Here is a 113096-nt window from a genome sequence, read left to right on the forward strand (position 1 = left end):
CAGGATCTGACCGGTCAGGCCGCGGCGTACGGCGTCGGGCTTGATCAGGACGAGGGTGCGTTGCGACATGGCCAAAACCTATCCTGCGACGCATCTCACTCCCGACGTGGACGCCCCCACCACCCCTGCGTACGTTCATGAGGTGGAGGGCCACGACGGCGCCTCGAAGGGAGACACATGGGCGAGCAGTGGTGGCGCGACGCAGTGATCTACCAGATCTACCCGCGGTCCTGGGCCGACTCCGACGGCGACGGGATCGGCGACCTGCCCGGCATCACCGCGCGGCTCCCCCACCTGGCTGACCTGGGCGTCGATGCCGTCTGGCTCTCGCCGTTCTACACCTCACCCCAGCACGATGCCGGCTACGACGTCGCCGACTACCGCGACGTCGACCCACTCTTCGGCGATCTCGCGGCATTCGATGCCCTCACCGCTCGCGCGCACGACCTCGGGCTGCGGGTCATCGTCGACATCGTGCCCAACCACTCGTCGAGCGAGCACCCCTGGTTCCAGGCCGCCCTGGTCGCCGAACCCGGGAGCCCGGAGCGGGCACGCTACATCTTCCGCGAGGGCCGCGACGGCGGGGACCTGCCGCCCAACAACTGGCAGAGCCTGTTCGGCGGCCCCGCGTGGACCCGGGTCACGGAGCCGGACGGTTCTCTCGGCCAGTGGTACCTGCACCTGTTCGACACCAGCCAGCCCGACTTCGACTGGACCAACGCCGAGGTGCGCTCCGAGCTCGAAGATGTTCTGCGATTCTGGCTCGATCGGGGCGTCGACGGGTTCCGGATCGACGTCGCTCACGGCCTGGTCAAGGCCGACGGACTGCCCGACAGCGAGTACGACCAATGGTCGGAGCCGACGGGCCTGGCGCCCATGTGGGACCAGCCCGGCGTCCACGATATCTACCGCAACTGGCGCCGGATCACCGACTCGTACGCCGTTGAGGACCAGGACGCCGATCGCATCCTGTGCGCCGAGGCCTGGGTGCTGCCCGCCGGCGCTCTCGCACGGTACGTCCGTGAGGACGAGCTCCACCAGTCGTTCAACTTCGAATACCTCATGACGCCGTGGCTGGCTGACGACCAGCGCCGGACGATCACCCACTCGCTCGCCCAGGCCGAGGCGGTCGGCGCGCCCCAGACCTGGGTGCTGTCCAACCACGACGTCGTACGCCATGCGAGCCGGCTCGGCTATCCGCAGCAACCGGGACTGCATCGCGTCGACGGCATCGGTGCCGACGACCCACAGCCGGACGCCGAGGTCGGACTGCGTCGCGCCCGCGCCGCGACAGCGGTCATGCTGGCACTGCCGGGCTCGGCCTACCTGTTCCAGGGCGAGGAGCTGGGCCTGCCCGAAGCCACTCGCCTGCCTGACGAAGCACGCCAGGATCCGACCTTCGCGCGTACCGAAGGCGCCTCGAAGGGCCGCGACGGCTGTCGCGTGCCGGTGCCGTGGGAAGCCGACGCCCCGTCGTACGGTTTCGGCCCCGGCGAGCACCCCTGGCTGCCCCAGCCACCCGAGTACGAAACGCTCGCCGCGGACCAGCAACGCGGGGTGCCCGGGTCGACTTTGGAGCTCTACCGAACGCTGCTGGCACTGCGGCGGGCGCTCCGGCTCGGCCGCGGCACTCTGACGTGGTTGGACGGTTTCCCGGACACCGTCCTGGCGTTCACGGTGACGTCCAGGGCCGGGCAGGTCACGGTGCTCGCCAACCTCGGCGAGGTGCCCGTGCCCCTCCCCGAGGGTGCGACTGTCCTCGCGTCGAGCCAGCCCGTCGATCCCGGCGCGCAGCTCGGCACCGACGCCTCGGTCTGGCTCACGCTCTGACCACCTCCCGGTTGCGCTCCCCCGAGGAGGCGGATACGTTCAACTCGTCCCTGTGACCGGCATCACGTGCCGGCCACGAACGGGATCGGGTTGGGGGAGGAATGGCCGTACGTTCTGTTCGACGAGTCGTTGCCGGCTGCGCTGCGGCGGCGCTGTCCATGAGTGTGCTGGCCGCCTGCGGCGGTGGAAGCGGCGGCAAGGCGACGCTCAACTGGTACATCAACCCTGACGGACAGGTCACGCTCAACAAGCTCGCCAAGACCTGCAGCACCAGCAAGTACGACATCAAGATCCAGCTCCTGCCGGCCAGCGCGACCGACCAGCGCACGCAGCTCGCCCGGCGCCTGGCGGCCAAGGACAGCTCGACCGACCTGATGAGCCTCGACCCGGTCTTCGTGCCCGAGTTCGCCAATGCCGAGTGGCTCGCCCCCTTCGAGGGCAAGCAGGCCGACCAGGTCCTCGACGACGACGTGCTCAAGGGCGCCGCCGAGACCGTGCAGTGGGACGACAAAGTCGTCGCGGCGCCACAGTGGGCCAACACGCAGGTGCTCTGGTACCGCCGCTCCCTCGCCGAGAAGGCCGGGCTCGACATGACCAAGCCCGTCACGTGGGACCAGGTCATCGACGCGGCCAGCGACAACGGCGCCACGGTCGGCGTCCAGGCCAACAAGTACGAGGCCTACGTCGTGTGGATCAATGCCCTCATTCAAGGCGCCGGCGGCAACATCCTCGATCCGTCAACGGTCGAGAAGGGCCGCGACGCCAAGGTCACGATCGACTCGGAGGCCGGTGAGGACGCGGCCGGGGTCATCAAGAAGCTCGCCGACTCCAAGGCCGCCCAGCCCGACTTCACGACATCCAACGAGGGCACGAGTCTCGGGTCCATGTTCCCCTCCAAGGGGCCCGGCGAGTTCATGACCAACTGGACGTTCGTCTACAAGAACTACGAAGGACTCATCGACAAGCCGAGCGGCCCCAAGGGCAAGACCGGCTTCGAGGACCTCGGCTGGGCGCGCTACCCGGAGACAGTCGAGGGTGAGGAGTCCAAGCCCCCGATCGGTGGCATCGACATCGGAGTCGGCGCCTACTCCAAGCACCTCGACTACGCCAAGGCTGCCGCCGTCTGCGTGACCAACGCCAAGGCGCAGACCGCGCTCGCCGTCAACGAGGGCCTGATGCCGTCGCGGCAGTCGGTCTATGACTCCGCCGAGCTCAAGAAGGCCTACCCTGCCGATCTGTTGAAGCTCTTCAGCGAGAGCGTCGACACCGGCGGACCGCGACCCAAGAGCGCGTTCTACAGCCAGATCTCGAGCGCGATCCAGTCGCGGTGGCACTCGCCCAACTCGGTCGGCCCGGGCACCCCCAAGAAGTCCGCTGACTTCTTGACAGCCATCCTCAAGGGAAAGGCGCTCTTGTGAGTACGTACGTACAAACGGCGGCTCCGGACGAGGCGCCCAAGGCGGTGGACTCCGACCGCACCCGCGCCGAGAACTCCTTGGCCCGCAAGCTCGTGGCACCGGCGGTCGTGCTCATGCTGGTCGTCACGGCGTTCCCGATGCTCCGGGCGCTCTATCTGTCGATGTTCAGCTACTCACTGACGGCCCCTGACGACAAGGAGTTCGTCGGTTTCCAGAACTACTGGACCGCCCTGAGCGACCCCTTGTTCTGGCGAGACACCGGCAACACCGTGATGGTCATGATCGTCACGGTGACGATCGAGCTGATCATCGGCTTCGCCTTCGCGATGGTCATGCACAAGCTGATCTTCGCTCGCGGCACGATCCGCACGTCGATCCTGATCCCCTACGGCGTCATCACCGTCGTCTCGGGTTTCGCCTGGCAGTTCGCGTTCTCCAACACCAACGGTTTCGTCAACAGCTGGCTGCCCTTCATCGGCGACGACTTCAACTGGTTCGCCAAGTACGACTCTTCGATGATCGCCATCATGGCGTCGGAGATCTGGAAGACCACGCCGTTCATGTCGCTGCTGCTGCTGGCCGGGCTTGCCCAGGTCTCCGAGGACATGCTCGAGGCCGCCAAGGTCGACGGCGCGACGTGGATCCAACGGCTCTACAAGGTGATCCTGCCCAACATGCGGGCGGCGATCATGGTGGCGGTGCTGTTCCGAGCGCTCGACGCCTACCGCATCTTCGACAACATCTTCGTCATGACCGCCGGCGCCAACAACACCGAGTCGATCTCGTTCCTGACCTATCGGCAGGTGATCGAGCAGTTCCAGCTGGGCATCGGTTCAGCGCTCTCCGTGCTGCTGTTCCTGTCCGTGCTGGTCCTGGCCTACGCGATCGTCAAGCTCTTCAAGGTCGATCTGTCGGCCGCGCGACAGGAGAACTGAGATGAAGGACATTCGCGGCCGCATCCTCACCGCAATCGGTGTGGTCTTCATCCTCTTCTGGTGCCTGCTTCCGGTCGCCTGGATCATCTCCCTGTCGTTCAAGTCCCAGGAGGCCGTCACCAACGGCAGTCCTGGATTCTTTCCCTCGGACGGTGGGGGTGCCGGGTGGAAGAACTACACGGACGTTCTCGACGACGAGCAGTTCCGGCACGCGATCATCAACTCGATCGGCATCTCGCTCATCGCGACCGCGCTGTCCGTGATCTTCGCGACCTTGGCGGCGTACGCCATTGCACGGCTCGAGTTCAAGGGCAAGAAGTTCGTGCTGACCACCGCTTTGGTCATCGCGATGTTCCCCGTGGTCTCGCTGGTGGGCCCGCTGTTCGACATGTGGCGCACGTTCGGCATCTATGACTCGTGGATCGGGCTCATCATCCCCTACATGTCGTTCACGCTGCCTCTGGCGATCTGGACCCTGTCGGCGTTCTTCCGCGAGATTCCGTGGGAGATGGAGCAGGCCGCCCAGGTCGACGGCGCCACGTCGTGGCAGGCGTTCCGCAAGGTCATCGTCCCGCTCGCCGCTCCTGGCGTGTTCACCGCGGCGATCCTGACGTTCTTCTTCGCGTGGAACGACTTCGTCTTCGGCATCTCGCTCACGTCGACCGAGCGAGCGCGTCCCATCCCCGCCGCCCTGTCGTTCTTCGTCGGGGCCGATCCGTTCAACCGGCCGGCATCGCTGCTGGCCGCGGGTGCCGTCGTCGCCACGGTCCCCATCGTCGTCCTCGTCCTGTTCTTCCAGCGCAAGATCGTCGCCGGCCTGACCGCCGGCGCAGTGAAGGGTTGATCCATGGCTGCCATCGAGATGAAAAACATCGTCAAGAAGTACGGCGACGGCTTCCCGGCCGTCAACGACGTCAGCATCGACGTCGCCGACGGCGAGTTCATGATCCTGGTCGGGCCCTCCGGCTGCGGGAAGTCGACGCTGCTGCGAATGATCGTCGGCCTCGAGGACATCACGTCGGGCGACATGATCATCGGCGGTGATCGGGTCAACGACCTCGCTCCCCGCGACCGCAACCTCTCGATGGTGTTCCAGAACTACGCGCTCTACCCACACCTCACGGTCTACGAGAACATCGCCTTCCCGCTCCGGCTGGCCAAGATGAGCAACAAGGAGATCGACGAGAAGGTCCGCGACGCCAGCAAGACGCTCGACCTCGACGAGCACCTGCAGCGCAAGCCCGGCAACCTCTCGGGTGGTCAGCGCCAGCGGGTCGCCATGGGTCGCGCGATCGTCCGCGAGGCCAGGGCGTTCCTGTTCGACGAGCCGCTGTCCAACCTCGATGCCAAGCTGCGCGGCCAGATGCGCACCGAGATCGCCCGCCTGCAGAAGCGGCTCGGCATCACGACGGTCTACGTCACGCACGACCAGACCGAAGCCATGACGCTCGGCGACCGCGTGGCCGTCATGAAGCGCGGCATCCTCCAGCAGCTCGCCAGCCCCCGCGAGCTCTACGAACAGCCGGTCAACCTGTTCGTCGCCGGGTTCATCGGATCACCGCCGATGAACTTCCTGCCCGCGACGGTCGAGGGCGACCAGGTCACCCTGCCGTTCGGCACGTTCTCGATCCCAAGCGCCAAGGCCGAGAAGACGGCCGGCAAGGGCCTGCTGATGGCCGGCATCCGGCCCGAGCACTTCGAGGACGTCTCGGTGATCCAGTCCGGCAACGTCGACACCTCGCGTACGTTCAAGGCGCACATCGACGTCCGTGAGTGGCTCGGCGACCAGCAGTACGCCTACGTGCCCTACGAGGCCGAAGCCGAGGTGCAGGCGCAGCTCAAGGAGCTGGCCCGCGAGGCCGACAGCGACTCGCTGCGCACGCAGCTCGTCGTCTCACTCGATTCCGACAGCAAGGTCGCCGAGGACGATGACGCCACGCTGTTCATCGACACCGACAAGATGCACCTGTTCGACCCGTCGACCGGGGAGAACCTCACCGTCGGGCTCTGACTCCGTCCTTTCGACGGACTCAGCGGCGCTTCTTGCCCTTGTGGCGGACGGCGTCCATGATCTCGGCGTCCCAGGCGTGGTCGCGGATCAGCCGATAGCGCTCCCCCGCGACCCGTAGGTAGGCCTCGGCGGGGCGCTCGTCGTCGCCGCGCACGCCGGCCTCCTCGATCAGCTTGACCACCGGCGCGAACTCTTCGGCGTACCAGCGCGCCGCCATCGTGCGCTTGTCCATGTAGGCGCCCTCGGCGTGCATCGTGCGCGTCGCCCACGCCTCGACGGTCTCGGCGATGACGCCGTAGTCGAACGGGTCGTCGACGGCGACGGCCGCCCGCGCCTCACCGGTGAACGGGACGCGCTGCAACATGATCCGACGCCAGTACTTGAGCTCGAGGTCGGACCGCGCCGCTATGCCCACCGGCGCCAGGAAGGTCTCGATCGCGGTGACCCGAGCCTCGATGACGTCGAGCTTGAGGCTGCGCGCGACCGAGACGCGGTGGTGGCCATCGCGTACGAAGTAATAGTCGCCGATCTGGTAGACGTCGATCGGCGGGATGTCCTCACCCGTCCGGCTGGCGCGCGACAGCCGCTCCCAGCGCTGGCGACTCACCGCCGAGGTGGGCCGGAACCGGCGATCGAAGTCACGCATCTTGTCGACCGACCCGACGATCGCGTCAAGCGGGATGACCTTGATGCCGAGATAGTGCTCGGCCCGCCGGCCCAGCGCCTCGACCACCTCGTCGAACGACAGGGACTGGACGACGTCGTCGGTGTCGTTGCGCAGCCGCGCTGCCAGTGCGGCGAGGAACTGCTGCCTCCGGGCGCGCATGAAGTCGCTCTCGGCGTCCACGCGTGGCGAGCCCGAGTCGCGCATCATGTCAGCCCCGCCTCCCCGGCCCGGCCACAATCGGCGCCGACGCGGCCTCGATCTCGATGACCTGCCACGGGATGACGTTGCGGATCGTCGTGCGGCCGAGCTCGCGATCGGGCTTGCGCATGCCGTACGGATGGATGTGGCCGTGCAGGTGCCACGCGGGCTGCAAGGTCTCGAGGACCCCGTGCAGTGCGGAGATGCCGACGTGCGGCCCGTCGGGCTCGTCGCCCAGACCGAGCGGCGGTGCGTGCGTCAGCAGGACGTCGACGGGTCCACCCGCGCGAGCGCCTTTGAGGAGCTTGGCGGCTCGCCGGTCGTACTCCTTCTGGGTGTACTGGTGCAGCCCGTGGTTGTAGACGACGCAGCCCCCGAGCCCCGCGATGCGCAATCCGCCGACCGTGGCGACCCGACCGTCGAGGTCGAGGAAGCCGCGAGGACCCTTGCCACCGGCCGTGCTCGGGTCGTGGTTGCCCGGCACGTACGCCGCCGGTGCGTCGACGAGCGAGATGAGCGACTCGAGATAGCCCCAGGGCAGGTCGCCCGCAGCGACGACGAGGTCAACCTCGAGGTCGCGCGCCCGCGACTCCATCGCGGGGACCTCCTCGTCGGCAACGGCCAACACGCGCACCATGACCTCGACACTAGCGCGGGACGAGGTGACTGACACGCCTCAGGCGTCGCCGGCCTCGCGGGCCCAGCGGGCTTTGTCCTCCTCGATGCGCCGGCCCACGAAGAACGCGCCGAACCACAGTGCCGCGAAGATCGCGCCGACGAAGAACATCACCGTGACGAGGAAGCCCAGCGCGATCGCGCCGGCCTGGATCGCGTGCCCCAGCACGTACGCCTGAGGGCGGCGGAGCGACCCGGCGGTCAGGATGCAGAGCAGGGCAAGGCCGAGACCGGAGATGAGGGCCAGCGGCTTGCTGACGTCCTCGACCGAGATCATCACGGGGACCGCGAGCGCCAGGATGATGGCCTCGAGGGTCAGCATCGCCGAGCACATGCCCCTCACGAAGGCGTTCCCCCGAACAGCACGCGCGCCTCCCCGACGGTGATCACCGATCCGGTGATGAGCACGCCGCCGCTGCCGATCGCGTCCTCGTTGCCCTCGGCGGAGTCCGCCATGGCCACGGCACGCTCGATCGCATCGTCGAGTCGCGGCACGAGGATGACGCGCTCGGCGCCGAAGATGTCGCCGGCCATCTCGGCCAGCTCTGCGGCCGGCATCGAGCGGGGGGTGCTGTTCTGGGTGCAGACGATCTCGGCCATGACCGGCTCGAACGTCCGCAGCATCTCCTCGACATCCTTGTCGGCCATGACGCCGACGACACCGATCAGCGGGCTGAACGTGAACGCGTCCTGGATGGCCTCGACCGTCGCCTGCGCGCCGTGCGGGTTGTGCGCCGCGTCGAGCAGCACGGTCGGGCTGCGACGTACGACCTCCAGCCGCCCCGGCGAGGTGACCTGCGCGAACGCCTCACGCACCAGGTCCGGATCGAGCTCCTTGGTGCCGGTGAACGCCTCGACGGCCGCCAAGGCGTACGCCGCGTTGTGGGCCTGGTGCGCGCCGTGCAACGGCAGGAAGATGTCGGAATAGGCCGAAGCGACGCCTTGCAGGTCGATCTGCTGGCCGCCGACCGCCGTCGTGCGATGGTTGACACCGAAGTCGACACCCTCGCGCAGCGCGATCGCGCCGACCTCGACCGCGCGACGCATCAGGACATCCATGACGGCGTCGGTCTGCTGCGCGACGACGACGTGCGAACCGGGCTTGATGATGCCCGCCTTCTCCACCGCGATGATCTCGGGACGGTCGCCGAGGTAGCGCTCGTGGTCGACACCGATCGGCGTGATGACCGCGACCTGGCCGTCGGCGACATTGGTCGCATCCCACGAACCGCCCATCCCGACCTCAATCACGGCGGCATCGACCGGGGCGTCGGCGAACGCCGCGAACGCCATCGCCGTGATCATCTCGAAGAACGACAACGGGTGCTCCGACGAGTCGTCCACGATCTGCGCATATGCCGCGACGTCCGCGAACGCATCGACGAACAGCTCCTCGGTCAGCGGGACACCGTCGAGGCAGATGCGCTCGGTCATCGACTGCAGGTGCGGGCTCGTGAACCGGCCCGTACGCAGGTCGAGGGCCCGCAGGAGCGTGTCGACCATGCGACTCGTCGAGGTCTTGCCATTGGTGCCCGTCAGGTGGATGACCGGATAGGCACGCTGCGGGTCTCCGAGGAGCCGGCAGACGGCAGCGATCCGGTCGAGAGACGGCTCGAGACGTGTCTCGGGCCACCGGCCGAGAAGCGCGCGCTCGACCTCCGCATAGGTGACTGTCATCGTCGTCCATTGTCGCAGGACCTCAGGGGACGATCAGGGGCACCACCTATGTCACATTTGTCGGTGCATTACGTCATGATGTTGTCACCGTGTTTCGCGTCCCGATCGGACGCTCACCCGAGGAGAAATTCATGAACCGCCAGATCGCGGGCTGGATCGCCCACCGCTGGGCCAAGTGGGTCACATTGGTCGTCTCACTCATCTTCATCGTCATCATGGCGATCCTGGGCTTCAAGCTCACCGGCATCCAGGAGAACGACATCGGGTCGTGGCTGCCCGGCGATGCCGAGTCGACCCAGGTCATCAACAAGGCCGAGGCATTCTCGGACCCCAACAGTGCCCCAGCGGTCGTGCTCTACGTGCGCGACTCCGGCATCACGCCGGCCGACCTGGCCAAGGCCAAGGCCGACGCGGCGGCGTTCGCCGACGTCAAGCTGGTCGACCAGGACGTCGTCGGTCCCATTCCGTCCAAGGACGGCAAGGCGCTCCAGGTCATCCCGACGATCACGATGGATGAGGACGGCTGGGACAAGCTGCCCGACGCCGTCAAGGACATCCGCAAGGTCGCCGAGAAGGACTCCAACGGTCTCGACGTCAAGATCGCCGGTCCCGCAGCTCTGGGCGCCGACCAGGCCAAGGCGTTCGCGGGCATCGACGGCATCCTGCTGTACTCGGCACTGGGCGTGGTCGTGATCCTGCTGCTGCTGACCTACCGCAGCCCCGTGCTGTGGCTGATTCCGCTGCTCTGTGGTGTCGCGAGCGTCCTGACGGCCCAGGGCTTCGTCTATCTGCTGGCCAAGGCCTTCGGGCTCACGGTCAACGGCCAGAGCGCGGCGATCCTGAGCATCCTGACCTTGGGTGCCGGCATCGACTACGCCTTGCTGCTCGTGGCCCGCTATCGCGAAGAGCTGCGCCACTATTCCGACCGGCACGAGGCGATGGCGCACGCCCTGCACCGCGCCGGCCCGGCCATCATCGCCAGTGGCGCGACCGTGATCATCGGGCTGCTGTGCCTGATCTTCGCCCAGATGAACTCCACGAGCAGCCTCGGTCCGGTGACCGCGGCGGGCATCGTCATGGCACTGCTCATGATGATGGTCCTGCTCCCGGCCCTGCTGGTGATCTTCGGCCGCTGGGTGTTCTGGCCGTTCATCCCGCACTTCGGCGACCCCGAGCGCAACGAGTCGGGCGTCTGGGGCCGGGTCGGCCGCGGCATCGCCAAGAAGCCCCGGTTCGTCTGGATCGTCACGGCCATGATCCTCGGCGGGTTCTCGCTGGGCATCTTCCAGCTCGACGCCAACGGTCTGACCAACGCGGACAGCTTCACCAAGACCCAGCCGTCGATCACGGCCGACAAGGAGCTGGCCAAGCACTTCGACGGCGGAGCCGGCTCGCCAGTTGCGGTCGTCGCCAAGGCCGATCACGCGGACGCCGTCAAGACAGCCTTTGCGTCCGTCAAGGGCATCGACCCGGCGAGCGTCGAGGTCAAGGACAGCGCCAAGGGTGTCGCCTACCTCGAGGGCACGCTGACGTCGGCGCCGGATTCCACCACGGCGTTCGACACGGTCGACCGGGTCCGCGATGCGGTGCACAAGGTGCCAGGCGCCGACGCGCTGGTCGGCGGCAACACGGCGATCAACAAGGACGTGCAGTCGGCGTCCGCGGCCGACAACAGGCTGATCATCCCGATCGTGCTGGTCGCCGTGTTCATCATCCTGGCCATCCTGCTGAGGGCGTTGGCGGCACCGTTGATCCTGCTCGGCACCGTCGTGCTGTCGTTCGGCGCGGCCCTCGGCATCGGCGCGCTGGTGTTCCGGCACGTGTTCGACTTCGCCGGCGCGGATTCCTCGTTCCCGCTGTTCGCGTTCGTGTTCCTGGTGGCGCTGGGCATCGACTACAACATCTTCCTCATGACGAGAGTCAGGGAGGAGTCGTTGCGGTTCGGCACCCGCCGAGGAGCCCTGATCGGCCTCGGCGCGACGGGGGGCGTCATCACCTCCGCAGGTCTCGTCCTGGCCGGTACGTTCGCGGCGCTGGGCTCGATCCCGATCGTGTTCCTGGCCGAGCTCGGCTTCACGGTCGCGGTCGGCGTCCTGCTCGACACGATCATCGTGCGCTCGGTGCTCGTGACGGCGCTCAACCTGGACATCGGCCGCCACATCTGGTGGCCGAGCCAGCTGGCCAAGAAGGAAGACGTCGCGATCAGCCAGCCCGGTGACGACGCCGTCCACTCCAAGGTCGACGCCTAGGTTCCAGCTGTCGGCGTCGCGGGTCACCACCACGGTGGCCCGCGACGCCGATGCCTGAGCGCCAACCGTCCGCACATAGACTTGCCTGCTGTGAACACAGTCCCGGAGAAGCCCGTCCTCGAAGGCCTCGAGGCCACCTGGTCCGCCCGTTGGGCCGAGCTGGGCACCTACACGTTCGACCGTACGAAGACCCGCGACCAGATCTACTCGATCGACACTCCCCCGCCGACCGTCTCGGGTTCCCTGCACGTCGGCCACGTGTTCTCCTACACCCACACCGATCTCATCGCCCGCTACCAGCGCATGCGCGGCAAAGAGGTCTTCTACCCCATGGGCTGGGACGACAACGGCCTGCCGACCGAGCGCCGGGTCCAGAACTTCTACGGCGTGCGCTGCGACCCGTCGCTGCCCTACGACGCCGACTTCATACCTCCCGAGAAGCCCGACGCGAAGCGGCAGATCCCGATCAGCCGGCGCAACTTCGTCGAGCTCTGCAACGAGCTCGTCGAGGAGGACGAAAAGGTCTTCGAGCAGCTCTGGCGCACGCTCGGCCTCAGCGTCGACTGGTCGCAGCAGTACACGACGATCGGCAACGCCTCCCAGGTCGTCTCGCAGCGCGCGTTCCTGCGCAACGTCGCCCGCGGCGAGGCCTACCAGCAGGACGCGCCGACGCTCTGGGACGTGACCTATCAGACCGCCGTCGCCCAGGCCGAGCTCGAGGCCCGCGAATATCCCGGCGCCTATCACCGCGTGGCGTTCCACGGCGGCGACTCCCCCGTGATCATCGAGACGACTCGCCCCGAGCTCATCGCGGCGTGCGTCGCGTTGATCGCGCACCCGGATGACGAGCGCTACCAGTCGCTGTTCGGCACCACCGTGACGTCCCCGCTCTACGGCGTCGAGGTGCCCGTCGTCGCGCACACTCTCGCGGATCCCGAGAAGGGGTCCGGCATCGTGATGTCCTGCACGTTCGGCGACCTCACCGACGTCCAGTGGTGGCGCGAGCTGCAGCTGCCCAACCGGACGATCATCGGCCGCGACGGCCGCGTGCTCCGTGAGACACCGGAGTGGATCACGGCAGACGGCGTCGGCCGCTACGAGGAGATCGCCGGCAAGACCACGTTCTCCGCCCGCGAGGCCGTCGTCGCCGCGCTCCGCGAGACCGGCGACCTCGACGGCGAGCCGACCCCCACACAGCGCATGGCCAACTTCTACGAGCGCGGCGACAAGCCGCTCGAGATCGTCTCGACCCGCCAGTGGTACATCACCAATGGCGGTCGCGATGCTGACCTCCGCAGCAAGCTGGTGGCACGCGGCGACGAGATCGACTGGGTGCCGGCCTACATGCAGTCGCGCCTGACCAACTGGATCGAGGGGCTCAACGGCGACTGGCTCGTGTCGCGCCAGCGCTTCTTCGGCATCCCGTTCCCGGTCTGGTACCGCCTCGACGCCGACGGCGAGCCCGACTACGACGACCCGATCCTCGCCGATGAGGCGAGCCTGCCGGTCGACCCGTCCTCAGAGGTCCCGCCAGGATTCACCGAGTCGCAGCGCGGTGAACCCGGAGGCTTCCTCGCCGACCCCGACGTCCTCGACACCTGGGCGACCTCGTCACTGACGCCGCAGATCATCTGCGGCTGGGAGCGCGACCCCGACCTGTTCGAGCGGACGTTCCCGATGGACCTGCGCCCGCAGGGCCACGACATCATCCGCACCTGGCTGTTCTCATCGATCGTGCGCGCGCACCTCGAGCACGGCGTGGCGCCGTGGACGCATGCCGCCCTCTCAGGCTTCGTCGTCGACCCCGATCGCAAGAAGATGAGCAAGTCCAAGGGCAATGTCGTGGTCCCCGACGAGATCCTCGACAAGTACGGCGCCGACGCGGTCCGTTGGCGCGCAGCCGGCGCCCGGCCGGGGGCCGACTCCCCGTTCGACGAGGCACAGATGAAGGTCGGTCGCCGCCTTGCGATGAAGGTCCTCAACGCGAGCAAGTTCGTGCTCGCGTCCGAGGAGGCGTACGGCCTGGGTGCCGGTGCGAGCGACCTCGACCCGTCGCGCGTCACCGAGGCGATCGATCTCGCGATGCTCAGCCGCCTGCGGCTCGTCGTCGACGAAGCCACGGCCCGGTTCGAGGAGTACGACTACGCGACTGCTCTCGAGGTCGCCGAGAAGTTCTTCTGGGACTTCTGCGACGACTACCTCGAGCTGGTCAAGGAGCGCTCGCGCCGCGACGACGCCGCCGGCCAGTCGGCACGCAGCGCGTTCGTGCTCGCGCTCTCGGTGCAGCTGCGTCTGCTCGCGCCGTTCCTGCCCTATGTGACCGAAGAGGTCTGGTCGTGGTGGCAGGAGGGCTCGATCCACCGATCCACGTGGCCGGTCAACGACGTCGACCTGGCCACCGACCGCCACGATCCGGCGCTGCTCAGCTCCGCCGCGTCGGTCCTGGCCGACATCCGCGGCGCGAAGTCGACCGCCAAGGTCAGCCAGAAGACCGAGATCAGCAATCTCACGATCAGCGCCACGAAGGCGAGACTCGACCTCGTGCGACTCGCGATCGGCGACGTCCTCGCGGCGGGCCGGGTCGTCGCCGAGCCGACCTACGTCGCCGACGAGACCGTCGACGGCTTCGCGGTCGAGGCGACGCCCGCGCTCGTCGACTGACCGTCGGTCAGTGCGGGCTCTCGGTCCAGCGATCGCTCTGGGTCAGCCAGAACAGGTAGCCCAGCGCAGGCACGACGATGACGCCGGCGAGCCCGACGACCACCAGGAGGCCGGCGAGCGTGGCGTCGGCGCCCGCCGCGGCCGAGATCTTGACCTGGTCGACCAGGATCCACGGATATTGCGCCACGCCCCAGCCGATGACGACAGCCGCCACGGCGGCGACCGCCGTCAAGCGCGCCGGCGCAAACCGCCTGCGATGGAGCAGGACGAGCGTCGCGAGCCCGGCGATGGCCGACGCCACGATCAACGGCGCAGCCGGGCCCAGCAGGCGGTCGCTGAGCGTCGGCGAGTCGTGCTTGATCGGCACGAGCGCCGCGAACACGACGATGCCGGTCACGACGCCGACGCCGATCGTACGGATGCGCAGCGTCTCGCTCAGCGAGTCGTGACCCGAACGCGCCGCGTCGGCCGTCAGGAAGGCGCCGGCGAGGAACGCGCAGGTGCCAACCGCGATGAGGCCGCCGAACAACGACGTCGGGTGCAGCCACGAGCTGAGCTGGTCGCCGTTGCCCTCAGCCGGCACTCGACCCGAGGCGACGGCGCCAGCAGCAGCGCCGAGGAAGAACGGCGTGATCAACGATGATCCCGCGAAGACCGCCCCGAACAGCCGCGCCTGGGCCAGCGTGGCGGAGTACTTGCGGAACGCGAAGCTGGCCCCGCGCAGGACGATTCCGACGAGCGCCAGAGCGAGCGGCAGGGTGAGCGTCGTCGTCGCGGCGGCGAAGGTCTCGGGGAAGCCGGTCCACCAGATCACCAGGATGTAGATCAGCCACACGTGGTTGGCCTCCCACACCGGGCCGATGCTGTGGTCGATCAGGACTCGCAGCTCGCCGCCGCGCTCGGACCCACCCGCCGTGAGGTCGAAGAATCCCGATCCGAAGTCCGCACCGCCGAACAGGGCGTAGAGCACGATGCCGGCGAACATCGCGATCGCGACGACGACTGCGAGACTCATCGGGCCCCCTCATCGAGGGTCGAGGCGCCTGGACCGTACGGGCTCGGCAGGTCCTCCTCGCCCGCACGCCATCGCCTGGCCATCGACCGCAGCACGACGAACGCGCCGATCGTCATGCCGACGTAGACGACGACCGCGGCGGCATAGCTCCACCACAGCCCGGCGCTCTGGCTCGCCGCATCCTCGGTGCGCAGGATGCCCCACACCACCCACGGCTGCCGGCCGACCTCGGTCGCGATCCAGCCGGCCTCCATCGCGAGGATCGCGAGCGGGCCGGCGATCACCGCGCCCCGCAGGAACCAGCGCTTGGGCAGCAGGTCGTGGCCTCGCCAGCGGGCCGCCCAGAACACGACCACGACGATCGCGAGCAGCGTGCCGAGGCCGACCATCGACTGGAACGCCAAGTGCGTGATGTTGACGGGCGGGCGGTCAGCGACGGGCACCGTGTCGAGGCCGGGGACGGGCTTGTCGAACGAGTTGCGGGCGATGAGCGAGCCGATCTTGGGGATGTCGATCGCACCGTGCACCTTGCCGTCGATCAGGACACCACCGAGACGCAGCGGCGCGGGCTGCTCCGTCGTCGTCGCGAGCTCGAACGCCGCAAGCTTCGACGGCTGCGTCTCGCCGACCCGAAGCCCCAGGATGTGGCCGATGAACGGCTGCACGACGGCGGCGATCGTGGCGAACACGAACGGCACCGTGAAGCCCAGCCGGTGGTGCGCGTCGACGCGGCCCTTGAGCATGCCCGCGGCGTAGACGCCCGCCACGACGAACCCGACGACCATGAACGCGGCGAACCACATGTGCGCGAACTGCAGGTAGACCCCGTCGTTGAACATCGCGCGCCACGGGTTGACGTCGGTGACCTCACCGTTGACGAGCTTGAAGCCCGTCGGGTTGTTCATCCAGGCATTGACCGAGATCACGCAGAACGTGCCCACGATGCCGGCCAGGCCCATCGGGATCAGCATCGCGAGGTGCCGACGCGGCGGCATGCGGTCCCAGCCGTAGAGGTAGATGCCGAGGAAGATCGCCTCGACGAAGAACGACAGGCCCTCGAAGGCGAACGGCAGGCCGAGGACGTCCCCGAACCTGCCCATCAGCCCCGGCCACAGGATGCCCATCTCGAAGCTGAGCACCGTGCCGGAGACCGCGCCGATCGCGAACAGCACCGCCGACACCTTGGCCCAGCGCTTGGCCAGCCCCAGCGCGACCGGGTCGTCGCGCACGATGCCACGTCGATGGACGACGTAGATCATCGTCGGGAAGGCGACGCCGAAGCAGGCGAGGATGATGTGCCAACCGAGCGACAGCGCCATCTGCTCACGCGCTGGGAGGAGCCCTGGAGGGGCATCGCTCGAGGTCAGGACGGTGGTGATGACTCCGGCGAAGTCCATGACTTGACCCTACGTCCGCGACACCGCCGAATCACGTGTGGATGGTGTGAGAAGGTCTGTGCGACGAATTGGTCACATCGCGGACCTTTACGCCACGGTGCGGAACGTGATGCCGGCCTTCTGGAGCCGCGTGATCAGCGCGTCGCCCATCGCCACGGCCGTCGTGGTCTGTCCGGCGACCTGGGGCACGTCGTCGTACGCCAGGCAGAGCGCCGACTCGCTGAGCATCTTCGACGTCTCGGTGTAGCCGGGGTCGCCACCGGTGACCTCGGCATGGACCTTCTTGCCGCCGCCCTCGGCGAAGACGCTGAACCTGAACCAGGACTTCTCGCGCTTGGCCTCCGACGGGCCGGCCCCGGGGTCCTTGACCTTGAGCAGCAGTGCTCGGGTCGGCGGCAGCTGGGCGCCGAGGAACGCAACGCCGAGGCCGAGTCCCGACGCGGCGAGCATGCGACGGGTCTTGAAGTGTGCGAAGTGTGAGTAGGTGAACTCCGGGCCGTAACGCGCGAGCGTCCGGGCCGATCGGAGCACGATCTGCGGGTCGATCGTGGGCATCGGCACGCCCCAGCCGCCGAGCTCGGGCGCCTTGCCGAGCTTGCCGGACCCGCGGACCTTGCGTCCCTCGGGGCGTGGCTCAGCCTTGCGGCGGGCACCTGCGATCTTGCCGGACTCGCGCATCGACGAGAACTGGTTGATCGCCGAGTGATAGGTGCCGCCGGAGAACTCCGCGTTGGCCCGGATGTAGCCGCGTACGTGGATCGGCACATCCTCGGGCAGCTGCTCCACGGCGTAGAGGACACCCAGGTCGTACGGGATCGAGTCGAAGCCGCACGCGTGGATGATCCGCGCGCCGGTCTCGACCGCTCGCTCGTGGTACTTGAGCCACATGTCGTCGACGAACTGCGGCTCGCCGGTCAGGTCGAGGTAGGCGATGCCGGCCTCGACGCTCGCCTTGACCGCGGCCTCGCCGTACTTGAGGTAGGGGCCGACCGTGGTGACGAGCACCCGGGTGCTCTTGGCCAGCGCGGCCATCGAGTCGGCATTGCCGATGTCGGCGGAGATGATCTCGGGACGTACGCCGCCGAGCCGCTCGATGCGGTCGGCGACCGCCTCGAGCTTGCTCTGGTTGCGGCCGGCGATCGCCCACGTGCCGCCCGGCGGCAGGTGCTCACCGAGGTAGTCGGCGGTCAGGCCGCCGGTGAATCCGGTGGCCCCGAGCAGGGCGATGTCGACTGAGGTCATGCGCCCAACCTACCGACGGTATGGCTGGAGCAGAACCCAGGAGCCCTAGGATGCCTTCTTGGCCACTTCGTCGTGGGTCAGGATCGTCGGGCCCTCGGTGCCGGCAACCGTGGCTTCGGTCACGATGACCTTGGCGACATCGTCGCGGCTCGGGATCTCGTACATGACCGGCTCGAGCACGGCCTCGATGATCGAGCGGAGCCCACGAGCGCCGGTGCCCCGGGCGAGCGCCAGGTCAGCCATCGCGGCGGCGGCATCGGTGCTGAACTCGAGCTCGACCCCGTCGATCTCGAACAGTCGGACGTATTGCTTGGTCAGGGCGTTGCGGGGCTCGGTCAGGATCGCGACGAGCGCTTCCTTGTCGAGGTTGTCGACCGCCGCGATGACCGGCAGACGGCCGATGAACTCCGGGATGAGGCCGAACTTGAGCAGGTCCTCGGGCAGCACCTTGGAGTAGAGCTTCTCGGGGGCGACGCTCGCGCCGATGTCGACCTGGCCGGTGTTGAAGCCGAGGCTCGTCTTGCCGCTGCGCTGCTCGATGATCTGGTCGAGGCCGGCGAACGCACCGCCGACGATGAACAGCACGTTGGTCGTGTCGATCTGGATGAACTCCTGGTGCGGGTGCTTGCGCCCACCCTGCGGAGGCACCGAGGCGGTCGTGCCCTCGAGTATCTTGAGCAGGGCCTGCTGCACGCCCTCACCCGACACGTCACGCGTGATCGACGGGTTCTCGCTCTTGCGCGAGATCTTGTCGACCTCGTCGATGTAGATGATGCCGGTCTCGGCCTTCTTGACATCGTAGTCGGCGGCCTGGATGAGCTTGAGGAGTATGTTCTCGACGTCCTCGCCGACGTAACCGGCCTCGGTCAGCGCGGTGGCGTCGGCGATCGCGAACGGCACGTTGAGCATGCGGGCCAGGGTCTGGGCGAGATAGGTCTTGCCGCAGCCGGTCGGGCCGACCAGCAAGATGTTGGACTTGGCCAGCTCGACCTGGTCGTCCTTGCTCCGCGAGCTGCCGACCTGGGCCTGGACGCGCTTGTAGTGGTTGTAGACGGCCACGGCCAGCGACTTCTTGGCACCGTCCTGACCGATGACGTAGCCGTTGAGGAAGTCGTAGATCTCGTGGGGCTTGGGCAGCTCGCCCAGGCTCAGCTCGGCTCCCTCGGCGAGCTCTTCCTCGATGATCTCGTTGCAGAGGTCGATGCACTCGTCGCAGATGTAGACGCCGGGGCCGGCGATCAGCTTCTTGACCTGCTTCTGGCTCTTTCCGCAGAAAGAACACTTCAGCAGATCGGCGGTTTCACCAATGCGTGCCACGTGGAGAGTCCCTTCTTCGACTTGCGCGGTTGGAGCCTGGCGCGGCCCGTGACCGAGAGAGCAACATTTTCACCCTAGCGGCGAATGTGCCCTGCGTCTCGGTCACGGCGCCGTATGTCGTCGTGCGTGTCGCCTAGATCGCGGGGACCTTGAGCGTCTCGAGCACCTCGTCGATGAGGCCGTACTCGAGCGCCTGTGCGGCGGTGAGGATCTTGTCGCGGTCGACGTCGCGGCTGACTTCCTCGACGGGCTTGCCCGACGCGTCGGAGATCATCTTCTCCATCAGCTCACGCATGCGCAGGATCTCGTTGGCCTGGATCTCGAGGTCGGAGATCTGGCCGCCCGTGCCCTCGGTGTAGGGCTGGTGGATCAGGATGCGGCTGTTGGGCAGCGCGAGGCGCTTGCCCGGCGTGCCGGCGGCGAGCAGCACCGCAGCGGCCGAGGCGGCCTGTCCGAGGCAGATCGTCTGCACGTCGGGCTTGAGGTAGCGCATCGTGTCGTAGATCGCGGTCAGCGCCGTGAACGAGCCGCCGGGGCTGTTGATGTAGATGCTGATGTCGCGGTCGGGGTCCATCGCCTGGAGGCACAGCATCTGGGCCATGACGGCGTTGGCGACGTCGTCGCTGATCGGCGTGCCGAGGAAGATGATGCGGTCCTCGAACAGCTTGGCGTAGGGGTCGATGCGCCTGAAGCCGTACGACGTGCGCTCTTCCCACTGGGGAATGTAATAGCTCATGATGTGAGGTCTCCTGCGCTCGCGACGACGTGATCGATGAGGCCGTACTCCTTGGCCTGGGCCGGCGTGAACCACCGGTCGCGGTCCGAGTCGAGCTCGATCTGCTCGACGGTCTGGCCACTGTGCTGGGCCTGCAGCTCGTTGAGCTGCTTCTTGAGCAGCAGGCTCTGCTGGGCCTGGATCTTGATGTCCGACGCCGAGCCACCGATGCCGCCCGAGGGCTGGTGCATCATGATGCGCGCGTGCGGCAGGGCGTAGCGCTTGCCGGCCGTGCCCGCTGCGAGCAGGAACTGGCCCATCGAGGCGGCCAGGCCCATCCCGAACGTGGCGACGTCGTTGGAGATGAACTGCATCGTGTCGTAGATCGCCATGCCGGAGTCGACTGAGCCGCCCGGCGAGTTGATGTAGAGGTAGATGTCGGCCTGCGGGTCCTCGGCGTTGAGCAGCAGCATCTGCGCACAGATCGCGTTGGAGTTGGAGTCGCGGACCTCGGAGCCCAGGAACACGATGCGTTCCTTGAGCAGCCGCTGGTAGATGTGGCCGTCGAGATCCGAGGGGCCGGCCTCGCCGGCCATTCTCGGCGACATGGGGCTGGGGGTATCCGGTGTGTTCACGTCCCCAAACCTAGACGGCCCAGCGATCGAACACACGCGAAAACACGGCTGTTCGCTGACAGCGTGAACCGTCAGCGAGAGATCGAGGACGTCAGACGGTGAACGCCTCGCGAAAGCGCTCGAGGGCGAGGTCGGAGTCGCCGCTCGCGTACGCCTCCATGGCCACGACACCGTCGTAGCCTGCGTCGGCGAGCGCCCGCGCGACGAACGGCCAGTTGACCTCTCCGGTGCCCGGCTCGCACCGCCCCGGCACGTCCGCGACCTGCACCTCGCCGAGGTGCGGCGCAGAACGCTGGATGAGCTCGACGAGGTTCCCCTCACCGATCTGCGCGTGATAGAGGTCGAGGTTCATCTTCAGGTGTGGACTGTCGACCGCGCTGACCAAGGCGAGCGTGTCGGCGGCGCGACCGAACGGGGTGCCGGGGTGATCGACCTCGGTGTTGAGGTTCTCCAGCACGAACGTCACGCCATGCCGCTCCCCCAGCTCCGCGACGCGCGAGAGCGTACGTTCGGCGGCCAGCCACATGTCGCCCGTCACGACCTCGACCGGGCGTACGGGGATGCCGCCATCCCCCAGCCCGGTGCCGTGCAGGTTGAGCGTCGGGCAGCGGATCGCCTGGGCGAACGGAATCGACTGCTCTGCGGTGTGCAGCAGGTCGTCGGCGCCGTCGACGGTGATCAGGTCACCCGTGACGTAGCCCGTCATCGACGTGAACGTCGCGCCCGTGGCCGCCAAGGCAGCGGCGTCCTTGTCGGTCCACCCCCAGATCTCAGCGGCGAACCCGGCGTCGTGGATCCGCTCGATGCGGTCCAGCAACGGGAGCTCGGTGAACACCATCTCGGCGCACACCGCCAACGTGAAGGTCATCCCTGGACCTTCGCTCGGGTGCCGGACTGGTACGACTCGATGCACGCCTGCGCGATCGCGAAAGCAGCTCGGGCAGCGTCGCCCGTCACCGAGGGCGTACGCCCCTCGAGGATCGCCGCCGCGAACTCGGCGAACTCGGCCGTGTAGGCGTCGATCATCAGCTCAACGTCGCCGTGAGCCGTCGCGGCCAGGCGTCCCGAGGCGTCATGGAGGCGCATCGACGACGTGGCACCCTCGCCCGCGGTCACCATGCCGGCCGACCCCAGCACCTCACCACGTACGTCATAGCCGTAGGCCGCGGCGAAGCTCGCCTCGGCGGTGGCGATCGCGCCGTTGTCGAAGCGGATCACCACGTTCGCGTGGTCCAGCAACGTCGGATGGCCGGGCGCGGTGAGCGAGTCAGCCGTCGCGACGACATCGACCGCCCGCGCACCGGGGTTGAGCCAGTTGAGCGTGTCGAAGTCGTGAATCAGGGTCTGGGTGAAGATCGTCCACGGCGGCACCACGTCGGGGTCTGCGGGGCCCGAGCCCGGGTCGCGCGTCACCGAACGCAGTTGACGGACCGTGCCGATGCGACCAGCGGCGATCGCGTCGTGCGCAGCCCGGAAGTCTGCGGCAAACCGGCGGTTGAAGCCGACCTGGAACGCCACGCCGGCCTTCGCCGTCGCCGTGATGCCCTGCTCGATCTCGGCGAGGCTCATGCCGGCCGGCTTCTCGGAGAACACGTGCTTGCCAGCGTCCGCGGCGGCGACGATCAGTTCTGCGTGTGCCGTCGAGGAGGCCGCGATGACGACTGCGTCGACGTCGTCGGCGGCGAAGATCGCCTCGGGTGACGTCTCACCCCGAGCGCCCAGCGGCTCGGCGAGATCCGCCGCAACGCCGGGCCGCGGGTCTGCCACGGCAACCAGCTGGGCCTCAGGCACGCGACGCGCGATGACAGAGGCGTGGGACGCGCCGATGCGTCCTGCTCCGATGAGTCCGATACGGACGGGTGTGAAGGACATACGGTTTCCTAGGAGTAGAGGTTGGGTCGGGGATCGAGCGGGACGTTCTGGCGCCCGCCCGTCGCGAGTGACGCGACACCGGAGGCCGCGACGACGTTGGCGACATAGCCGTCCCACGCGCTGGGTCCGTGGACAACGCCGTTGAGCGCGTCCTCGGCCCATGCGCTGAGCTCGAGACGGTAGGCGTCGGAGAACCGCCCGATGAAGTCGTCCCGCACCCGCACGCCGTCGATGCCCGCCTTGCGGATGCTCGAAGGGTTCGGGGGTACGAGCGAGACGGTGCCCGACGTGCCAACGAGCTCACAGCGCACGTCATAGCCGTAGGCCGCGTTGACGAACACCTCGACCGAGACCAACACACCCGAACGCATCTGGATCGTCGCGAGCTGCGGATCGCGCAGTCCCTCGGCGACCGGCGATTCGACCCGGATCGTCGCGATCTCGTCGTCGAGCAGCCAGCGGACGATGTCGAGCTCGTGCACCATGGATCCGGTGACGATGCCTTCGCTGGTCGAGCTGGTGTGCGACGACGCATTGCGGTGGACGCAGTGCACCATGCGCGCCTCGCCGATGTCGCCGTTGCGCAGGGCGTCGCGCATCTCCCGGTAACCGGGGTCATAGCGCCGCATGAAGCCGAGCTGTACGAGCTGCCGGCCCGCGGCGAGCTCGGCGTCAACGACCGAGAGCGAGTCCTCCGCGGTGACCGCGAGCGGCTTCTCGCACAGCACGGGCTTGCCTGCGGCGATGCAGGCCTTCGCCAGGTCGGCGTGGGTGTGGTCGGGAGAGCAGATGATGACCGCATCGACCGCCGACGAGTCGATCAGGGCCTCAGCAGAGCCGGCGACACCCGCAGACACCGGCTGCGCGACCGCATAGGCACGGTCGACGTCGAAGTCGTAGACCTCGGAGACCCGGGCGGCGGGGACGGCTGTCGAGATCGTGTTGATGTGGTCAGCGCCCATCGCGCCGACACCGATGACGCCTACGCGAAGGCTCACAGGCTGACCCACTTTCGTTCGTCGGCCGACACGATCATCGCGTCGACGGTGCGCGCTGCGATCAGCGCGTCATGGATGGTGGCGCCGTGCGGCTTGCCGTCGGCGATGGACTGCACGAGCCTGCGAGCCTCGATGACCTTGAGGTCGTCGAAGCCCATGGGGTTGTTGGCACCGGGCTGGAACGCACCAAGCTCACCGTCGCCCGGCGTCGCGTAGCGCGTCGCGTAGAACGCGTCCTGGTAGTCCTGGTCGAGGCAGACCTGCAGCTCGTTCATGCGGCGGAAGTCCCACTTGAGTGCGCCGGTCGTGCCGTGGACCTCGATGCCATACGTGTTCTGCTCCCCTACGGCCGAGCGGCTGGCCTCGAGAATGCCGCGTGAGCCGCCGGCGATCCGCAGGAGCGCGGAGACGTAGTCCTCGTTCTCGACGGCGCCCATCGCGCCGGCACCGCGCTCGTAGTGCATCGCGCCGGGCCTGGCCTCGGGCCGCTCGGGGATGAACGTCGCCCGGTCGGCGATGAGCTCGTCAATGTCGGCCACGACGTAGCGGACGAGGTCTGCCGCGTGGCTGACCAGGTCGCCAAGCACGCCGCTGCCGGCGAACTCGTTCTGGAACCGCCACGACAACGCGCCGTCGGGGTGCGCGGCGTAGTCGGACACGAAGCGTACGGACGTGTGCTCGACCGTGCCGAGGCGTCCGGTCGCCACCAGCTCCCGCGCCAGCTCGACGGCCGGCGGGTTGCGGTAGTTGAACCCGGCCGCCGACTGGACGCCCGCCGCTTCGACCGCCGCGACGATCTCGGCGGTCTCCTCGGCATTGCGTCCCGCGGGCTTCTCGACCCACACGTGCTTGCCGGACCGGGCCGCGGCCACCGCGACATCGTGGTGGATGAAGTTGGGACCCGTCACGCACACCAGGTCGATGTCGTCCCGCGCGACCAGCTCACGCCAGTCGGTGACCTGGTGCTCGAAGCCGAACGCCTGCGCAGCGCGTTCAGTACGGTCGTCGTCCGCCGGGTCGGCCACGGCGACGAGCCGCGGCCGCAACGGGCTGTCGGTGTAGTGCTGCGTCAGCCGGCTCAGCGCCCGGGCGTGGACCTGGCCCATCCAGCCCAGGCCCACGATGCCGACGCGGAGCTCTGCCGTCACGTGACGTCGGCCTTCAGCTCCTGGGCGATCGCCGAGTCCGCACCCATCGTCTCCGCGAGCTCGTGGGCGAGCGACTCCAACTCCTCGCCGCCGGCCATCATCGCGGTGAGGTCCTCGAGCGTCAGGTCCGACTTGGGGAAGTCGCCCATGCTCTTGCCGCGACGCAGCAGCATGAACCGGTCACCGACCGGATAGGCGTGGTGCGGGTTGTGCGTGATGAACACGACGCCGAGCCCACGCTCGCGGGCCTTGGCGATGTACTTCAGCACGACACCGGACTGCTTGACGCCCAGCGCCGCCGTCGGCTCGTCGAGGATCAGCACGCGGGCACCGAAGTAGACCGCGCGGGCGATCGCGACGCACTGCCGCTCGCCACCGGACAACGTACCGATCGGCTGCTCCACGTCACGCAGGTCGATGCCCATCGCGGAAAGCTCGGACTTCGTCGTGCGCTTCATGAAGTCGATGTCGAGCTTCTTGAACGGCCCGACACCCTTGGTGATCTCGCTGCCGAGGAAGAAGTTGCGCCACACCGGCATCAGCGGGACGACCGCGAGGTCCTGGTAGACCGTCGCGATGCCCAGCTCGAGCGCGGCACGGGGGCTCGACAGCGTGTGGTCTTCGCCGTCGATCAACAGCTGTCCGTCGGTGTGCTCGTGCGCACCCGCCAGGATCTTGATGAACGTCGACTTGCCGGCACCGTTGTCGCCGAGCACACACGTCACCTCACCCGCGCGTACGGACGTCGAGACGTCGCTGAGCGCGATGATGTTGCCGTAGCGCTTGCCGATGTCGCGCACCTCGATGATCGCGGTGCCGCGCGGCGGCGGGGCGTAGACGTTGGTGACCGGCGATGCTGCTTCTGCCGTCGTCTCTTCCACGGTCTCGTTGTCGTTGCTCATTTGGCTGTCTCCGCCCGCTTGCGAACCCATTCATTGAGGAGCACCGCTCCCAGGAGCATGACTCCGAGGAACGCCTTGAGCCAGTTGTTGTCCCAACCGGCATAGACGATGCCCTGGCTGACCATGCCGTAGATCAGCGCGCCGAAGGCGGCACCGATCGCCGAGCCGTAGCCGCCCGTCATCAGGCAGCCACCGACCACGGCGCAGATGATGTAGATGAACTCCTGGCCGACGCCGGTGTTGCTCTGCACCGTCGACGTCGTGAAGATCAGCAGCATGCCGACGAGCCAGCCGGCGCCCGCGGTCGTCATGAACAGGCCGACCTTGGTCTTGAAGACCGGCACGCCGATCTGGCGGGAGGCGGTCTGCGCGCCGCCGACCGAGAAGATCCAGTTGCCGGTGCGCGTACGCAGGAGGATCCACGTCGCGAGTGCCGTCACGCCGACCCACCAGAACACCGAGGCGTTGATCGTCAGCGGACGCGACCAGTCGAAGTCGAGGCGCATGAAGCCGAGATTGAGGTTGAACCAGTGCGGCTGGACCTCGAGCGCCGAGCCGAAGACCCGCTTGGCCTGGGAGTAGAACGGCACCTGCGTCATGCCCTGGATCGCCACCTGGCCGGTCAGGGCCTTGGTGCCGGCGAGGTCGATGCCCTGGAGGACGAAGAACGTCCCGAGGGTCACGATGAAGCTCGGGAGCCCCGTGCGCATCACGAGGATGCCGTTGATCGCGCCGATCAGGAGGGCGAGGCCCAGCGAGATGAAGATCGCGGCCCAGATGTTGACGCCGTACTCACGGGTCAGCACGCCGACGACGAGTCCGGTGAAGCCGGTCATGGCGCCGGCGGAGAGGTCGAACTCGCCGCCGATCATCAGCAGCGCGACCGCGACGGCCATGATGCCGATCGTCGAGGCGCCGCGCAGCCAGGTGCTCGAGCCACTCGGGGTGGCGAACGCATCGGTCGTCAGGGCGAAGAAGGCGAAGATCACGATGGCCGCGACGAGCGCGCCGATCTCCGGGCGTTTCAGCAGCTTGGTCAGGGTCGACGTACGCGCGATGCGTTCGTCGGCCAGGGTGGCTGTGGTCATGGGTGACTCCGTTCGTCGACGCCGTGTCGTGATCGTCGAGCCTGCAAGGAAATGTGGGGTGAGGGCCGGGGGCCCGACGTTCGCCGGGCCCCCGGTCAGCTCAGCGTGTGCCGTTTGCGGCGTACTTCAGGACGGCTGCGGCGTTGTCCTTCGTGATGAAGGCCGGGCCGGAGTTGATCGGCTGTCCACCGCCGATGTCGTTGCCGTTGATCGACTTCAGGTAAAGACCCGTGATGCCCAGGAAGCCCTGGACGTACGGCTGCTGGTCGACCGCGAACAGGATCGAGCCGGCCTGGATGTCCTTGATGACGTCCTCGGAGAGGTCGAACGTCGCCACCTTGGCGCTGCTGCCGGAGTCCTTGACGGCTCCGACCGCGTCGATCGCGTACTGGCCACCGAGCGTCAGCACGGTGTCGATCGACTTGTCGGCCTGGAGCTTCGACGTGATCGTCGACTGGACCGCGCTGTCGTCGGTGCCGTCGACCTGAAGGTTCTGGACCTTGCCGCCGAACGTCTCGGCGACCGCCTTGCAGCGCTCCTCGAGGCCGATGTTGCCGGCTTCCTGGATGACGCAGATGGCGTTCTTGAGGCCTTCGGCCTTGAGCCGCTCGCCGACCGCCTGGCCCGCGATGGTCTCGGTCTGACCGATGTGGGTGATCGCGCCGAACGCCTTGAACTTGTCGACGCCGGAGTTGATCGTGATGACCGGGATGCCTGCGGCGACGGCCTTCTTGACGCTGTCCTCGATGCCGTCGGGGTTGGCCATCGACACGACGATGCCGTCGACCTTGTCGGCGACTGCTCCGTCGATCAGCTGCGACTGCTTGGCGGGATCGCCGTCGGAGCTGTACTCGACCTTGACGCCGTAGTCCTTGCCGGCCTGCTCCGCGCCGGACTTGACCCGGTCCCAGAAGGCGTCGCCGGGCGAACCGTGCGTCACGACCGCGTAGGTGTAGTCCTTCTTGGCGGTCTTGTCCGTGCCTTCGTCGCTGCCGGTGCCACTGCATGCGGCCAGCAGAGCGCCGGCGGCAACGATCGCGCCAACAATCTTGATTCTCTTCATGTGGTGGTGTTCCTTCTCTTCTCGGGTCCCGGCGTCAATGGATGGTCGGGGTTAGTGTGCTGTCGGGAAGTTCAGCTGGGCGAGGGAGTCCTCGCTGACGTGCGGCCACCGGGTGGTGACCACCTTTGCCTGGGTGTAGAACCTCACTCCTTCGGGACCGTGGATGTGGTGGTCGCCGAACAATGAGTCCTTCCAGCCTCCGAAGGAGTGGAAGGCCATGGGGACCGGGACCGGCACGTTGATGCCGATCATGCCCACATGGACCTTCCGCTGGAAGGTTCGTGCCACCTCGCCCGAGGAAGTGAACACCGCTGTGCCGTTGCCGTACGGATTCGAGTTGATGAGCTCGATGGCAGCGTCCAGCGTCGGAACCCGCAGCACGGTGAGCACGGGTCCGAAGATCTCGTCGGTGTAGACCGACATGTCAGTGGTGACCTGGTCGAGCAGCGTGGGGCCGACGAAGAAGCCCTCTTCGTGGCCCTCGACGACCAGGTCCCGGCCGTCGACGACGACCTTGGCGCCGGCGTCCTCACCCTGGCCGATGTAGTCGACGATGCGGTCGCGGGACGCCGCAGTGACGACGGGGCCCATCTCGGCATCGGGGTCAGTGCCGACCGAGACCTTGAGGCCGGTCGAGCGCTCGCGGATCTTGTCGACGAGCGTGTCGGCGGCCGGTCCGACCGCGACGACGGCGCTGATCGCCATGCAGCGCTGCCCCGCCGAGCCGTAGCCCGCCGCGACGATGTGGTCGGCGGCGAAGTCGAGGTCGGCATCCGGCATCACGACGGCGTGGTTCTTGGCGCCGCCGAGCGCCTGGACGCGCTTGCCCGTGCGCGAGGCGCCCTCGTGGACGTACTTGGCGATCGGGGTCGACCCGACGAACGACACAGCGGCGATGCCGGGGTGCTCCAGGATTGCGTCGACCGCGACCTTGTCACCGTGCACGACGTTGAACACGCCGTCGGGCAGGCCGGCCTGCTGGTAGAGGCGGGCCACCAGGTCGGAGGCGCCGGGATCGCGCTCGGACGGCTTGAGGATGAACGTGTTGCCGCACGCGATCGCGACGGGATGCATCCACAGCGGCACCATGATCGGGAAGTTGAACGGCGTGATGCCGGCGACGACGCCGATCGCCTGGCGGAACGTGTGCGAGTCGACCCCACCGGAGACCTGGTCGCTGAACTCGCCCTTGAGCAGCTGCGGGATGCCCGCGGCGAACTCGACGACCTCACGGCCACGCACGACCTCGCCCTTGGCGTCGTCGAGCGTCTTGCCGTGCTCGGACGAGATGATCGCCGCGAGCTCGTCCTCGTGCTCGACCAGCAGCTGGCGGAAGTCGAACATGATGCGCGAACGAGCCGTCACCGACGACTCCCCCCACGTCTCGTACGCCGCGGCGGCGGCCTGCACCGCGGCATCGACGTCACCGGCGGTCGCCAGGCGTACCTGTGACTTCGGCGCGCCGACTGCCGGGTCGTACACGTCAGCGAAGCGGTCGCTCTCGCCGGAGACACTCGCTCCGGCGATCCAGTGGTCGTACGTCGTCATGCGTCGTCCTTGTCGTTGTCGGTGGGCGCAAGGTGGCTGCGCTGGTGGGTCTTGTGCTCGTCGTATGCCGTGCGGGCCTGCTGGGTGCTGTCGAGAGCAGAGACCTCGGCCACCGGGACGTCCCACCATGCCGGACTGTCCGGAGCGGGGACCAGCGGGTCCGTCTCGACGTGGATCACGGTCGTCCGGCTGGACTGCTTGGCCTTGAGGACGGCCGCACGGAAGTCCTCGATGCCGTTGACCGACAGGACGTCGGCCCCGAGGCTCGCGGCATTGGCGGCGAGGTCGACCGGGAGGCGGTCGCCGTCGAGGCCGGTCTCGGTGCGGTAGCGGTACTGGGTGCCGAACCGCTGGGATCCCAGCGACTCCGACAGCGCGCCGATCGAGGCGAAGCCGTGGTTCTGCACCAGCACGACGATGATCTTGACGCCCTCGGCGACCGCGGTCACGAGCTCGGTGTTCATCATCAGGTAGGAACCGTCGCCGACCATGACGAACACGTCGCGCGCGTCCCGCTCGTCGAGGGCGGCCAGCTTGACGCCGAGTCCGCCGGCGATCTCGTAGCCCATGCAGGAGAAGCCGTACTCGACGTGATAGCCCTTGCGGTCGCGCGTGCGCCACAGCTTGTGCAGGTCGCCGGGCATCGAGCCGGCCGCGCACAGCACGACGTCGCGCGGGTCGGACAGCTCGTTGACGGCGCCGATGACCTGCGACTGGGCCGGCAGCGGTTGATGGTCCTGGTCGTACGCCGCCTGGACGATCGCGTCCCACTCCCCCGCGAGCTGCGTCGCCCGGGCAGTGTGGGCGGCGTCGGCCGTCCAGCCCTCGAGGGCCGGCGTGAGGGCGTTCAGACCCTCGCGTGCGTCGGCCACGAGGCTGGTCGCGGCGAGCTTGTGCGAGTCGAAGACCGACACGTTGAGGTTGACGAACCGCACGTCCTCGGCAGCGAACACCGTGCGCGACGCCGTCGTGAAGTCGCTGTAGCGCGTACCGACACCGATCACGAGATCCGCCTCAGACGCGAGGGCGTTGGCGGCCGTCGTGCCGGTGGCGCCGATCGCACCCACGGCCTGCGGGTGGTCGTACGCCAGAGCGCCCTTGCCGGCCTGGGTCTCGGCGACCGGGATGCCGGTGGCCTCGGCGAAGGCGCGCAACGCATCGTTGGCGCGGCTGTAGGTGACACCACCGCCCGCGACGACCAGTGGCTTGCGGGCCGAGCGGATCGCGGCGACTGCGCGGTCGAGCGCTGCGGGCTCGGGGACGGGCCGGGCGACGTGCCACACGCGGCGGGCGAACAGCTCGTCGGGCCAGTCCCACGCCTCCGCCTGTACGTCCTGGGGCAGCGCGAGAGTCACGGCGCCGGTCGCGGCGGGATCGGTCAGCACGCGCATCGCGTGGAGCAGGGCCGGGGCCAGCTGCTCGGGGCGGTGCACGCGGTCGAAGTAGGCCGAGACCGGGCGGAACGCGTCGTTGACGGAGATGTCGCCGTTGGCCGGGTCCTCAAGCTCCTGGAGGACGGGGTTGGCGACCTTGGTGGCGAACGTGTCGCCGGGCAGCAGGAGCACCGGGAGACGGTTGATCGTGGCGAGCGCGGCGCCGGTGACCATGTTGGTGGCCCCGGGCCCTACGGAGGCGGTGACCGCCATCGTCGCGAGCCGGTCGCGCTGTCGGGCGTACGCCACGGCGGCGTGCACCATGGCCTGCTCGTTGCGGCCCTGCAGGTAGCGCAGGTGCGACGGGTCGCCTGCGACCTCACGCTCGAGCAGCGCCTGGCCGACACCGGCGACGTTGCCGTGGCCGAAGATGCCCCAGCAGCCGGCGAAGAACGGATTCTCGATGCCGTCGCGCTCGACGTGCTGCGCCTCGAGGAAGCGCACCAGCGCCTGGGCGACTGTCAGACGTGTGGAAGTCATGCCGTCACCTCCGATGAAGGGCCCACGGTACGGAGGCACCGGCATGAAGCCTGTTTGATTCGCTCGCTGCGCTCGCTCATGCTGTCCTCCCGAAAGGCAGTCGCGGGTCGACGGCCTGGTCGGCCCACGTGTCGCGGACCCAGGTGTGTGCCGGGTCGTCGCAGATCAGCCAGGCGCGCTCGGCGCCGGGTCCGGCCATGACGTTGAGGTAGTAGAGGTCGTAGCCCGGCGCAGCGATCGACGGTCCGTGCCAGCCGTGCGGGATCAGCACGGCGTCGCCGCTGCGGATCTCGGCCGTCACGTCGATGTCGGCGCCCTCGTGGCCGTAGACGCGCTGGAAGCCGATGCCGGGTCCGTTGGGCCCTTCGGCGACCTCGAAGTAGTAGATCTCCTCGAGCGCGGTCTCGCCGTCGCGCTCCTCGTCGTGCTTGTGCGGCGGCCAGGACGACCAGTTGCCGCCGGGCGTCAGCACCTCGCACGCGATGATGCGGTCGGCGTCGAGCACGCCGGGGATGCCAAAGTTGTTGACCTGCCGGCTCGACTGGCCGGCGCCGCGCATCTCGACGGGCACGTCAGCCTTGGCCAGATGGGCGGGCTCGAGGCGGTTGTCGCAGCGGGACGAGGCCAGGGCGAAGCGGCCGCCGGCGGCGGAGGTCACGGTCAGCTCGGCGTCGCGCGGGGCGTAGACGACGTCGCTGGGGCCCGCGAACACGTCACTGCGGCCCTCCAGGTCGTACGTGTGACCGTCGACCGTCACCTCGGCGGAGCCGCCGAGCGACAGGACGACGTACTCAGAGCCGTCGGTGCTGACGGTCTCGCTCTCGCCTGCGGCGAGCTGCAGGATCCGCAGCCCGGAGTAGCCCCACCCCGCCGACTCCGGCGTGATCTCCTCGACTGAGCGCAGCACTGCGGTCATGAACGAATCATCTCAACTGTCGCGTCGACAGCGGCCTCGACGTTGCCGTCGGGCGGGAACAGCAGGGTGCGACCGACGACCATGCCGCGGACGTTGGGGCTGGCCAGCGCCTTGGACCAGGCAGCGAACTGCGCCTCCTGGTCGGCCGACACCTCGCCGCCGAGCAGCACGACCGGAAGCGTCGTGGCGGCCAGGACGGCGTCCATGTGGTCGACGACCGGCAGCTTGAGCCACGTGTAGGCCGAGGTGCTGGCGAGCCCAGCGGCGACCGTCGCCGACCGGACGACGGCCTCGGTGGACAGGTCGTTGCGGATGCGGCCCTCGGCGTCGCGGCGCGAGATGAACGGCTCGACCATCGCCATGACCTGCTGGGCGGCGAGCTCGTCGACGGCGTTGGCGCATGCCTGCATCGTCGCGGGCGTCGCGTGGTCCTCGGGGTCGATGCGGAACAGCATCTTGCCGCCCTGGAAGCCCGACGCCGCGATGGCGCCCGCGTCGTAGCCGGTGAACCGGTCGTCGATCTCGAACACCGTGCCGGCCAGGCCGCCACGGTTCATCGAGCCGATGACGACCTTGCCCTCGAGCGCACCCAGCAGCAGCAGGTCCTCGATGACGTCGGCCGTGCCGAGCACGCCGTCGACGCCCGGCCGCTCGAGCGCCCGCACCATGCGGCTGAGCAGCTCGGCGCGATCACCCATCGCCAGGGCGTCGTCGCCCGCGCGCAGCGCGCCACGGGCCGGGTGGTCGGCAGCGACCAGCAACAGCCGTCCGGTCTCCCCCTCGAGCCCGGTCGGCTGCTGGCGGGCGGCGGCCAGCTCAGCGATCCGCTCGGGATGGAGCGCGCGCGTCGCAACGACGCTCGCAATGCTTTCGGCGTTGACGGTGGTCATCAGACCTTCCCCCGTTCGAGCACCGCGGCGACCTGGTCGGCGGTGGGCATGGCATCGGCGCAGGACAGCTGTCCGGCGACGTAGGCACCTGCGGCGTTGGCGAACGCCAGTGTGGTCGTGAGGTCCCAACCGCTGAGCAGGCCGTGGACGAGTGAGCCGCCGAACGCGTCGCCGGCTCCGAGGCCGTTGACGACGTCGACCGGCACGGGCGGGACGACGACCGACTCGTCACCACGTACGCCCAGCACGCCCGCAGGGCCCTGCTTGACGACGGCGAGCTCGACGCCAGTGGCGCGCAGTGCCTTGGCGGCGGCCTGCGGGTCGGTCTCGCCGATCGCGACCTGGCACTCCTCGCGGTTGCCGACGGCCACAGATACGTACGGGAGTGCGGCCTGGATCTGGGCGGTGGCCGCCTCGGCGGACTCCCAGAACATCGGGCGGTAGTCGAGGTCGAGCACCGTGATGCCGCGCTTGCCGCGCGCCTCGAGGGCGGCGAGGTGGGCCGAACGGCTGGGCTCCTGCGACAGCCCGGTGCCAGTGACCCAGAAGACGTCTGCGGCACGGATCGCGTCGTAGTCGAGCTCGTCGACGTTGATCTCGAGGTCCGGCGCCTTGGGCTCGCGGTAGAAGTAGAGCGGGAAGTCGTCCGGCGGGAAGATCTCGCAGAACGTCACGGGTGTGGGCAGGCCAGCGACCGGGGTGACCCACGCGTGGTCGACGCCGAATCCCTGCAAGGCCGTGTGGATGAACCGACCGAACGGGTCGTCGCCCGTGCGCGTGATGGTGGCGACCCGGTGACCCAGCCGCGACGCCGCCACGGCGACGTTGGTCGAGCTGCCGCCGAGGAACTTGGCGAACGTCGTGACGTCCTCGAGGTGGACCCCGACCTGCTCGGGATAGATGTCGACGCCGACGCGCCCCATCGTGATGAGCTCGAAGCCGGTCACGCCAAGACAGCCTTCAGGTAGTCGAGGCTGGCGCGGACATCGGCGATCGGGCCTTCGCCCTCGGGCTCGCCGTCCTTGAACATGACGTCCTGCTCCAGGACGTACCAGCCGTCGTAGCCCGCACCCTGCAACGCCTCGACCATCGCCTTGACGTCGACGTCACCGGCGCCGAGCACCTGCCACATCCCGTCGGCGACCGCGTCGGAGAACGTGATCTCCTTGGCGACGACCTTGGCGGCCTTGGCGGCGTCGACGTCCTTGAGGTGCACGTGCTTGACCCGGTCGAGGTTGGCCAGGGTGATCGCGACCGGGTCCGCGCCGGCGGCCTTGAGGTGCCCCGTGTCGATGCAGAAGCCGATGTGCGATCCGTCGACGACCCGCTGCACGTCAGTGGCGTCCTCGACCATCGTGCCGATGTGCGGGTGGATCACGGCGAGCACGCCACGCTCAGCGGCGTGGTCGGCGATGCGGTCGAGGTTGGTCAGCAGCGTCTTCCACTGCACGTCGTCGAGCACGGGACGCTCGTCATAGCCGTCGTGACCGGTCGACGCGGCCAGCACGACGACGTCGGCGCCGGTCGCGAGGCAGCTGTCGATGAAGACGTCGACTGCTGGCATCGGCTCGTGCTCGGGGTCGTGAAGCAGGACGGGGAGGAACCCGCCGACGGCCTGCAGACCGTACGTCGACAGGAAGGCTGCCTTGGCCTCGGGGTCCTCGGGCAGGAACCCGTCGGGACCGAACTCCGTAGCGGCCAGCCCGAGACGTTCCATCTCAGTCATGACCCGCTCGGGTGGCATCTGGTAGCCCCAGCCGGGGACCTCGCACACCCCCCAGGAGATGGGGGCACCGGCCACACGGGGGCCGGTCGGGCGGAGCTCGCTCGCGGTCATGCTGTTCCTTTGCGGGTTTGTGCTGACAAACTATCAAGGAAGAGTGTGTCGGCCCTCACACGCCATGTCAACCCTTTGTCCTGACATATTGACGTCTAGTCATGAGTCGATACATTGTCCGCATGCCAGGCCCCAGGTTCACGCTCGATCGGTCGAGTCCCGTCCCGTTGTACTTCCAGGTGGCCGAGCAGTTCGAGCACGCGATCCTGAGCGGCGAGATCGCCCCCGGCGAGCGGATCGACAACGAGATCGCCCTGGCGAAGGACCTCGGACTGTCCCGGCCCACGATGCGCCAGGCGATCCAGGTGCTGGTCGACAAGGGCATGCTCGTGCGCAAGCGCGGCGTCGGCACGCAGGTCGTGCACGGCAAGATCCGCCGCTCGGTCGAGCTGACGAGCCTGTTCGACGACCTCAGTGCCGCTGGCCAGAAGCCCCGCACCGAGGTGCTCGCGGTCGGCAAGGTCGCCGCCGAGGAGGACGTCGCGCACGAGCTGCAGCTCAGCATCGGTGACGACGTCTGGTCGCTCGAGCGCCTGCGGTTCGTCGGCAAGCAGCCGCTGGCCGTGATGCACAACTTCATCCCGCTTGACGTCGTCGACCTCGACGCGGTCGACCTGGAGACGGTCGGGCTCTACGCGCACATGCGTACGTCGGGCATCCTCATGCGCGTCGCCCGACAGCGCATCGGAGCACGCGGTGCGGGTGCCGAGGAGGCCGCCTTGCTGGGTGAGAAGAAGGGCTCTCCCCTGCTGACGATGCAGCGCACGGCGTACGACAACGCCGGCCGCGCCGTCGAGTACGGCCGGCATGCCTACCGCCCCGACCTGTACGCCTTCGAGCTCACCCTCGTCGACCGCTGACGAGTCGCTCGCACCCCGCTGACGAGTCACTTGTGCACCCGTGACGAGTCACTTCTGGTGCGAACGTCACGTCCGAAACCCGCCGGTCCAGGCATCGGAAGTCCCGGACGATGGACATATGACCATCACGACGCAGACCCGCGAATCGCACACCGTGATCGATCCGGCGATCCTCTACTTCGGCACACCGGTCGTCCTGGTCACGTCGGTGAACCCCGGCGGCAGCAGCAACATCATGCCGATGTCATCCGCGTTCTGGCTCGGCCACACCGGCGTTCTGGGCATCGGTGCCCGGTCGCAGACAGCAGCCAACCTGCAGCGCAATCTGGGCTGCGTGCTCAACTTGCCGTCGGTCGACCTGGTGACGGAGGTCGACCGGCTCGCCCTGACGACAGGACGGCCCGACGTCCCGCCGGCCAAGGCCGACCGCGGCTACCGGTACGAGCCGGACAAGTTCGCTCGCGCCGGCCTGACCGAGCTGTCGTCCGACACCGTCGCGGCAGCCCGCATCGCGGAGTGCCCGGTCAACCTCGAGGCGCACGTCGTCGACATGCACCCCGTCGATGACGGAATCCTGATGTTCGAGGTGCAGGTCAGCCGCGTGCACGTGCACGACACGATCCGCATGGCGGGCACGGACCACCGCATCGACCCGGACCTGTGGCGGCCACTCATCATGAGCTTCCAGCACTTCTACGGCCTCGGCGACCGGGTCCACCCTTCACGCCTCGCGAGCATCGACGAGGAGCTCTACCGCTGACTCGTCACCACCTCCGGAGCGACTCCTCACCGGGCGCTCAGTGACTCGTCAGCGGGGCCTCGACCTCGGACTTGATCGCGGCCAGCGTACGGTCCATGCCGTCGCACAGCTCGGAGTCGTGGGCGTCCGCACCGCCGAGGGCGAAGCGCGCCGCCCACCGGACACTCGGCGACGGGTTGGGCAGCGCGGTGCGCCGCTCGGTGAGGCGCGTGCCGCCCTCGTCGGGCTCGATCTCGTAGGACCAGTCGACGTTGGTCGGCCACACGTGGAACCGGAACGCCCCGCTGCCGTTGTCGTTGGCCGGCGGCTTCCACTGCACGATGCGGCTGGTCGTCGGCCACACGAAGCCCTTGCGCCTGTTGAGGTTGATGCCGCGGCGACCGGCCTTGGGCTTGCCGAACAGCCACATGCCGACCAGCTCAGGACTGCGTCGAGGCATCGCCTTGACGTCCGACACGGCCGCCCACACCTCGTCGGGCGTTGCGGAGATCCGGGTGGTCGACTCGAGCGGGGGCTGCCCCATGGTCAGGCCTTTCGTGGTTCGGACGGGCTCAGGCACGGCGCGGCGCGGCCGGCAGGGCCCGCACGTTGCGCGTCCGGGAGTTGAGCCACTCGACGAGCCAGTCTCCCACCCGCGGATGGTTGAGCAGGGCGAAATGGTGAGCGCTCGGGAGGTACTCGAACGTCGCACCGTCGACGATCGGACCCGCGCGGCCGACACCGGTCGCCGACGAGAAGTGCACGAGGAGGTCGCCGAGCACCGCGCTCAGCGGATGGCGCTGCGACGCCCCGAGCGTGGCGGCGACGAAGTGGTACTCCGCGTGCGGCAGCGGAGCCGCGGCGATGCGGTCGAGCCCCCACTGACCGCTGAGGTCCTGCCCTTCCCACTCGTCCTTGGTGATGTAGCCGTGGCGCAGGTCGACGATGCCGGCCGAACGGCTCTCGAGGATCGAGCTGAACGGCGCGGACTCAGGCCAGAAACGCAGCAGCCGCGAGCCGAGGTGAGCGACCTTCTCGAGGTTGGCGCCCGCGTGGGGCGTACCGAGGCAGACCACGTCGCGCACGAGGTGCTGCCACGTCTGGCCGGCGGCCGTCGCATGGTTGGTCGCGGCCCGGGCGACGAGGCCACCCATCGAGTGTCCGATCAGCGTGATGCGGGTGACCGGGACGGGCCACGACTCGACGACCTGCTGCAGCAGCGCGTCGAGGTGCTTGCCGTTCTCGGAGATGTGCAGGCCGGTGTTGTAGCGAATCATGACCGGCGTGCCGTCGGTCTCGGCGAGGATCCTTTCGGCGTACGTCGTGCCGTGCACCTTCGCGCCGTTGGCCCACGACTCGTCGTTCTCGCACAGGCCGTGGAGGAACACGACCGGGTGGCTCGTGCCCTCGCGGAACGCCTCGGCGAGCGGCCACGACGTGGCGGGCACGTCCTGACCCTCGTGGCGGATCGCCATCGTGATCGCCTGGGGGTCGTCGAGCATGCGCAGCTCGTCGCCGATGAGCCCGTTGACCGCCGCGACGACGAGTCGGCCGCGCCTCGTGTCCTCGATCGGGCGGCCGACGCCACGCGTCGCGAGCGCGCGCACGGAGCCGCTCGAGACCCGCAGGACACCGGAGATCGCGCCGTAGACCGACGTCACGACGGCGTCGTGCAGCGACTCCGGCACGTGTCCACCGACCACACGGGTCGCCTTGAACATGCGCTTGGTGACGGCGGAGTGCAGGTCGCGGACCGTGCCGACGATCAGGCGGTCGCTGTAGTCGAGAGCCAGCGCCGCGACGTCAGTCGTCCGTGCAGGTTCATCGGGCATGAGTACATACTGCCGGTATCCGAACCGAAAATGAACTCCCACGCGGGGAGTCATGGGTCACGCCTCGGCAGGAGCCTCTGCGTCGTCGGCCTCGTCCGCGTAGGTGCCGTCGGCCTGGAGCTTGGAGAGCTCGATCGCGTTGCCAGACTTGTCGGTGACCTTGGCGGACTCCACGAGCGACGCGAGCGCCTTGCCGCGCAGCACCTCGCTCACCATCTCGGGCACGTGGTTGTGCTCCATGATGTGCTGGATGTAGGCGTTGGGGTCCTCGCCGGACTGCTGGGCGCGGCGCATGATGTGCTGCGACAGCTCGGCGTCGTCGATGCCGAACTCCTCGTTGGCGACGATCTGGTCGAGCACGAACTGCGCGATCAGCGAGTCGCGGACGCGCTTCTCAAGGTCGGCCTCGAACTCGTCGATCGTCTGCTTCTCGTCGTCGAGGTAGGTCTGGAACTCGACGCCGGCCATCGCGAGCTGCTGCTCGATCTGCTGGCGGCGGCTGTCGATCTCCTCGGTGACGAGGTTCTCCGGCAGCGGGGCGTCGATCTTGCTGACGATCTCGTCGAGGACGAGGTCACGGGCCTCGTTGGCCTGCTGCATGCGCTTGCCGCGGGTCACTCGGTCTGTGAGGTCGGCGCGGAGCTCCTCGATCGTGTCGAACTCAGAAGCGGTCTGCGCGAACTCCTCATCGAGCTCGGGGAGCTGCTGCTCCTTGACGTCCTTGACCACGACGGTCACGTCGACGTCCTGGCCCGCGAGCTCGCCACCGACCAGCTTGGTGGTGAACGTCTTGGACTCGCCCGCCTTGAGGCCGATCAGGGCCTCGTCGAGGCCGTCGAGCATCGTCGCGCGGCCGATCGTGTAAGGCATGCCCTCGGCCTGAGCGGCCTCGATGTCCTCGCCGTTCTGCGACGCCGACAGGTCGATCGTCAGGAAGTCGCCCTCGGCGGCGGCGCGGTCGACCTCGGCGAACGTCGCGAAACGCTCGCGGAGCGCGGTGAGCTGCTCCTCGACGTCGTCGTCGCTGATCTCGGCGTCCTCGACCGTGACCTCGATGGTCGACACGTCGGGCAGCTCGAGCTCAGGACGTACGTCGAGCTCGGCGGTGACCTCGATGGGCTCACCGTCCTCGAACTTCGACAGGTCGATGTCGGGCTGGCTCAGCGGCTGGATCTTGGTGTCCTGCAGTGCCTGGCTGTACCAGCCGGGAAGCGCCGAGTTGATGGCCTCGTCGAGGACAGCGGTGCGGCCGACGCGCTGGTCGACGATCGCCGCGGGGACCTTGCCCTTGCGGAAGCCGGGGATCGTGATCTGCGAGCCGATCGTCTTGTAGGCAGCATCGAGGCTGGGCTTGAACTCCTCGAACGGCACCTCGATGGTGAGCTTGATCCGGGTGGGGCTCAGTGTCTCGGTGGTGCTCTTCACGTGACTGACTCCTGCATGATCTCGATGCTTGACGGTTGGGGGCTGCAGCCGGCATGCGCGCGGCGAATACAGCGACGTACCAGTCTCTCATGGGAGCCCAACAGGCCCCGAATCGAGTCTCGGCAGCGATCAGGCCCCGAGCGACCGCCCCACCGGTTCGACCCGCGCGGTGCCCGCCTTCACGGCCCAGGACGCGAGGCGCCGCGACCCCGAGCGCGGGTCCCGGCGATCGTCAACGGCGTACCAGTCCATCTGGATCCGCGCGGGTGTCACCTCGAGGACCGAGTGCCCGTGGTCGTCGAGGTTCACGAAACGTACGTGGGGATTCTCGGCCTGGATCGCGGCCTCCAGCGTCAGCGAGACCGTGCGAGGACGTGCGCCGATGAAGTCGTCGACGTTGTTGCTCGTGAGCGAGCTGCAGACGAACTCGGTGGCCACGATGCCGCCGGTCGGTCCCGGAACGTCGTTGGCCCACGCGGTGTGCACGTCGCCGGTCAGGAACACGACGTCGGCGGTCCCGTCCGACTCGACCCGGCTCAGCAGACGCCTGCGATCGGACGGGTAGCCGTCCCACTCGTCGGTGTTCGGTGCCGAGGACCTGAGTGGCGTGAGGCTCACGGTCTGGCTCAGCGCGAACTCCTCGGCCGCAGGTCGTGGCGGCACCGTGACGGGCGAGATCATCACCGGGTTGCCGACGAGCTTCCACCGGCAGGGCGACGTGGCGAGGTTGCCCGAGAGCCAGGCGAGCTGGTGCTCCCCCGTGATCGTGCGCCCGGGATCGTCGATCGCCGGATCGGTCTCCGCGACGCGCTTGCTGCGATAGCTCCGAAGGTCGAGCATCGACAGGTCCACCAGACGGCCGAACTGCAGCCGCCGATAGATCCGCCGTCCGTCACCGACCACGGCCGTGCCCGAGATCCGTACCGGCATCCACTCGTCGTACGCCCGGCGAGCCGCCCGTGCCCGCTTCGCGTACGAGCCCTCGCGCGCCTGGTGCTCGTACGCGCCGTGCGCCCAGCTCCCGTCCGCCACCTCGTGGTCGTCCCACGTCACGATGAACGGGACCGCGGCATGCAACGCCTGCAGGTCGCGGTCGGTCTTGTACTGGGCGTGCCGGCGGCGGTAGTCGCTGAGGCTGATGATCTCTCGCGGCGGGTCGTGCCGGCGGACGTCCTCGTTGCGGTGGCCGTACGAGTACTTGCCGGGCTGGTACTCGTACAGGTAGTCGCCGAGGTGGATCACGGCGTCCAGGTCGCCGCGCTCGGCGAGGTGCCGGTAGGAGCTGAACCAGCCGGCCTGCCAGTTGGCGCAAGACACGACTCCGAACCTCAGTCGTTCGGGCGTGCTGCCGGGTGCCGGAGCGGTCCGCGTACGGCCGGTCGGCGACACCGCCTCTCCGTACGTGAAGCGGAACCAGTGGTCGGTCGCCGGCGCGAGTCCGGTCGCGTCGAGCTTGACCGTGTGATCGCGCGTGGCGTCGGTCTCGACGGCGCCGGATCGTACGACGTCGGTGAAGGCCTCGTCGAGGGCGACCTCCCAGCGCACCGTGACCCGCGGACCACGACCGGACCCCGGCAGGGACTGCTCGGTCGGCGTCACCCGGGTCCACAGCACGACGGCGTCGGGGAGCGGATCGCCCGACGCCACCCCGTGCCGGAACGGCGACACGGTCGACGACTCCGCGGGCGTCGACAGGATCTCGGAGCCGAGGACGCTCAGCCCGGCGGCGAGGCCAACGCCGCCGACCAGGAACTGCCTTCGCCCCGTTCTCACACCCCTATTCGGTCAGGGGCGGCGGAACCAACCCTCCAGTGGAGGGTGAACGTCATGCGGCGGTCAGACGTACGTCTGGTGCCGATGTCGACCATGCGAAAAGAGTCGGGATGACAGGATTTGAACCTGCGGCCCTCCGCTCCCAAAGCGGATGCGCTACCAAGCTGCGCTACATCCCGTAGCCGCGCCAGTCTAGTGGACACTTGGCCCGTGTCCTCCCATCGGTACGACGACCTCGTCGCGCTCATCCGCGAACGACAGCCCGCATGCGGCACCACGACCGTCGTGGCGGTCGACGGGCCGAGTGGTTCGGGCAAGACCAGCCTCGTCGGCGGACTGGCGGACGCAGCCAGCGCGCGGGTGCTGCACCTGGAGGATCTCTACCCCGGCTGGCACGGGCTCGACGCCACTCCCCCGATCGTCCACGGGATCCTCGGGGCGATCGCGGTCGGCAACGTCGGTGCGGCCGCGCGATGGGACTGGGTTGACGACCGGCCCGGGCCTTTGCTGCATGTTCCGCCGGCACCGTTGCTGATCCTCGACGGTGTGGGCAGTGGTGCCGCGATGCTTCGGCCGTTCCTCAGCCTGTTGATCTGGGTCGAGGCGCCTGCTGACGTACGCAAGGAGCGGGCGCTGGCACGGGACGGTGGGGTCTATGCGCCGTACTGGGACGTCTGGGCAGCGCAGGAAGCAGCCCACTTCGCAGCCGAGGAGACCCGCCGCCACGCCGACGTCGTGGTGCACACCGGCGCCTGATCAGAGCGGGCCATGTGGCAAGATGGACGTCGTTGCCGCAAGGCTTCGCGGACGTAACTCAATTGGTTAGAGTCTCTGCCTTCCAAGCAGAATGTTGCGAGTTCGAGTCTCGTCGTCCGCTCTTCGCGCCGTAGGCGCCAGTCAGTGGACGGCGAGACTCATGGGCCCCTCCGTCGCGCCGAAGGCGCCCTCAAAGGGATCGTCGTCCGCTCCCATCACCGCGTCGCTGCGGCCATTCGCTTGAGACCACGGCGAAACGGGTACGTCGACTGGCAAGCCTCCTCATGAGGACCTGCACGACAGGAGACGGCCATGATCTGGAACAAGGACAAGGGCAACCACGTCGACACCGACACACGTACGCACGACGAGGACCGCACGGCCTACGTCGACCCGGGCCAGCGCGACGCCGAGGTCGAGGAGCACCAGCGTGAGCGTTGGGGCGGCATCAACCTGGGTGCCGGGTTCTTCGGCTGGCTCGTCGCGGTCGGCATGGCGGTCCTGCTGTCGAGCATCATCGGCGCCATTGCGGCCGCGATCGGGGACGCCAACGACATCACCCAGTCAGACATCGAGCGCCAGGGTGGCGAGATCAGCGTCGCGGCGGCGATCGTGCTGCTCGTGGTGCTGCTGATCAGCTTCTACGCCGGCGGCTACGTGGCCGGCCGGATGTCGCGTTTCGACGGCACGCGACAGGGCTGGGCCGTGTGGCTCATCAGCCTCGTGGTCGTCGTGATCGCGGCGATCATCGGCGCAGCGTACGGCTCGGAGTACGACGTCATGAACCGCGTCGACATCCCCGACGTGCCGATCCCGACCGAGGACCTGACGTTCGGCGGTGCCATCACCATCGCGGCGGCAATCTTCGCGACGCTGCTCGCGGCGCTGGCCGGAGGCAAGGCCGGCACGCACTATCACCGCAGGGTTGACCGCACCGTGTAGGTCAGTGCAAGGTCTCGCCGCGCTCGAACATCGAGACGAACTTCTCGATCCTGCGGGCGCGGGTCTCGGGCCGCTTGGCGTGGTGCAGCTGATAGTAGACGGCGAACGTGTTGCGCTTGTTGAGCGTTGCGAAGAATGCCTTGGCGGCTGGGTTGGCCTCGAGTGCCGCAAGGAAGTCCTCGGGCACCTCGGCCGTCGATGGGCTCGCCGTCGCGGCGTCCCACCTGCCGTCCTGCTGGGCCCGCTCCACCTCCGCGAGCCCGGCGGGGCGCATCCGACCAGCAGCCGTCAACGCCGCGACCTTGTCACGGTTGATCTGCGACCACGGGCTCTGCGGACGCCGCGGCCCGTACGACTGCAGGTAGGCCTCGTCGTCGAGCGAACGGCGCTGCCCATCGATCCACCCGAAGGCCAGCGCGAGGTCGAGCAGCTCCGCCAAGGTCGGGGTGCTGAGCCTCGAGCCCTTCTTGGCGATGACGAACCAGGCCCGATCGGTGTCCGCGTGGTGTGAGTCGTACCAGGCCTCGGCCTCGGCCACGTCGGCGAATCGGATGGGCACGGGCTCGTCAGCCATCTCCGTATCGTAATCACGGTCGCGCGGCCATACTGAGCGGCATGACCGATCGCACCGCTCGCACCGTGCTCATCACCGGCTGCTCGTCCGGCATCGGGGAAGCCACCGCCGCCCGCCTGGCCGGCGCGGGCCGGACCGTCTATGCCACGGCCCGCAAGCCCGAGACTCTCGCCGGTCTCGAGGCAGCGGGCTGTCGCACGCTGGCCCTCGACGTCACGAGCGAGGAGTCCATGGCCGCAGCGGTCGACGCCGCGCTGACCGAGTCCGGCCGCATCGACGCGCTGGTCAACAACGCGGGCTACTCGCAGTCCGGAGCCGTCGAGAGCCTCGACCTCGACGACGTACGCCGGCAGTTCGAGACCAACGTGTTCGGCCTGGTGCGGATGTGCCAGCTCGTCCTGCCGACGATGCGCGCGCGGGGCAGCGGACGGATCGTCAACATCTCGTCGATGGGCGGCCGGCTCGTGTTCCCCGGCGGCGGGGCCTATCACGCGACCAAGTACGCCGTGGAGGCGTTGTCCGACGCCCTGCGCTTCGAGGTCGCCGGCTTCGGCGTCAAGGTCGTCATCGTCGAGCCGGGGCTCATCACGACCAACTTCGAGAACGCTGCGGTCGCGTCGATGGACGGCAACGCCGACGGCCCGTACGCGACGTTCAACGCCGAGGTCGCCAAGGCGACGAAGGAGGTGTACGCCGGACCGATGCGCCGACTCGGCGGTGGGCCGGACGCCGTCGCCAAGGTCATCGAGAAGTCGCTGACGGCCCGCCGGCCACACATCCGCTACACCGTGACGCCGTCGGCCAGCCTGTCGATCAGGACCCGCAGCCTCATGGGAGCGAGAGCTTGGGATGCGATGCTGAAGACTCAGTTTCCGCAGCCAACCGGGTCCGAACCGCGGATCGACTGAGGATCAGGACCGCCCGGTCGTCGTCGCCGGAGGTGACCAGGTTGAGAATGCGTCGAGGCGCCTGGTCGAAGCCATGTGACACGACCGCAGCCGCCTCGGTCCGCAGCCACTCGATGCCGGCAGTGAAGTCCTGCGTGCGGGACTCGACGACCCCGTCGGTGTAGAACATCAGCGCCTCGCCGTCCTCGAGCCGACCAGTGGTCTGGTGGAAGTCGGGGCGTTTCATGATGCCCAGCGCCGTGCCCCGTGCGCCGTCGATCTCCCACACCCTGCTCGCGGCGTTCCAGCGGAGCGCCGGCGGGTGCCCGGCGTTGATGATCGAGTAGTCGCCGGTCGCGAGGTTGACCAGGACGTGCACCGCAGTGGCGAAGCCCTCGTCCCAGTCCTGCCGGATCAAGAAGTCGTTGCCCGCCGCGAACAGCCCGAGCGGAGGCAGCGCACCGATCAACCCGCCGAGCGCACCGGCGAACTGCAGCGACTGGGTGCCGGCGGCGACCCCCTTGCCACACACATCGACCAGGACCATCTCGAGCCTGGTCTCGTCCTCCGACAGGTTGGCGACGAGGAAGTCACCGGCGAACTTGGCGCCGCCCGCCGACAGCATGGCCGACTGCGACTTCCAGCCCTCAGGCAAAGGTGGCACGACGCCTTGCGCCTGGAGCCGGTCCTTGAGCTCGACCAGCATCGCCTCGCCCAGCGGACCGGGCAGCCCGCTGCGGTGGCGGCTTGACTCGAACAGCACGATGACCGCGACGATCGCCATGACGACCAGCGTGCTGATCCGTCCCGTGGTCATCCCACTGCTGATCGTCTCGTGGGTCACCGTGGTCGCCGTCGCGACGACGATGAACAGCACGAGCGCCAGCAAGGGCTTGTAGCGCAGCGCCATCGTGCCGAGCAGCATCGGGATCACGAAGGACGCCGCCGGGAAGGTGTTGTAGCTGAGCAGCGACGCGAGCATGATGACGGCCGACATCGTGATCAGGGCCGAGAGGACCACGACTTGGCCCTCGCTCGCACCCGTGCGCCACCGGACGATCCGGTCGTCGACATAGCGCGCCACAGTGGGCAGGGCACGCCTCAGGCCGGTCATCACGTCATCGAGCCTATCCACGATGCTGGCACGTCGGGCACCAAAACAGGTTTCTGCCGGCGAGAACGCGGCGGCGGACCGGCGTGTCGCAGACCAGGCACGACTGTCCCTCGCGCCGGTAGACGTACACCTCTCCCCCGTGGTCGTCGGCGCGTGGCTCGCGCCCCATCGCCTCTGGCTCGTGCTCGGGTCGGACGGTGTCGATGCGCCCCGTCCGTACGCCTTCGCGCATCAGCTCGACGAGGTCGGCCCACATCGCATCCCACCTCTTGCGAGTGACGCGACGACCGGCCGTCATGGGCGCGACCTCGTTGCGGAACAGCACCTCGGCGCGATAGACGTTGCCGACGCCGGCGAGCACCGCCTGGTCCATCAGCAGCGCGGCGATCGGCACCGACGAGCGATGGATACGGCGCCACGCACGCTCGGGATCGGCGTCGTCGCGCAGCGGGTCCGGTCCGAGTCGGCCGATCAGCGCGTCGACCTCCGGGGGCGTCAGGAGCTCGCAGGCGTTGGGGCCGCGCAGGTCGGCGGTCGAGGCTGCCTCCAGCCGCCACCTCACCTGGCCGACGACCGGGCGACCGACTCCCGGGGTGACGAGGAACGAGCCATAGAGACCGAGGTGGACGTGCACCTGCTCCGGCGCGTCGGCGAACGACACGAAGACGTGTTTGCCCCACGCCTCGGCACCTTCGAGGACGCGGCCGTCGATCCGTGCCGCCTCGGCGGCGAACCGGCCTTGCGGGCTCGACGACGCGACGGCACGGCCGGCGAAGGCGGTGCGGAGCTCGTCCGCGAGACGGTGGAGCGTGTGCCCCTCAGGCAAGCTCGCCGGTCTCCTCGTAGGCCAGCAGCATGTCGATCCGGCGCTGGTGACGCTCGGCGTGGCTCCACGGCGTCGTCAGGAACGTCTCGACGATCGCGGTCGCCTCGTCCGCGGTGTGCATGCGCGCGCCGACGGCAACGACCTGCGCATCGTTGTGCTGGCGAGCCAGCGACGCGGTCTCAGTGCTCCACGCCAGGGCCGCACGCGCCCCCTTGACCTTGTTGGCGGCGATCTGCTCACCGTTGCCGGAGCCGCCGATGACGACACCGAGCGAGCCGGGCTCGGCCACGGCGGCGGAGGCGGCGTCGATGCAGAACGGCGGGTAGTCGTCCTCCCCGTCGTAGGCGTGGGCACCGTGGTCGACCGGCTCGTAGCCGTTGTCGGTGAGCCAGGCGATCAGGTGGGTCTTGAGCTCGAAGCCGGCGTGGTCGGAACCGATGTGGACGCGCATGTGCTCAGTCTTCCAGTCCGTACGACGACACGGTCACGCACCTCGGACGAGCTCGCGCACGAAGCCCGCGAACGCGTCGGCCGACTCCTCGCCGACGAAGTCGCCGAGCACGTACCGCTTGCGCTCGGCGCGCGCCGTCGCGAGCGGATCGCGCACCAACAGGTCGTCGAGCACCTCGTCGAGGTTGGAGAGGTCACCCAGCAGGACGTAGCCGGTCTCGGCGACGGAGAACTCCGCACGGAACGCCTCGATGCCGGCGCGCATGCTCGTCATGACGTACGGCTTCTCGGACTGCAGGAAGTCCGAGACGACGCTCGACACGTCGGAGATCAGCGCATCGGACCGGTTCGCGCAGTCGACGACACTCCACACGTTGCCCACCGTCTTGCCCCACTGGTGCCGGCGGTGCGAGCTCTGCTTGTCGGCGTGCAGGATCGCGTGGATCTCCTGGATGACGGCCCGGCGGATGCGCCAGCGATGGCTCAGCGGGTGGGGACGGAAGATCACCGTGACGTCGCGGTCGATCAGTGCCCGGACGATCTCGGGTCCCTTCTCCAGCGACGAGAAGTTGACCGATTCGTCGAGCCCCTGCCACGTCGGTGCGTAGAGCACGACCTTGGACTCGAGCTCCGCGATGGGTCCACGGGCCGGACGTACACCCGACGCCTGCGGGCGGCCCAGGATGCGGAACTTCTCGGGCGCGACGTGGATGCCGTGACGCTCGTAGCGGTCGATCCCCGCCTGCCCGCACACGACGAGCACGTCGTACAGGGCATGACGCGGGTTGAAGTTGGCCGGCTTGTCGGAGTCGCCGTGGTTGAGCCACACGTGCGTCAGGTCCGTGTGCGCCATGAAGCCCTTGTTGGCCTGCGCGTTCTGGACATAGAAGACCGCGCGGATCGACGGCACGAACAGCGAGTCGAGGTCACGCGTGCCGCGGGAGCCGAGCTGGACGAGCGGCGATGTCAGGTCGGCACCGTCGAGGATCAGCGGCAGGTACTTCTCGTGCAGCGTGATGACGACGCAACGCTCGCCGGAACGCAGCAGATAGGGCTCCCACATGCGCAGCTGCCACGGCCCTCCGGAGCGACCCGCGAAGCCCATCGCGATCGTCGGCGCGTACGCCTCGAGAGCCTGGCGCACGCGTCGACCGTGGCGCAGGTAGCGCAGCATCGTCGCCGCGCACGCCAGCCAGGCGGCCACGGCAACGGCGGCGAGTGCAGCGAACGCCGGCCACGACGCACCCACGACCGTCAGGAGCACTGCGATCGCGGCCGCACCGAGGCTGACCCACGTGTGCGCCTCGACCGGGATGCGGCTCGGCCTCGGCGGGCCGTCGGGGACGCCCGGCAACCCGTAGGCGTACGAGGGCGACTCCGAGATCCTCGGGACGAGAAGCGTGCCGGCCAGCAGGACCAGCAGGGACGCGACAGTGCCCGCGTCGGGCCACAGGACGAGGAGCACCACCAGCGCAGCTCCGACGAGCGGCAGCACGACCAGTCGGGGCCGCTCGGCGACCTGCGTGCGAAGGGTCTGGGAGCGCTTGCTCGGCTTCCGCACGTCCCCGGTCACGCGCTCAGTATGCCAGTCAGCGTGCGCGCGACCGACGGGCGTCGAGCAGCGCACCGACCATCGTGACGGTGGCCCGGGCGGCGTCGAACACCGCCGGCTGCCGCCAGTAGGAGTGCACCATGCCGAGCGCGCGGAACGCGGTCACGTCGACGCCGGCCTCGGCCAGCTGCGCGGCATACGCCTCGCCCTGGTCCCGCAGCAGGTCGTGCTCGTTGGTCACCAGGAACGCCGGAGGGTGGTCGGCCAGGTTGGTCGCGTTGACGACCGAGACCTCGGGCAGGTCCCCGGTGCCACCCGGAGCGTACGACTCCCAGAACCACTCCATCGCGTCGTGCTCGAGGGCCGCGTTGCCGTCGGGTCCGCCCAGATCGGCGCGCCGGTCGACCGGCGGATACATCAGCACCTGGAAGTCGATCGCTGCCGGCTGCCGCACCGTGAGGCCGGCGACGAGATTGGCGCCGGACGAGTCGCCGACCGCGGGCAGGAACGAGGCATCGACGCGGTGCTCACGGTCATGCGTACGCAACCAGGCCGCGGCGGTCTGCACGTCATCGAGCGGCGCCGGATAGGGGTGCTCCGGAGCTCGGCGGTAGTCGACCGCCAGCAGCGCCCAGCCCGTCGTGTGGGCGAGGTAGCGGCAGAAGCTGTCGTGCGTCTCGAGGTCGTGCAGGACCCAGCCGCCGCCATGCACGTAGAGCGCCACCGGAGCGCCCTGACGGGGACGGTAGAGCCGGCAGGGCACGCCGTCGGCGTCGACGTCGCTGACGTGGTCGAGCCCGATCCGGTCGGTGCTCGCGAGGGCGGCGGCGCGGGCCGTCGCCCGGACCTCTGCGTACGTCTCGGCGAGCGAGCCGTACGCAGAGGGTCCGAGCACGTCGAGCAGCTCACGGGACTGCGGGTGAAGACTCATGCGCAAGAGCCTAGTGGCGCACAGCGGTCCTTGAGCTTGCCGAGAGGACGTCCTTTCGACAAGCTCAAGGACCCCATGGTTCAGTCGAAGCTGAGCTCGCCCTTGCGGGTGCGCTTGAGCTCGAAGAAGTCCGGGTAGCTCGCCAGCAGCCGGGCGCCGTCGAACACCGAACCGGCGACCTCACCACGAGGAATGCTCTGGAGCACCGGGCCGAAGAACGCCGTGCCGCCGATCGCGATCACGGGCGTGCCGACCTCTTCACCCACGCGGTCGATGCCGATCTTGTGCGAGGCACGTACGGCGGCGTCGAGTGTCGTGTCCTCAGCAGCCGAGGCGAGCTCGAGCGGAAGGCCGATCTCCTCGAGCACCTCCTCGTACAGCGCCTTGTCGAACTCACGCTTCTCGTTGTGGTGCTTCGTGCCGATCGAGGTGTAGAACGACCGCAGCGCCTCTGAGCCGTGCGCCTGCTCGACGGCGATCGCGAGACGGACCGGGCCCCAACCGCGCTCCAACATGTCCTTGTATCGCTGCTCGACGTCCTTGTCCTCGTTGAGCACGGACAGGCTCATGACGTGGAACGTGGTGGTGACGTCGCGGACCTGCTCGACCTCGAGCATCCAGCGCGACGTGATCCACGCGAACGGGCACAACGGGTCGAACCAGAAGTCGACCGCCTCGGTCGAGGTCGGGGCGGTCGTGGACGTGACGGTGTCTGTGGAAGTCATGGAAAGTTCAACAACGGACGACCCGCGCGCATTTCCTCGACGAGGGATCCGACCACGGCGTCGAGCTCTCCGCCGTTCATCGCAGCGACTCTGCGCTGTCGTTGGTAGGAGGCGCCGCCCGAGATGATGTCGTGGATGCCGCCGAGCTCCTCGGTGCACTTGAGTCGCTCGGCGACGGGTGCGAGCTGTTCGAGCACGCGATGCAGGTGCGTCGTGACGAGCTCCTCATCGGCGTGCTTGTCGAGGATCAGGATCGCGTCCATGCCATAGCGGGCTGACCGCCACTTGTTCTCCTGGGCGAACCACGGCGGCACGGTCGGCAGCTCACGGCCGGCGTCGAGCTCGGACGAGAAGAACTCGACGAGGCAGTGCGTCAGCGCCGAGATGCTGAGCAGCTCGGCCATCGACGGGATGCCGTCGCACACGCGTACCTCGAGGGTGCCGAACTTGGGGGACGGCCTCAGGTCCCAGCGGATCTCGTCGAACACGTCGATGACTCCGGTGTGCATCATGTCGTCGACGTAACCCTCGAGCTGGCTCCACTCCTCGAACTGGAACGGCAGCCCGGCCGTCGGCAGCTGCTGGAACATCAGCGCGCGGTTGGAGGCGTAACCGGTCTCCTTGCCGCCCCAGAACGGCGACGAGGCGCTGAGCGCCTGGAGGTGGCCGTAGTACGTCAGCAGGGCTCGGCTGATGGGCAGCACCTTGTCGCGGTCCTCGATGCCGACGTGCACGTGGACGCCGTAGATCAGCATCTGCCGGCCCCACCACTGCGTACGGTCGATCAGCGTCGCGTAGCGCTCCTTGTCGGTGACCTTCTGGTGGTCCCACGCCGCGAAGGGATGCGTGCCGGCACACATCAGCTCGACGCGCAGCGGATCCGTCACCGCCCGGATCTCCTCGATCGCCCGCTCGAGGTCCGCACCGGCCTCGCCGACCGAGTGGCACACTCCCGACACGATCTCGACGGTGTTGAGCAACAGCTCCTGCCGGATGTGCGGGTGCTCGCCACCACCGGCCGGCGCGACCGCGTCGAGCACGGTCTGCGCGACCTGGCGGAGGTCGCCGGAGTCCGAGTCGACGAGCGCAAGCTCCCACTCGATGCCCACGGTGGAGCGCTCGGACTCGGCGAAGGGGATGTTCATGACACGGCCTCCAAGAAGAGCCCACGATACGGAGGCCGGGTCATGACTGCCTCATGGTTCGCTCGCTGCGCTCGTTCATGTGTCCATCCTGCCCGAGATCCGACCGTCCACCCGCCTCGTCCCATGGACGACAGCGTGAAAGCATGGCGAACATGCCTGGTACCAACCTCACCCGCGAAGAAGCCAGCGAGCGCGCCTCCGTCGTCTCCACCGAGACGTACGACGTGCAGCTCGATCTCACCCTCGACTCCGAGACCCGTTTCGGCTCGGTCACCACGATCCGGTTCGGCGCCACCCCCGGCGCCTCGACGTTCGTCGATCTCGTCGACGCCGAGATCTCCTCGATCACGCTCAACGGCGACCCGGTCGACGTCTCGGCGTACGCCGACAACCGCATCGCGCTCAGCGGCCTCGCCGAGAGCAACGAGCTCGTCGTCGACGCCACGTGTGCCTATTCACGCTCCGGCGAGGGCCTGCACCGGTTCGTCGACCCCGTCGACCAGCGCGTCTACCTCTACACGCAGTTCGAGGTGCCGGACGCCCGCCGCGTGTTCACGACGTTCGAGCAGCCCGACCTCAAGGCCGTCTTCACGTTCCACGTCACGGCGCCGACGGACTGGGCCGTCGTGTCCAACTCCCCCACGCCCGAGCCCGTGGCCGCCGCCGAGGGCACGTCGACGTGGCACTTCGAGCCGACCAAGCGCATGTCGACCTACATCACCGCGCTGATCGCCGGCGAGTACGTCTCGGTGACCGACTCCTACCGCGGAGCGTACGAGGAGATCCCGCTCGGCATCTTCTGCCGCCAGTCAATCGTCGAGCACCTCGACGCCGACGACATCTTCCTCGTCACGAAGCAGGGCTTCGAGTTCTTCGAGGGCGCGTTCGAGATGGCCTACCCGTTCGGCAAGTACGACCAGCTGTTCGTCCCGGAGTACAACATGGGCGCGATGGAGAACGCCGGCGCCGTGACGTTCCGCGACGAGATGATCTTCCGCAGCCGGCAGACTGTCGCTGCGTACGAGCAGCGGGCCAACACGATCCTGCACGAGATGGCGCACATGTGGTTCGGCGACCTCGTCACGATGAAGTGGTGGGACGACCTGTGGCTCAACGAGTCGTTCGCTGAGTTCGCCGCGTCGCACTCCGCGACCAACGCGACTCGGTTCACGGACTCGTGGACGAGCTTCACCAACGCCCGCAAGAACTGGGCCTACCGGCAGGACCAGCTCCCGTCGACGCACCCGATCGCGGCCGACAACTACGACCTGCACGCGGTCGAGGCCAACTTCGACGGCATCACGTACGCCAAGGGCGCCTCGGCGCTCAAGCAGCTCGTGGCATGGGTCGGCGAGAAGGACTTCTTCGCCGGTCTGCGGGCCTACTTCGGCAAGCACGCATACGGCAACACCGAGCTCAAGGACCTGCTCGTCGAGCTCGAGCAGGCCTCCGGCCGTGAGCTGACGGCCTGGGCCGAGGAGTGGCTGCAGACGTCGGGCGTCAACACGCTGCGCGCATCGTTCGAGACCAACGACGAGGGCTACTTCACGTCGTTCTCGGTCGAGCAGACCGCGATCGACGCCTACCCGACCCTGCGCCGCCACCGCATCGCGATCGGCCTCTACGACCAGGTCGAGGGCAAGCTCGTGCGCACGGAGCGCGTCGAGACCGACATCCGCGGAGCGTCGACGCAGATCACCGAGCTGATCGACACCAAGCAGCCCGACCTGATCCTGCTCAACGACGACGACCTGACGTACGCCAAGATCCGGCTCGACGAGAGGTCGTTCGCGACGCTGATCGAGAGCATCGCGACGTTCGAGGACTCGCTCCCCCGCGCGCTGTGCTGGGGATCGGCGTGGGACATGACGCGTGACGCCGAGCTGTCGTCGTCGGACTTCGTCACCCTCGTGCTCGCCGGTGTCGGGTCGGAGACCGACCTCACCGCCGTCGGCTCGCTGCTGCGCCAGGGGCTCAGCGCGGTCAACCTGTTCACGCCCGACGGGGCGCGGCCCGAGCTCAAGGAGCGTTGGGAGTCCGGCGTACGCGCCCTCATGGAGGCGGCTGAGCCGGGCAGCGACCACCAGCTGGCGCTCGTCCGGGCGTACGCCTCGGCGGCCTCCGGTCCGGAGCGGTTGCGGGAGATCCTCGACGGACGGCTCGATGGCCTGTCGGTCGACACGGACCTGCGCTGGACGATCGTCACGGCCCTGGCCCGCATCGGCGCTGCTGAAGAGGCCGAGATCGCCGCGGAGCTCGAGCGTGACAACACGATCTCCGGCCAGGAGAACGCCGTCGCCGCCCGGACGATCCGGCCGGTCGCGGAGGCCAAGGCCGAGGCGTGGCAGATCGCCGCGGTCGACCCCTCGACGCCCAACGAGACGCGCCGCCAGGCCGCCTTGGCGTTCCAGGTCGCTGGTCAGGCCGAGGTCCTCGAGCCGTACGTCGATCGCTACCTCGAGATGGCCGCGACGATCATCGACGACATGGGCGTGTGGATCGGCCAGGTCGCCCTGATCTACCTGTTCCCGTCGGCCAACCCGTCGCAGGCGACCCTCGACAAGGTCGATGCGTGGCTCTCGTCGACCGACGCCAACCCGGCGGCGAAGCGCTACGTCTCCGAGGGCCGCGACGACCTCGCCCGCGCCCTGAAGGCCCAAGCCGCCTTCTAGGTCGCCTCCCCGCTGGGCCTGACGTTTCTGCTGCAACACGCCGTGTCGCAGGTGCAGAAACGTCAGGCCCAGCGACGGGCAGGCGACCACGACGTCCACCAGTCGGGCTTGTCCAGCGTCCACTGGCGATTGCGCGCGCGAGCTGCATCGATCCGAGCCCTGTTGATGCGCCCGACGGTCGCCCACCTGTTGACGTGATCGAGCGACGTCACCCGGCACACGACCAGCCCGGCCCGCTCGAACTTCTCCTCGCGCACGTTGTCGTCGGTATGCCTTGAGAGCTCTCGATGATCCGCGCCATCCGACTCGATGACCAGACCGGTCTCGGGCTCGATCAGATCTGCGACGCCCAGCAGGTTCTCGGACAGGTCGAACACCGGGACATTGACCTCAAGGCCCCTGATTCCGACGTCCAGCTGAGCCATGAGACGCGTGCGAGTCTCCCAAGGGCTTCCCGACCGGGACGTCCCGAGTTCCAGTGCATTCCGTGCCTGCACGATCCCGCGCGTCTTGTGATGAGACTCGACGACACGCCTGACCGCGGCCAGCGTGGTGTGAGCCACCTCGGAAGTCGTACTCACGGCCATGTCCAGCACCACGACTGCTTCGCGGAGATTCCTCGCCACCCGCATCTCGTCGTAGGCCGAACGGGCGAGGGTCGCGACGTCGTAGTGACCGAGCGATTCAACTTCGTCTGGGTGCAGATCTGCCTGACTCGGCAGGATGCCCGGTCGCACACGCAGTTGTGAACCAACCAGGCAATGGATCAACACCTCGCGAGGATCACCGCTGCGGTCAGACCCGTCGAACCACCTGTTGCCCTGCACCCAGAGCGACGCCCAGCCGCCCAGGACGTTCGCTCGCCCCATCAGGGCTACTGCGTCGGCCACCCGAGCAGAGGTCGGATCAACCGCGAAGAAGGCAGGGCGTACGACTCCGTGCGCAACGTGCTGCCACTGGTCGCCACGCAACTGCCCTGCAGTGAACCCGAGCTCGTGGGCGCGTTTGACACGCAGTGACACCAGCGTGGGATCGATGTGGTCCATCCGCAGATCGTGCGCGACGCCGCCGCCGTTCGCTCTTCGCCATCCACAGCCCCCGCTGGTACTGACGTTTCTGCTGATCTCACGCGGCGTTTCGCAACAGAAACGTCAGGCTCAGCGAGAAGACTCCCCGGGTCAGTGGTGGGGGGTGGGGCTGTTGTCCGTGCGGACGTGGATCTCCTTGCCGGGCGCGGGCGGTACGTAGTTGTTGCGGGCCGTCAGCAGGGCGAACAGCGAGATGACGATGAACAGGCCGACCGTGCCGCCGCCGAAGAGGACGAGCAACCACAGGTCGCTGCGCTCCTTGCCGTCGGGCCAGGCACCGCCGGTGGGCTGATCGGCGAAGGCCGCAGCCGATCCGGCGAAGAACGTGATGACGAAGGCAAGCGCGGGTCCGAGCAGGCGGGCGGGAGTCCTCATGGATCCCATCGTATCCACCCGTAGGCTGGAGGAATGTCACCCCTCGACGTCAACTGGGACCTGCCAGCCGGCAAGGCGTACGACTGGTTCGTCGCCGCGCCGCTCTCGATCCTGCTGATCATCGTCTCGGGACTGCTGTTCCGGTGGTTCGTCTGCAGATCCATCGATCGGCTCGTCTCGCGGGCGAGCAAGGGCGCCGTGCCCGGGGTCATCGCCAACTCCAAGGCCGGCGAGTTCCTGGACGGGCTCAAGCAGGGCAGCCACCAGCGCCGGGAGCAGCGCGCCCAGACGATGGGATCGCTGCTCAAGAGCGTCGCCACCGGCGTGATCCTGGCCATCGTCATCGTGATGGTGCTGTCCCAGCTGGGCGCCAACATCGCGCCGATCATCGCCAGCGCCGGCATCTTCGGCCTGGCGTTCGGCTTCGGTGCGCAGAACCTCGTCAAGGACTTCCTGTCCGGCATCTTCATGATCCTCGAGGACCAGTACGGCGTCGGCGACACGGTCGACCTCGGCGAGGCCACCGGGACCGTCGAGGCCGTGGGCCTTCGCGTCACGCGTCTGCGCGACGTCAACGGCACGGTCTGGTACGTCCGCAACGGCGAGATCCTGCGCGTCGGCAACCAGAGCCAGAACTGGGCCCGCACGGTCCTCGACGTGACCGTCTCGTACGACGCCGACCTCGACCGGGTGCAGGAGATCCTCCAGGACGTCGCCACCTCGACCTACGAGGACCCGCGCTTCCACGACGTCATCATCGAACAGCCGGAGGTGTGGGGGGTCGAGCGGTTCGACAAGGACGGTGTGGTCGTACGCGTCGTGCTCAAGACCGCCCCGGCACAGCAGTGGCTCGTCGCCCGCGCCATGCGCCAACGCATCAAGGCCGAGTTCGACCGCGCAGGCATCCGCATGCCGACGACCTTCCCCGTGGCCACCACGATCACCGACGAGGAGCCGACCCCGTGAGCGAGCGCCAGCGAGCGAACCATGAGGCAGGGATCACGTCGCTGTCTCCGTATCGTGGGTTGATGACGGAGGCAGCGACGTGAGCGACGAGACCATCACGTTCTACGACGCGATCGGTGGGCACGACACGATCAGGCTCATCGTCGACACGTTCTACGAGGGCGTCGCAACCGACGAGGTCCTGCGGCCGCTCTATCCCGAGGAGGACCTCGGGCCCGCCAACGAACGGTTCCGGATGTTCCTCGAGCAGTACTGGGGCGGCCCCACGACCTACTCCGACCAGCGTGGACACCCCCGCCTCCGCATGCGTCACGCACCGTTCGCGGTGACTCCTGAGGCACGCGACCGCTGGCTCGTGCACTTCCGCGAGGGGCTCGACCAGGCCAAGCTCTCCCCCGAGCTCGACGCGCAGTTCTGGGCGTACGTCCAGCACGCTGCCAACTTCATGGTCAACACCGCGGTCTGAGCGAAGCGAAGCGGTGTTGGGCCATGAAGCGACAACATCGCATGGTCAACCAGGCCGGCTGAGCGACGCGAACGCCTCGCGCTCCTCGTGGTTGTACGGCCGGGAGCGCGACGTCTCGAGGTCGAAGCCGATCAGCACCGCGCTGGCCCTGGCATGCACCGTGTCGGGGCCGATGATCTCGGCCTCGATCGTCGCCGAGGACGTGCCGAGCCGGCTGACCCACGACGAGACCTCGTACGGTTCACGGCGCCACGGCATCCCATCGCCGTACGTCACGTCGGTGCGACCCAGGACGAAGCGACCGGCGGAGAGCGCCTTGAGCCGGTTGGCGATCAACAGGATCCGCGCCTCCTGGACCAGCTCGAACACCTTGACGCCCGTCACCAGACCGTCGGGGCCTAGATCGCTGCGCCGCACCCGGCACGGCAGCGTGTCGCCGTACGACGGCGCAGCCCGCAGCCGTTCCGGCGCCCCGAACGTCGTGGTGACGCGCGCGAACGGCGAGGCATCCGGGACCGGCCGGATCTCCTGCACCAGCTCGTCACCGTCGATCGTCGACGTGATGTGGACAGGACGGCGACTCAGCAGCAGCGAGCGCAGGAACTCGACGACGACCCGGCGTACGGGCCGCTCGTCGAGCACCCCGTCCTCGACGAGCATCGCGCGACTCTCCGCGGCGTAGTCGAGGTAGACGACGTTGTTGACGTGGTTGAGCGAGTCCAGATCGGCCCAGCGCATCGGCAGCTCATGGACGACGGTGGAGGACACCCGCCGATGATGCCAGACGGGTCAGGCGTGGCTCTCGTCGATCTCGATGAGCGGGTCGCCCTCCTGGACGATCTGCCCGACCTCGACGAGGACCTTGCTGACGAACCCGGACGCCTCGGCGTAGACGGGGATCTCCATCTTCATGCTCTCCAGGACGGCGAGCACGTCGCCGACCCCGACCTGGTCGCCCTCACGGGCGACGATCTTCCAGACGTTCGCGACGATCTCGGCTCGCGCAGCGAACATCAGAGGGACGACTCGTGCGTCAGCATGCGCAGGGCGGCAGCCATGCGGTCGCGGGTCTCTTCGGGCAGGATCACGTCGTCGACGATACCGGCTTCGGCCGCGATGTAGGGGCGGGCGACCTCTTCGCGATAGACCGCGGCGAGCTCGTCGCGCAGCTTGGCCGGCTCCTCCGCCGCCTTGAGCGCGCGGCGGTGCAGCAGGGCCACGGCGCCACCGGGCCCCATGACCGCGATCTCCGAACCCGACCAGGCCCAGTTGACATCGGCACCGAGCGAGGCCGAGCCCATCGCGATGTAGGCGCCTCCGTACGCCTTGCGGACCACCACGGTCAGCTTGGGCGACTTGGTCTCGACGTACGCCTTGAGGAGCTTGGCGCCATGCGTGATGACGCCGCGGCCCTCCTCGACCGTGCCGGGCAGGAAGCCGGGCACGTCGACGAACGTCAGGACCGGGAGGTCGAAGCGACCGCAGAACTCGACGAAGCGAGCGGCCTTGACCGACGCCTTGGCGTCGAGGATGCCGCCGCGGGCGTTGGGCTGGTTGGCCAGGATGCCGACCGCATGGCCGTCGAGGCGGCCGAACAGGGTGAGGATGCTGGGGGCGTGCGTCGGCATGAGCTCCAGGCGTGCGCCGTTGTCGAGCACCCCGTCGAGCAGCGCGTTCATGTCGAACACGACGCTGGACTTGTCCGGCACCAGACCGGGGAGCCGCTCGACCGCACCGGGGTTGGCCGGCACCGAGCTGTGCCGCTTCTGCGGGCCGCCCTTGTGCGTGGGCAGGAACGACAGCAGGAGGCGAGTCGCGTGGAACGCCTCCTCCTCACTGTCGACCTCGAGGTGCGCGACCCCGCTGACCTTGGTGTGCAGCGCCGAGCCGCCGATCTCTTCGGCCGTGGCGTCCTCGCCCGTCGCGGCCTTGACGATCTCGGGGCCGGTCAGGAACATCTGGCCCTGCTCCTTGACCATGATGGTCCAGTCCGTCAGGGCCGGCGAGTATGCCGCGGCACCGGCGCACGGCCCGATGATCAGTGAGATCTGCGGGATCCGCTGCTGCGCCTCGATGTTGTTGGCGAAGATGCCGCCACAACCGTGCAGCGCGAAGATGCCGTCGTGGATGCGGGCGCCGCCCGAGTCGTTGATGTAGACGATCGGGTAGCCCTTGTCGATCGCGAACCGCTGGGCCTTCATGATCGCGTCGGCCATGACGGCACCGATCGCGCCCGAGGCCACGGCCGCGTCGTGCGAGACGACGACGACCGCGTGCCCGTCGGTGGTACCCCAACCGGCGACGACGCCGCTGCCGGCGCCACCGCCCGCCGTGCGCAACGGCGTCATCTCGACGAAGGAGCCGTCGTCGACGAGCATCTCGGCCCGCTCGCGCGCCGTGAAGACGCGCTTGCCCTTGGGTTCGACCCGGGCGAACCGATCCTGTCGGCGCTGCGTGAGCGTCGAGCGGTGATCGGCCTGGTCCGGCGCTGAAACCACCGAGGGGGTGTCGAGCTGCGTCACGAGGACTCCTAAAACATGAGGTTTTCCTCAACTATACACAAACATGAGGGATCCTTCATCTTCAACACCGGCAATTTCGACGGTGATCTCGCACACGCGAGCCTCGTGCGATACGGTGCGGGAGGAATTCACTAAGCAAGCGCTTAGGCGCCCGTTGAAGGAGCATCTCGTGACCGAACCCCGTACCGCGATCGTCACCGGAGCCGCACGAGGCATCGGCGCCGCCGTCTCGCAGCGGCTGGCCGCCGACGGCTTCCAGGTCGCCGTCGTCGACCTCGACGAGGCATCCTGCGCCGCCACCGTCGAGGCGGTCACTGCCGCCGGCGGCAAGGCCCTCGCCGTCGGCGCCGACGTGAGCAACGAGGAGCAGGTCGCCGCCGCATTCGAACGCATCGCCGCCGAGCTCGGTGCGCCGACCGTGCTGGTCAACAATGCCGGCATCATCCGCGACAACATGCTGTTCAAGATGACGGTCGACGACTGGGACGCCGTCATGAACGTGCACCTGCGCGGCGCGTTCCTGATGACCAAGGCCGCCCAGAAGCACATGACGGAAGCCGGCTTCGGCCGCATCGTCAACCTCTCGAGCACCTCGGCGCTCGGCAACCGCGGCCAGGCCAACTACTCCGCCGCCAAGGCCGGCATGCAGGGCTTCACCAAGACCCTGGCGATCGAGCTGGGCAAGTTCGGCATCACGGCCAACGCGATCGCACCCGGCTTCATCCAGACCGACATGACCGCCTCGACGGCCGAGCGCATGAAGATCCCCTTCGACGACTTCATCACGTGGAATGCCGAGCAGATCCCCGTGGCCCGCGTCGGCCAGCCCGAGGACATCGCTCACACGGTGTCGTTCCTCGTCAGCGAGGGTGCCGGGTTCGTGTCGGGCCAGGTCATCTACGTCGCCGGCGGACCCAAGGCCTGACATGAGCGAGCGCCAGCTGGGGGTCCCCCCGCGAGTTCTACGAGCAGGGGGCGTGAAACGAAGGGACATCATGCCGATGTCGCCGTACCGTGCTTTTCTCAAGGGGACGTCGGCATGACGGATGAACCCAAGGGTCTGGACCTCGCGGCGCTGCAGAACTGGCTCGAGCGGGAGCGTCCCGAGCTGGTCACCGGGCCGCTGACCGCGAGCCTCATCACGGGCGGCAAGTCCAACCTGACCTACACGCTGAGCGCCGGGTCGCGTGACTACGTCGTACGCCGCCCGCCCTTGGGTCACGTCCTCGCCACGGCGCACGACATGGGGCGGGAGTATCGCGTCATGGCGGCGCTGGCACCGACGAACGTACCCGTGCCGCTGATGATCGCCCACTGCGAGGACACCGAGGTCATCGGTGCGCCGTTCTACATCATGGAGAAGGTCACCGGCACGCCCTACGGCCGCGCGTCCCAGCTCGAGCCGCTCGGCGCCGAACGTACGCGCGTCATCAGCGAGCGCATGGTCGACACCCTGGTCGCGCTGCACGCCGTCGACTACGCCGCGGTGGGCCTGGGCGACTTCGGCCGTCCTGACGGCTACCTGGGACGCCAGGTGGCCCGCTGGAAGAAGCAGCTCGAGGCGTCGAGCAGCCGCGAGCTGCCCGGCATGGACGAGCTCGTCGCACACCTCGAGTCCCACATCCCGGCAACCGGTGACGGCACGATCGTGCACGGCGACTTCCGCCTCGACAACCTGCTCGTCGACACTGATCCTTCTTCAGGGGAGGACCGCGTCACGGCGGTGCTGGACTGGGAGATGAGCACGCTCGGCGATCCGCTGACCGACGTCGCGGTGCTGCTGGCGTACCAGCAGCTCGCCGAGGTCGCTCCCCCGTCGGGCGACGGCGCCGCGATGATCACGGATGCACCGTTGGCCCCGGGCTACCTCAGCCGTGACGAGGTGCTCGCCCGGTACGCCCAGCAGTCCGGGCGGGACGTCAGCGACATCGGCTTCCACCTCGCGCTCGCGTTCTTCAAGCTCGCGGTGATCCTCGAGGGCATCCACTACCGCCACTCGCACGGGCAGACCGTGGGGGCGGGCTTCGACGGCATCGGCGACATGATCGTGCCCTTGATCGCCGCAGGACGCGCCGCTACGGGATAGGGTTGCGCCCGTGACGGCCGAGATCCTCGAACCCCGGCGCCGCCCGACGCAGGAGCGTAGCCACAAGAAGTTCGACCACCTGTTGCAGGTGTCGCGCGAGCTGCTGCTCGACGTCGGCTTCGAGTCGTTCACGTGCGAGGAGGTGGCGCACCGCGCGGGTCTGCCGATCGGCACGCTCTACCAGTTCTTCCAGAACAAGTACGTCATCGTGTGCGAGCTCGACCGGGTCGACGCGGTCGCCGTACGCCAGGAGCTCGCGAGCTTCGCCGAGGCGATCCCGACGCTCGACTGGCTCAAGTTCCTCAACCGGCTCGTCGACCACATGGCCGAGCTGTGGGTCAACGACCCGTCACGCCGTGCCGTGTGGCTCGCGGTGCAGTCGACGCCGGCGACACGCGCGACCGCGGCGGTGACCGAGCGGGAGCTCGCTGCGGAGGTGGCGCGGGCCCTGGCACCGCTGACTCCGGGCACACCGCGTGAACGCCGGCAGATCATGGCCGAGGTGCTGGTGCACGTCGTCTACTCGATGCTCAACTTCTCGATCCGCGACGGCCAGGAGCACGCCGAGTCGATCATCGAGCTCAAGCGGCTCGTCACGGCCTACCTGCTGAGCGCCGAGCACGCCTGAGGGCTCAGGCGCGGGACAGGACGACGTACGCGATGGCGTAGTCGCCGTCGTGGCTCAGCGACACCTCGAGCGCATGACCGTCGAGGTGCTTGGCCGCCTCACCGTGCAGGCGTATGCGCGGACGGCCCCACGCATCGGCGACGACCTCGATGAGGTGGTGCACGTGCTCGTCCATGACCGGCGGCTCGCCGTGGAGCGACGCCGACCACGCCTTGACGACCGCCTCCTTCGCGGCCCAGCGCACGGCGAAGTGACGCGCGGAATCTGAGGGACGACTCCGCACGTCACTTCGCTCACCGGGCAGGAAAGCCGTGGCGAACGTGGTTCCGGGTTGTTCCAGCTGGTCCGCGAATGAAGGGACGTGGACCAGATCAACACCGATACCGACAACCGTCACTGGCACGACGCTCCGAAGTAGACGTCGTCCTCACCCAGCCGTGCCTGCGGATCCAGGAGCATTCCAGCCTCCCGAGTCCGCACTCCCTCACTGCCGAGGCGCCGATCGGCAGGGCGCTCGTACAGCGACGCTCCGCCGTACATGGCCCTGACGAGACGCATCCGACCCTCGATGAGCCGTGCTTCCGCACGGGCGGCGTAGGAGGCTCGCTCCTCGTCGCTCAAGGCCGCAAGGAATGCCTGGGGGTGCGCGAGCGCGATCAGGCCGGCGACGTGACCGAACCCGAGGCTCGTGAGGATGCCCGCCTTGAGCTGACCCGTGGCCAGCGGCTTGCGCAGCCAGACGAGGTGCTCGTGCTCGGCGAGGTCGTCCATGACGCAGTCGAGGCTGCGGTTCGGCGGGATGACCCCACCGGACAGGACCTGGCAGAGCCCGACGATCTGGAACGCCGCCGCGCCACCCTTGGTGTGCCCCGTGATGCTCTTCTGCGAGATCACGTAGAGCGGGTTGCCCTCGCTGCGGCCGATCGCCGTCGCGAGCCGCTCGTGCAGCTCGGACTCATTGCGCTCGTTGACGCCGGTCGACGTGTCGTGCTTGGACAGCACACCGATGTCGTCGGCGGTGAGGCCGAGCGTGCGCAGCGACTTCGCCAGGGCGGACTCTCGACCGCCGAGACCGGCCGCCAGAGCGCCCATGCCCGGAGCCGGGATCGACGTGTGGACGCCGTCGGCGAACGAGCCGGCGTACGCCACGACACCGAGGACCGGCAGGCCCATGCGCAGCGCGAGGTCACCGCGGGCGAGCAGGATCGTGCCGCCGCCCTGTGACTCCACGAAGCCGCCGTAGCGACGGTCGTTGGCGCGGCTGAAGTAGCGGTCCTCGAGCCCCTTCGCCCGCATCGCTGCGGAGTCCGCGGTTGCCGACATGTCGGCGAAGCCCACGATGCCCTCGACGCTCAGGTCATCGAAGCCGCCGGACACGACGAACTCGGCCTTGCCGAGCTTGATCTTGTCGACGCCCTCCTCGACCGAGACGGCCGTGGTGGCGCAGGCGGCGACGGGGTGGACCATAGCGCCGTACGAGCCGACGTAGGACTGCACGACGTGCGCGGCGATGACGTTGGGCAGCGCCTCCTGCAGGATGTCGTTGGGTTTGCTCTCGCCCAGCAGCGTGTCGAGGTAGAGCGACTGCATCGACTGCATGCCGCCCATGCCCGTGCCCTGCGTGTTGGCGACGAGAGCCGGGTGCACCCACCGCATCAGCTCGGACGGGTTGAACCCGCTCGAGAGGAACGCGTCGACCGTGCAGATGAGGTTCCACAGCGCGACCCGGTCGATCGAGTCGACCATCTCGGCCGGCACACCCCACACCGTGGGGTCGAAGCCGGTCGGGATCTGGCCGCCGACCGTACGCGTGAGCGCCATGCGGCGCGGCACGCGGATCTCGGTGCCGGCCTTGCGGGTCACGGTCCAGTCGCCGTCGGCCGTCGCGGAGATGACCGTACGCTCGGGATCGGCGTCGCGCAGCGCCTGCGCCTCGGCCTCGTTGGAGACCGTGAACGACAGGTCCTTGTCGAGGAACACCGACGTCAGCAGCGGAGCCGAGTTGTCGACCATGTTGCCCTCGTCGACGTAGCGGCGGATGCCGACGGCTTCGCGGACCTTGTCCTCGTAGCGCTCCACGAGATCGGCCTCGTCGACCTTCTCCTGGGTCTCGGTGTCGAACCAGCCGCCACCCTGCTCGTCCCAGCTGACCAGACCGGTGGTCCAGGCCAGCTCGAGGACGCCGGCGGCCGACAGCTCGTCGGACACCTCCATCTCGAAGCGCGTACGAGAGGAGCCGTAGGGGCCGAGCTCGCCGGCACCGACGATGACCACGAGGTCCTCGGGCCTGGCGTCGACCGGGGCCCAGTCGAGCTGCTCGACACGGTCGAGCTGCGCCGGTGAGGCGGCGAGGGCGGCGATCATGCCGGTCTCGTCCTCCTCGACAGCAGCCGGACGCGTGATGCCCTCGGCGAGCGCCTTCATGTCGAGCTTGACGCCCGCGAGCCCACCCGTGAGGTCGACCGTGAGCGGCTCGATGCGTGCTGCTGCGCGGGCCTCGACCGTTGCCGTCTCCAGCAACGCCTCAGCCATCTCCGCAGGCGACCACGTGCGGACGCCGCGAGCCTCGATGGCCTCGACCAGCGGGTCGTTGCCGCCCATGAGGCCCGTGCCGCGGACCCAGCCGATGATGGCGTGGCTCAGCGTGACGCGGTCGGCCCATGTACGTTCTGCGGACCAGCGGGCCACCACGGCGTCGAGCGCGGCCTTGGCCTCGCCGTATCCGCCGTCGCCGCCGAACATGCCGCGGTTGGGCGAGCCCGGGAGCACGACGTGCAGCGTCGAGGTCAGGTCGCGGTCCTGGATGCCGGCCGAGAGCTGCCCGATCAGGCGCTCGACGGACCACAGCAGGATGCGCATGTCGACCTCGGTGCGGCTGCCGGCGTCGGTGAGGTCACCGGCGACCCGGCCGGCGGCGAACGGGAACAGCAGCGTCGGCGTCATGGCCGGCTTGGCGACCGTCGTGACACCCGCACGCGTCTGCATCTGCTCGCTCGTGAGCCAGCTCGTCAGCGCATCGACGTCGGCGTACGACGCCATGTTGGCCGGGACGATCCACAGGGTGGCTCCGGCGACGGCGTGCGTGCGGTAGAGCTCCTTGTAGAACGCGAGGCGCTTGGCATCGAGGCCCGAGGTCGTCGCGACGACTGTCGCACCGCCCGCGAGCAGCTTGCCGGTCACACCGGCAGCGATCGATCCCTTGCTGGCGCCGGTGACGACCGCGAGCTCGCCGGACCAGGTCTGGTCCGTGGGGCTCACGGCGTCCGCGGCGATCTGCGTGAAGCGCTCGGACAGGCGCGGATCGCAGTGATCCGCGTGCCAGCGGGCCTGTGCCGCGACGACCTCGCCGGCGCCGACGAAGCTCACTTCGACGGTCTCGCCTGCGGCGATGCGCGCCAGGTCCTCACGAGCGCTGGCCCAGCGGTCGTCGAGCACGACAGCCTTGAGCGGGTCGAACGCCGGCGCCGTGAGCTTGGCCCAGTCGCTGCCGAGCTCGGACTCGACGCGGGCCAGGATCTCGGCCTCCGCCTCGTCCGTCTCGACAACAGCCGGTACGTCGGTGAGTCCGAGCTGGTCGAGCACCAGGCGCGCCGACGAGGCCAGGACACCATCGGGGCCGGTGATCTGCGCGGTGAACTCGCCGAGGGCGGCCGCATCGATCGTGGCGCCCTCTCCCCCACCGGTCGACGGCAGGTCGACGCTGACGCCGTGGCGTCCAGCGACGGCCTGGATGCTCGCGTCGATCGCGGCGTCGACGTCGGCGCCGGAGGCGAGACCGCTCAGCGAGCCGTACTCACCACCGCGGACGCTCGAGCCCTCACGGCTCGAGAGCGCGAGCTCGACGAGTGCGTGACTCGCCCAGCCCGGTCCGAGCTGCCAGACATCGGCGACGCGCTCGGCGACGGCTGACTGGCGCTTGCCGGTCGGGCCGAAGACCTTCTTGAGGTGGTCACCGAGGGCCTCGGTCAGCACCGGGCCGAATGGCTTGTAGCCGCGGGCCAGGCCCTTGACCTGGGCGGACAGCGTCGGCAGGTCCGCGTCGGCGGCCCCGTCGATCGCGCCGAGGCTGAGCTCGCCACCGAGGTCGACGAGCAGCTGGTTGCGGCGCGAGGACGCACCGTCGCACAGCGACTCGATCGTGTCGGCAGCGCCGATCTGGTCGAGGCGCATCTTGGTCCACCAGGCGATCAGCACCGTGGTGGCGTCGGCGGCGTCGAACGTGAGGTCGGCCGGACGCGGGCCGCTCGAGGTAGTGCTGGTCGAGCTTGTCGAAGCCACCGGAGCAGCACTGGCAGCCGTCGTTTCGGCAGGCTCAACGACCGTGTCCTCCTCCTCGACGACCTGCTCCTCGTCGGTCGCGAAGACAGCTGCACCGTCGCGCTCGAAGTTGAGCACCTCGACGGGGCCACCGAAGCGACCCGGCAGCTTGAGCGTCGACGACGCGAGGTTGGCCACCGTGGGGGCCTGGCCGACGCCGACCTCGATGAACCGCTCGACACCGAGGTCGCCGAACAGCAGGTCCTGCGTCTCGATCCAGCGGACCGGGCTGGCGAACTGCCAGGCGAGCAGCTCGATCAGCACGACGCGGCACAGCTCGCCGGGCTTGGCCGACCAGGTCGCGAAGTCGGCCAGGACCGCGTTGAGCGGCTCGGACGGCACCAGATCGGCGATCTCCTGCAGGAACGCGCGCTCGAGCGAGAACGGCTTGGGCACGAGGTTGGGGACGTAGCGGCCCGCGAGGATGGCGGGGTCGATGGTCGCCGGCAGCAGCTCGGTCAGCCGCTCCCGGAAGTCCGGGACGCCGTCGCGCAGCACCGTGGAGTGGAACGGCACGTCGATGCCGGGCACCAGGATGTACGCCGCTTTGCCGCCGAACTCCTCACGGCGCCGCGCGATGTCGTCCTCGAGGATCTCGAGGCCACGCACCGTGCCGGCGATCGCGTACTGCGAGTCGCGGAGGTTGTAGTTGACGATCTGCAGGAACTCGCCGGACTCCTCGGCAATGCGGTCGACGTACGCCGTGACGTTGTCGTCGTTGAGGCCGATCTGCGCCGGGCGGATCGCCGCGAGGCGGTAGTTGCTGCGGCCCTCGGCGTCGCGGGGCACGAGCGTGTGCATGACGGAGCCGCGCTGGAACACGACCTCGACGACGGCCTCGAGCGGGATGACGCCCGAGACGGCGGCGAGCGCGTTGTACTCGCCGACCGAGTGGCCCGCGAGGATCGAGCCCTCGACGAACGCACCGGACTCGCGCAGCTCGGCCATCTGGGCGGCGCCGAGCACCGCCATGGCGACCTGCGTGAACTGGGTCAGGAACAGCACGCCCTCGGGGTGCTTGTGCGTCACGCCGTTGGTCACCAGGACCGTCGGGTTGTCGCGGACCACCGTGAGGATCGAGAAGCCCAGCGCGGAGCGCGTGTGCGCGTCGGCGCGGTCCCAGATCTCGCGGGCGGCCTTGGAGCGCTGGTACGCCGCCATGCCCATGCCCTGGTGCTGGATGCCCTGGCCCGGGAACGCGTACGCGGTGCGAGGCGCCTCGAGGCGGGCGGTCGCCGACATCACGACCTCGCCCTCGGCGCGGCACGTGACGTCGACGAGCTCCGCACCGTTGTCGAGGCCGATGCGGTCCGCCTTGACATCGACCGTGACGCCGGGGCGTACGGGCGCGAGGAAGCGCGTGGTCCAGCCGGTGATGCGGCGGCCGGAGAGCACCTGCTGTGCGGCGGCGGAGACCCACATGCCGTGCACGATCGGCGCACCGAGACCCGCGAGGCGGGCAGCGGCGACGCTGGTGTGGATCGGGTTGTGGTCGCCCGTGACGGCGGCGAAGCCACGCAGATCGGTCGGCGCCGTCAGCGTTGCCACACCGCGCGACTTGCGCGGCGTGTCCTGCACGTGGTCGCCGAGTGCTCCGCCGGCGCGTGGCGGGTCGGAGAGCTCGCCAGCACCGGTACGTCCGCGGATCGCGAAGCGCTCACGCAGCGTCGCGATCTCCCCTGAGGCGGATGAGACCGTGACGTCGACCGCGACGACCCGGCCGAAGCCGGTGTCCTCGATCGACTCGACGACCGAGGTGATCGTCAGAGCGGACGGAGCGACGGGAAGCGCGTCGTGAAGGGCGATCGCGTGGTCGAGGTGGACCAGGTCGAGCATGCCCTCGATGACCGGGATGCCCGCCGGGGTCGTCGCCTCGCCGAGCACGGCGAAGACCGACGGCCAGGCGAGGCCGACGAGGACGTCGGGCACCGGGTGGACCGGGGTGTGCGCACCGGTGACGCCGGCGTGGTCGGCGATCAGGTCGGGATCCCACTCGACGGTGACCGTCGCGCGGCCGTTGTTGACCGAGGGGACGACACCACCGGCAGCGCCGGCAACGAGCGAGGACATCGCCGACGCAGCGACCTCGGTCGTCACGACCGGGGCAGCACCGGCGAGCACGGCGTCGTCGACCGAGATGCGCAGCGACAACGGACGCGCGAGCGGCACCTGCAGCTCAGCCGTGCGGCCGTCGATCGCGACGAGCGCTGCGCCGGTCTCGGGGTGCTCAGCACGCTGCGGGTCGACGATGACCCACTCGGCGCCGAGGCGGTGCACGGGGTTGCGGACCGTACGACCGGCCCACACCAGGTCAGGAGCGGCGAGGACGAGCGAGAGGACGTCGCCGGCGTCCTCGACGCGGCGGCGGCCCGTGACGCGCTGGGCGGCCCGGCCGGAGGCGAGAAGGCCGTCGATCGTGGCGTCCTCGAAGCGACGCAGCAGGTCAGCGACCGGCTCGTCGACGCGGTCGATGCCGGCAACGGAGACCGTGCCGGGGATGATGCAGACCTCGTCGGCCGCGAAGCGCGGGTCGTGCGCCTGCCACAGCGAGTCCGAGCGCCACCAACGGCGTACGTCCTGGTCGAGCACGGGCACGAAGTTGACCGGCTTTCCGGGCGTCCGGCACTGCTCGACGAAGAACAGCACGTCGGCCGGGTGAAGGATGACGTCCTCGGCGGCCGGGTAGGTCTCGAGCAGGGTGGCGATCGCCGCAGCGCCGTCGTCGACCAGGGAAGCGTCGGCGAAGAGCGTCGGGATCGTGCCACGATCGGCAGGGTTGAGGCGGGCCTCGGCGCGCTGCAGCATCGCGTGGAAGCGGTCGCGGATCGTCACGTCGAGCCACGACGGCGTGCCGGACAGCTCGAGGTAGCGGCGGAGCCACTGGGCGTACGTCATGGTCTCGACGTCGCCGAAGTAGGGCTTGGCGGTGCGGTTGAGCGCCTCGATGATCTCGTCGCGACGCGCGGCGACAGCCTTGGCGTCGCCGGCGACCTCGTCGAGCAGGCGGCCGGTGCGCGATGCCGTGTTGTCGATCTCGTGGATGTCGGCGCCGAGCTGGCTGCGGCCGGAGGCCATACCACCCTTGGCGCTGCCCGCACCGACCCAGGTGCCGGTGCCGCGCGTGTCGACGAGCAGCTGCTTGACCTCGGGGGCCGTGGTCGCCTCGAGGGTCGCCATCGCGGCGGTGCCCACGAGGATGCCGTCGAGCGGCATGACCGGGAAGCCGTGGCGGCGAGCCCACTCACCCGTGAGGTACGCCGAGGCGACCTCGGGCGTGCCGATGCCGCCACCGACGGCGACGACGACGTTGTCGAGCCCGCGCAGCTCGCCGTACGTGGCGATCAGCAGGTCGTCGAGGTCCTCCCACGAGTGGTGGCCACCGGCGCGGCCGCCCTCGATCTGGACGATGATCGGCGTCGGTGCGACAGCCTTGGCGATCGCGAGCACCTGGCGGATCTGCTTGACCGTGCCGGGCTTGAACACGACGTGCGTGATCTCGGCGGCGCGGAGCTCCTCGACGAGCTCGACGGCCTCGTCGAGCTCGGGGATGCCGGCCGTCACGATGACGGCGTCGATCGCGGCACCGGCGGCGCGGGCGCGCTGCACGAGACGCTTCTGGCCGAGCTGGAGCTTCCAGAGGTAAGGATCGAGGAACAGCGAGTTGAACTGGTACGTCCGACCGGGCAGCAGCAGCTCGTCGAGCTCCGCGACGCGATCGGCGAAGATCTCCTCTGTGACCTGACCGCCACCGGCGAGCTCGGACCAGAAGCCGGCGTTGGCCGCTGCGGCGACGATCTTGGCGTCGACCGTGGTCGGCGTCATGCCGGCCAGCAGGATCGGCGACTTGCCGGTCAGGCGGGTGAAGCGGGTCTCGACGTGCAGGCTGCCATCAGGCAGCGTGACGACGCTCGGGGCGTACGCCGACCACGGGGTCGCGAGACGCGGCGCAGCGCCGGCGGCGGTCAGCTCGCGGTGGCCGCGGCGGGTCGTCGTGGCGATGACGCCGGCTCCGCGGCTGCGCAGCTCGCGGGCCGACAGGCGGGCGGCGATGTCGGACGGGCCGAGGTCGAGGACCCAGGTCGCGCCGGCGTCGAGGGCGGACTCCAGTGAAGCGACCCAGTCCACCGGGTCGACGATCGAGCGCATCGTGAGCGTACGGGCGCGGGCGCCGTCGAAGCCACAGGCCTCGGCCCACGTGGCGACGAGGTCGGCAGCCTCGGCGAGGTCGGGGTGGTGGAACGCCAGCTGGGCCGGCAGCGGCTCCAGGACCGGAGCGAACGGCGAGCCGCCGGTGACCTTGCGCTCACGATCGGCCTTCTCGCTGGCGGCGACCTCTTCGAGGCGGGCCTCGACGACGCGGAGGCTGTCGGCCGGACCGGACAGCACGACGCCGCGACGGCCGTTGCGCAGGCGCGAGACGACGCGCAGTGTCGCGGGCAGCTCGGCGAGAATCTCGTCGATGCGCTCCGGCACGACGTTGGAGACGCTGAGCATCGTCGAGCCGAGCAGGCCGCGGCGGCGTCCCACGAGCTGCGCTGCTGCACCCATCAGGCGGGCAAGGGCCAGCAGCTCGACGTCATCGACGCCGACGAGCGACTGGGTCGCGAGGTCGCCCTGCGAGTGACCGATGACGGCGACGGGGGCGTTGAGCTGCGTGTCGACGCCCTGGCGGCGCAGCGCACGGAGGCCGGCGAGCTGGGTCAGCAGGATGCCGGGTACCGAGGCTCCGGGTGTATCCAGCACCGCGGAGCTCGGCAGTTCGGGAGCGTCGTCGTCCTCGGCGGACTCGCCGACCGCGATGACGTCGGCCCACTCGAGGGGCGTGAACGTCACGCCGACCCGGGCGAGCTCGGCGGCGACCGGAGCGAGGCGCTCCTCGGCCTGCGACACGAGCGTCTCGAGCTCGGCCTCGAGCGCGAAGTCGCGGATCAGACCCGCGAGCGGCTCGAGCCACGGAGCACCCTGGCCGCCGAACGCCATGGCGTACGGCGTGCCGGTGGAGATGCGATCGACCAGGGCGCCGCGGCGCTCGGTCGGCTGGATCGTGGCAAGCGGGGTGTCGATGGTCGTCACGTGGAATCCCTCGGGGTACTGCCGTCGCTGGATCGACGGGCGGTCCCACCATCTTCTCAAAACATGAGGAGATCCTCAAGTTTAATGCGAGGGTTTCCTCATGTTTCTCTAGAGATCTAGATCACCTTGACGCGACGGGCGGCCCGCGATTGAATGAATGAACATTCAGTCATAGGAGCCCGTGGTGAGTTGGACCCAGAACGACATCCCCGATCAAACCGGCCGCACCGCCGTGGTGACTGGCGCCAACGGTGGCCTCGGCCTCGAGTCCGCCGAAGCCTTGGCGGGCGCCGGCGCCCACGTCGTCATGGCAGTCCGCAACCAGGACAAGGCCAAGGACGCCGTCGAACGCATCCGCGCCGCCCACCCCAACGCATCGCTTGAGCTGATCCCCCTCGACCTCGGGGATCTCGCCTCGACCGCTGCGGCCGCGAAGCAGATCCTGGCCAAGCACGACTCCATCGATCTGCTGATCAACAACGCCGGCGTCATGGCGATGCCCGAACGCACCACGGTCGACGGGTTCGAGATGCAGATGGGCGTCGACCACCTGGGCCACTTCGCCCTCACCGCCCACCTGCTGCCGGCCATTCTTGCGGCCGATGCCGCCCGAGTCGTCACCGTGACCAGCATTGCCCGGTTCCAGGGACGCCCCTTCGATCCCGACAACCCGCACATGAAGGGCAACTACGGGGCCTGGAGTGCCTACGGACAGGCCAAGCTGGCCAACTATCACTTCGGCCTTGGCCTGCAGAACAAGTTCAAGGCCGCCGGCGTCGCCGCCGAGAGCCTCATCGCGCATCCAGGTCTGTCGCACACCGATCTCCAGAGCACGACCGCTGCCGAAGGCGGCGGCGGATGGCTCGGCCGAACGTCCGAGACCCTGGCCGCGCGCACCGGGATGCCACCGCACAAGGGAGTACGCCCACAACTACGCGCCGCCACGGACCCGAACGCGAAGGGCGGTCAGATGTATGGCCCGCTGCTCGCGTCCAACGGTCCGGCCGTCAGCCGCCCCATCCTTCGACGCATCAGGCTCGACAGGCGCATCAACGAGCTGTGGGACATGTCCGAGCGCGAGACCGGCGTGAGCCTCGACGTGGCCCGAGCTGCGAGATCGACATGATGACCCCCGTCGCGATCGATCGAGCCGAGGCGGTACGCCACGCCCTGATCCGGCTGGTGGCCCGCGACGGGTTCCACGGCACGTCGATGGCCGCCGTCGCCAAGGAGGCCGGGGTCGCGACCGGCACTGCGTACGTCCACTACGCGTCGAAGGACGAGCTCGTGATGGCCACATACGTCGAGGTCAAGCACGATGTGGGTGAAGCCGCCTTGGCGTCGGTCGATCCCGACTCTTCGCTGCGAGAGCAGTTCGCTCAACTGTGGACCGGCGTCCAGAAGCACCTCGAGGCCAATCCCGATCGTGCACGGTTCCTGGTGCAGGCGGACAGCTCGCCGTACGCCGAGATTGCGCACGAGCGAGCCATCTCGGCGGTCGACGACCCGCTGATGTCCTCGCCTGTGGTGGCCAACCTCCTCGAAGAGATGGTCGATCTACCACCGGAGGTCCTGTTCGACCTCGCCATGGGGCCGGTCGTCCGGCTCACCGCGATCCGACGGGGCATCGATGAATCCCTCGTCGACACGTTGATCGAGGCGTGCTGGAGGGCCGTCACGGACTCGAGGAGCTCAACGTTCAGACGCCGCCGGTGAGCGTCACGAGGGTTTGCTCATGTTTCTTCCAAAGATCTGGCTCACACGTTCGGGCCGGCATTTCGCCCCGCGCGATCACGACATCCCGCGACTAGGCTGAGCCCAGGGGGAACGACATGGAGATCGAGACGCGCCATCTGCGCATGGTCAAGGCCGTGGCCGACGAGGGCAGCATCACGCGGGCGGCCTCCGCACTGGGAACGACGCAGCCGGCCCTGACGCGGCAGCTGCGGCGCATCGAGGACAACCTCGGCGGTCCCTTGTTCCAGCGCTCGCACGCCGGGGTCGAGCAGACGCCGCTCGGCCGGCTCGTCGTCGGCCGGGCGACCGCAGTGCTGTCGGTGCTCGACACCCTCAAGACCGACGCGTCGAGCCTCCGCACCGCCCCGGCGCAGGTACGCATCGGAGTGCGCTTCGGCAATGCCCTGGTCGGTCTGATCCGCGGCCTGCGCGCCACCCTGCCGAGCACCGAGATCGTGACCGAGAGCGAGACCCGCATCGACGGGCTGCTCGACCTGCTCGGCTCGCACCGCATCGACTTCGCGGTGATCCATGAGTACGTCGGCAACGAGATCCCGCTCGACCCGCGCCTGCTCGTACGCCCCGTGGGTTGCGAGCCGGGGTTCGTGCTGATGTCGGCCGACCACCCGCTGGCGGAGCGCGGCGAGCTCGAGCTCGCCGACCTCGCGGACGAGACCTGGCTGCTGTCGCCGCTCGACGTCGACCGCGAGGCCGACTGCATGACCCGCATCTGCTGGGATGCCGGCTTCACACCCAAGGTCGGCCACTACCTCAGCGACGGTCTCAGCGTCGAGCTGATCCGCGCCGGTGAGGCAATCGCGCTCAGCACGCCGACCAACCGCGACTCCGGCATGGTGCTCAAGCCGCTGGCCGGCACGCCCATGCAGGTCCGCCGGCTGCTGTTGACCGAGCGCGACAACCCCTTCGCCGAGCACCTCGACAAGCTCGCCCGCTTCACCGCCGACGTCCTCACCGAGACCCTCGAGCGGCAGCCGGTCTACCGGTCCTGGGTCGAGCGCCACGGCCCGTTGGCGACGGCGCGACCGCGCGCCTGAACGCCCGATGGCATGGGCATCTGGCATGACCCAACGCCTCTCGATGTGACTAGCGTCACGCCTACGTCAACCGAGAGGACCACCACTCATGAAACATGTCTTTGCCATCGGAGGAGCAACCCTCCTCGTGGCCGGGCTGGGCGTTGCCACGCCCTCTCTGAGCGCAGCAGCCGACAGCAGCGGCGATCCCGCTGTCGTGGCCAAGGAATACATCCAGGAGCATCCCGGCAAGGTCGAAGGCACCGCCAAGGATGCCTACCAGCTCGTCGACACGGTCGGTTCGAGCGACGGCGCCAGCCATGTCCGGTTCAACCGTACGTACGACGGCCTGCCGGTCCTCGGCGGTGACCTCGTGGTCCATCTCAGTGCCGCCGACAACCCGCAGAGCGTCTCGGTCGCCCAGACAGTGCCCGCATCCGTCAGCACGACACCCAAGGTGCCGGCGTCATCGGCAGCCGACCGGGCGCGCGACGAGTTCAGCGGACGCACCGTCAGCAAGGCCAGCTCACCCAAGCTCGTCGTCGACGCGCGACACGGCAAGGCGGTCCTGGCCTGGCGGTCCACCGTGACCGGAGTGCAGGCCGACGGCCAGACCCCGAGCCGGCAGATCATCGTGACGGACGCCAACACCGGCAAGGTCCGCAGCGCCGACGAGACGATCCTGACGCCGATCAAGGCCGGCAGGCGCACCAACCAGGCGGCAGCCGCCGCCAAGCCGGGCGTCGCCGCGACCGGCACGGGCCGCGGCATCTTCGTCGGCTCGGTCTCGCTCAGCACGACCGGCAGCGGCAGCAGCTACACGATGGTCGATGCGACGCACGGCAACGGGCGCACGTGCGACCTCAGGAACCGCACCTCGGGGACATGCACGACATTCGCGGACTCCGACAACATCTGGGGCAACTTCAGCGTCAGCGACCGGGCGTCGGCCGGCGTCGACGCGCACTACGGCGCCGCCAAGACGTTCGACTACTTCAAGTCGAGCTTCGGCCGCCAGGGCATCTTCGACAACGGCAGCGGCGTGCCCTCACGCGTCCACTACGGCAACAGCTACGTCAACGCCTACTGGGACGGCAGCCAGATGACGTACGGCGACGGCGCCGGCAATCAGGCACCGTTGGTCGAGCTCGATGTCGCGGGTCACGAGATGTCCCACGGCGTCACGGAGAACTCGGCCAATCTCGGCTACTCCGGTGATGCCGGAGGCCTCAACGAGGCGACCAGCGACATCTTCGGGACGATGGTCGAGTTCTACGCCAACAACCCCAACGACACGCCGGACTTCCTGATCGGCGAGGAGATTGACATCAACGGCGACGGGACGCCGCTGCGCTACATGGACGATCCTCGCCGCGACGGCGCGTCCTACGCGTGCTGGAGCACCGCGGTTCCGCGCTCGGATCCGCACTACTCCTCAGGAGTGGGCAACCACTTCTTCTTCCTGCTCGCCAACGGCAGCGGCCAGAGCACGTACGGCAACAGCCCGACCTGCAACGGCTCGACCGTCACCGGAATCGGCCGGGCCAAGGCCGCGGCCATTTGGTACAAGGCGCTCACCGAGCGCATGACCAGCACCGAGACGTACGCCAAGGCGCGGCTCGACACGGTCGCTGCCGCGACGACGCTCTACGGCGCCAGCAGCGCCGAGGTCGCTGCGGTCAAGGCGGCGTGGTCGGCGGTCAGCGTGAGCTGACGGCACGAGTTCCTTGAGCCTGTCGAAAGGATCCTTTCGACAGGCTCAAGGAACGAGTGGGTCAGACGCCGCCGGTGAGCGTGAGCCCGCCGTCGATCGTGATGGTCTGGCCGGTGACCCACGCAGCGTCCTCGGACAGCAGGAACGCCACGACTGAGCCGATGTCGTCCGGCACTCCGAGCCGCTTGAGCGGGTACGCGGCAGCGACCTCCTCCTCACGGCCCTCGTAGAGCGCCGTCGCGAACTTGGTCTTGACCACGGCCGGAGCCACGGCGTTGACCCGGATCTCCGGGCCGAGCTCCACCGCGAGCTCCTCGGTCACGTGGATCACGCCGGACTTGGACGCCCCATAGACGCCGATGCCGGGCGCGGGCTTGAGCCCGGCCACCGATGCGATGTTGACCATCGCACCGCCGTTGGCCTCCATCCAGGCGCGATAGACCTTCTGCGCCCACGCGATCGACGAGACCACGTTGACCCGGAAGATCTTCTCCGCGGCCTCGAGATCGATGTCGATCATCCGACCGTACGCCGGGTTGATCCCGGTGTTGTTGACGAGGAAGTCGATGCTGCCGAACGCGTCCATCGTCGTCGTGACGGTCTCGTCCTGGTGGGCCGCGTCATCGGCCGCACCCGCCACGAAGATCGCGTTGTCGGGACCGCCGAGCGACTCGACCGCCTCGGCCAACGGACCCGGCTTGCGCGCCGTCAGGCACACGCGGGCGCCATCGGCCACGAGCCGTTCGGCGACGGCGAGGCCGATGCCCCGGCTCGCGCCGGTGACGATCGCGACCTTGCCGTCGAAACGCCTCGTCACGCTCGGCTCGCTCAAGAGAGGCGCTCCAGCACCATCGCCATGCCCTGGCCGCCGCCGACACACATCGTCTCGACGCCGAACTGCTTGTCGTGGTGCTGCAGGGAGTTGATCAGCGTGCTCGTGATGCGCGCGCCGGTCATGCCGAACGGGTGACCGATCGCGATCGCGCCACCGTTGACGTTGAGCTTGTCGATGTCGATGCCGAGAGCCTGCGCCGAGCCCAGTGCCTGGACCGCGAACGCCTCGTTGATCTCGAACAGGTCGATGTCGTCGATGCCCATGCCGGCATGGCCGAGCGCCTGCTTGACCGCCTCGACGGGGCCGAGGCCCATGATCTCCGGCGAGAGGCCCGTGACGCCGGTCGACACGATGCGGGCGAGCGGGGTGAGGCCCAGCTCCTTGGCCTTGGTGTCGCTCATGATGACGACCGCCGCAGCACCGTCGTTGAGCGGACAGCAGTTGCCGGCCGTGATCGTGCCGTCGGGGCGGAAGACGGGCTTGAGCTGCGACACCGCTTCGTAGGTGACGCCGGCGCGCGGGCCGTCATCGGTGCTGACGACGGTGCCGTCGGGCAGCGTCACCGGCGTGATGTCCTTGGCCCAGAACCCGTCGGCGAGGGCCTTCTCGGCGAGGTTCTGGCTGCGAACGCCGAACTCGTCCTGCTCCTGGCGGCTCATGCCGATGAGCTGCTGCACGTTCTCAGCCGTCTGACCCATCGCGATGTAGGCATCGGGCAGCGTGCCGTCCTCGCGGGGATCGTGCCACGCCTCGGCGCCACCCTGCGCGCGCTGGTCCGTGCGGCTGACCGCCTCGTCGAACAGCGGGTTGTGGGCGGCAGCCATGTCGGACATGCCGTTGGCGAATCGACTGACGGTCTCGACACCGAGCGACAGGAACACGTCGCCCTCGCCGGCCTTGATCGCGTGGAACGCCATGCGCGTGGTCTGCAGGCTCGACGAGCAGTAGCGGTTGACCGTCACGCCGGGGACGTGGTCCATGCCGGCCTGCACCGCGACGATGCGACCGAGGTTGTTGCCCGACTCGCCGGCCGGCTGGCCGACACCCAGGTGCAGGTCGACGATGTCACGACGGTCGAGCTCGGGGACCTTGGCGAGTGCCGCCTCGAGCATCAGGACCGAGAGGTCGTCGGGACGCATGTCCTTGAGCGATCCCTTGACGGCTCGGCCGATGGGCGAGCGTGCGGTTGAGACGATGACTGCTTCGGGCATTGTCGTGCCTTTCCTGTGGGTGGTCCGGCCTCAGAATCCGAGGTCGCGGCCGATGAGCTCTTTCATGATCTCGTTGGATCCGGCCCAGATCTTGCTGACGCGGGCATCGCGCCACGCACGCGCGACACGGTACTCGTTCATGAAGCCGTATCCGCCGTGCAGCTGGACGCAGTGGTCGAGGACGTCGTTCTGGATCTCCGACGACCACCACTTGGCCTTGGCCGCGTCGATCGCGGTCGCCTCGCCGTCGGTGTGGGCCAGCACGACCTGGTCGACGTACGCCTCGGCGACCTCGATCTTGGTCACCAGCTCGGCGAGCAGGAACTTGTTGTGCTGCAGGCTGCCGATCGGCTGCTTGAACGCGACCCGGTCGTGGGCGTACTGGATCGTCTCGGCGAGGATCTGCTTGGCGTGGGCGATGTTGGACACCGCGCAGGTCAGGCGCTCCTGCGGGAGGCGCTCCATCATGTAGATGAAGCCGCGGTCGACCTCACCGATGATCCGGTCGTCGCCGACGCGGACGTTCTCGAAGAACAGCTCGGAGGTGTCGGCCTCGCTCTGCCCGACCTTGTCGAGCTTGCGGCCGCGGCTGAAGCCCACGTCGGTCGCCTCGAGGCCGAACAGCGTGATGCCCTTGGCGCCCTTGTCCGGCGACGTACGCACCGCGGTCAGGACCAGGTCGGCGGAGTAGCCGTTGGTGATGAACGTCTTGGAGCCGTTGATGACCCACTCGTCGCCGTCGCGGACCGCCGTGGTCTTGAGCGCGGCGAGGTCCGAGCCGCCGCCGGGCTCCGTCATGCCGATCGCCGTCAGGATCTCGCCGGTGGCGCAACCAGGGAGCCAGCGCTGCTTCTGCTCGTCGGTCGCCAGATCGACGATGTAGGGCACCGCGATGTCGGAGTGGATCGCGGCGCACGACGCGAGCGCTGCGTTGAGCTTGCTGAGCTCCTCGGCCCAGATCGCGTTGAACCGGAAGTCGCCTGCCTCCGCGCCGCCGAACGCCTCGGGAATCTCGAGCCCGAGGAAGCCCTCGGCGCCGGCTGCGAGCCAGAAGTCGCGCGGGAGCGCCTTCTCCTCGAGATAGGTCTCGAGGTTGGGAGTCACGTGCTTGGCCAGGAAGGCCGCACACGAGTCCCGGAATGCTTCGTGGTCCTGGTCGTAGATCGTCCGCCGCACCGCACTGCCTTCGTGATCAGGGAAACTGGGAGGAAACGCGCTAAGCGCTTGCTTAGCATGCAAGCCCTCCGTCATGCTGTCAACCGAAAGAGGGGTGACATGACGACCATCACGGCACGTGAGCGGCTCATCAACGCCGCGATCGAGGCGTTCGCGGAGAAGGGCTTCGCCGGCACGACGACGCGCGACATCGCCTCGCGCGCCGGCATGAGCCCTGCGGCGGTCTACGTGCACCACGACTCCAAGGAGAGCCTGCTCTTCACGGTCAGCATCGAGGGCCACCGCAGCGCGCTCGACGTCATCACCAGGGCAGCGGCGTCCAGCACCGACCCCATCGAGCGGCTGCGGTCGATGGTCTACGACTTCAGCCTCTGGCACGCCGACAACAGCCGCGTCGGACGGATCGTGCAGTACGAGTACCACGCGTTGAGCGACGAGCACCGCGCCGAGGTCGCGACCTACCGGCGCAGCATCGAGAAGACGATGCAGGACGCCCTGGCCGACGGTGTCGACCAGGGCGTCCTGGATGTCGATGACGTGCCGGGGACCGCGTTCTCGCTGCTGTCCCTGGGCGTCGATCTGGTGCGATGGTTCGAGCCGGGCGGGTCACGCTCCGCCGATCAGCTCGCCAGCCTGCATGCCGACCTGGCGGTCAGGATGGCCCGCCGCACTTAGGCCTGGAGAACGGCCTCGGCGACGATGTTGAGCTTGATCTTGTCGCCGATCATGACCTTGTCACCCTCGAGCGGGATGTTGAAGTCGATGCCGAACTCCTTGCGGCTGATCTCACCCTTGGCCTCGATGCCGACACGGGTACCGCCCCACGGGTCGCTGCCCTCGCCGAGGAACTCGACCTCGAGCTCGATCGGCTTGGTGACGCCCTTGATGGTCAGGTCGCCGCTGAGGACGAACTCGTCGTCGCTCTCCTGCTTGATACCGGTGCTCTTGAAGGTCATCGACGGGTAGGTGTCGACCTCGAAGAAGTCGCCCGAGCGCAGGTGCGCGTCCCGGTCGGCGGTGCCGGTGTTGATCGAGTTGAGGTCGACGGAGACCTCGACGGTCGACGCAGTCACGTCGTCGGCGGAGACGACGGTGCCCTCGAACGTGTCGAACTTGCCGCGGACCTTGCTCATCAGGTGGCGGACCGTGAAGCCGATCTCGGTGTGCGTCGGGTCGAGCTTCCAGGTGCCGGTCGTGACTGCAGCTGTGGTGGTCATGAATTCTCCTCAGAAGTATGTAGTTGATCCTTCAACGAGTTAGACTCTAGCACGATGTTGAAAATTCAATCAACAGTCTCACACAGTAGGATGGATCACATGGAGACGACGACGGCCACCCCGTGGCTCACCGAGGAGCAGCAGCGCATCTGGCGCTCGTTCCTCGGCGGCACCACCGTTCTGATGGATCGACTCGATCGCGACCTGCGCGCCGCGCACGGTCTGTCGATGCCCGAGTACGAAATTCTCGTACGCCTGTCCGAGGCTCCGGGTCGGTCAATCCGCATGGCGGAGCTGGCTGACGCCGTCGCGCACTCCCGCAGCCGGGTGACCCACACGATCGCCCGGCTCGAGCGCGAGAACATCGTCGTGCGCGGGCAGTGCTCCGAGGACGGTCGCGGCGTGTCCGCCGTGCTGACCGATCACGGCTTCAGCGTCCTCGAGGCCGCCGCACACACCCACGTGCAAGGTGTGCACGACTACCTCATCGAGAACGCCGATGCCCAGGACTTCATCGCGATGGGCCGCATCATGCAGAACGTCGTCGAGCAGCTGCACGGCAAGAACTTCTAGTCGCGGGTCAGCTTGCGGTAGGTCACGCTGTGCGGGCGGGCAGCCTCTTCGCCGAGGCGCTCGACCTTGTTGACCTCGTAGTCCGCGAAGTTGCCCTCGAACCAGAACCAGCGAGCCGGGGTCTCGGCGTTGCCCTCCCACGCCAGGATGTGGGTCGCGACGCGATCGAGGAACCAGCGATCGTGCGAGACCACGACGGCACAGCCGGGGAAGTCCAGCAGCGCGTCCTCGAGGGACTGCAAGGTCTCGACGTCCAGGTCGTTGGTCGGCTCATCGAGCAGCAGCAGGTTGCCGCCCATCTTGAGCGTGAGGGCCAGGTTGAGCCGGTTGCGCTCACCGCCTGACAGCACACCGACCTTCTTCTGCTGGTCGGGACCCTTGAAGCCGAACGACGCGACATAGGCACGGCTCGGCACCTCGTAGTTGGCGACCTTGATGAAGTCGAGCTCACCGGACACGAGCTGCCAGATGTTGAGGTCGTTGTCAATGCCGCCGCGGCCCTGGTCGACGTAGGAGATCTTGACCGTCTGGCCGACCTCGAGGGAGCCCTCGTCGGGCTTCTCCTCCCCCACGATCATGCGGAACAGCGTCGACTTGCCGACACCGTTGGGACCAACGACGCCGACGATGCCGGCGCGCGGCAGGTCGAACGTGAGGCCGTCGAACAGCTCACGGTCGCCGAAGCTCTTGTGCAGGTCCTTGGCGTTGAGCACGACGTCACCGAGGCGCGGACCGGCGGGGATGTTGATCTCCTCGAAGTCAAGCTTGCGCCCGCGCTCGGCCTCGGCAGCCATCTCCTCGTAGCGGCTCAGTCGCGCCTGGTTCTTGACCTGGCGTGCCTTGGCGTTGGACCGGACCCACTCGAGCTCCTTGGCGAGGATCTTGGCACGCTTGGCGTCCTTCTTGCCCTCGACCACGAGTCGAGCCTGCTTGGTCTCGAGGTAGGTCGAGTAGTTGCCCTCGTAGGGGTGCGTCTTGCCGCGGTCGAGCTCGAGGATCCACTCGGCGACGTTGTCGAGGAAGTAGCGGTCGTGGGTGATCGCCAGGACGGCGCCCGGGTAGGACGCGAGGTGCTGCTCGAGCCAGAGCACGCTCTCGGCGTCCAGGTGGTTGGTGGGCTCGTCGAGCAGCAGGAGGTCGGGCTGCTCGAGGAGCAGCTTGCACAGCGCGACACGGCGGCGCTCACCACCGGAGAGGTGGTCGACCAGCTCGTCAGGCGGAGGGCACCGCAGGGCGTCCATCGCCTGGGCCAGCCGGGAGTCGAGGTCCCAGGCGTTGGCGTGGTCGAGGTCGGTCTGCAGCTCACCCATCTCGGGCAGGAGCGTGTCGTAGTCGGCGTCGGGGTCGGCCAGCTCCTCGCTGATCTTGTTGAACCGGTCGATCTTGGCCTTGATCTCGCCGACGGCCTCCTCGACGTTCTCGAGCACCGTCTTGCCCTCGGTCAGCGGCGGCTCCTGCAGGAGGATGCCGACCGACGCATCCGGGTCCTTGATCGCGTCGCCGTTGTCGGTCTGCACGATGCCGGCCATGATCTTGAACAGCGTCGACTTGCCGGTGCCGTTGGGCCCCACGACGCCGATCTTGGCACCGTGGAGGAACGACAGCGTGACGTCGTCGAGCACGACCTTCTCGCCGAGCTTCTTGCGGACGTTGCGGAGGGTGAAGACGTAATCGGCCATATGGGCAAGCCTATAGATCCGGGCCCAGCGGGACGAATCGGATCACGCAGCCGGCGCCTCGGCCGGCTCGCCCTCGAGCGCAGCCAGAGCCGCGCCGGTGTCCTCGCGCACGGCAGCCGGGGGCTGACGGTCGACGCGCTGCAGCTTGGTGACACCCCACGTGAGGTCGTGACCGATCAGGGTGGCCTCGAGCACCGTGCTCTCGCGCGGCTCGCCGTCCTGTGTCGTCCACTTCTCGGTGCGCATCTTGCCGATCACGACGATCGGATCGCCGACCTCGAGCGAGTCGGCGACGTTCTGGGCCAGGTTGCGCCAGGCCTTGACCGAGATCCAGATCGTCTCGAGGTCGCGCCACGTGCGGGTCGCCTGGTCGAAGTAGCTGGGCGTCGACGCGACGCGAAACAGGACCCACGGCACGGTGCCCTCGCGCAGCTCGACCTTGGTGCCGACGCGGCCGTGGAACGTCATGGTGTTGTCGTTGGACATGGAGATCTCCTTCGCGGTTGAGGAGCTCCAGACTCGCGTCCACCGGCGTGTGACGACAGCGCCGCCGTACGCCCTGTGGACCCACGACCGGCCACGGGCCGGCCTGTGGATCAGCCGAGGGCGGCGAGGATGCCTGAGCGGTAGGCCGCGTAGGAGTCGAGCTCGGCCTGGATCGGCGCGATGACCCGCTCGGCGGTGACCCGGTCGATCGCGTCACGGAGCTGGTCATCCGCGCGCCGGGCCTTGCGACGACCGCCGATGCGCGACGCCAGGCTGGACAGCGCCGCGAGGACGAGGCCTGCGACCAGGGACCCGCCTGCGACCACGGCGGCCATCGGCACGCCGCCAACCTTGCCGAGATCGGGCAGGTCGAACGACGCGAGCGGCTGGATGCCCTGCGCAGCGAGCCAGCCCAGACCACCCACCATCGCGACGAACAGCAAGAGCTGGAGCACCTGGACGATGCGCCACCAGACGGCGGGGCGGGCCACGCCGAGGCTGGTCTCGTGGATCGCTCGGTCGAGGGCGTCGATGATGTCGTCGCCCGGCGGGTTGGAGGCGTCGCGGATCGCGTCGCGCCACGGCCGCTCGAGGCCGACCGATGCCTTCTCGGCGGCGTCACGGATCGCGAGCTCGGCATTGGCGCGCTGGACGTTGCCGGTCTCGGGAACCGCGACGCGTGCGAGGGCCGACATCGACAGGTCGTCGCCGAGTCCCAGCTCCTTGAGCGGGTCCTTGCGGAGACGGCCGAGCCAACGGGCCACCGGCCATCCGGTGCGCTGCGCGGCACGACGGCGGGTCGACAGGGACACCGCGTCGACGATCTGAGGCACACCTGCGCACTCGACCAGGGCGTCGTCGAGCGCATCGCGGTCGGCCGGTGCCAGCCCAGGCGTCTGGCTCGTGCCGCCGACCTGGGCGATGACGCCGGCCGCGGCGGAGATGTCGGAGGCGAGCCTCGACCTCGCCGCGGACTTGGCACGGATGCGGCTCGCCATCTCGCGCTTGAGGTCCTCGATGCCGTCACCGCGGGTGGCGGACACGCCGATGACCGTGACGTCGGGCAGGCCTTCGTCGGCGAGGATGCGCTTGACGTCGGTGAGTGCGCGCTCACGCTGCTCGAACGGGATGCGGTCGATCTGGTTGAGCACGACGAGCGTCACATCGGCGTACGACGCCATGGGCTTGATGTAGCGGTCGTGGATCGCGGCGTCGGCGTACTTCTGTGGGTCGAGGACCCACACGAGCAGGTCGGCGTACTTGATCAGGCGATCCATCTCGAGGTGGTGCGACACCTCGGTCGAGTCGTGGTCGGGCAGGTCGAGCAGCACGAGTCCGTCGAGCTTGGTGTCCTCGGCGGAATGGTCGAGCATGCTCATGCGCGACACCTGGTGACGGGCCGGTATGCCCATCCACTCCAGCAGCCCCTGCGCACCGTCAGGCCCCCAGGCGCAGGCCAGGGCCCACGAGGTCGTCGGGCGGCGCACGCCGACACCGGCGAGCTCGAGATCAGTCAGGGCGTTGAACAGCGAGGACTTGCCCGACCCGGTGGCGCCCGCGAGCGCGACGATCGTGTGGTCGCCGGACAGCTTGAGGCGCTCGGCGGCCCGGCCGGACAGCATCTCGGCAGGCGCGAGGATCTCGTCGTCAATGCGGCCGCGGCTCGCCTCGACCGCCTGGGTGAGACCGTCGAGCCGCTTCGCGACATCGTTTCGGCCGCCGCCGAACACTGCTTCGGCGGCGTCGCTCGGCGCTGTCATGAAGTCGTCTCTCCGTTCAGGAAGTCGGCATGTCGAGCGTATTCGGCCTGACGGGCAGATTCACGGAGGACGGCCTGGTCCGCCTTGATGGTGTCGGGCGACTCGACGAGGTCGAGGAAACGCTGCATCTCACCTTCGAACAGCGCCGCGACCCGTGACTCCAGGTCGGCCTGGGCGCGTGCGGCGAGGCTCGCGACGACCTCCTCGCCGAAGATCGCATCGAGGAGCTTGTGGCCGAGAGCGGCGGTGCCGCCGGCCTCCTTGCCCTCGCCGTTGCGCGAGAACATCACGATCATCAGCGCGACGCCGATGCCGTTGACGCCGAATGCGAGGAACCGTGCGGTCATGCGCTTGTCGGCGCCCTCGACGCGTACGAGCTCGAGCACGGCCTGGCGCCAGTCGTGGACCATGCGCTGGGCGCGGACCCGGAAGTCACGCGACGCGCGGTCGATGCCGCGGTTGGCGTCGAGCAGCGTGCGACCGGCTGGGGTGTCCGCCCAGGCGCGAGACGCCACCTCGGCCGCAGCCTCGGCATGCTCGACCAGCAGCATCTGCACGCCGGTCTCGATGGCCTCGACGACCTCGGTGGAGCGCGTACGTTTGCCGGTCACGCCGTCGACGAAACGGTCGCGGATGCGGGTGACCTTCTCCTCGACCGATCGCAGCAGCTCGCCGGTGCCGACGAACTCCTGCCAGCGCGCGAGCACCTCGCCCTTGAGCACCGTGCCGTCGCTGACCTGCACCGTGAAGGTCTCGAGCGCCTTGCGGTAGATCGTGTCGATGTCGCCGTGCATGACCTCGGACGCCGCGATCTGGGCGTCCATCGCGTCGGCGACGTCGTGGGTGCGCAGGACGACGTGGCGCACGGCGCCGTCGAGCGTACGGACCATGACCATCTTGCGGGCAGCTGGATCGGCGGCGAGCTCGTGCAGCCACACGACGATCGGCGAGACCGCTTCGCGCGGCAGCAGGCCATCGGCATCGACACCCGACTCGGGCACCGTGAAGAGCGGTGAGTCCGACAAGCCGCGAGACGTCATCATGCGGGCGAGGTGGCCACGCACCTCGAGGACCGCGTCAGACGTCGTGCGGTCGAGGACCACGGCGACCGAGGTGCTGCGCTCGGCGGCCTGGCGCAGGTAGTCCCACGGCACCTGGTCGGCATAGCGCGCCGCCGAGGTGACGAAGAGCCACAGGTCGGCGGCGGCGAGAAGCTGGGCGGCGAGCTCGCGGTTGCCCTGGTCGATCGAGTCGACGTCGGGCGCGTCGAGGATCGCGAGTCCCCGTGGGATCTTGTCCGAGGACGCCAGCCGCAACGCATAAGTGTCATTGGTCGGCACGTCGGTGCGCGGCAGGTCCGGCAGGATGCGGTCGGGCAGGAACCACTCGGCGTCGTCCGGGTTGTGCACCAGCACCGGCGAGCGCGTGGTCGGCCGGAGAACGCCTGACTCGGTGACCCGCTCCCCCACCAGGGAGTTGACCAGCGTGGACTTGCCGGCACCGGTCGAGCCACCGACCACCGTCAACAATGGCGCATCGAGCTGGACGAGCCGCGGCAGGACGTAGTCGGACAGCTGGTCGGCGACCTTGGCCTGGGTGCGACGCGCCTCGTCGACGCCGTCGACCTCGAGGCGCAGCGAGATGTCGCGAACGCTGGTCAGGAGCTTGCTCATCGCGCCAAGGAGCTCGGCCGAAGCGTGTTCGCTGGCCACTGGGTGCTCCTCTCGTCGACGGTGGTCTGTGCGCAATGCGGGTCTCTGCACAGATTAGTGGACGTGGGGGCACTTCGCCGCCACGCCTCGTGCTACGCAGGAGTCAGGAGTGACGGACGGTGCTTTGCAGAGCCGGCGGGAATCGCAACATCGGTCGCAGCTCGTACATCGCGTCGAGCAGGGCATACGTACGCTCGACGCCTCGCGGGATCTGTCGGCCGCTCATCAGGCCGTCGTGCAGGAACGCCATCTCGGTCGCGAGGCCCTGGTATCGCTTGACGACCTGCGCCGCGACCTTGCCGCCGTGACTCTTGGCATAGCGGCGCGCGGCCTTGCGATAGCCGAAGCGCGAGAGGTAGGGGATCTCGGCGGGGTGGATCCAGCCGCGCTGCGCGACGTACGACAGCGAGCGCTCGAGGATGCGGACCTGCCGGGTGCGCACGATGATCGCGAGCACCGCCAGAGCGACGAGCACGACGCCCAGTGCGAGGTAGGCCAGGACGAACCCGACGCCACCGCCATAGCTCAACGAGCCGTTCCAGAGGCCGTGCAGGCCGGCGCTGACGATCAAGCCGAGCGTGCAGATCAGGACCTTCATGGTCTTGGACCGGCGAGCGGCGGCCAGCCCGACCGCGATGCCGAACGCGGACGTGAAGAGCGGGTGCGCGAACGGGCTGAAGAGCCCACGGACGACGAACGTCGCCGTGGCACCCTCGGCGCCGGCCACCTGGATGTCGGGCGAACCGAGATAGCTGCTGGCGTAGTAGCCGATGTTCTCGACGAACGCGAAGCCGATGCCGACGATGCCGGCGTAGATCAGGCCGTCGAGATATCCGTCGATGACCCGGCGCGCCCGGGTGAACGTGAGGATGAGGAACAGGCACTTGGCGGGTTCCTCGACGACCGGCGCGATGAACGAGGCCATCTGCTTGTCACTGAGGTCCCAGATCTCCTGGATCGAGAGCTCGAGGGTGAGGGCGATCGTCACCGCGATGACGCCACCCCACACGAAGGCGGCGAACTTGTAGCGGCGCGGCTCGGGTTCGTAGCGATCGAGCCACCAGTAGACGAGCCAGAGGAGCGGCAGCGGGATGAGTGCGTAGCCGATCGACAGCGTGGAACCGGCCGCGTCGCCGTCACTCCCCCGCCACGCGATCCATGCCGCGCCGAGAACCCCGGCGACCGCGACGACGACGAAGATGACGATCAAAGCCGTGCGGCCGCGCTGACGGATTGCCTCGGTGTACTTGGGCAGCGCGGCTGGAATCGCGGCGGCAGTCGCTTCTGTCACCCGCAAATCGTAGGGCATGCCACGGGTCCGGCCGCCGGGTCCGCCTGCCCGATGACGTACGCCGATAGGCTTGGTCCGGGTTTCACGACCCGAGCGCCCGTAGCTCAGCCGGATAGAGCAAGAGCCTTCTAATCTCTAGGTCGCAGGTTCGAATCCTGCCGGGCGCGCCAATCCTCCGTAAGGTCACTTACCGGCTCCCGGCGTTCAGGATTCGGGGAGGAGGGCGCCCAGCGCCCGACGGAGTCCTGCCGGGCGCGCCAATCCCGACTTCGGCTCCAGAGCGCTGACCCACCTCCGGGCGTATCGTCGGCGGTACGAATCGCAGGTCGGGGGACCAAGGCAGGGCTCCCATGGATGTGCAGCTGGTGATCGACATCCACCGGCACCTCGACGCCCCACGGGACCGTGTCTTCCGCGCCTTCGTCGACGAGGACGAGCTCACCGCCTGGTTCGGGCCGTTCGCAGCCTTCGTCGTGCCCGGCACGCTGTCGATCGACCCCCGGGCCGGCGGCCACCGCAGGCTCACGATGGCCACCTTCAGCGGCTCGATGAGCTGGTCGGTCGACACGACGTACACCGAGGTGGTCGAGAACGAGCGACTCGTCGGGAGCGAGCAGGTGACCGGCATCGCTGCGTTCGAGGGCGAACCGCCGTTCACGGTCCGTCTCGAGTTCTTCGACGAGAAGGGCGGCACCCGGGTCGAGCTGCGCGCCGGACCATGCTCGCGCGACATGGAGGCCACGAGCCGCGACTTCTGGATGCAGTCGTTCAGCAAGCTCGACAGCCTGCTGGCCCGCACGACGGGTCCTGATCCGTACTAAACTTTATGGTTGTGCAACCGTACGGTTGTCGATAGGCTCCCGGCATGACCGTCATGGAGGAAGACCTCGACCTCGTGTTCGCAGCGCTCGCCGACTCGACCCGGCGCGCGATCCTGGCGCGGCTTGCCGAAGGTGAGGCCACCGTCAGCCAGCTCGCCGAACCCTTCGCGATGTCACAACAGGCAGTGTCCAAGCACCTGAAGGTCCTGGAACGCGCCCACCTGATCTCGCGGACCAAGGACGCCCAGTCCCGACCGTGCCGGCTCGACGCCGACCAGCTCGAGGATGCCGTCGGCTGGATCGAGCGCCACCGCAAGATCTGGGCCGACCGGCACGACCGGTTGGCCGATCACCTCGCGGCCCTGCCCGAGGAGACGTCATGACCGAGACCGGCGAGATGAGGTTCAGTCGGGTGCACACGGCATCCCCCGAGCGCCTCTTCGACTGCATGACGACGCCTGAGCACCTCACTCACTTCTGGGGACCGGCCGGCACGACGACACCACTCGACGGCATCACGGTCGACCTGCGGCCCGGCGGCGCGTTCGAGACCACGATGGTCAACGACGCCGACGGCAGCGCATACACGATGAAGGCCGTGTACGCCGAGGTCAGCCGTCCGCACCGGCTGGTCTGGGTCGAAGCCGGAGTCGAGGGCGGCATGCGCACCGAGATCACCTTCATCGACCTGGGTGACGGCCGCACCGAGGCCGTGACGCACCAGACGAACGTGCCGCAGGCCTATCTCAGCGCCGAGGCACAGGCGGGATTCCGGACGAGTCTCACCCGGCTCGACACCTACCTCGCCTCGCTCGATCCCGAGCAGTGACCGACAGGAGACCGACATGCCCCAGCTCACCTCGGCCGATGGCACGACCATTGCGTACGACCGAGTCGGCGCCGGCCCGCCGATGGTGCTGGTCGACGGCGCCATGTGCCTTCGCGGCGCCGGGCCCATGGATGCCCTCGCGGAACGCCTCGCGGACCGCTTCACGATCTTCACGTACGACCGCCGTGGTCGTGGCGAGAGCACCGACACCCCGCCGTACGCGGTGGAGCGTGAGGTCGAGGACCTCAGCGCGCTGATCGATGCGGCGGGCGGCGAGGCGTGCGTGTACGCGATGTCGTCCGGTGGCGCGTTGGCGCTGGCCACGGCAGCGGCCGGTGCACGGATCACGGGTCTCGCGCTGTACGAGCCGCCCTACGTCGCCGAGGCAGAGGGTGACGCGGTGAGCGCCGACTACACGGCTCGCCTCGACGAGCTGCTCGCGGCCGGCGACCGGGGCGGCGCGATCACGCTGTTCATGACCCGGGTCGGCGTCCCGCCTCAGGTCATCGACGGCATGCGCGCAGGTCCGGGCTGGGCCAGGTTCGAGGCCATCGCGCCCACCCTCGCGTACGACAATCGGCTGCTCAACGGGAGCCGGGTGCCGCGCGAGCTCGCGGCCCGCATCACGACGCGCACCGTCGTGCTGAGCGGCGGTGCGAGCCCGGACAGCCTCCATCAGGCGGCGAGGGCCACGGCCACCGCGCTGCCGAACGCCGAGCACCAGATCCTCGAGGGGCAGACCCACGACGTGGCACCGGACGCGCTGGCACCTGCGCTGGTCGACTTCTTCGGCTGATCAGTCGCGACGCAGGCCGAGCGCCGACAGCGCCTTGGGGGTCAGCGCTCCGCCGGCTTCGCCACGGTCGACCGGCGTGAGGAATCCTCGCTTGCGCGACTGCGCGACCCGGTTGGTCCAGGTGCCGGCGGCGCCACCGAAGCGCTCCGCCAAAGCCTTGGAGGGGGTGCGTACGCCCGACTCGACCAGCGACACGTACTCCAGGGCGAGAGCGGCCAGTGCGTCGTCACCGCTGCCGAACGCGCCGCCGCTCTGCTCGAGCAGGTCGGCGAGACTCACCCTCGGCGTCGGCGATGCCGAGAGCGAGTCCTTGGTGGCGAGTCGCTTGGCCTCGGACAACAGCGAGCCGAGCGGCAGCTCGCGGACGTCGTTGCCGCTGATGCCGGAGTCGGGGTCGAGCAGCCGGAGCGTGACCTCGCGGACGTTCCACTGGCGGTGCGTGCCTCGGCGGTGGAGGCGGACGCCGACGCCCCAGTCGTCGGCCAGGCGGAGCGCCACGAGCCGGTCACCCTCGTCGTCGGTGTCGACGGCATGCGGTTCGAGCAGGTGGTCGAGCATCTCTTCGAGGCTCATCGCACTCCTCAGTGGTAGTGACTTGACGTTACCACCGAGGACTCGGCCTGTCAGGATGTCTCCGTGAACCCAAGACTGACTCTCACCTGCATGTCCCTCCTCGCCCTTGCGGCCTGCTCGGGCGACGTCCAGCCGACGAATTCGTTCCATCACGAGGGCACTCGCGTGTTCGAGGCGTACGGTCAGCGCGGCGACGTCACGAAGAAGGTCACGATCCCGCCGGGCTCGACGGATCTGCGGCTCAAGATGGACTGCATCAACCCGTCCGGCTACATCCAGGTCGACGTCGGGATCGCGTGGGGCGATCTGGCCTGCGGCAAGGACAGTGCACCTGACGGCTACATCGGGATCGGCGCATCTCCTCAGAACAAGTGGGACACGATCAAGTCCATCGTCGTCACCGCACCGGCCGGTGCCACGTGGTCTGTCGCCGTGGATGCCCTCGACTCACCGCAGAACTGACGCATCACGTCAGGTGCTCGGCCGCAGCTTCCTTGATGGCGCGAGCCGTGGCCTCGAGAGCCGGGGTCTGCAGGGCCCACTGCTGCCAGTGCAGCGTGACGTCGACGTGCCCACCGGGATCGAGGTCCACCAGCAGGCCGCCCCGTTCGCGCTCCTCGTACTGCTCCTTGGGAAGCATCCCCCACCCGAGCCCGAGCGCGATGGCCTCGGCGAACTGCGAGGACGCCGGGACGTGGTGCCGCGGCGGGGCCAGCCGGCGACGGCTGCGCTGCCGGAGGTAGGCGTCCTGGAGGTCATCGTTGCGGTCGAACACCACGACCGGAGCGCGCGACAGGGTCGCCACGTCGACCCCGTCCCCGAACCACTCGGCCACGAAGTCCGGGGTCGCCATCGGCCGATAGCGCATCGTGCCGAGACGCGTCGACCGGCAACCTTGCACCGGCGCTGCGTCCGAGGTGATCGCCGCCATCACGGTGCCCGAGCGCAACAGCTCGGCTGTGCGGCCCTCGTCCTCGCGCCTCACGTCGAAGTAGGCCGTGCCGGCGAGTGACGCGAGGGCGGGCAGCACCCACGTCGCCAGCGAGTCACCATTGATCGCCAACGGGATGGTCGGCGGGCGCTGCTCGGTCGGGTCCACCTCGAGACGTACGTCCTGGACGAGCGCCTGGACCTGGCGAGCCAGCCGGAGGTACGCGTGCCCGGCTTCGGTCGCTTCCGTGGGCTTGGTGCGGCGAACGAGGACCCGACCCGCGGACTGCTCGAGGGCCTTGATGCGCTGACTCACCGCCGACGGCGTCAGGTGCAGAGCCGCCGCCGCAGCGTCGAACGAGCCCTCGTCGACGACGGCAGCGAGGGCGCGCAGCTGGGAGAGGTCGACGTCAGACACATCAGCGATGCTAATGCATCGTTCGAAACATGAACTGGTCTTATGTCCGGGCAGCACGTTGGATGGAGCCATGGATCACGCAGCCCTCGTCGCCGCCCTGGCCGGGACAGGCTTCGGCCTGTCGCTCATCGTCGCGATCGGCGCGCAGAACGCGTTCGTGCTGCGGCAGGGTCTCCGGGGCGAGCACGTGCTGGCGGTGGTCCTGATCTGCGCCGTCTCCGACGTCGTGCTGATCGCGCTGGGCATCGCCGGCATCGGCAGCCTGCTGGAGCTGGCGCCGTGGCTGCTCGACACGATGCGGATCGGCGGGGCCGCGTTCCTCCTGACGTACGCCACGATCGCCGCCCGGCGGGCGCTGCATCCCGGAGAGCTCGACGCCGAGACCTCCGGGGCTGCCACGCCGCTGTGGCCGACCGTCACCACGGCGGTGGCGCTGACCTGGCTCAACCCGCACGTCTACCTCGACACGATCCTGCTGCTGGGCTCGGTGGCGGGCACGCATGGCGACGACCGCTGGTGGTTCGGCGCGGGCGCCGCGATCGGATCGGTCGTCTGGTTCTCGGCCCTCGGCTTCGGTGCGCGGTTGCTGCGTCCGCTCTTCGCGAAGCCTGTAGCGTGGCGAATCCTCGATGCGTTGATCGCCATCGTCATGGCGGCGATCGCAGTCAGCCTGCTGCACGGTCTAATGGAGGGGTGAGGTCCTTCGCTCTCGTCGCCATCGGAGGCGCCGCGGGCACCCTCAGCCGCCATGGCATCGCCGAAGCGCTCGACAGCGACCGGCTCTTCCCGCTCTCGACGTTCCTGGTCAACGTGACCGGATCCTTCGCCCTCGGCGCTCTGCTGGCGGTACTGCTCGTACGCGATCACAGCGCGCCAGCCAACCGGCTGCGACTGCTGCTCGGCGCAGGCTTCCTCGGGGGCTACACGACGTACAGCGCGCTGGCGGTCGAGACCGACACCCTGCTGCGCGGTGACCACGTGGTCCTGGGGCTGACGTATGCCGTCGGCAGCGTCGTCGCCGGAGTCGTCGCCGCATACGCCGGCGTCGCGGCGGGTCGAGCGGTGGCTCGATGACGACGCTGCTGATGGCGCTCGCCGGCGGGCTCGGCGCCGGCACGCGGTGGTCCCTCGACGCCTGGCTGCGACCCCGGGTCTCACCGCGCCTCCCCTGGACGACCCACCTGATCAACATCACCGGATCGCTGCTGCTCGGTCTCATCGTGGGCCTCGGCGCCGACGACACCTGGCACACAGTGCTGGGCACGGGGTTCCTCGGCGGCTACACGACGTTCAGCACTGCCAGCGTCGAGTCGGTGCACCTGGCCCTCGACGGTCGCCACCGAGCCGCGACGGTCAACGCCGTCGGCATGCTGGTGCTCAGCGTCGCGGCAGCATCGCTCGGCTATGCCGCGGGTCGCGCCCTGTAGCTATTTCGCTGCCGCGATGGCGGCGCTGATGTCGGCCTGGGTCGTCGCCACGGGCTTGCCGTCGATGACGACGGTCGGCGTCCCGTCAATTCCATCGGCCTTGCCTGCCTGCAGGGCCTTGCGGACCCACGGCGCGTAGGTCTGGTCCTTCACGTCCGCATCGATGCCGGTGACTCCGGCCTGCTTCGCAAGATCGATCAGTGTCGCGTCGGGAAGCCCGTCGCCGCCCTCAGGAGGCTGGTTGGCGTAGAGCAGGTCGTGGAACTTCTTGTAGGCCGCGACGCCACCCTTGTCGAGCACCGCCATCGCAGCACTGGCCGAACGCGTGGAGTACTCCGTCGAGCTCTTGGCGTCGAGGAACGCGAACATCCGATACTCGATCGTGATCTCGCCCTTCTTGACCAAGTCGTCGAGGAAGGCTCCGTTCTGCTCCTCGAACGCCTTGCAGACGGGGCACTGGAAGTCCTCGTAGAGAACCACCCGAACGGGATCGGCGCCTGCGGTTCCGCCGGCGTCGGCCGCCGAGTAGTCGAAGCCGTAGCTCGAGTTGGTGTGCGCCGGCTTGACCAAGGGGCCGACGGGCTTGTCGTCCCCGCCCGCCGACGACACCGCCCACGCTCCGACGGCGATCAGCGCCACGACCACCACGGTGATCGCGATCGTGATGAGGTTGCGCTGCTTGCGATCGGCCTTCTCGCGCTCCTTGCGCATCTGCTCCGCGCGCTCGGCGCGTTGCCTGCGGTCGGAGGCGGAGGCCATGACTCAGGACTTCTTGGCGGCGTCAATCGCCTTCTGGATCGCGTCAGCTGTCGGCGACTTGACGTCCTTGCCGTCGATCCGGACCCACGGCGTGCCCTGGAAGCCGTCGGACTGCGCCTTCTCGAGCGCCTTGTCGAGCCACGGCCCGTAGACCTTCTTGCGGACGCAGCTGTCGATGCCGGTGACACCGACCTGCTTGGCGTCGGAGATCAGCTCTGCGTCCTCCGGGCCGGCGGTCTGCTCGGCGGGCTGGTTGGCGTAGAGCAGGTCGTGGAACTTCTTGTAGTCCTCGACGCCGCCCTCGTTGAGCACGCACATCGCGGCGTTGGCGGCCCGGCTCGAGTACTCGTTGGCGCTCGAGCGGTCGAGGAAGCTGATCGGGCGGTAGTCGATCGTGATCTCGCCCTTCTTGACCAGGTCGTTGAGGAACGCGCCGGTCTGCTCCTCGAACGCCTTGCAGACGGGGCACTGGAAGTCCTCGGTCAGCACGACCTTGACCGGGTCCGTGCCGGCCTTGCCCCCGGCGTCGGCGGCGGTGTAGTCGAACCCGAACGTCTTCTTGTCGGTGTGCGCCGGGTAGACGAGCTTGGTGGAGTCGGTGTTGCCGTCCTGCGCACTCTTGACGGCGAAGCCAGCGACGGCGATCAGGGCCACGACGACGACGACGATCCCGACAGTGATCAGGTTGCGCTGCTTGCGGTCGGCCTTCTCGCGCTCCTTGCGCATCTGCTCCGCACGGGCGGCACGCTGCTGACGTTCGTTGCTCACTGATTTCTCCTGGGTCGGGCGGTCACCATCGTGACCAACGCGGCTCGCTCGTTGAAGGTTCCATCAGACCCTACCGGCCCGCGTGAAGCCCAGTGTCGATATGTCGCGTCTGACGGGCGTACTAGTGTTCAGCGGGTGAATGACAAGCTGGTGTGGATCGACTGCGAGATGACCGGACTCTCGCTCGAGACCGATGCATTGGTCGAGGTGGCCGCCTTGGTCACCGACTACGACCTCAACGTCCTCGGCGACGGGATCGACCTCATCGTCAAGCCCCCGCAGGCCGCGCTCGAGCAGATGAACGACTTCGTCCGCGAGATGCACACCGGCTCGGGCCTGCTCACCGAGCTCGAGGACGGCCTGAGCCTGCGAGACGCCGAGGAGCAGGTGCTGGCGTACGTCCGGGAGTTCGTCAAGGAGCCCGGCAAGGCGCCCATGGCCGGCAACACGATCGGCACCGACCGGTCGTTCCTCGCTCGCGACATGACCGAGCTCGAAGGTTGGCTCCACTACCGCGTCATCGACGTCTCCTCGATCAAGGAGCTGGCCCGTCAATGGTTCCCGCGGGCCTACTTCGCGGCGCCGGCCAAGGCGGGTCACCACCGTGCGCTGGTCGACATCCAGGAGAGCATCGAGGAGCTTCGCTACTACCGCCGCGCGGTTTTCACCCCGGATCCGGGCATCGACACCGACTCGGCCAAGGCCATCGCCGCCGAGGTCGCCGGATCGCTGACGGGTGAGGGGCGGGCTACGGTCTGAGCCGCGTCAGGTCTGCGTTAGACTTCCTGACGCCGTGTCGGGCGTATGCCCGGCACGCGTGGTGGGCGTAGCTCAGTTGGTAGAGCACCGGCTTGTGGTGCCGGTGGCCGCGGGTTCAAGTCCCGTCGTCCACCCCACGAAGACCCTCGGTTCCGCAAGGACCGGGGGTCTTGTCATTGATTGGCCAGGTGGATGTCGCCGCTGGTGGTGACGGCTCGGACGAAACCCTTGCCGGCGTCCGCCACGGAGATCGAGTTGGTGACCTCGCCGTCGAGGGTGTTGGAGATGTCGCCGGACTTGGACGAGACCATCACGGCATACGAGCGCTTGCCTTCGGGCACCGTCGCCCGGATGTCGCCGCTCGTGGTGTTGACCTTCAGTCCGAACGGCTGCGTCGCGAATGTCGCGTTGATGTCGCCCGAGCCGGTCCTGGCGTCGAGCTCGTCGACCCTGAGGTCCGCCACCGTCAGGTCGCCGCTCCCGGACCTCACTGTGAGCGATCCCTCGGCGAGCGAGTCGGCCCTGACGTTGCCCGACGTCGACTTGACGACGATCGGCAGCCCCTTGGGCACCTCGAGCGTGGTGGAGACCCCGCACCCCGGCGACAACCACGTCTTGCACGCGGAGACGATCTTGATCTCGTTGCCGCGGCGACCCAGCTGATAGGTCGTCTTCTGCAGGCCCGAGGTGATCCGCGAGCGGATCCTGACCACGCCCTCCTCGCCCTCGACCAGGCGCACGTTGGCCGTGCCGGCGTTGATCACGAGCTGGGAGACGTCACCGAGCTCGACATCCGCGGTCGCGATGCGGGTGTCGCGCCTCACGAGCGAGGCGCCGAGCACGAGGCCACCGAGCAGCACGACGGTGGCGATCGTGCTGATCACAGTCAGCAGGGTGCGCGACGCCGGCGAGCGGACGTCGTAGTCGGCAACGGTCTCTTGAGCCATCAGGCGGTCTTCGCCTTTGCTCTGGTCGTGGCGATCGGCACGACGTCCTCAGCACCCATGCGGGCGGCGTCGGCAGTCTCGTCATCGGGCATCATCTGGCTCTCCCGTTCGGCTTCGACCCGCTTGAGGTAGTGGTCGACCTCGTTGTCCCGCTGGGCCTTGGTCCAGCCGAGGACACCGGCCATCAGCTCGGCAACCTCGGCGGCGACGTCGGTGCCACGGTCGAACGTCTCGATCGAGATGCGCGTACGACGAGCGATCGCGTCGTCGAGGTGCCGGGCGCCCTCGTGCGTCGCGGCGTAGACGATCTCGGCGCGCAGGTAGTCGTCGGCGCCCGTCAAGGGCTTGCCGAGGTCAGGGCGCTCGGCGATCAGGTCGAGCAGCTCGAGAGTCAGCGATCCGTAGCGGTGCAGGAGGTGCTCGACGCGGCCGACGCCCAGACCGCTCGACGCTGCGAGCATCTGCCGCTGGTTCCACATCGCTTCGTAGCCGTCGGCACCCAGCAGCGGCACGTCCTCGGTGCACGAGTCCGGCACCCGGCGGTCGAGCAGCGATGACATGCCGTGGACGGCGGCATCGACCGCGTCCTTGGCCATGATGCGATAGGTCGTGTACTTCCCGCCCGCGATGACGACGAGACCCTTGACGCTCGTGCCGACCGCGTGCTCGCGGGACAGCTTGCTGGTCGCCTCGTCCTCACCGGCCAGCAACGGGCGCAGCCCGGCATAGACCCCCTCGACGTCGTCATGGGTCAACGGCTCGACGAGCACCGAGTTGACGTGCTCCAGGAGGTAGTCGATGTCGCTGCGGCTCGCCGCCGGGTGGTCCTTGGACAGCGACCAGTCGGTGTCGGTCGTGCCGATGATCCAATGACGACCCCAAGGGATGACGAACAGCACCGACTTCTCGGTGCGCAGGATCAGTCCGGACTCACCACGAATGCGGTCGCGCGGCACGACGAGGTGCACGCCCTTGCTGGCACGTACGTGGAACTGGCCGCGCTCGGATGTCAGTGCCTGCGTCTCGTCGGTCCAGACACCCGTCGAGTTGATGACCTGCTTGGCGCGGATGTCGAACTCGCGCCCGGACTCGAGGTCCTTGACCGTCGCGCCGGTGACCCGATCGCCCTCGCGGAGCAGCCCGACGACACGCGTACGACTTGCGACATGTGCGCCGTACGCCGCAGCGGTGCGCGACAGGAACATCGTGTGGCGGGCGTCGTCAACCTGGCCGTCGTAGTAGTGCAGGGCGCCGATCAGGGCGTCCTTGCGCAGCGCGGGCATCATGCGGCGCGCTCCCCTGCGGGTCAGGTGACGGTGCAGCGGGACGCCCTGGCCGTAGCCGGAGGCCTTGCTCATGGCGTCGTAGAGCGCGACGCCGGAGCCGGCGTAGAAGCGCTCCCAGACGCGGTGCGTCAGCGGGTAGAGGAAGCCGACCTCGCGGACGAGGTGCGGGGCCAGCTTCTGCAGGCTGAGGCCGCGCTCCTTGAGGGCCTCGGCGACCAGCCGGAAGTCGAGCATCTCGAGGTAGCGCAGGCCGCCGTGCATGAGCTTGCTGGAGCGGCTCGAGGTGCCAGACGCGAAGTCACGGGCCTCGACGAGCCCGACGGACAGCCCACGGGTGGCGGCATCGAGCGCGGCACCGCCACCGACGACTCCGCCGCCGATGACGAGGATGTCCAAGGGACTCGCCGCCATCGCGTCGAGAGCGGCTTGACGGTTCTCAGGTGACAGGGCTACCGATCGCATGCCCCCAGTCAATCAGCCGCCCGGTTGCGGGGCGAGTCTCGGTCCGTGAGCTTGTCGAAACGACACCCTCGTCCTTTCGACAAGCTCAAGGACCAGGGGTTGCGTCGACGTCGATCCAGCCGAAGGTACGTTCGACGGCCTTCTTCCACTGGGCGTGCCCGGCTTCGCGCTGCTCCGGTGTCGAGGTCGACTCCCACCGCTTCGACTCGTGCCAGTTGGCGACGAGCTCGTCCGTGTTGGCCCAGAACCCCACCGCGAGGCCTGCGGCGTAGGCGGCACCGAGCGCCGTGGTCTCCGCCACGACCGGGCGGCTGACCGGCACACCGAGGACGTCGGCCTGGATCTGCATGCACAGCTCGTTGGCGGTGACTCCGCCGTCGACGCGCAGGATCGTGAGGTCGAGCCCGGCGTCGGCGACCATCGCGTCGACGACGTCGCGGCTCTGGTAGCAGATCGCCTCGAGCGCGGCCCGGGCGATGTGGGCGACGGTGTTGTAGCGCGAGAGCCCCACGATCACGCCACGCGCATCGCTGCGCCAGTAGGGCGCGAACAGCCCGGAGAACGCCGGAACGAAGCAGACGCCGCCATTGTCGTCGACGCTCTGGGCCAGGCTCTCGGAGTCCGCGGCGGCCTTGATGATGCCGAGCTGGTCGCGCAGCCACTGGATCGCCGATCCGGTCACCGCGATCGAGCCCTCCAAGGCGTAGACCGCCGGCGCATCTCCGAACTTGTAGGCCGGCGTCGTGATCAGCCCGTTGCTGGACTTCACGATCTCGGTGCCGGTGTTGAGCACGAGGAAGTTGCCGGTGCCGTAGGTGTTCTTGAGCTCTCCGGGCTCGAAGCACACCTGGCCGACCAGGGCGGCGTGCTGGTCGCCGAGATCCCCCGCGATCGGCACCGCTCCGCCGAATGGACCGTCGGCACGCGTGTGGCCGTAGACCTCCGACGACGAGCGGATCTCGGGAAGCATCGCGCGCGGCACGCCGAACAACGCCAGCAGCTCGTCGTCCCAGTCCAGCGCTTCGAGGTCCATCAGCATCGTGCGACTGGCGTTCGTGACGTCGGTGAGGTGCAAGCCGCCGTCGGGCCCCCCGGTCAGCCACCACATGAGCCAGCTGTCGGTGTTGCCGAACAGTGCGTGACCGGCCTCGGCGTCGGCGCGGACGCCCTCCACGTTCTCGAGGATCCACTGGATCTTGCCGCCGGAGAAGTACGTCGCCGGCGGCAGGCCCGCGCGGTCGCGGATCAGGTTGCCGTCGCCGCTCTTGTCGAGCGCGCTCGCGATCTTGTCCGTACGCGTGTCCTGCCAGACGATCGCGTTGTAGTAGGGCTCCCCCGTGCGCCGGTCCCACACGACGGTGGTCTCGCGCTGGTTGGTGATGCCGACGGCGACGAGCCCGTCAGCGGTGATCCCGGCCCGGCTCAGGCCGGTCTCGATGACGTCCTGGGTCGCTTCCCAGATCTCGTGCGGGTCGTGCTCGACCCAGCCGGCCTGCGGCAGGATCTGCTCGTGCTCGAGCTGGTGTCGCGCCACTTCGTGGCCGTCGTGGTCGAAGACCATGAACCTCGTGCTGGTCGTCCCCTGGTCGATCGCGCCGACATACCTCGCGTGAGCCTCCGTTGCCATGCGCGAGAGCCTAGCGAGATGGCGACGGCGAGTCCTGTCACCGGCGGCACCTAGCGTCTGAGACATCCGTCCACGACTCGGGGAGACATCCATGACTTCGACACCTGCTACACGCTCGCACCTCTCGATCGCTGCCGACTGGACCCGCATGTGGAACCGCGAGATTCCTGCTGAGGGGCTCGTCGTGTCAGACGCGCTCGTCCACTTCGGTCGCACACCGCCGTCGCCGCGGCCGGCGACCACGACCGGGCCGGCCGAGCTCCAGACCGTGGTCGACGGCATCGGGACTGCGGTCGACGGGGTCGTGTACGCCGTTCAAGGCGACCCGGTCCTCGACCAGGAGGGCCGCCGCATCACGATCGTGTGGAGTGTCGGTGCCACCGACCTGGCGCCTCGCACGGGCATCGACGTCCTGCTCCTGGACGATCAGGGCCGGATCGCCGAGGTCTGGTCGGTCACCGGCGACATCCTGCTGCCGCCCCTTCGGTGAGCCAGCTGCCTCGCCCTTAGGCTCGGGTCATGCGTTTGATCCTTGTCCGCCACGGCCAGACCCCCGCAAACGTCGAGGGCATCCTGGAGTCGACCGTGCCCGGACCGGGACTCACGACGCTCGGCCAGCAGCAGGCCGAGGAGCTCGTCGAGGCGCTCGCCGACGAGAAGATCGACGCGATCTTCGTGTCCTCGATGATCCGGACACACCTCACTGCGGCTCCGCTGGTCGCCGCCCGCAGCCTGGAGCCCGCGGTCCGCGACGGTTTGCGCGAGATCGCGGCCGGCGACGTCGAGGGCAACACCGATGAGGCCTCGGTCCACCAGTACGTCCACACACTGCTCGCCTGGTGCGCCGGCGACCTCGACGTCCGTATGCCGGGCGCCGAGACGGGCCGCGAGGTCATTGCCCGCTTCGACGAGGTCGTCGCCGAGGCAGAGTCGCTGGGCGTCGACAGCGTCGTGCTGGTGAGCCACGGCGCGATGATCCGCGCGTGGTGCACCGTGCGTACGACCAACATCGACCTCGACTTCGTGAGCGACCACTACGTCGTCAACACCGGCATCGTCGTCGTCGAGGGATCGAGCGCGACCGGCTGGGAGGTTGAGTCATGGCTCGGCGAGAGCGTCAGCGAGGCCGCAGCCAGAGGTGTTGCCTCCGACCACAGCCCCGCGTCCGAACCGCTCGACGACTGAGCCCTTCGCAGGTCAGTCCTGCAGCATCTCCCCGTGCACCTCGGCGTGCGGGACCGACGGGATCGTGCCGAGGCGGCCCTTCTGGAAGTCCTCGAACGCCTGCATGACCTCGGCCTTGGTGTTCATGACGAACGGTCCGGCCCAGGCGATCGGCTCGCGGATCGGCAGGCCGCCGAGCAGAACCACCTCGAGCGCAGGGTGACGGCTGTCCTGGCGCTGATCGGCGCCGACCGTGATGGTCTCACCGTGCCCGAGGACCGCGAGCTGACCCGACTCGATGGGTCGGCGCTCGCGGCCGACGTATCCGCTGCCGCTCATGACGTAGACGAGGGCGTTGAAGTCGGTGCGCCACGGCACCGTCATCTCCGCGCCGGGCAGGACCGTGGCGTGCACCATCGCCATCGGCGTGTGGGTCGAGCCGGGCCCCTTGACCCCGTCGACCTCGCCCGCGACGACCCGCAGCAGGGCTCCGGCGTCCGGCGTGGATCCCAGCCCCACGTCGGCGCTGCGGATGTCCTGGTAGTGCGGCGGCAGCCACTTGTCGGCCTTGGGCAGGTTGACCCACAGCTGCAGGCCGTGGAACAGGCCACCCTTGACGACGAGCCACTCCGGCGGCGCCTCGATGTGCAGGAGGCCGCTGCCTGCGGTCATCCACTGCGTGTCGCCGTCGGTGATCGAGCCGCCACCGCCATGGCTGTCCTGGTGCTCGAAGACGCCGTCGACGATGTAGGTCACGGTCTCGAAGCCGCGGTGCGGGTGCCAGGGCGTGCCCTTCGGCTCGCCGGGCGCGTACTCCACCTCACCCATCTGATCCATGTGGATGAAAGGGTCGAGCTTGCTCGGGTCGACCCCGGCGAATGCCCGGCGCACCGGGAAGCCTTCGCCCTCGTAACCCTTGGGCGCGGTCGTGACGGTGACCGGCGCGCGGTCCTCGGTCTGCGTCGGCGCCGCGATCACGCGGGGCAGGACGGTCCAGTCGGCGACATTCACAGCAGGCATCTCAAGCTCCTCGGTAGGTCTTCAATATAGTTTAACCTTCAACCATCGTCAAGCATTCCCCTATCCTTCTCGCCATGAGCGACGCTTCCCTGGTCTCGGCGATACGGACCGCCCTGCGCGAGGCCGCCGACGCCGAACGGGCACCCCACATGCAGGCGTACATGAAGTCGGCGATGCCGTTCCTCGGCGTGCCGATGCCTGCGGTGCGGTCGATCACCAAGGCTGCGCTCCGCGCGCATCCGCCCACGCTCGACGAGCTCGAGGCCGCCGTTCGTACGTTGTGGGACGAGGCGGAGTTCCGCGAGGAGCGCTATGCCGCGAGCGGCCTGCTCGCTGCGAAGGTCGCCACCGGCCGGCTCGAGCTCGTCCCCCTGTACGAGCACCTGGCGACGACCGGAGCCTGGTGGGACCACGTCGACGACCTGGCTCACCGCGTCGCCGAGCTCCACGACGCCCACGCCGCCGAAGCGGCGGCCGTCGTACGCCGCTGGAGCACCGCTGACGACTTCTGGCTGCGCCGGCTCGCGATCATCAGCCAGCTCGGCCGCCGCGACCGGGTCGACCCAGCGCTGCTGACGGACGTCATCGAGCCCAACGTCGAGGACACGGAGTTCTTCGTCCGCAAGGCGATCGGTTGGGCCCTGCGGGAGTATGCACGTGTCGAGGCCGACTGGGTGCGTACGTTCGTCGCGGACCACCCGGATCTCAGCGGGCTCTCGAGGCGTGAGGCGCTCAAGCACCTGTGACGCTCGACCGGTCCTAGTCTGGGGCCATGGAACGAGCATCCGAGAAGCATGACGTCGTGATCGTCGGCGGCGGCCACAACGCGCTGGTCGCGGCGACCTACCTCGCCCGAGCCGGCCGCAGCGTCACGATCCTCGAGCGGTTGCCCCACGTCGGCGGTGCCGCGATCAGCGCTGCTGTGTTCGAGGGCCTGGATGCCCGGCTGTCCCGCTACTCCTATCTCGTCAGCCTCATGCCGAAGGCCTTGATCGCCGAGCTCGGGCTCGACCTCGAGCTGCGATCGCGCGACACCGCGTCCTACACGCCGTACGACGGCGGCGGCCTGCTCGTCGAGACCGTGCCCGGGGCAGCCACCGAGGCGTCGTTCCGTACGCTCACAGGCTCCGACGACGAGCTGCAGGCGTGGCGCCGCTTCTACGCCGAGGTGTCCACGGTCGCGGACGCGATCGCACCGACCCTGCTCGAGCCGCTCCCCCACATCGGCGAGCTGCGCGACCAGGTCGAGATGGCGATCTGGACCGACCTCGTCGACGAGCCGATCGGCACGGCGCTCGAGCGCCGCTTCGCCAACGACCTCGTGCGCGGAGTCGTCGGCACCGACGCCTTGATCGGCACGTTCGCCTCGCTCCACGACCCGACGCTCGTGCAGAACCGCTGCTTCCTCTACCACCTGATCGGCAACGGCACCGGTGAGTGGCGCGTGCCGGTCGGCGGCATGGGTGCCGTGACCGCCGAGCTCGAGCGGGTCGCGCGCGAGGCCGGCGTCGACATCCGGACCAACTGCGAGGTCGACGGCATCGACGCCTACGACGTCGGGGCCACGGTGTGCGGCGACGGCTTCGTGATCGATGCCGACTGGGTGCTCAGCGGAGTCGCCCCGTACGTGCTGGAGCGTCTGCTCAGTGGGCCGACACCACCCAAGCCGTCGGGCTCGCAGTTCAAGATCAACCTGCTGGTCTCCCGGCTCCCGCGGCTCAAGTCCGGGATCGACCCGGCGATCGCGTTCGCCGGCACGTTCCACGTCGGGGAGTCGATGAGTGAGCTCGAGCACGCGTACGAGCAGGCGGCGGCTGGATCGCTGCCGGAGCACGCTTCCGGCGAGCTCTACTGCCACACCCTGACCGACCGCTCGATCCTCGGGCCTGACCTCGCCGCTTCGGAGGCGCAGACCCTGACCTACTTCGGGCTGCACACGCCGTACGAGGTGCTGCCGGACGAGGCTGCAGCCGCCACGGCGTACGCGCAGTTCCTCGCCGCGATCAACGTGCACCTCGACGAGCCGATCGAGCCGCTGATCCTCGGAGTCGAGCACAAGACGCCCGCGCAGATCGAGGAGTCGCTGGCGATGCCGGGCGGCCACATCTTTCACGGCGACCTGCAGTGGCCGTGGCTCGAGGAGGGCGAAAAGCCCCGGCATCCCGCGGAGCGTTGGGGGGTCGCGACGAGTCATCCGCGAGTCCTGCTGTGCGGCAGCGGAGCTCGGCGCGGGGGCGCCGTGAGCGGCATCGCCGGCCACAACGCGGCCCATGCGATCCTCGATTATGAGGGACCGGAGGCGGCTGATAATGTTGCACCCGCTTCGCGGCATTAGCTCAATTGGCAGAGCAGCTGACTCTTAATCAGCGGGTTCGGGGTTCGAGTCCCTGATGCCGCACTGTGAAGGCCCCGTTCCTCGCCGAACGGGGCCTTTGCTTTGCCTGAGGCCGAAGCCGCCGATGACGAAACCGCGTGACCCGACAGCGAGAGGTGACGAACCATGGACCAGGCTCAAGCCCTCGCCCGGCTCGACGAGGAACGCTCGGCAGCCCTCCAGCTGCTGGCCACGCTGACCCGCGACTTCACTGGCATCATCGACGCGTCTGCCGATTCCAACGCCGACGACGAGCACGACCCGGAGGGCTCCACGATCGCGTTCGAGCGCTCCCAGGTCAGTGCACTGATCGAGCAGGCCGAGCGCCGTCTTGCCGAGATCGACGCGGCACGCACCCGCATCGACGAGGGAACGTACGGCCGGTGCGAGGTGTGCGGCGAGGCGATCGCGGACGGCCGGCTGGAAGCACGCCCCGTCGCGCGTACGTGTGTGACTCATGCGTCAGGTGGGAACTCCTGACTGCTGCGCCGAGTTGAGCGTGGCAAGGAGGAATCATCCATGAAGTGTCCGACCGACGACGCCACCCTGGTCATGAGTGAACGTTCCGGCATCGAGATCGACTACTGCCCCGAGTGCCGGGGCGTGTGGCTCGACCGCGCGGAGCTCGACAAGATCCTCGACCGCGCGACCGCCGACGCACCTGGTGCCGCGGCTCCGCAGCAGCAGTACGCCGAACCGCGCTACGAACAGCCGCGCTACGACAATCGGCAGCAGCAGCCCTACCGCAAGAAGAAGAAGGAGCACTGGCTCACCGAGCTGTTTGACTGAACCAGGCGAGCGCAGCGAGTTCGCGTTCAGTCAGGTTGAGCGATCGCGGCGAAGCCGCCCGATGACGAAACCTCGTGAGCCGACATCGCAACGGCGACTCGATGTGAACCACGTCACGAAATAGCCCCATCGTTCCCCCGGTTGGCACTGTCATGAAGATCTTGCTCACCGGGGGAACCGGTTTCATCGGATCGGCCGTGCTCGACCAGCTCGTCGCGGCGGGACATCGCGTCACCGCCGTCGTACGCAGCCAGAAGTCCTCGCTCCACGTGCAGGACGCCGGCGCGACCGGAATCATCGGTGACCTGTTCAACGCCGACTGGCTCGCCGCCGAGCTGCGCGGGCACGACGCCGCGATCCACACCGCCGCCGGCGGCAACGAGCACGACGCCGAGCTCAACGACGCGGTCATCGACGCGGCGATCGCCGCGTTCAGCGGCACGCAGAAGCCCTTCGTCCACACGGGCGGCATCTGGGTCTACGGCAGCAACCCGGCGATCACCGAGGCGAGCCCGCTCGCCCCGCCGGACCTCACGTCCTGGCGCCTGACGGGCGAGCAACGACTGCTGGAGTCCGGCATCAAGGCATCAGTCGTGCAGCCCGGCATCGTCTACGGTCACGGCAAGGGCATCCCGGCGATGTTCGCCGGGTCGGTCGACGCCGGCAGCGTGACGCTGTTCGGTGGCGGCGACCAGCGCTGGACCACGGTCCACGTCGATGATCTCGCGGACCTCTACGTGCGGGTCCTCGAACAGGCGCCGGGCGGTCGGACGTACGTCGGCGCCAGCGGGCACAACCCCACGGTGCGCGAGCTCGGCGAAGCACTCGGCGAGGTTACCCCCGAGGACCCCGCCACGACGATCGAGCGACTCGGTGGCTTCGGCGAGGCCCTGCTGCTCGACCAGCAGGCCAGTGGACAGCGGGCCAAGAGCGAGCTCGGCTGGCAGCCGACGCGCCCGAGCCTGGTCGACGAGCTCCGGGCAGGCTACGTCGAGGCTGCCTAGCCCGCTCGTGTGGCGGTGACCAGCAGGTACTCCCATTCCATGGCGCCGGTCTCACCCTGGCGCCGGGCCAGGTCGGCGAGCTCGCGATCGAGCGCGTCGACCTTGTCGGGGTCCTCGGCGATGTTGCGGTAGACCGCGATCGTCGGCCCGTACGTCCGCTTGAAGAAGTCGCGGAAGTCCTCGGGTGTGCCGAACCGGTCGACCGGCAGGTTCTCCTTGCGGGCATCGACGTCGGTGACGCGGTCCCCGAGCAGCTCGCGCACGTGGGCCTCGTCGCCCCACAACGGCGGCGGCTGCGCACCCGGAGGCGGCGGCGGGGCGTACGGCTTCATGGTCGCGAACATCTGCCCGATGAAACCCTGCGGCGTCCAGCTCAGCAGGCCGATCGTGCCGCCGGACCGGCACACCCGCACGAGCTCGTCCGCCGCCGCCTGGTGGTGGGGAGCGAACATCACGCCGACGCACGACATCACGACATCGAACTCGCCATCGGCGTACGGCAGCGCCTCGGCGTCCGCCTCCTGCCACTCGAGCGTGACGCCCTGCCGGCCGGCGTTCTGCCGTCCGACGTCGAGCAGTGCTGGCGCCAGGTCCGACGCGATGACCTCAGCACCGGTCTGGGCGGCCGGGATCGCCGCGTTGCCTGAGCCGGCGCCGACGTCCAGCACGCGTTGACCGGCCCGGATGCCGCACGCCTCGACCAGTCGGGGGCCCGTCGCCGGGATCACCTCGGCGGCCACTGCGGGATAGTCGCCGAGCGACCACAGCGCCTGGTGCCTGGCCTTGAGCGCTCGGTCCGCTTCGTCGTTGTTCGTGCTCATGGGCAGCTCCCTGGTCCGGGTGATCACCTCAGGATGCCCCGAAATTCCTTGCACCGCACATGTTTTTCGTCTTGCGCCCCGCACCGGCGCCGCGCTAGAGTCCCCGCGAATCGTGTTCGACCGGCAGGAGGTGAGACCCATGTACGCAGGACCCACAGTGGGCGCTCCCTTGCAGTCCACGATCGCGCGACTGAGCTAGTCGCCGCCGGGAGCGCCTGAACGCATCTGCGAAAGGCCATCCCATGAACACCACCTCTGCTTCACCCCTGCACGTCAGCTCGACCATCGCCCGATCCGGCCAACGCGCTCTGGTCCTCGGTGGCGGCGGATCGACCGGCAACGCGTGGCTGATCGGCGTCATCGCCGGCCTGTACGACGCCGGGCTCGACGTCACCACCGCCGACCTGACCGTCGGGACGTCAGCCGGCGCGACCGCTGCTGCCCAGCTGGCCGGTGCGCCCCCTGGCGAGCTGTACGAAGCCACCCTCGTCGCTCCCCCGCAGCGGCAGAACCGCCCGTCGCGGTCCGGTCCGGGACGGGATCCGGGCACGTCCGTGGCAGACCACCTCGATCGGATCCGCACGATCATTGCTGCCTCCGAGGACGCCGCAGACATGCGTCGGCGGATGGGCTCGAGTGCCCTCGCGATGGCGGCGGACTCGGACGGTTCGTGGCAGACGATGTGGCGGGCCACCGTGGCGTCGCGGCTGCCCAGTCAGGACTGGCCGGAGCGATCCGTGCTCATCACGGCGGTCGATGCCCGTACGGGCGACCCTGCCGCATTCGACCGCCACAGTGGCGTCGACCTCGCGGACGCCGTCGCCGCCAGCTGCTCCAGCGGCCAGCCCTTCATGATCGGCGACAACGCGTACATCGACGGTGGCTATCGTTCGAACGCCGAGAATGCCGACCTGGCGACCGGCCACGAACGCGTGCTGGTGCTCGCGCCACTCGGTGGCCGGTCTCTCGTGCCGGAGCGGTGGGGCACGCACCTCAGCGCACAGGTCGAGGCGTTGCGGTCGTCCGGCAGCAGAGTCGAGACGGTCTTCCCCGAGGACGACGCCGGGCACCTGTTCGGCGCCAACGCGATGGACGTGTCCCTGCGCCCGCCCGCCGCCCGAGCCGGCCACGACCAGGGCCGAGCTCTCGCCCAGCGGCTCAGCGAGCTCTGGCGGTGATCAGGATGCGTCTCGTCCGGAACGGTCGATCGAGAGCACCGTGAAACGTGCCGACAGCAGGTCGACCAGCGGCCCCAGCAAGAAGATCACCAGCACCGTGCCCGGGCCGACCGCGGCGCCGCACCACCAACCGACGAGCGCCCCGCCACCTTGCACGACGCTGTAGCTCCACTTGAACGGCACCGGCGGGTCGAACGCCAACGCCGCCGCCTCAGTCGGCCCGGCACCCGCGTCGACGGCCAGGTAGCCCGCCACCCCCACGGCAAGGATGGGGAACGCGAGAACCAGCAACGCCGCCCGCGCCCACCACGCGTCGGGTTCGGCGAACGCATCCAGGAGCCCTGAGACGACGAAGCCGACGACGAGTGGCTGGGTGATCGTGCCGAGTCCCGGCTTGAGCCCGCGCGCCCAGGCCATCAGCACGAGCGCGACACCGACGACGAGGTTGACGATCCAGAACTCCACGTCGAGCGCGATCGACAACCCGTTGATCATCGTGGAGTAGCCGTCCGAGCCGAGCGAGGCGATCAGGATCATCGCGACGCCGATGCCCAGGATCACGCAGGACACCACAAGTCGTACGAGCTGTGACACCACGGACACGATCCTCGCAGCCCCTGTCATGATCGTGGCATGTGGATCGGTTGGATCGAGTTCGACATCCTGCTCGGCGACGTGCACTCGCTCAAGACCAAACGGTCGATCGTGCGCCCACTCGTGGCCGACCTCAGACGTACGTTCAGCGTGTCGGCAGCCGAGACCGGCAGCCTCGACCTCCACCGTCGGGCGGGTGTCGGGGCCGGCCTCGTCGCTGCCGACAGCAGGCACGTCGTCGACGTCCTCGATGCGGTCGAGAACTTCGTCGCCGGCCGCCCCGAGCTCGAGCTCCTGTCCGCCCGGCGCGGCCTCAGCAACAGCGACGACGCCTAGGAGCAGCATGTACGTCCCCCATTTCAACGCGATGGACGATCCGAACGACATCCGTGCGTTCGTCGAGTCCATCGGCAGCGCCGAGCTCGTCACGGTGGGTGCCGACGGCACGCCGGTCGCGACCCTGCTGCCCATCCTGTGGAGCCCCGACGGTGGGACCGTCGTCGCCCACATGGCGCGCGCCAACGGCCATTGGCGCCAGATCACCGAGGGCTCACGCTGCCTCGCGATCATCGCCGGACCCCAGGCCTACATCTCACCGTCCTGGTACGCGGCCAAGGCCGAGCACGGCCGGGTCGTACCGACCTGGAACTACTCGGCGGTGCACCTCACCGGCACGGTACGGGTCCACGACGATCCCGAGTGGGTCCGCGACGCGGTGACGCGCCTGACCGATCGCCACGAGCAACGGCGCGCTCAACCGTGGGCCGTGACCGACGCCCCCGAGCCGTACGTCGACAAGAACCTCAAGGCGATCGTCGGTCTCGAGCTGGCGGTCGAGCGGGTCGAGGCCAAGGCCAAGCTCAGCCAGAACCGGTCCGACGCCGACCGGGCCGGCGTGGTCGCAGGCCTGCGCGCCGAGGGCGGCGACCCAGCCGTCGCCGACGCCATGGACGCCTGATCGCAGACGCGAGAAGGGGAGCCGCCGAGGCGACTCCCCTTCTCGTGATCAGTGCGTGATCAGCGACGTCCTCCGCGGAGGAACGAGCCGATCGCTGCGACGACCTTGCCAACGGCCTTCATGAAGCCGATGTCCTGTGTCGACGCGACCCGCTTGAACCCGGACGGCTTGTTCGCCGGCGGAAGGATCAGCGAGTACGACGGCTTGCGTCCACTGGAAGCCGCATAGCTGACCGGCTCCCGGCGCATCAGGATGATGAGTCCCGCTGCCGTCATGGGGCCTGCGATGAGCAGGATCCAGAGCGGCAGGCCACCCGTGTCGGGCAACAGCACGTCCTCTTCCTCGGGCTCGGTGCACTCCTCCGAAGACAGCTTGCCACCGACAGTGATGTCGAACTCCGTCTTGCCGACGAGCACGAAGTCATCACTCGTGACGCTCGCCGTCACGGTGTAGTCGCCGGGTCCGTCGAACTCGGGCTCCACGGTGTAGGAGACGTTGTCGGTCTCCGGCAGGACGAGTGATCCGTCCGCGTCACAGGTGGCAGGATCTGCCACCGGCGCCTCGGCCGTGATGTCGGTCGGGAACGTGGGGCAGTTGACCAGCTCCTCGTCGCCCGGCTGCTCGTTGCCGACCGCGAATCGAATCGCGATCGAGTCCTGCGCGTCACCGAACGCGTACGGGAAGAGTCCCAGGAAGCCGTCGCCCAGGGCGCTCTCGTTGACCACGATGATGTGGTCGGGAGTGCCCGGAGGTGTTCCGACGTACTTGCAGACCACGACCTTCTTCTCCTGGGCCGTCTCGCAGTCGGTGCCCTCTGGCTGGTCGCCCGGCACGTTGGGGCAGGCGTCGAACGGCGGGGTGAAGTCACACTCCGAGAGTGCGACGTCGTGCGCCTGCTCGCCCGGCGCGGCATAGCGGATCGCAACCGAGTCCTGAGCGTCGGGGAAGATCGTCGGGAAGACGCCAAGGAAGTTCTTGGGAGCGTCCACGATGACGATGTGGTCCAGCTCGCCACCGGGTGTGGTGACGAACTTGCACACCACGATCTTCTTGTTGGTGGCCACTGCCGCTACTGCCGCGTCGGCCTCAGGAGCCGCAACTGCAGGCGACGCCTCGGCACGTTGGTCTCCAGCCGGCGGTTCGACGACCGGCGGCTCTTCAGCCGGCGGCTCGGCGGCCGGAGGCTCTTCAGCCGGAGGCTCTTCAGCCGGCGGCACCTCTGCAGGCGGCGCCTCAGCCGCGGGTTCTTCGGCGACCGGTTCGGCCGGAGGCGGCTCTTCGGCGGCCGGTTCTTCGGCGGGCGCCTCGGCCGCCGGGGTCTCGGTCTCGGTGACCGTGGTGGCCGCCGGATCTGTTTCATCGGCGACGGCGGGCTGCGCGAGGAACACGCTGGCCGCAACCATCACCAGTACGAGCACAATCTTCTTCATGACAGATAACTCCATCCGTATCGCCCCTGCACGGAACGGTTCGAGCCGTAGTCAAGGTGGATTCCTCGGCTGCGTGTAGGCGGTGACAAGTGGGAGTGCGCCACAGCCTCTACTCAAGAGAACCGCGTGGGACGAAGGGCGTCACGCGATTTGCGGCAAACATGAAGGAATGCTGAAGATTTGATCACTACGGGCCCCCAGCGCTAGTCACGAAGGGCTAAGGACTAGACATTTATGCGCCAACCTGTCCGGTCCACGACCGCTCTCCGGGTCGTTCGGGACGCACGAAGGGGAGCCGCCGAAACGACTCCCCTTCGTGCGATCAATCCGTGATCAGCGACGTCCTCCGCGGAAGAACGAACCGATCGCTGCGACGACCTGGCTCACGGCCTTCATGAAGCCGATGTGCTCGGTCGTTGCGTGGGCCCGCGTGATCCTGGCCGGCTTCTTGACCGGGGGAAGGATCAGCGAGTAGGACGGCATCCGGCCGCTGCTGGACGCGTGGCTCACCGGCTCGCGACGCATCAGGATGATGAGTCCGGCTGCCGTCATCGGACCAGCGAGGAGCAGGATCCAGAGGGGCAGACCGCCCGTGTCGGGCAGCAGGTCGTCCTCCTTGGCCGGCTCCGTGTCGTCGTCCGGTGTCACACAGTCAGCCGTCGGCAGCTTGCCACCGACCGTGACCTCGAACACCGTCTGACCCGTGAGCACGAACTCCTCGTCCGTGACGCTCGCGGTGATCGTGTAGTCACCGGGACCGTCGAAGACCGGCTCGGTCGTGTACGTCACGTGGTCGGTCTCCGGCAGGACCAGCGATCCGTCCTCGTCACACGTGGCCGGGTCCGCGATCGGTGCCTCCGCAGTGATCTCCGTCGGGAACGTGGGGCAGTTGACCAGCTCCTCGTCGCCCGGCTGCTCGTTGCCCACCGCATAGCGGATCGCGATCGAGTCCTGCGCGTCACCGAACGCATACGGGAAGACGCCTTGGAAGCCGTCGCCCAGCGCGCTCTCGTTCACCACGATGATGTGGTCAGGAGTGCCCGGAGGCGCTCCGACGTACTTGCAGACCACGACCTTCTTGCCATCAGTGATGACGCACTGCGGGTTGTCGGCCGACAGCTTCGGCAGGACCGTGAAGTCCCAGTGGATCGTCGCCTGGTCGTCGATGATGTAACCGGCGTTCGCCGTGGCGTCGACGTCGACTTCACCCGGGGCGTTGGCAGGCGTGACGGTGTAGGTGACGCCGTCGGTCGTCGGCAGGTTGACCTTGCCGTCGGCCAGGCAGGTCGGTCCGGCCAGGGTCGGGTCTTCGGTGCCGACCTCGATCAGCGGCTCCTCGTCGTCACAGGGGTTGGCCTCATTGGTGTTGCGTCCCGGGTAGACGACAATCGTGTCG

The 113096-nt window shown here is 68.6% G+C and carries 107 protein-coding genes and 5 tRNA genes (2 of these 112 only partly in view); 47 read left to right on the top strand and 65 right to left on the bottom strand.

The features are described 5' to 3' along the window. A protein-coding gene (gene ndk / locus ESP70_RS04455) for a nucleoside-diphosphate kinase (protein ID WP_056404210.1) crosses the window boundary here: on the bottom strand, positions 1-69 show its start. It extends 342 nt beyond the left edge of the window; 69 of the gene's 411 nt are visible here — the first part of the coding sequence; the start codon lies at positions 67-69; its stop codon lies off the left edge, out of view. 108 nt (positions 70-177) lie between these two features. Between ndk and ESP70_RS04460 the strand changes: the two genes are divergently transcribed. From ESP70_RS04460 to ESP70_RS04480, 5 genes are all read left to right on the top strand, one after another. Beyond that, a complete protein-coding gene (locus ESP70_RS04460) occupies positions 178-1830 on the top strand; it encodes a glycoside hydrolase family 13 protein (protein WP_149688113.1) in 1653 nt (550 codons plus the stop codon). A 158-nt stretch (positions 1831-1988) separates the two neighbouring features. Continuing rightward, complete coding sequence (locus tag ESP70_RS04465; RefSeq protein WP_188110484.1) at positions 1989-3248, top strand: extracellular solute-binding protein; 1260 nt, start codon at positions 1989-1991, stop codon at positions 3246-3248. Next, entirely contained in the window at positions 3245-4183 is a 939-nt protein-coding gene (locus ESP70_RS04470) for a carbohydrate ABC transporter permease (protein ID WP_149688115.1), read from the top strand. The genes ESP70_RS04465 and ESP70_RS04470 overlap by 4 nt, the downstream gene beginning before the upstream one ends. Before the next feature lies 1 nt (position 4184). Then, positions 4185-5027, top strand: coding sequence for a carbohydrate ABC transporter permease (locus ESP70_RS04475; protein ID WP_149688116.1), 843 nt, complete (start codon positions 4185-4187; stop codon positions 5025-5027). Positions 5028-5030: 3 nt separating this feature from the next. Beyond that, the gene (locus ESP70_RS04480) at positions 5031-6194 is read left to right on the top strand and encodes an ABC transporter ATP-binding protein (RefSeq protein ID WP_149688117.1); all 1164 of its coding nucleotides are present in this window, start codon (positions 5031-5033) and stop codon (positions 6192-6194) included. Between the two features lie 19 nt (positions 6195-6213). On the opposite strand, the gene ESP70_RS04485 is transcribed toward ESP70_RS04480, so the two are convergent. Genes ESP70_RS04485 through ESP70_RS04500 form a run of 4 tightly spaced genes read right to left on the bottom strand, consistent with a single transcriptional unit; the run spans position 6214 to position 9411 of the window. Further along, positions 6214-7068 carry a ParB N-terminal domain-containing protein gene (locus ESP70_RS04485; RefSeq protein WP_223148602.1) on the bottom strand — a complete coding sequence of 285 codons (855 nt, stop codon included), beginning with the start codon at positions 7066-7068 and terminating at the stop codon, positions 6214-6216. A 1-nt stretch (position 7069) separates the two neighbouring features. Further along, a complete protein-coding gene (locus ESP70_RS04490) occupies positions 7070-7696 on the bottom strand; it encodes a metallophosphoesterase family protein (protein ID WP_149688118.1) in 627 nt (208 codons plus the stop codon). Positions 7697-7735: 39 nt separating this feature from the next. Beyond that, complete coding sequence (locus ESP70_RS04495; RefSeq protein WP_149688565.1) at positions 7736-8068, bottom strand: DUF4233 domain-containing protein; 333 nt, start codon at positions 8066-8068, stop codon at positions 7736-7738. Positions 8069-8073: 5 nt separating this feature from the next. After that, entirely contained in the window at positions 8074-9411 is a 1338-nt protein-coding gene (locus ESP70_RS04500) for a bifunctional folylpolyglutamate synthase/dihydrofolate synthase (protein WP_149688119.1), read from the bottom strand. Between the two features lie 131 nt (positions 9412-9542). Between ESP70_RS04500 and ESP70_RS04505 the strand changes: the two genes are divergently transcribed. Together ESP70_RS04505 and valS are read left to right on the top strand one after the other, a co-directional pair. Further along, on the top strand, positions 9543-11660 hold the full coding sequence (locus ESP70_RS04505; RefSeq protein WP_149688120.1) for an MMPL family transporter: 2118 nt from the start codon (positions 9543-9545) through the stop codon (positions 11658-11660). Between the two features lie 81 nt (positions 11661-11741). Beyond that, the gene (valS, locus tag ESP70_RS04510) at positions 11742-14321 is read left to right on the top strand and encodes a valine--tRNA ligase (protein WP_149688121.1); all 2580 of its coding nucleotides are present in this window, start codon (positions 11742-11744) and stop codon (positions 14319-14321) included. Between the two features lie 7 nt (positions 14322-14328). On the opposite strand, the gene ESP70_RS04515 is transcribed toward valS, so the two are convergent. The 19 genes from ESP70_RS04515 to ESP70_RS04605 all read right to left on the bottom strand — a co-directional run bounded on the left by ESP70_RS04515 (position 14329) and on the right by ESP70_RS04605 (position 34817). Continuing rightward, positions 14329-15336: a cytochrome d ubiquinol oxidase subunit II gene (locus tag ESP70_RS04515; protein ID WP_149688122.1), complete on the bottom strand. Its 1008-nt coding sequence runs from the start codon at positions 15334-15336 to the stop codon at positions 14329-14331. Then, positions 15333-16733, bottom strand: coding sequence for a cytochrome ubiquinol oxidase subunit I (locus ESP70_RS04520; RefSeq protein WP_149688123.1), 1401 nt, complete (start codon positions 16731-16733; stop codon positions 15333-15335). Before ESP70_RS04520 ends, ESP70_RS04515 begins: the two co-directional genes overlap by 4 nt. 87 nt (positions 16734-16820) lie before the next feature. Beyond that, complete coding sequence (locus tag ESP70_RS04525) at positions 16821-17975, bottom strand: saccharopine dehydrogenase family protein (RefSeq protein WP_149688124.1); 1155 nt, start codon at positions 17973-17975, stop codon at positions 16821-16823. Between the two features lie 45 nt (positions 17976-18020). After that, positions 18021-19292: an ATP-dependent Clp protease ATP-binding subunit ClpX gene (clpX, locus tag ESP70_RS04530; RefSeq protein ID WP_149688125.1), complete on the bottom strand. Its 1272-nt coding sequence runs from the start codon at positions 19290-19292 to the stop codon at positions 18021-18023. A gap of 133 nt (positions 19293-19425) precedes the next feature. Next, positions 19426-20028: an ATP-dependent Clp protease proteolytic subunit gene (locus tag ESP70_RS04535; protein ID WP_056212832.1), complete on the bottom strand. Its 603-nt coding sequence runs from the start codon at positions 20026-20028 to the stop codon at positions 19426-19428. After that, positions 20025-20615: an ATP-dependent Clp protease proteolytic subunit gene (locus ESP70_RS04540; RefSeq protein WP_246161781.1), complete on the bottom strand. Its 591-nt coding sequence runs from the start codon at positions 20613-20615 to the stop codon at positions 20025-20027. The genes ESP70_RS04535 and ESP70_RS04540 overlap by 4 nt, the downstream gene beginning before the upstream one ends. A 118-nt stretch (positions 20616-20733) precedes the next feature. After that, positions 20734-21510 (bottom strand): TIM barrel protein, encoded by a 777-nt coding sequence (locus ESP70_RS04545; RefSeq protein ID WP_149688126.1) that lies wholly within the window; start codon positions 21508-21510, stop codon positions 20734-20736. Continuing rightward, entirely contained in the window at positions 21507-22514 is a 1008-nt protein-coding gene (locus tag ESP70_RS04550; RefSeq protein WP_149688127.1) for a Gfo/Idh/MocA family oxidoreductase, read from the bottom strand. Before ESP70_RS04550 ends, ESP70_RS04545 begins: the two co-directional genes overlap by 4 nt. Positions 22515-22522: 8 nt before the next feature. Further along, positions 22523-23512 (bottom strand): Gfo/Idh/MocA family oxidoreductase, encoded by a 990-nt coding sequence (locus ESP70_RS04555; RefSeq protein WP_149688128.1) that lies wholly within the window; start codon positions 23510-23512, stop codon positions 22523-22525. Continuing rightward, positions 23509-24660: a Gfo/Idh/MocA family protein gene (locus tag ESP70_RS04560; protein ID WP_149688129.1), complete on the bottom strand. Its 1152-nt coding sequence runs from the start codon at positions 24658-24660 to the stop codon at positions 23509-23511. The genes ESP70_RS04555 and ESP70_RS04560 overlap by 4 nt, the downstream gene beginning before the upstream one ends. After that, complete coding sequence (locus ESP70_RS04565) at positions 24657-25562, bottom strand: ATP-binding cassette domain-containing protein (RefSeq protein ID WP_149688130.1); 906 nt, start codon at positions 25560-25562, stop codon at positions 24657-24659. The genes ESP70_RS04560 and ESP70_RS04565 overlap by 4 nt, the downstream gene beginning before the upstream one ends. Beyond that, entirely contained in the window at positions 25559-26650 is a 1092-nt protein-coding gene (locus ESP70_RS04570; RefSeq protein ID WP_149688131.1) for an ABC transporter permease, read from the bottom strand. The genes ESP70_RS04565 and ESP70_RS04570 overlap by 4 nt, the downstream gene beginning before the upstream one ends. Before the next feature lie 100 nt (positions 26651-26750). After that, positions 26751-27713 carry a sugar ABC transporter substrate-binding protein gene (locus ESP70_RS04575; RefSeq protein WP_149688132.1) on the bottom strand — a complete coding sequence of 321 codons (963 nt, stop codon included), beginning with the start codon at positions 27711-27713 and terminating at the stop codon, positions 26751-26753. 51 nt (positions 27714-27764) lie between these two features. Then, a complete protein-coding gene (locus ESP70_RS04580) occupies positions 27765-29261 on the bottom strand; it encodes a CoA-acylating methylmalonate-semialdehyde dehydrogenase (RefSeq protein ID WP_149688133.1) in 1497 nt (498 codons plus the stop codon). Next, positions 29258-31174 carry a 3D-(3,5/4)-trihydroxycyclohexane-1,2-dione acylhydrolase (decyclizing) gene (gene iolD, locus ESP70_RS04585; protein WP_149688134.1) on the bottom strand — a complete coding sequence of 639 codons (1917 nt, stop codon included), beginning with the start codon at positions 31172-31174 and terminating at the stop codon, positions 29258-29260. Before iolD ends, ESP70_RS04580 begins: the two co-directional genes overlap by 4 nt. A gap of 76 nt (positions 31175-31250) precedes the next feature. Then, complete coding sequence (gene iolB / locus ESP70_RS04590; RefSeq protein WP_149688135.1) at positions 31251-32090, bottom strand: 5-deoxy-glucuronate isomerase; 840 nt, start codon at positions 32088-32090, stop codon at positions 31251-31253. Then, positions 32087-32980 (bottom strand): Cgl0159 family (beta/alpha)8-fold protein, encoded by an 894-nt coding sequence (locus tag ESP70_RS04595; protein WP_149688136.1) that lies wholly within the window; start codon positions 32978-32980, stop codon positions 32087-32089. The genes iolB and ESP70_RS04595 overlap by 4 nt, the downstream gene beginning before the upstream one ends. Beyond that, entirely contained in the window at positions 32980-33903 is a 924-nt protein-coding gene (iolC, locus tag ESP70_RS04600) for a 5-dehydro-2-deoxygluconokinase (protein WP_149688567.1), read from the bottom strand. The genes ESP70_RS04595 and iolC overlap by 1 nt, the downstream gene beginning before the upstream one ends. Before the next feature lie 20 nt (positions 33904-33923). Next, positions 33924-34817, bottom strand: coding sequence for a TIM barrel protein (locus ESP70_RS04605; RefSeq protein ID WP_149688137.1), 894 nt, complete (start codon positions 34815-34817; stop codon positions 33924-33926). Between the two features lie 122 nt (positions 34818-34939). Between ESP70_RS04605 and ESP70_RS04610 the strand changes: the two genes are divergently transcribed. Both ESP70_RS04610 and ESP70_RS04615 read left to right on the top strand, forming a co-directional pair. Next, positions 34940-35677, top strand: a complete 738-nt coding sequence (locus ESP70_RS04610; RefSeq protein ID WP_223148603.1) for a GntR family transcriptional regulator — start codon at positions 34940-34942, stop codon at positions 35675-35677. Between the two features lie 118 nt (positions 35678-35795). After that, positions 35796-36437 carry a flavin reductase family protein gene (locus tag ESP70_RS04615; protein WP_149688139.1) on the top strand — a complete coding sequence of 214 codons (642 nt, stop codon included), beginning with the start codon at positions 35796-35798 and terminating at the stop codon, positions 36435-36437. A gap of 37 nt (positions 36438-36474) precedes the next feature. On the opposite strand, the gene ESP70_RS04620 is transcribed toward ESP70_RS04615, so the two are convergent. The 5 genes from ESP70_RS04620 to ESP70_RS04640 form a co-directional block, all read right to left on the bottom strand. After that, positions 36475-36960: an SRPBCC family protein gene (locus ESP70_RS04620; protein WP_149688140.1), complete on the bottom strand. Its 486-nt coding sequence runs from the start codon at positions 36958-36960 to the stop codon at positions 36475-36477. Between the two features lie 28 nt (positions 36961-36988). Continuing rightward, positions 36989-38248, bottom strand: coding sequence for an esterase/lipase family protein (locus ESP70_RS04625; RefSeq protein WP_188110485.1), 1260 nt, complete (start codon positions 38246-38248; stop codon positions 36989-36991). Between the two features lie 57 nt (positions 38249-38305). After that, the gene (tig, locus tag ESP70_RS04630; RefSeq protein WP_149688142.1) at positions 38306-39673 is read right to left on the bottom strand and encodes a trigger factor; all 1368 of its coding nucleotides are present in this window, start codon (positions 39671-39673) and stop codon (positions 38306-38308) included. Positions 39674-39802: 129 nt separating this feature from the next. Next, entirely contained in the window at positions 39803-41446 is a 1644-nt protein-coding gene (locus ESP70_RS04635) for an alkaline phosphatase D family protein (RefSeq protein WP_246161783.1), read from the bottom strand. Between the two features lie 105 nt (positions 41447-41551). After that, positions 41552-41625: transfer RNA gene (locus tag ESP70_RS04640), tRNA-Pro, on the bottom strand. A 31-nt stretch (positions 41626-41656) separates the two neighbouring features. Here ESP70_RS04640 and ESP70_RS04645 point away from each other — a divergent pair. The 3 genes from ESP70_RS04645 to ESP70_RS04655 all read left to right on the top strand — a co-directional run bounded on the left by ESP70_RS04645 (position 41657) and on the right by ESP70_RS04655 (position 43144). Next, positions 41657-42202, top strand: coding sequence for a nucleoside/nucleotide kinase family protein (locus ESP70_RS04645; protein ID WP_149688143.1), 546 nt, complete (start codon positions 41657-41659; stop codon positions 42200-42202). 47 nt (positions 42203-42249) lie between these two features. Beyond that, positions 42250-42323, top strand: a tRNA-Gly gene (locus ESP70_RS04650). A gap of 191 nt (positions 42324-42514) precedes the next feature. After that, positions 42515-43144, top strand: coding sequence for a hypothetical protein (locus ESP70_RS04655; RefSeq protein ID WP_149688144.1), 630 nt, complete (start codon positions 42515-42517; stop codon positions 43142-43144). Position 43145: 1 nt separating this feature from the next. Here the strand turns inward: ESP70_RS04655 and ESP70_RS04660 are convergent, their stop codons facing one another. Next, positions 43146-43718 (bottom strand): YdeI/OmpD-associated family protein, encoded by a 573-nt coding sequence (locus ESP70_RS04660; RefSeq protein ID WP_149688145.1) that lies wholly within the window; start codon positions 43716-43718, stop codon positions 43146-43148. A gap of 41 nt (positions 43719-43759) precedes the next feature. Here ESP70_RS04660 and ESP70_RS04665 point away from each other — a divergent pair, with 41 nt between their 5' ends. Continuing rightward, the gene (locus tag ESP70_RS04665) at positions 43760-44626 is read left to right on the top strand and encodes an oxidoreductase (protein ID WP_149688146.1); all 867 of its coding nucleotides are present in this window, start codon (positions 43760-43762) and stop codon (positions 44624-44626) included. Here the strand turns inward: ESP70_RS04665 and ESP70_RS04670 are convergent. The 7 genes from ESP70_RS04670 to ESP70_RS04700 all read right to left on the bottom strand — a co-directional run bounded on the left by ESP70_RS04670 (position 44547) and on the right by ESP70_RS04700 (position 51348). Continuing rightward, positions 44547-45719: a PP2C family protein-serine/threonine phosphatase gene (locus tag ESP70_RS04670; protein ID WP_246161915.1), complete on the bottom strand. Its 1173-nt coding sequence runs from the start codon at positions 45717-45719 to the stop codon at positions 44547-44549. The two genes, ESP70_RS04665 and ESP70_RS04670, sit on opposite strands and share 80 nt — an antisense overlap. Before the next feature lie 13 nt (positions 45720-45732). Continuing rightward, positions 45733-46545 carry an Fpg/Nei family DNA glycosylase gene (locus ESP70_RS04675; protein WP_149688148.1) on the bottom strand — a complete coding sequence of 271 codons (813 nt, stop codon included), beginning with the start codon at positions 46543-46545 and terminating at the stop codon, positions 45733-45735. Continuing rightward, positions 46538-46996 (bottom strand): ribose-5-phosphate isomerase, encoded by a 459-nt coding sequence (locus ESP70_RS04680; protein WP_149688149.1) that lies wholly within the window; start codon positions 46994-46996, stop codon positions 46538-46540. Before ESP70_RS04680 ends, ESP70_RS04675 begins: the two co-directional genes overlap by 8 nt. Before the next feature lie 33 nt (positions 46997-47029). Next, the gene (locus tag ESP70_RS04685) at positions 47030-48568 is read right to left on the bottom strand and encodes a CDP-glycerol glycerophosphotransferase family protein (protein WP_149688150.1); all 1539 of its coding nucleotides are present in this window, start codon (positions 48566-48568) and stop codon (positions 47030-47032) included. Positions 48569-48584: 16 nt separating this feature from the next. Further along, positions 48585-49478 carry an alpha/beta hydrolase gene (locus tag ESP70_RS04690; protein WP_149688151.1) on the bottom strand — a complete coding sequence of 298 codons (894 nt, stop codon included), beginning with the start codon at positions 49476-49478 and terminating at the stop codon, positions 48585-48587. 80 nt (positions 49479-49558) lie between these two features. After that, complete coding sequence (locus ESP70_RS04695; RefSeq protein WP_149688152.1) at positions 49559-50203, bottom strand: mycothiol-dependent nitroreductase Rv2466c family protein; 645 nt, start codon at positions 50201-50203, stop codon at positions 49559-49561. Continuing rightward, a complete protein-coding gene (locus ESP70_RS04700) occupies positions 50200-51348 on the bottom strand; it encodes a glutamate--cysteine ligase (RefSeq protein ID WP_149688153.1) in 1149 nt (382 codons plus the stop codon). Before ESP70_RS04700 ends, ESP70_RS04695 begins: the two co-directional genes overlap by 4 nt. A gap of 152 nt (positions 51349-51500) precedes the next feature. On the opposite strand from ESP70_RS04700, the gene pepN reads away from it, so the two are divergent. Then, positions 51501-54020: an aminopeptidase N gene (gene pepN / locus ESP70_RS04705; RefSeq protein ID WP_149688569.1), complete on the top strand. Its 2520-nt coding sequence runs from the start codon at positions 51501-51503 to the stop codon at positions 54018-54020. A gap of 62 nt (positions 54021-54082) precedes the next feature. Here the strand turns inward: pepN and ESP70_RS04710 are convergent, their stop codons facing one another. Continuing rightward, positions 54083-55066 carry a hypothetical protein gene (locus tag ESP70_RS04710; RefSeq protein ID WP_149688154.1) on the bottom strand — a complete coding sequence of 328 codons (984 nt, stop codon included), beginning with the start codon at positions 55064-55066 and terminating at the stop codon, positions 54083-54085. A 132-nt stretch (positions 55067-55198) separates the two neighbouring features. Then, positions 55199-55483, bottom strand: a complete 285-nt coding sequence (locus ESP70_RS04715; RefSeq protein WP_149688155.1) for a hypothetical protein — start codon at positions 55481-55483, stop codon at positions 55199-55201. A gap of 33 nt (positions 55484-55516) precedes the next feature. Between ESP70_RS04715 and ESP70_RS04720 the strand changes: the two genes are divergently transcribed. Together ESP70_RS04720 and ESP70_RS04725 are read left to right on the top strand one after the other, a co-directional pair. Further along, positions 55517-56449: a mechanosensitive ion channel family protein gene (locus tag ESP70_RS04720; protein ID WP_149688156.1), complete on the top strand. Its 933-nt coding sequence runs from the start codon at positions 55517-55519 to the stop codon at positions 56447-56449. 79 nt (positions 56450-56528) lie between these two features. Further along, the gene (locus tag ESP70_RS04725) at positions 56529-56915 is read left to right on the top strand and encodes a globin (protein WP_149688157.1); all 387 of its coding nucleotides are present in this window, start codon (positions 56529-56531) and stop codon (positions 56913-56915) included. A gap of 45 nt (positions 56916-56960) precedes the next feature. Here the strand turns inward: ESP70_RS04725 and ESP70_RS04730 are convergent, their stop codons facing one another. From ESP70_RS04730 to ESP70_RS04740, 3 genes are read right to left on the bottom strand one after another with little or no spacing between them, the layout of a single operon-like run. After that, a complete protein-coding gene (locus ESP70_RS04730; protein WP_149688158.1) occupies positions 56961-57683 on the bottom strand; it encodes a thioesterase family protein in 723 nt (240 codons plus the stop codon). A gap of 21 nt (positions 57684-57704) precedes the next feature. Then, complete coding sequence (locus ESP70_RS04735) at positions 57705-57929, bottom strand: biotin/lipoyl-binding carrier protein (RefSeq protein ID WP_056212772.1); 225 nt, start codon at positions 57927-57929, stop codon at positions 57705-57707. Next, positions 57929-59437: an acyl-CoA carboxylase subunit beta gene (locus ESP70_RS04740; protein ID WP_246161785.1), complete on the bottom strand. Its 1509-nt coding sequence runs from the start codon at positions 59435-59437 to the stop codon at positions 57929-57931. Before ESP70_RS04740 ends, ESP70_RS04735 begins: the two co-directional genes overlap by 1 nt. A 169-nt stretch (positions 59438-59606) precedes the next feature. Between ESP70_RS04740 and fabG the strand changes: the two genes are divergently transcribed. From fabG to ESP70_RS04755, 3 genes are all read left to right on the top strand, one after another. Further along, a complete protein-coding gene (gene fabG / locus ESP70_RS04745; RefSeq protein ID WP_246161787.1) occupies positions 59607-60362 on the top strand; it encodes a 3-oxoacyl-ACP reductase FabG in 756 nt (251 codons plus the stop codon). Between the two features lie 114 nt (positions 60363-60476). Next, a complete protein-coding gene (locus ESP70_RS04750) occupies positions 60477-61523 on the top strand; it encodes a phosphotransferase family protein (protein WP_149688160.1) in 1047 nt (348 codons plus the stop codon). Positions 61524-61533: 10 nt separating this feature from the next. Then, a complete protein-coding gene (locus ESP70_RS04755; protein WP_056404115.1) occupies positions 61534-62151 on the top strand; it encodes a TetR/AcrR family transcriptional regulator in 618 nt (205 codons plus the stop codon). Between the two features lie 4 nt (positions 62152-62155). Here ESP70_RS04755 and acpS read toward each other — a convergent pair whose 3' ends face one another. Together acpS and ESP70_RS04765 are read right to left on the bottom strand one after the other, a co-directional pair. Then, the gene (gene acpS / locus ESP70_RS04760; protein ID WP_342780158.1) at positions 62156-62554 is read right to left on the bottom strand and encodes a holo-ACP synthase AcpS; all 399 of its coding nucleotides are present in this window, start codon (positions 62552-62554) and stop codon (positions 62156-62158) included. Beyond that, entirely contained in the window at positions 62545-71541 is an 8997-nt protein-coding gene (locus ESP70_RS04765) for a type I polyketide synthase (RefSeq protein WP_246161790.1), read from the bottom strand. Before ESP70_RS04765 ends, acpS begins: the two co-directional genes overlap by 10 nt. A 184-nt stretch (positions 71542-71725) precedes the next feature. Here ESP70_RS04765 and ESP70_RS04770 point away from each other — a divergent pair, with 184 nt between their 5' ends. From ESP70_RS04770 to ESP70_RS04785, 4 genes are all read left to right on the top strand, one after another. After that, positions 71726-72667: an oxidoreductase gene (locus ESP70_RS04770; RefSeq protein ID WP_149688162.1), complete on the top strand. Its 942-nt coding sequence runs from the start codon at positions 71726-71728 to the stop codon at positions 72665-72667. Beyond that, positions 72664-73257 (top strand): TetR/AcrR family transcriptional regulator, encoded by a 594-nt coding sequence (locus ESP70_RS04775; protein WP_149688163.1) that lies wholly within the window; start codon positions 72664-72666, stop codon positions 73255-73257. Before ESP70_RS04770 ends, ESP70_RS04775 begins: the two co-directional genes overlap by 4 nt. A 116-nt stretch (positions 73258-73373) precedes the next feature. Next, positions 73374-74333, top strand: a complete 960-nt coding sequence (locus tag ESP70_RS04780) for a LysR family transcriptional regulator (RefSeq protein WP_149688164.1) — start codon at positions 73374-73376, stop codon at positions 74331-74333. Positions 74334-74421: 88 nt separating this feature from the next. Next, entirely contained in the window at positions 74422-76026 is a 1605-nt protein-coding gene (locus tag ESP70_RS04785) for a M4 family metallopeptidase (protein WP_149688165.1), read from the top strand. A gap of 61 nt (positions 76027-76087) precedes the next feature. Here the strand turns inward: ESP70_RS04785 and ESP70_RS04790 are convergent, their stop codons facing one another. The 3 genes from ESP70_RS04790 to ESP70_RS04800 are packed head-to-tail and all read right to left on the bottom strand — an operon-like array spanning position 76088 to position 79248. Beyond that, positions 76088-76843, bottom strand: a complete 756-nt coding sequence (locus ESP70_RS04790) for an SDR family oxidoreductase (protein ID WP_149688166.1) — start codon at positions 76841-76843, stop codon at positions 76088-76090. 11 nt (positions 76844-76854) lie between these two features. Beyond that, positions 76855-78072: an acetyl-CoA C-acetyltransferase gene (locus ESP70_RS04795; protein ID WP_149688167.1), complete on the bottom strand. Its 1218-nt coding sequence runs from the start codon at positions 78070-78072 to the stop codon at positions 76855-76857. Positions 78073-78102: 30 nt separating this feature from the next. Next, positions 78103-79248, bottom strand: coding sequence for an acyl-CoA dehydrogenase family protein (locus tag ESP70_RS04800; RefSeq protein WP_149688168.1), 1146 nt, complete (start codon positions 79246-79248; stop codon positions 78103-78105). Between the two features lie 99 nt (positions 79249-79347). Here ESP70_RS04800 and ESP70_RS04805 point away from each other — a divergent pair, with 99 nt between their 5' ends. Beyond that, the gene (locus ESP70_RS04805; protein ID WP_149688169.1) at positions 79348-79923 is read left to right on the top strand and encodes a TetR/AcrR family transcriptional regulator; all 576 of its coding nucleotides are present in this window, start codon (positions 79348-79350) and stop codon (positions 79921-79923) included. Here ESP70_RS04805 and ESP70_RS04810 read toward each other — a convergent pair. Further along, complete coding sequence (locus ESP70_RS04810; protein ID WP_149688170.1) at positions 79920-80465, bottom strand: YceI family protein; 546 nt, start codon at positions 80463-80465, stop codon at positions 79920-79922. The genes ESP70_RS04805 and ESP70_RS04810 overlap by 4 nt on opposite strands. Positions 80466-80564: 99 nt before the next feature. On the opposite strand from ESP70_RS04810, the gene ESP70_RS04815 reads away from it, so the two are divergent. Next, the gene (locus tag ESP70_RS04815; RefSeq protein WP_149688171.1) at positions 80565-81038 is read left to right on the top strand and encodes a MarR family winged helix-turn-helix transcriptional regulator; all 474 of its coding nucleotides are present in this window, start codon (positions 80565-80567) and stop codon (positions 81036-81038) included. On the opposite strand, the gene ettA is transcribed toward ESP70_RS04815, so the two are convergent. The 5 genes from ettA to ESP70_RS04840 all read right to left on the bottom strand — a co-directional run bounded on the left by ettA (position 81035) and on the right by ESP70_RS04840 (position 87966). Next, positions 81035-82717 carry an energy-dependent translational throttle protein EttA gene (gene ettA / locus ESP70_RS04820; protein ID WP_149688172.1) on the bottom strand — a complete coding sequence of 561 codons (1683 nt, stop codon included), beginning with the start codon at positions 82715-82717 and terminating at the stop codon, positions 81035-81037. The two genes, ESP70_RS04815 and ettA, sit on opposite strands and share 4 nt — an antisense overlap. 42 nt (positions 82718-82759) lie before the next feature. Further along, entirely contained in the window at positions 82760-83203 is a 444-nt protein-coding gene (locus ESP70_RS04825; protein ID WP_149688173.1) for a single-stranded DNA-binding protein, read from the bottom strand. 110 nt (positions 83204-83313) lie between these two features. Then, the gene (locus tag ESP70_RS04830; RefSeq protein WP_149688174.1) at positions 83314-84963 is read right to left on the bottom strand and encodes a GTPase; all 1650 of its coding nucleotides are present in this window, start codon (positions 84961-84963) and stop codon (positions 83314-83316) included. Further along, complete coding sequence (locus ESP70_RS04835; protein WP_246161799.1) at positions 84960-86675, bottom strand: GTPase family protein; 1716 nt, start codon at positions 86673-86675, stop codon at positions 84960-84962. Before ESP70_RS04835 ends, ESP70_RS04830 begins: the two co-directional genes overlap by 4 nt. Before the next feature lie 103 nt (positions 86676-86778). Next, positions 86779-87966, bottom strand: a complete 1188-nt coding sequence (locus ESP70_RS04840; RefSeq protein ID WP_188110486.1) for a PrsW family intramembrane metalloprotease — start codon at positions 87964-87966, stop codon at positions 86779-86781. Between the two features lie 93 nt (positions 87967-88059). Here ESP70_RS04840 and ESP70_RS04845 point away from each other — a divergent pair. The 5 genes from ESP70_RS04845 to ESP70_RS04865 all read left to right on the top strand — a co-directional run bounded on the left by ESP70_RS04845 (position 88060) and on the right by ESP70_RS04865 (position 90412). Next, a tRNA-Arg gene (locus ESP70_RS04845) sits at positions 88060-88136 on the top strand. 180 nt (positions 88137-88316) lie between these two features. Beyond that, entirely contained in the window at positions 88317-88787 is a 471-nt protein-coding gene (locus ESP70_RS04850; RefSeq protein ID WP_149688176.1) for an SRPBCC family protein, read from the top strand. A 44-nt stretch (positions 88788-88831) separates the two neighbouring features. Beyond that, the gene (locus tag ESP70_RS04855; RefSeq protein WP_188110487.1) at positions 88832-89170 is read left to right on the top strand and encodes an ArsR/SmtB family transcription factor; all 339 of its coding nucleotides are present in this window, start codon (positions 88832-88834) and stop codon (positions 89168-89170) included. Continuing rightward, a complete protein-coding gene (locus tag ESP70_RS04860; protein WP_149688177.1) occupies positions 89167-89616 on the top strand; it encodes an SRPBCC family protein in 450 nt (149 codons plus the stop codon). The genes ESP70_RS04855 and ESP70_RS04860 overlap by 4 nt, the downstream gene beginning before the upstream one ends. Positions 89617-89632: 16 nt before the next feature. After that, entirely contained in the window at positions 89633-90412 is a 780-nt protein-coding gene (locus tag ESP70_RS04865; RefSeq protein ID WP_149688178.1) for an alpha/beta fold hydrolase, read from the top strand. Here ESP70_RS04865 and ESP70_RS04870 read toward each other — a convergent pair whose 3' ends face one another. Further along, positions 90413-90985, bottom strand: coding sequence for a hypothetical protein (locus ESP70_RS04870; protein ID WP_149688179.1), 573 nt, complete (start codon positions 90983-90985; stop codon positions 90413-90415). Positions 90986-91075: 90 nt separating this feature from the next. Here ESP70_RS04870 and ESP70_RS04875 point away from each other — a divergent pair, with 90 nt between their 5' ends. Next, entirely contained in the window at positions 91076-91447 is a 372-nt protein-coding gene (locus ESP70_RS04875; protein WP_149688180.1) for a hypothetical protein, read from the top strand. A gap of 4 nt (positions 91448-91451) precedes the next feature. Here ESP70_RS04875 and ESP70_RS04880 read toward each other — a convergent pair whose 3' ends face one another. Continuing rightward, positions 91452-92333: a LysR family transcriptional regulator ArgP gene (locus ESP70_RS04880; RefSeq protein ID WP_149688181.1), complete on the bottom strand. Its 882-nt coding sequence runs from the start codon at positions 92331-92333 to the stop codon at positions 91452-91454. 70 nt (positions 92334-92403) lie between these two features. Between ESP70_RS04880 and ESP70_RS04885 the strand changes: the two genes are divergently transcribed. The 3 genes from ESP70_RS04885 to ESP70_RS04895 are packed head-to-tail and all read left to right on the top strand — an operon-like array spanning position 92404 to position 93760. After that, the gene (locus ESP70_RS04885; RefSeq protein WP_149688182.1) at positions 92404-93030 is read left to right on the top strand and encodes a LysE/ArgO family amino acid transporter; all 627 of its coding nucleotides are present in this window, start codon (positions 92404-92406) and stop codon (positions 93028-93030) included. Then, positions 93027-93407 (top strand): fluoride efflux transporter FluC, encoded by a 381-nt coding sequence (locus ESP70_RS04890; protein ID WP_188110489.1) that lies wholly within the window; start codon positions 93027-93029, stop codon positions 93405-93407. Before ESP70_RS04885 ends, ESP70_RS04890 begins: the two co-directional genes overlap by 4 nt. Beyond that, positions 93404-93760, top strand: a complete 357-nt coding sequence (locus tag ESP70_RS04895) for a fluoride efflux transporter FluC (RefSeq protein ID WP_149688184.1) — start codon at positions 93404-93406, stop codon at positions 93758-93760. Before ESP70_RS04890 ends, ESP70_RS04895 begins: the two co-directional genes overlap by 4 nt. On the opposite strand, the gene ESP70_RS04900 is transcribed toward ESP70_RS04895, so the two are convergent. Together ESP70_RS04900 and ESP70_RS04905 are read right to left on the bottom strand one after the other, a co-directional pair. Continuing rightward, a complete protein-coding gene (locus tag ESP70_RS04900; protein WP_149688185.1) occupies positions 93761-94519 on the bottom strand; it encodes a DsbA family protein in 759 nt (252 codons plus the stop codon). A 3-nt stretch (positions 94520-94522) separates the two neighbouring features. Then, entirely contained in the window at positions 94523-95287 is a 765-nt protein-coding gene (locus ESP70_RS04905; RefSeq protein WP_149688186.1) for a DsbA family protein, read from the bottom strand. Positions 95288-95422: 135 nt separating this feature from the next. On the opposite strand from ESP70_RS04905, the gene orn reads away from it, so the two are divergent. After that, complete coding sequence (gene orn, locus ESP70_RS04910; protein ID WP_149688187.1) at positions 95423-96046, top strand: oligoribonuclease; 624 nt, start codon at positions 95423-95425, stop codon at positions 96044-96046. Between the two features lie 61 nt (positions 96047-96107). Further along, a tRNA-His gene (locus tag ESP70_RS04915) sits at positions 96108-96183 on the top strand. 36 nt (positions 96184-96219) lie between these two features. Here the strand turns inward: ESP70_RS04915 and ESP70_RS04920 are convergent. The 3 genes from ESP70_RS04920 to glpK form a co-directional block, all read right to left on the bottom strand. Further along, a complete protein-coding gene (locus ESP70_RS04920; protein WP_149688188.1) occupies positions 96220-96993 on the bottom strand; it encodes a DUF4097 family beta strand repeat-containing protein in 774 nt (257 codons plus the stop codon). Beyond that, positions 96993-98741: a glycerol-3-phosphate dehydrogenase/oxidase gene (locus tag ESP70_RS04925; protein ID WP_149688189.1), complete on the bottom strand. Its 1749-nt coding sequence runs from the start codon at positions 98739-98741 to the stop codon at positions 96993-96995. The genes ESP70_RS04920 and ESP70_RS04925 overlap by 1 nt, the downstream gene beginning before the upstream one ends. 85 nt (positions 98742-98826) lie before the next feature. Beyond that, a complete protein-coding gene (glpK, locus tag ESP70_RS04930) occupies positions 98827-100368 on the bottom strand; it encodes a glycerol kinase GlpK (RefSeq protein WP_149688190.1) in 1542 nt (513 codons plus the stop codon). Positions 100369-100459: 91 nt separating this feature from the next. Here glpK and ESP70_RS04935 point away from each other — a divergent pair, with 91 nt between their 5' ends. Continuing rightward, entirely contained in the window at positions 100460-100858 is a 399-nt protein-coding gene (locus ESP70_RS04935) for a hypothetical protein (RefSeq protein WP_149688191.1), read from the top strand. 29 nt (positions 100859-100887) lie between these two features. Beyond that, positions 100888-101553 carry a histidine phosphatase family protein gene (locus tag ESP70_RS04940; protein ID WP_149688192.1) on the top strand — a complete coding sequence of 222 codons (666 nt, stop codon included), beginning with the start codon at positions 100888-100890 and terminating at the stop codon, positions 101551-101553. A 12-nt stretch (positions 101554-101565) separates the two neighbouring features. Here ESP70_RS04940 and ESP70_RS04945 read toward each other — a convergent pair whose 3' ends face one another. Beyond that, on the bottom strand, positions 101566-102552 hold the full coding sequence (locus ESP70_RS04945) for a pirin family protein (protein WP_149688193.1): 987 nt from the start codon (positions 102550-102552) through the stop codon (positions 101566-101568). Between the two features lie 74 nt (positions 102553-102626). Between ESP70_RS04945 and ESP70_RS04950 the strand changes: the two genes are divergently transcribed. From ESP70_RS04950 to ESP70_RS04975, 6 genes are all read left to right on the top strand, one after another. Beyond that, complete coding sequence (locus ESP70_RS04950; protein WP_149688194.1) at positions 102627-103298, top strand: DNA alkylation repair protein; 672 nt, start codon at positions 102627-102629, stop codon at positions 103296-103298. 26 nt (positions 103299-103324) lie between these two features. Then, a complete protein-coding gene (locus tag ESP70_RS04955; RefSeq protein ID WP_149688195.1) occupies positions 103325-104887 on the top strand; it encodes a phytoene desaturase family protein in 1563 nt (520 codons plus the stop codon). Continuing rightward, positions 104878-104950: transfer RNA gene (locus tag ESP70_RS04960), tRNA-Lys, on the top strand. The genes ESP70_RS04955 and ESP70_RS04960 overlap by 10 nt, the downstream gene beginning before the upstream one ends. Positions 104951-105052: 102 nt before the next feature. Beyond that, on the top strand, positions 105053-105406 hold the full coding sequence (locus tag ESP70_RS04965) for a TraR/DksA family transcriptional regulator (RefSeq protein WP_149688196.1): 354 nt from the start codon (positions 105053-105055) through the stop codon (positions 105404-105406). Between the two features lie 39 nt (positions 105407-105445). Next, the gene (locus tag ESP70_RS04970; protein ID WP_149688197.1) at positions 105446-105715 is read left to right on the top strand and encodes a TFIIB-type zinc ribbon-containing protein; all 270 of its coding nucleotides are present in this window, start codon (positions 105446-105448) and stop codon (positions 105713-105715) included. A gap of 152 nt (positions 105716-105867) precedes the next feature. Beyond that, positions 105868-106719, top strand: coding sequence for an NAD-dependent epimerase/dehydratase family protein (locus ESP70_RS04975; protein ID WP_149688198.1), 852 nt, complete (start codon positions 105868-105870; stop codon positions 106717-106719). On the opposite strand, the gene ESP70_RS04980 is transcribed toward ESP70_RS04975, so the two are convergent. Beyond that, a complete protein-coding gene (locus ESP70_RS04980) occupies positions 106716-107540 on the bottom strand; it encodes a class I SAM-dependent methyltransferase (protein WP_149688199.1) in 825 nt (274 codons plus the stop codon). The genes ESP70_RS04975 and ESP70_RS04980 overlap by 4 nt on opposite strands. Positions 107541-107782: 242 nt before the next feature. On the opposite strand from ESP70_RS04980, the gene ESP70_RS04985 reads away from it, so the two are divergent. Beyond that, complete coding sequence (locus tag ESP70_RS04985) at positions 107783-108718, top strand: patatin-like phospholipase family protein (RefSeq protein ID WP_149688200.1); 936 nt, start codon at positions 107783-107785, stop codon at positions 108716-108718. Here the strand turns inward: ESP70_RS04985 and ESP70_RS04990 are convergent, their stop codons facing one another. Beyond that, positions 108719-109315: a YczE/YyaS/YitT family protein gene (locus ESP70_RS04990; RefSeq protein WP_149688201.1), complete on the bottom strand. Its 597-nt coding sequence runs from the start codon at positions 109313-109315 to the stop codon at positions 108719-108721. Positions 109316-109351: 36 nt separating this feature from the next. Between ESP70_RS04990 and ESP70_RS04995 the strand changes: the two genes are divergently transcribed. Continuing rightward, a complete protein-coding gene (locus tag ESP70_RS04995) occupies positions 109352-109648 on the top strand; it encodes a DUF503 domain-containing protein (RefSeq protein WP_149688202.1) in 297 nt (98 codons plus the stop codon). A gap of 7 nt (positions 109649-109655) precedes the next feature. Continuing rightward, entirely contained in the window at positions 109656-110270 is a 615-nt protein-coding gene (locus ESP70_RS05000) for an FMN-binding negative transcriptional regulator (protein WP_149688203.1), read from the top strand. Positions 110271-110329: 59 nt separating this feature from the next. On the opposite strand, the gene ESP70_RS20010 is transcribed toward ESP70_RS05000, so the two are convergent. Next, complete coding sequence (locus ESP70_RS20010; protein ID WP_188110490.1) at positions 110330-111700, bottom strand: hypothetical protein; 1371 nt, start codon at positions 111698-111700, stop codon at positions 110330-110332. A gap of 333 nt (positions 111701-112033) precedes the next feature. Continuing rightward, on the bottom strand, positions 112034-113096 hold the 3' portion of the coding sequence (locus ESP70_RS05015; RefSeq protein ID WP_149688206.1) for a hypothetical protein. It continues 503 nt past the right edge of the window; 1063 of the gene's 1566 nt are visible here — the last part of the coding sequence; the start codon falls outside the window, past its right edge; it ends in the stop codon at positions 112034-112036.

The sequence above is a fragment of the Aeromicrobium ginsengisoli genome (genome assembly GCF_004134905.2).
GTDB classification, from domain to species: Bacteria; Actinomycetota; Actinomycetes; order Propionibacteriales; family Nocardioidaceae; genus Aeromicrobium; species Aeromicrobium ginsengisoli.

What these genes read in the sequence shown, in the direction of transcription:
- ESP70_RS04545 (WP_149688126.1), bottom strand. Translation starts at nt 21,510, where the DNA reads ATGACCTTCACGTTGGCGGTGTGCGCCGAGATGGTGTTCACCGAGCTC.
- ESP70_RS04885 (WP_149688182.1), top strand. Translation starts at nt 92,404, where the DNA reads ATGGATCACGCAGCCCTCGTCGCCGCCCTGGCCGGGACAGGCTTCGGC.
- ESP70_RS04670 (WP_246161915.1), bottom strand. Translation starts at nt 45,719, where the DNA reads ATGACCGGCCTGAGGCGTGCCCTGCCCACTGTGGCGCGCTATGTCGAC.
- ESP70_RS04860 (WP_149688177.1), top strand. Translation starts at nt 89,167, where the DNA reads ATGACCGAGACCGGCGAGATGAGGTTCAGTCGGGTGCACACGGCATCC.
- ESP70_RS04495 (WP_149688565.1), bottom strand. Translation starts at nt 8,068, where the DNA reads ATGTGCTCGGCGATGCTGACCCTCGAGGCCATCATCCTGGCGCTCGCG.
- ESP70_RS04575 (WP_149688132.1), bottom strand. Translation starts at nt 27,713, where the DNA reads ATGAAGAGAATCAAGATTGTTGGCGCGATCGTTGCCGCCGGCGCTCTG.
- ESP70_RS04975 (WP_149688198.1), top strand. Translation starts at nt 105,868, where the DNA reads ATGAAGATCTTGCTCACCGGGGGAACCGGTTTCATCGGATCGGCCGTG.
- ESP70_RS04995 (WP_149688202.1), top strand. Translation starts at nt 109,352, where the DNA reads ATGTGGATCGGTTGGATCGAGTTCGACATCCTGCTCGGCGACGTGCAC.
- ESP70_RS04680 (WP_149688149.1), bottom strand. Translation starts at nt 46,996, where the DNA reads ATGCGCGTCCACATCGGTTCCGACCACGCCGGCTTCGAGCTCAAGACC.
- ESP70_RS05000 (WP_149688203.1), top strand. Translation starts at nt 109,656, where the DNA reads ATGTACGTCCCCCATTTCAACGCGATGGACGATCCGAACGACATCCGT.
- ESP70_RS04970 (WP_149688197.1), top strand. Translation starts at nt 105,446, where the DNA reads ATGAAGTGTCCGACCGACGACGCCACCCTGGTCATGAGTGAACGTTCC.
- ESP70_RS04700 (WP_149688153.1), bottom strand. Translation starts at nt 51,348, where the DNA reads ATGAACATCCCCTTCGCCGAGTCCGAGCGCTCCACCGTGGGCATCGAG.
- ESP70_RS04870 (WP_149688179.1), bottom strand. Translation starts at nt 90,985, where the DNA reads ATGAGCCTCGAAGAGATGCTCGACCACCTGCTCGAACCGCATGCCGTC.
- ESP70_RS04525 (WP_149688124.1), bottom strand. Translation starts at nt 17,975, where the DNA reads ATGACCTCAGTCGACATCGCCCTGCTCGGGGCCACCGGATTCACCGGC.
- ESP70_RS04805 (WP_149688169.1), top strand. Translation starts at nt 79,348, where the DNA reads ATGACGACCATCACGGCACGTGAGCGGCTCATCAACGCCGCGATCGAG.
- ESP70_RS04855 (WP_188110487.1), top strand. Translation starts at nt 88,832, where the DNA reads ATGACCGTCATGGAGGAAGACCTCGACCTCGTGTTCGCAGCGCTCGCC.
- ESP70_RS04865 (WP_149688178.1), top strand. Translation starts at nt 89,633, where the DNA reads ATGCCCCAGCTCACCTCGGCCGATGGCACGACCATTGCGTACGACCGA.
- ESP70_RS04900 (WP_149688185.1), bottom strand. Translation starts at nt 94,519, where the DNA reads ATGGCCTCCGCCTCCGACCGCAGGCAACGCGCCGAGCGCGCGGAGCAG.
- ESP70_RS04490 (WP_149688118.1), bottom strand. Translation starts at nt 7,696, where the DNA reads ATGGTGCGCGTGTTGGCCGTTGCCGACGAGGAGGTCCCCGCGATGGAG.
- ESP70_RS04465 (WP_188110484.1), top strand. Translation starts at nt 1,989, where the DNA reads ATGAGTGTGCTGGCCGCCTGCGGCGGTGGAAGCGGCGGCAAGGCGACG.
- ESP70_RS04690 (WP_149688151.1), bottom strand. Translation starts at nt 49,478, where the DNA reads ATGAGTCTTCACCCGCAGTCCCGTGAGCTGCTCGACGTGCTCGGACCC.
- ESP70_RS04505 (WP_149688120.1), top strand. Translation starts at nt 9,543, where the DNA reads ATGAACCGCCAGATCGCGGGCTGGATCGCCCACCGCTGGGCCAAGTGG.
- ESP70_RS04610 (WP_223148603.1), top strand. Translation starts at nt 34,940, where the DNA reads ATGCCAGGCCCCAGGTTCACGCTCGATCGGTCGAGTCCCGTCCCGTTG.
- ESP70_RS04965 (WP_149688196.1), top strand. Translation starts at nt 105,053, where the DNA reads ATGGACCAGGCTCAAGCCCTCGCCCGGCTCGACGAGGAACGCTCGGCA.
- ESP70_RS04795 (WP_149688167.1), bottom strand. Translation starts at nt 78,072, where the DNA reads ATGCCCGAAGCAGTCATCGTCTCAACCGCACGCTCGCCCATCGGCCGA.
- ESP70_RS04950 (WP_149688194.1), top strand. Translation starts at nt 102,627, where the DNA reads ATGAGCGACGCTTCCCTGGTCTCGGCGATACGGACCGCCCTGCGCGAG.
- ESP70_RS04605 (WP_149688137.1), bottom strand. Translation starts at nt 34,817, where the DNA reads ATGACCGCGAGCGAGCTCCGCCCGACCGGCCCCCGTGTGGCCGGTGCC.
- ESP70_RS04735 (WP_056212772.1), bottom strand. Translation starts at nt 57,929, where the DNA reads ATGTTCGCTGCGCGAGCCGAGATCGTCGCGAACGTCTGGAAGATCGTC.
- ESP70_RS04570 (WP_149688131.1), bottom strand. Translation starts at nt 26,650, where the DNA reads ATGACCACAGCCACCCTGGCCGACGAACGCATCGCGCGTACGTCGACC.
- ESP70_RS04485 (WP_223148602.1), bottom strand. Translation starts at nt 7,068, where the DNA reads ATGATGCGCGACTCGGGCTCGCCACGCGTGGACGCCGAGAGCGACTTC.
- iolD (WP_149688134.1), bottom strand. Translation starts at nt 31,174, where the DNA reads ATGACTTCCACACGTCTGACAGTCGCCCAGGCGCTGGTGCGCTTCCTC.
- ESP70_RS04810 (WP_149688170.1), bottom strand. Translation starts at nt 80,465, where the DNA reads ATGACCACCACAGCTGCAGTCACGACCGGCACCTGGAAGCTCGACCCG.
- iolB (WP_149688135.1), bottom strand. Translation starts at nt 32,090, where the DNA reads ATGACCGCAGTGCTGCGCTCAGTCGAGGAGATCACGCCGGAGTCGGCG.
- ESP70_RS04535 (WP_056212832.1), bottom strand. Translation starts at nt 20,028, where the DNA reads ATGAGCTATTACATTCCCCAGTGGGAAGAGCGCACGTCGTACGGCTTC.
- ESP70_RS04520 (WP_149688123.1), bottom strand. Translation starts at nt 16,733, where the DNA reads ATGGACTTCGCCGGAGTCATCACCACCGTCCTGACCTCGAGCGATGCC.
- ESP70_RS04945 (WP_149688193.1), bottom strand. Translation starts at nt 102,552, where the DNA reads ATGCCTGCTGTGAATGTCGCCGACTGGACCGTCCTGCCCCGCGTGATC.
- ESP70_RS04580 (WP_149688133.1), bottom strand. Translation starts at nt 29,261, where the DNA reads ATGACGACGTACGACCACTGGATCGCCGGAGCGAGTGTCTCCGGCGAG.
- ESP70_RS04475 (WP_149688116.1), top strand. Translation starts at nt 4,185, where the DNA reads ATGAAGGACATTCGCGGCCGCATCCTCACCGCAATCGGTGTGGTCTTC.
- ESP70_RS04920 (WP_149688188.1), bottom strand. Translation starts at nt 96,993, where the DNA reads ATGGCTCAAGAGACCGTTGCCGACTACGACGTCCGCTCGCCGGCGTCG.
- ESP70_RS04785 (WP_149688165.1), top strand. Translation starts at nt 74,422, where the DNA reads ATGAAACATGTCTTTGCCATCGGAGGAGCAACCCTCCTCGTGGCCGGG.
- iolC (WP_149688567.1), bottom strand. Translation starts at nt 33,903, where the DNA reads ATGGGGCGCGTCGGCGTCGACATCTATCCCGAGCAGGTCGGGGTCCAC.
- ESP70_RS04615 (WP_149688139.1), top strand. Translation starts at nt 35,796, where the DNA reads ATGACCATCACGACGCAGACCCGCGAATCGCACACCGTGATCGATCCG.
- ESP70_RS04565 (WP_149688130.1), bottom strand. Translation starts at nt 25,562, where the DNA reads ATGAGCAACGACAACGAGACCGTGGAAGAGACGACGGCAGAAGCAGCA.
- ettA (WP_149688172.1), bottom strand. Translation starts at nt 82,717, where the DNA reads ATGGCCGATTACGTCTTCACCCTCCGCAACGTCCGCAAGAAGCTCGGC.
- ESP70_RS04720 (WP_149688156.1), top strand. Translation starts at nt 55,517, where the DNA reads ATGTCACCCCTCGACGTCAACTGGGACCTGCCAGCCGGCAAGGCGTAC.
- ESP70_RS04985 (WP_149688200.1), top strand. Translation starts at nt 107,783, where the DNA reads ATGAACACCACCTCTGCTTCACCCCTGCACGTCAGCTCGACCATCGCC.
- ESP70_RS04850 (WP_149688176.1), top strand. Translation starts at nt 88,317, where the DNA reads ATGGATGTGCAGCTGGTGATCGACATCCACCGGCACCTCGACGCCCCA.
- ESP70_RS04665 (WP_149688146.1), top strand. Translation starts at nt 43,760, where the DNA reads ATGACCGATCGCACCGCTCGCACCGTGCTCATCACCGGCTGCTCGTCC.
- ESP70_RS04750 (WP_149688160.1), top strand. Translation starts at nt 60,477, where the DNA reads ATGACGGATGAACCCAAGGGTCTGGACCTCGCGGCGCTGCAGAACTGG.
- ESP70_RS04940 (WP_149688192.1), top strand. Translation starts at nt 100,888, where the DNA reads ATGCGTTTGATCCTTGTCCGCCACGGCCAGACCCCCGCAAACGTCGAG.
- glpK (WP_149688190.1), bottom strand. Translation starts at nt 100,368, where the DNA reads ATGGCAACGGAGGCTCACGCGAGGTATGTCGGCGCGATCGACCAGGGG.
- ESP70_RS04655 (WP_149688144.1), top strand. Translation starts at nt 42,515, where the DNA reads ATGATCTGGAACAAGGACAAGGGCAACCACGTCGACACCGACACACGT.
- ESP70_RS20010 (WP_188110490.1), bottom strand. Translation starts at nt 111,700, where the DNA reads ATGAAGAAGATTGTGCTCGTACTGGTGATGGTTGCGGCCAGCGTGTTC.
- ESP70_RS04515 (WP_149688122.1), bottom strand. Translation starts at nt 15,336, where the DNA reads ATGAGTCTCGCAGTCGTCGTCGCGATCGCGATGTTCGCCGGCATCGTG.
- ESP70_RS04715 (WP_149688155.1), bottom strand. Translation starts at nt 55,483, where the DNA reads ATGAGGACTCCCGCCCGCCTGCTCGGACCCGCGCTTGCCTTCGTCATC.
- ESP70_RS04925 (WP_149688189.1), bottom strand. Translation starts at nt 98,741, where the DNA reads ATGCGATCGGTAGCCCTGTCACCTGAGAACCGTCAAGCCGCTCTCGAC.
- ESP70_RS04780 (WP_149688164.1), top strand. Translation starts at nt 73,374, where the DNA reads ATGGAGATCGAGACGCGCCATCTGCGCATGGTCAAGGCCGTGGCCGAC.
- pepN (WP_149688569.1), top strand. Translation starts at nt 51,501, where the DNA reads ATGCCTGGTACCAACCTCACCCGCGAAGAAGCCAGCGAGCGCGCCTCC.
- ESP70_RS04830 (WP_149688174.1), bottom strand. Translation starts at nt 84,963, where the DNA reads ATGACAGCGCCGAGCGACGCCGCCGAAGCAGTGTTCGGCGGCGGCCGA.
- ESP70_RS04480 (WP_149688117.1), top strand. Translation starts at nt 5,031, where the DNA reads ATGGCTGCCATCGAGATGAAAAACATCGTCAAGAAGTACGGCGACGGC.
- ESP70_RS04550 (WP_149688127.1), bottom strand. Translation starts at nt 22,514, where the DNA reads ATGTCCTTCACACCCGTCCGTATCGGACTCATCGGAGCAGGACGCATC.
- ESP70_RS04875 (WP_149688180.1), top strand. Translation starts at nt 91,076, where the DNA reads ATGTCCCTCCTCGCCCTTGCGGCCTGCTCGGGCGACGTCCAGCCGACG.
- ESP70_RS04695 (WP_149688152.1), bottom strand. Translation starts at nt 50,203, where the DNA reads ATGACTTCCACAGACACCGTCACGTCCACGACCGCCCCGACCTCGACC.
- ESP70_RS04710 (WP_149688154.1), bottom strand. Translation starts at nt 55,066, where the DNA reads ATGGACCACATCGATCCCACGCTGGTGTCACTGCGTGTCAAACGCGCC.
- ESP70_RS04540 (WP_246161781.1), bottom strand. Translation starts at nt 20,615, where the DNA reads ATGTCGCCGAGAATGGCCGGCGAGGCCGGCCCCTCGGATCTCGACGGC.
- ESP70_RS04775 (WP_149688163.1), top strand. Translation starts at nt 72,664, where the DNA reads ATGATGACCCCCGTCGCGATCGATCGAGCCGAGGCGGTACGCCACGCC.
- ESP70_RS04500 (WP_149688119.1), bottom strand. Translation starts at nt 9,411, where the DNA reads ATGACAGTCACCTATGCGGAGGTCGAGCGCGCGCTTCTCGGCCGGTGG.
- ESP70_RS04980 (WP_149688199.1), bottom strand. Translation starts at nt 107,540, where the DNA reads ATGAGCACGAACAACGACGAAGCGGACCGAGCGCTCAAGGCCAGGCAC.
- ESP70_RS04660 (WP_149688145.1), bottom strand. Translation starts at nt 43,718, where the DNA reads ATGGCTGACGAGCCCGTGCCCATCCGATTCGCCGACGTGGCCGAGGCC.
- ESP70_RS04620 (WP_149688140.1), bottom strand. Translation starts at nt 36,960, where the DNA reads ATGGGGCAGCCCCCGCTCGAGTCGACCACCCGGATCTCCGCAACGCCC.
- ESP70_RS04895 (WP_149688184.1), top strand. Translation starts at nt 93,404, where the DNA reads ATGACGACGCTGCTGATGGCGCTCGCCGGCGGGCTCGGCGCCGGCACG.
- ESP70_RS04625 (WP_188110485.1), bottom strand. Translation starts at nt 38,248, where the DNA reads ATGCCCGATGAACCTGCACGGACGACTGACGTCGCGGCGCTGGCTCTC.
- ESP70_RS04825 (WP_149688173.1), bottom strand. Translation starts at nt 83,203, where the DNA reads ATGTCCAACGACAACACCATGACGTTCCACGGCCGCGTCGGCACCAAG.
- ESP70_RS04460 (WP_149688113.1), top strand. Translation starts at nt 178, where the DNA reads ATGGGCGAGCAGTGGTGGCGCGACGCAGTGATCTACCAGATCTACCCG.
- ESP70_RS04955 (WP_149688195.1), top strand. Translation starts at nt 103,325, where the DNA reads ATGGAACGAGCATCCGAGAAGCATGACGTCGTGATCGTCGGCGGCGGC.
- ESP70_RS04935 (WP_149688191.1), top strand. Translation starts at nt 100,460, where the DNA reads ATGACTTCGACACCTGCTACACGCTCGCACCTCTCGATCGCTGCCGAC.
- ESP70_RS04815 (WP_149688171.1), top strand. Translation starts at nt 80,565, where the DNA reads ATGGAGACGACGACGGCCACCCCGTGGCTCACCGAGGAGCAGCAGCGC.
- ESP70_RS04595 (WP_149688136.1), bottom strand. Translation starts at nt 32,980, where the DNA reads ATGACCACCGTCAACGCCGAAAGCATTGCGAGCGTCGTTGCGACGCGC.